Source organism: Zoogloea sp. LCSB751 (genome assembly GCF_002028455.1).
Taxonomy (GTDB): domain Bacteria; phylum Pseudomonadota; class Gammaproteobacteria; order Burkholderiales; family Rhodocyclaceae; genus Zoogloea.
Genome location: NZ_MWUM01000022.1, coordinates 1 through 91,598 on the forward strand (window position 1 = coordinate 1; position 91,598 = coordinate 91,598).

The window sequence follows — 91,598 nt, forward strand, 5'->3', positions numbered from 1 at the left end:
ATCGAGAACACCCTGCGCTCCGCCGAACGCGCCCTGCGCATGCGACAGGCCGACGATTTTCAGGAATGGGAAGCACCAATCCTCAAGAATGGCTGACAATGCCGCCCTCGACGCGCCGGATGCGTTTCCGGCGCCGCACCCAACCACCGCTGCCGGAGCTTGCCCATGTCCACCGATGATTGCCTGATCCGCCTCGAAGGCCTCGCCCTCGACGCCTCCATCGGCATCTACGCCCACGAACTCGCCGCCCGCCAGCCGCTGGAGGTTGACCTCACGCTGGCCATCGACGGCACGCTGGCCGCGCGCAGCGACGACATCCGCCACACGGTGGACTACGACCGGGTCGTCGAATGCCTGGAAGAGCTCCTCGCCAGCCGCCACTTCAATCTGCTGGAGAACCTCAGCCAGGCCATGCTCGACGCCATCGGCGCGCGCTTCCCGGTGCGCCGCGCCGAGATCACCATCGCCAAGCCGCTGGCGGTGCCCAAGGCCCGCCGGGTGTCGGTGAGCCGCAGCTGTGAATGGAAGCGCGAGACCATCAAGGCGGTCGCCGCCGGCTGATTTGCAACGGCGGCGGGTTTATCCCCGCCCGCCGTGACCAAGCCTGTGGATAAGATGTGGGGGTCGGCCACAACCCCCTGAAACGGCAGGCTTTTCGGCAACTGCCTAAAAATTGGGCAAGGCCGGCGGCTGGAAGCAGCGTCGACCGCCGTCCTCAACTCGCGTTGAAACCCAGGGCTTCCTCCGGCAGGCTCTCCGCCTGCCACTTCAGCCCGCGCGCCTCCATTTCGAGGAAGCGCGGGGTGACGCGGCGCATCAGGAAGCCGATCACCCCGCCCAGCATGCCTTCGTAGACCACGCACAAATCCACGACGCAGCCCGCAGGGGTCGGCGTCAGCATGTGCTGGGCGACGGCCTTCATCCCCGGGCTGTGGGACTCCCAGACGAAATGCACGCCGGGCTCCAGTGCCGTCACCGTCCACTCCGCCGCCGGAAAGCCCGGCTGGCGCAGGCGCACGACCGATCCGACGGCAAGGGGCAGAGGCGTGAGCGGCTCCACGCTGGACACCGATGCCGTCCATTCCGGCCAGCGCCCCACGTCGGTCTGGATCTGCCAGACATGCTCTGCGGGAGCCCTTATTTCGGTGGATGTCTGAAAGGTTCGCATGGCTCGAAGGGAAGCGGGATCAATGACGTAGTAATAGCATCCGACGCCACCCTTGTCACCCTGACTGGATCCTTGGACTAGAATGATTTGAAAATGCCAAAAACGCCGAAAATGCCACATAGTTGAAGAGCGTCAGTTTGGAGGCTGAGTGGAAATGCAGAATCGCGATGAGGGCAAGCGCCCCCTCGGCAGCCAGCTGCACGCGCTGCGCGGTGTGCTCGACGGACTGGGTGCGCTGATCTTCACCAAGGACCGCGGCGGCGCCTATACCTACGCCAATCAACGCTTCTGCGAAACGCTGGGCACATCGCTGGACGCCGTCATCGGACGGACCTCGGCCGATTTCTTCGATGCCGACACCGCCGGGCGCCTGCACGACGACGACCAGCAGGTTCTCGCAACCGGTCGGCTCCTGTCCCGGCGGGAGCTGCGCCTGAACAAGGGCAACGGCGAACAACGCTGCTACCTGGCAGTCAAGGCGCCGGTGTTCGACAGCGATGGCCATATCGCGGGCCTGTCCGGGGTACTGATCGACATCACCGAGAACGAGCTGATGGAACGGCAGCTCCGCGCAAGCCGGCAACTGCTCGAAACGGTGCTCGACAACGTGGACGGCTACGTTTTCATGAAGGGGCCGGATCGTCGCTATCTCTACGCCAACCGGGCTTTTGCCGACCTGTTCCTGCGCCCCATCGGGCAGATCATCGGCCAGGACGACCGTAGCCTGCTGTCGGAAGAGGAAGCCCGCCGCATAGGCGAAGTCGACGACCGGGTCTTCGCCAGTGGCATGCCGCTGGCCATCGAAGAGCAACTCACCGACGGACAGGGCCGGCTGCACCAGATGTGGGCCAAGAAGCTGCTGATCCACAGCCACGGCGATGCGCTGCTCGGCTTCGCCACCGACATCACCGAGCTGAAGGCCGCCGAGGCCGAGCTGAAGCGCTCGGAGGCCCGTTTCCGGGTCCTCTTCGAAGCCAGCCACGAAGCCCTGGTGGTCCTCGACGACGAACGCCTGATCGACTGCAACCGAAGCACGCTGGAGCTGCTCGGCGTGGCCAGCCGGGAGGTCTTCCGCCAGCTGCCCCCCAGTGTGTTCTCCCCCCCGTTCCAGCCCTGCGGCAGCGCCTCGCGCGAACTGGCCGCCCACCACATCGCCGCCGCCCGTCGCGATGGCCACCATCAGCTGGAATGGACCGTGCGGCGCCACGACAACCAGGTCGAAGTACCGGTAGAAATCACCCTCAGCGCACTCGAACTAGATGGCCGGCCGGCGCTGCTGGCGACGATGCGCGACCTCACCGAGCGCAAACGCTACGAGGAGCAGATCCACCAGCTGGCGTACTACGACGCCCTCACCGGACTGCCCAACCGCCGCCTGTTCTTCGACCGCCTGGCCCAGAGTCTGGCCCGCAGCCAGCGTAGCGGCCGCCACGGAGCGATCATCTATCTCGACCTGGACAACTTCAAACCGCTCAACGACCGCCATGGCCACAAGGCCGGCGACCTGCTGCTGCAGGAAGTCGCCTACCGCCTGTCGGGCTGCCTGCGCGACGAGGACACGGTGGCACGCCTCGGCGGCGACGAATTCGCGGTACTGCTGGCGCAGATCGACGATGGCCCGCCAGACAACCAGCGGGAAGCCACCCGCAAGCACGCCTGCAACGTCGCCGAACGCATCCGCGACGCGCTGGCCCGGCCCTACCTGCTGACGATGGACAGGGGCGACGCGCCGGCCGAGCAGGTGGAACACCACTGCTCCGCCAGCGTCGGGGTGACCCTCTTCCCGCCCCGCGAGATGGACGGCGAAGCCATGCTCAGGCGGGCCGATGCCGCGATGTACGCCGCCAAGGCCGCCGGCCGCAACCAGATCCGCCTCGCCGCGGACTGAAGCGCAACGCGCTCAGCGGCCGCTGCCCGACCACAGCCCCTGGGCCCTGACATATGCCTGGGCACCAACCAGCCGCCCCAGCTGGCGGCCGGCCACATCCCCGTCGTGGAAGTGGATGCCGCCGTACAGGCGCGACATGCCGGCCTCATCGGCGGCTTCGGTGAAGGTTTTCCAGCTCAGCACCACATCGCTGGCCGGCGCCGACGGATCGGCCTTCAGGCTGCGGGCCGGCACCGTCACGCTGCCGCCGAAGGCATCGCTGCCGGTGTAGCGCTTGAGGACTTCCGCCGCCGCCGCACTGAAGGCGCTGTGGCCGCTGGTGTATTCCGAGAACGGCGGCGTGGCGAACCAGTTCGGCTGGAACGGAAGCCACGCAGCGCCATCCATCTCCACGTTGTCGCGGCCCGGGCCGCCCCAGCCACGGATCGTCTTGCCGTTGAACAGGTAGCGCACCGCAGTAGCCGGCCGCGAGGTGTCGTAGAAGCGCTTGGCCTCCCAGGTGGCGATGCCCGCGTCGAAGACCGCGTTCGACAGCGCCAGGAACATCTTCACGTCCTCATCCAGCGAATGCTTGTCCCGCTCCGCCACCTGCAGCGCGAACAGATGCCAGTGCCCCGGCGGCAGCTCCGAATTGGGGCCGTCGGCCCAGTACTCGGCAATGCTCTTCTGGCGGTCGGTCAGGTTGGCGGTGAAGTCGATGATCTCCTGCACCTGGGCCACGTACTCGGTGCTGCCGAAAGCCTTGGGCGGCACCGGGCGGAACTGGTCGCCGCGCGTCAACGCAAAGGGCACGACCTTGCCCCAGTGCGGCGCGATGTAGGCCGGCGTGACGGTGACCCCCGCCTGATTCACCCAGGTCAGCGGCTGCCACGACTGGGGATTGACGAAGCTGCTCAGGGCCGTCGGCGCGGACAGGTTGATCGCCGGGTTCTGTGGCACATAACCGGTGTAATCCGCGTAAGGCACCGGCTTGCCGCTGGCGTCCAGCGGCGTCAGATTACCCAGCTGGTTCGAGCCGTCCCCATGCCGGTAGGCCAGCAGGGCCTGGGCCGCCAGATGGCCGACGCCTTCCGGCGTGGCCTTGTCGGAGACGCTGAGCGCCGGGTCGTAGCCGAGCTCGCGCATCTTGGCTTCCAGCGTCCCCCGCTCGCCCGGGTAGAGATCGAGCAGCGCCTCGAACGCCGCGTAGCTGATCGCCTTCGATTTGTTGCCCAGCGTCTGCTCGACCGCCGGACGGCGCAGCGTGTCCGCCAACTGGGTGCCAAGCGCCTGCGCATCGTAGGCCGCCCAGGCGTCGTAGATCGCCGTCGACACGATGCCCAGCGCCCGCGCCGTCATCGGCGGCGCCGGCTTGGTGGCACGGATCAGCGCCAGATGAACCTGATTCCATTGCACGACCACGTTGGCGCCGGCGGGAATCGCCTGCCCGGTCAGCGCCGTGGATACCGACGTGTCCTTGTTGTCAGACCCGCCACAGGCGGCCAGCAGCAGCGCGACAGCGCAGACGGACGCCCTCTTGGCCCAGCGGGACGCGGGCCGACTAGATTCGATCGAGATCATCGGAAGAAATGCCTGAATTCGGATAGGTGAAAGGGCGAGCACCCCTCCGGATGGCCCAGTCGGCGCGCCCACCGCCGCGTCATTCCGGAAAGGTAATTACCCTGGCATTCTATAAGCCGGCTTGTGCACTGCAGCGTGAAAAATGCCCGCTTTTTCCCCCAGCCCCCCGGCCTTTGCCGGGTTCCGGCCAACCCGCTACGTCCCGCCGAGCAGCGGAAACAGCTGGCGCAGGCCGGTGGCCATCATCTCAATGGCCATCGCCGACAGGATGAAGCCGCTGACCCGCTCCACCACGTTCAGCGTGGCCTGGCGGATCTCCCGCCCGGCGCGGCAGGCGATGCGGAAGCTGAGCCAGCACGACAGCCCGACCAGGAAGATCGGCAGCACCACGTGGACCAGGTCCAGCCGGCTGTCCCACACGCTGTTGCCCATCACGTAGCTGAAGGCCGCCGGGCCGGCCAGCAGCGGCACCGCCAGCGGCACGATGGAGGCCTCGCGGCGCTCTGGCGGGCCGCCGTTGGCCGGCGAGCCCTTGAAGCTGGTCTCCTTGCCGAGCACCATCGCGATCGCCAGCAGCAGCACGATGATCCCGCCACCCACCTGCATCGCCCCCAGCGATACGCCGAGGAAACTCAGCAGCGGCAGGCCCAGGAAGGCCGCCACCAGCAGCGCCACCGTCACGCTCACCCCGATCGTCCGCGCGAAGCGCAGCCGGGCCGCCAGGTCCAGGCCCTCGGTGGCGGACAGGAAGATCGGAATCATCGACACCGGCCCCACCAGCGCAAACAGGGTCACGGTCTTTTTGATGGCGAGGGCGGCGATGGCGAGCATGGGCAGACGGAAGGAGGCAATGGCCGATTGTTGCCCGCCCGCCGCAGGCCGACAACCGGGGTTTCCGCCAACAGGGCGCCGCGCAAGCGCCACAGACCCCGCGGGCGGCATCGACGGATCTTCATGCCCCACACGCGGGCGGCTATGCTTGACAACGAAAACCGGCGGACACGTCCCCAGCCGATCACTTTTTACCGAGACAGTACCGATGAAACTCCAGATCGTCTCCGACCTGCACCTGGGGCTGGCGCCCTGCGCACTGCCCGACACCGGCGCCGACCTGCTGATCCTCGCCGGCGACATCCAGCGCCCGCAGGCGGCGCTGCAGTGGGCGATGGCGCTGAACCGCCCGACAATCTACGTGGCCGGCAACCACGAGTACTACGGCTCGAGCATCCCGGCCACCAACCGGCTGCTGCAGGATCTCAGCCGCGACAGCCAAGTGACGGTGCTCGACTGCGGCGAAAAGCGCATCGGCAAGCTGCGCATCCTCGGCGCCACCCTGTGGACCGACTTCCGCATCGCCGGCGACGGCGCGGCGCGCGAGCGGATCATGCAGGACGCCATCCGCTTCAGCCGCGACTTCAGCCGCATCGCCATCGCCGACGACCCGCCGGACAGCCTGAGCCCGCAGCACTGCGCCAGCCTGTTCGCGCAGCACGCGGACTGGCTGGCCGGCCGCCTCGCCGAACCCTTCGCCGGCCACACCGTGGTGGTCACCCACTTCGCGCCGTCGCCGCACAGCATCGCTCCGCGCTTCGCGGGCTCGCCGCTCAACGCCTGCTTCGTCTCCGACCTGGAAGACCTGGTCGCCGACAGCGGCGCGGCCCTGTGGATCCACGGCCACACCCACGACAGCTTCGACTACCGCCTCGGCAGCACCCGCGTGCTGGCCAACCCGCGCGGCTACGTGCGCGACGGCGTCGCCGAGAACCCGGTGTTTGATCCCGGCCTGACCGTCACGCTGACGTGACGCCGCCAGCGCGGCGCCGATGGCTCACTGCACGCCCTGCCCCAGCTTGCGCCCGTCCACGACCACCCCGTAGAGGTTCACCCCGTCATCGGCGTGGTAGCGCTTGCGGGCCTCGTCGATATCGCCATTCACCAGGCGCGGGTCCTGCGGGCGTTCGTGGGAATTAACGTAGGCGGCCACGTCCCAGGCTTCCTGGTCGCTCAAGGTCCGGCCGCGGCCCAGCGGCATGTTGTGCTGGATGAAACCGGCAGCGGTGTTGATGCGGTGCATGCCCGCCCCCCAGTTGTAGGAGTCCTTGCCCCACAGGGGCGGGAAGACCGAGGTGGCGCCGACCTTCTTGCCCGCGCCATCGTCGCCGTGGCACAGCGCGCACTGCTTGCCATACACCGCCTTGCCGCGGGCGATGTCGTAGCCGCCCTTCGGCGGCGGTGGTTCGTCGAAGCCGCGCCCCGGCTGCGCCTTGCCGATCGGGACGCCGGTGGACATCCAGTAGGCGTAGGCAGTCAGTGCCGTCATCACCTCGCTGTCGGCCGCCGGCGGCTTGCCGTTCATGCTGAACTGGAAGCAGCCCTGCATGCGCTCGACGAAGCTGTTCACCTTGTTGTTCTTCTTGCGGTAGGCCGGATACATCGTATAAGCCGCCCACAAGGGCGCCGAGTTGGCCTTGCGGCCGCGGTCGATGTGGCAATTGACACAGTTCATCTCGTTGCCCACGTACTGCGGGGCGAGGGCCTTGGTGTTCATGAACAGGTCCTGGCCACGGCGCACCAGTTCGCCGAAGGCATTGTTGGGAATGTCGGCCTCGGCCGGCGGCTGGAAATAGGTCTGGCCCACCGGACGGGTGGGGGCCTTGGGAAGCTGGGTCTGGTCGTCCAGGCGGGCATTGCGGGCTGAATCGGCCGCCAGCGCGTGGGCAGCCAGCAAAGGCAGGAGCGCGGCGCTCAACAAGCGGAGGGTCATCTTCATGGGGGCGGTTCCTTGATCGGTCACGGGGCGGGGCACAGGCAGCGACGACGGCTCAGCGCAGCCGGTGCTGGCTCTCGTCGAAGGGCTCCGTGGATTCGCCCAGACCGGCGAAGTAGGCCGCAACGGCCTTGATCTCGGCCTCGCTGAGGTCCGCGGCGATGTGCCGCATCAGACCGTTGGGATCGTTGCTGCGGGTGGGCGCGACGGCCGCCACCGCCTTGGTCTTCTTGCCGGCGGGCTGGGCCGGGGTGCCGCGCCAGGCGCGCAGCTGGGCCTCGATGTACTCCGCCGACTGGCCGGCCAGCGGCGGGAAGGCGTCGCCGACACCGACGCCGGACGGGCCGTGGCACAGGGTGCATTCCGGAATGTGGCGGTCCCAGGCGCCGCGCAGGGCCAGCCACGCGCCGCTGCCTTCCTTGGGCCGCTCCACCGGCCCGGCCTTGACGTTGACCTTGGGCTTGGCCGCATAGGCCTTGGCCACCGCAGCCACCTCGGCGTCGCCGAGGGCCTGGGCGATGGGTTGCATCAGCGGGTTCTCGCGGCGACCGGCCTTGAAGTCGGCCAGCTGCTTGGCAATGTAGGCCTCGGGCAGGCCGGCCAGGCGCGGAAAGCCGCCGGCGGCCATGCCCTTGCCGTCGGCGCCATGGCAGCTCATGCAGGGCATGGCCGCCGGGTTGGCGCCGCCCTGCTGGATGATGGCCTCGCCATCGGCCGCCCCGACCTGCAGCGGCAGGGCCAGCAGGGATGCGGACAGGCAGAAGGCAAGGGATCTCGTGGGGGATAGGGACATGGGATGACTCCTGGATTCGGGTGATCTCTTTTTTAATGTTCAGTAGCGGGCGTCGGCCGGCTTCTTGTCCTTCGGCCAGTCCTTCACCTTGTCGGGGAAGTCGGGGCGCGGCTGGTGGCTGAAGTACTCGGCCACGTCCACCGCGTCCTGGTCGGACAGGCCGCCCTGGCCGAGGGGGAACTTGCCGTGGAAGCCGATCGGCATGTTGCGTTTGACGAAGGCTGCGGCGGTGTAGGTGCGGGCCATGCCGGCGCCGATGTTGAAGGACGCATCGCCCCACAGCGGCGGATAGACGTAGCGGCCGTCCGCCTGCTTGAGGCCTTCGCCATCCTGGCCGTGGCAGACCGCGCATTGCTCGGCATAGACCTTCTTGCCGTTTTCCGGATTGGGCTGGATCTTCGGGTCGATCTTGCCGACGCCGCGCCCTGGCACCTTGTCGCCGGGCTTGGTCTCGCGCTTCATCCAGTCGAAGTAGGCGACCATCGCCTTCATGTCGGCAGAGTCCAGCGGCAGCGGCTTGCCGTTCATGGAGCGCTTGAAGCAGCCGTTGATGCGGTCCTCCAAGGTGATCACCTTACCGGCCCGCGGCGCATAACTCGGGAAGAAGGCGGACACGCCGACGAAGGGCGAGCCGTCGGCCACCGTACCGGCGTTGAGGTGGCAGCTCGTACAGTTGAGGGCGTTGCCGACGTGTTGCGGCAGCAGGTCGCGGGTTTCCAGGTGCAGGCGCATGCCGCGAACCAGCTGCTGGGCGTTGGCACCGCTCAGCATGTCGGCCAGGCGCGGCGTCTCGAAGGCGCTCATGTCGGTCTTCGGGTCCAGCGCGGCGCGCATCTTGTTCACCTGCGCGGCGCTCACCGGCGCACCGCCGTTACCCCAGCTGTCGCGCACGAAGGTCAGGATCTCGGCCAGCTCGGCATCCTTCAGACGGGCGAAGCCGGGCATCGCGAAGACCCGCGGATGGGCCGCCGTCTGCACCGTTTGGCCGCCGGTCAGCACGATGTGCATCAGGCTGGCCGGGTCCTTGGCGGCGAGCGCCGGATTACCGGCCAGCGGCGGGAAGACCTTGGGCACGCCGCTGCCGTCCTGACGGTGGCAATCGACGCAGAACTGCACATAGCCCAGGCCGCCGCGGCTGCTGTACAGCTTGTCCGGCGCGGCGCCGGCCACCACCTTGCGCGGCGTGGCAGGTGCGGGCAGTTCGCCCTCGCCCGGTGGCAAGGCCTTCAGATAGGTGGCGATGGCCCGCAGGTCCTCGTCCTTCAGGTGCTGGGTGCTGTGCAGGATGACGTCGGCCATGTTGCCGGATGCCGCGGCGAAGCGGTTCTGCCCGGTTTTCAGGAACAGCGCGGTGTCGTCCACCGTCCACAGCCCGCGCAGGCTGAGGGCCCGCCAGTGCTCCACGGTCTCCCCGGCGAGGAAGTGGCGTCCCTTCGCGCCCGCGTCGCCCATCGCCTTCTCCTGGAAGGCAATGCCCCGCGGCGTGTGGCAGGCGCCGCAGTGCCCGAGCCCCTGGACCAGGTAGGCGCCGCGGTTCCACACCGGGTCCTTCTGCGGATCGGCCTTGAAGGGCGTGCTGTCGAGGAAGGCCCAATTCCACAGGGACAAGCCCCAGCGCATGTTGAAGGGCCAGCTCATGTCTGAGGGTTTGTTGGCCTGCTTGACCGGCGCCAGGCCCTGCATCAGGTAGGCGTAGAGAGCCTGCATGTCGTCCGCCGCGATCCTGGCGTAGGACGGGTAGGGCATGGCCGGGTAGAGGTTGTGGCCGTCCGCCGCGACGCCCTTGCGCATGGCCCGGTCGAACTGCTCGAAGCTGTATTTGCCGATACCTGTGTCCCGGTCCGGCGTGATGTTGGTGGAGTAGAGCTTGCCGAAGGGCGTTTCCAGCGCCCGGCCGCCGGCCATCGGCGCGCCCTTGTCGGCCGTGTGGCAGGCCACGCAATCGCCGGCCTGGGCCAGGTAGCGGCCGCGCTCGATGGTCTGGGCATCCGCGGCGGCGGCCTGGGCAAGCCCGCTGGTCGACACAAAAAAGGCCGCGCCCATCAGGACGAGGCCGCTGGACGACCGGCGGATCTGCCGGCCCATGGCACTGCTCAACATGACGTCCTCCCTACTGCTTGTTTTGGGTACAAGTCTAGGGAGAAGCCCCGAATGCCACTATCCGGACATCGGGTTAACGCAATAACCGAAACCGTCTAGTCGAGCCCCCGGGGATCGGCCCGCAGGATCAGCCGGGCCAGGTCGGCCGCGCTGCCGGTGGCGGTCTTTTCCATCACGTGCTGGCGGTGCACATGCACGGTGTTGTCGCTGATGCCGAGCAGGCGCGCCACTTCCTTGTTGGCCAGGCCGAGGGCGAGCAGGCGGGCCACTTCACGCTCCCGCGCCGACAGGCGGGCCAGGATGTCCTGGGCCTCGCCCTGGCGACGCTGGCTGGCGTGGCGTTCCCGGCTCACCTGGACGGCCCGCTCCACGGCGTCGAGGAAGAGCTGGTCCTTGAAGGGTTTCTGCAGGAAGTCGAGGGCGCCGTCCTTCATCGCCTGCACGGCCAGTTCCACGTCGCCGTGGCCGGTCATGAAGATCACCGGGAAGGACGAGCCCGCCGCCTGCAGACGGCGCTGCAGCTCCAGGCCGCTGAGCCGCGGCATGCGGATGTCGAGCACGATGCAGCCGCCGCCGGGCGGAAAGGCCGGCGCCGCGGCGAGGAAGGCCTCGGCGGACTCGTGCCCCACCGCCTGCCAGCCCACCGATTCGAGCAGGAACAGCAGCGAGCGGCGGAACGGGGCTTCGTCGTCCACCACGTGGATCACGGGCATGTCGGGGGGGCTTGTCATGAAGGGTCTCGGGAGTCGGCCGCCGGTTCGTCGGCCAGCGGCAGCGTGAAACGGAAGACCAGGCCGGGGCCGGGCTCAGCCGCAGCGACGGTGATGTCGCCACCGTGGGCCTCGACGATGGTCTTGCAGATGGACAGCCCCAGGCCCAACCCATCGGGCTTGGTCGTGAAGAAGGCTTCGAACAGGCGCTCGCGCTCGTCGGACGGCAGGCCAGCGCCGTGGTCGCGCACCTCAACGGCACAGCGCTCGCCGTCCCGCCCCAGGCTCACCTCGATGGGCGCGTCGCAGCCGGCCGCCTGTTGCGCATCCCAGGCATTCTTGAAGAGGTTGAGCAACACCTGCTGGACCTGCAGCGGGTCAACCCATACCTTCAGCCCGGCCGCCTCCGCATCCTGGCGGAGCGCCACCGCCGGCACACCCGGCAGCATGCCGGTAAAAAGCCGGCCGGCCTCGCGGACCAGGCTGGCCGGATCGTGGGCTTCCCGCACCCGGTCGCGCTTGCGTGCAAAGGCGCGGATGCCACCGAGGATGCCGGCCGCCCGTTCGGATTCACTGGCGATCTCCTCCGCAGCCTGGCGCAGCGCGGCCGGCGCCAGCGTGCCGCTGTCCTGCCGGCGCAGCAGGCTGCGCGCGTAGTTGCCGATGGCCGCCAGCGGCTGGTTGAGTTCGTGGGCCAGCGTGCCGGACAGCTCACCGAGGATGGACAGGCGCGACAGGTGGTCCATCTGCTGCTGGCCCTCGCGGAGCTGCGCCTCGAGACGTTGCCGCTGGTCCATCGCGGCGGTCAGCTCCCGCGTGCGCCGCTGCACCAGATACTCCACGTGCAGCGTGTAGGCGCCCCACGCCAGCAGCATCAGCACCAGGCCGCTCACCCACGGCCAGTAACGCTCCCACAGGGACGGCCAGGCTGTTTCGCGCAGGAAGGCATAGGGGCCGATCTGCAAGTCCTGCAACAGCTCATGCACCGGATGGTAGTCCGCCGGCACGCTCCAGGACTGGCCGGCCGCGTCCGGCGACAGGGACAGCAGCGCCACCAGCACGTCCCGCGACAGCGCCGGCGGCGTGCCCGGCGCGGCGGCGAAGGCCCAGCCAGGATAGAGCGGCGCCGATACCCGGCAGCGCCGCACGTCGGCCCGTGGCGACAACACCCGCAGCTGCCCGGGGCGCAGGGTGCCGTCCTGCTCCAGGCGCTCCAGCAAGCAGGCGCGCAGTACCCCCGCATCGGCATCGCCGTTGAGCACTGCCTCCACCACCCGCGACATCGGAAAATCGGTAAACACCGGCCGCGGCTGCCCCTGCTCCGGGTTCAGCCCCAGGCGGCGCAGTTCGGCCCAGGCCACCTGGTAGCCGCCGAAGGCATCCTGCGACACCGCCGCCAGGCTTCGCCCCTTCAGGTCGGCCAGCGCCCGGATGTCCCGGCGCTCGTCCAGCACCACCACCGCCGAGCCCACCACATGGGCCGGATCGGTGGACGCATCGGCCACCAGGGTGGCGATCCGGCTGACCCCACTCTCTGCCTCCAGAAAGACGTAATGCCCCGGGTTGGTGACGACGAAATCCAGTTCCCCGGCCTGCAGCGCCGCCGCCATGCCGTCCAGGTCGAAATGGCGCAGCACCAGGTCGCGCCCCGGCAGCTTGTCCTCCAGCTGGTCCATCAGCGCCGACCAACGTACCTGCGCCTCCTCCGATCCCTGCCAGGCCAGCACCCCGATCCGCACCTGCCGCGGCGGCTCGGCGGACCACGCGGCCAACGCGAACAGGACCATCAGCAACAGGGCGACAAGGGAACGGAACGAGGACTTCATGGGCGGAAGTGTCCGCCGGATGGGGGGAACGGGACAAGCCCGCCCCCGCCGTTCTGCCCGCTTGCGCGAAAAGCTCAGCCCACCACCAGATCCGCCGCCTGCAGTAGCCCGGCATTCGCAATGCCGACCAGATCGATCTCGCCATCGGGATTGACGAAAGTCGTGCGGGTTTCGCCACTGGCAATCTCGGTCCACAGGGCATCACCGTCATCGTCGCGGAAGACGCTGAATTCGATCTTGCCGCTGCGGCCGGTCTCGGTCTTGAGGATGAGCGTATCGGCGCCCACCTCAACCACGTCGACGCGCTCGTTGGCGTCGAGGCGATCGGTCTTCCAGCCACCGCGGCCCAGTTTCAACGCGCCGGTGACGGCATCACCCGCCAAGACCAGGTCGCCGTTCGCGGCGCTGCCGTCGGCCAGCGCGAACTTGTAGGTTTCCAGGGAGCGCAGGCTTGCACCCGTCACCACCTCGAGCTCGAAGCTCTTCTGGAACAGGCCGTCCTGATTGGCATCGGTGTAAGTGCTGATCTCCACCTTGCCAAACTCGGTCTCGCTGCGGGTCACGTTGACGCCGTCGAAAGACCAGGTTTCGTTGCTCTTCATGCGCTCCTGCTGCAGACGACCATGCTCCTGCTCGTAAACCGCCGTCACGCTGCTGCCGTTGGTCGCGAACTGATAGCCCTTGGATGAACTGCCCATGCTTCTGACTCCTTCAAGAATGGATCCCTCGGATTGGGATCGTTGAGGGGGAGTCTAGAAAGCGCAGCTGAAGCCTCGCTGAAGCGCCAGGAAGGTTCAGCCCCGTCATGGGCCACTTGGTGAACGGCCTTCAGATTGCCTTCAGTTTGCTCCTGTTAAATGGCCATCACGTTCCCGGCCGGAACCCCCTACAACGCCAATCAGGAGTCATCATGAAGCGCATTCTCCTCACCCTCGCCGCCACCATCGCCACCACCACGGCCTTCGCCGGCCCCAGCTGCCATGTTCCCGCGGACAAGTGGATGAAGGAAGCCGACTTCAAGGCAAGAATCGAAGCCCAGGGCTACCGGATCAAGACCTTCAAGGTCTCCAAGGGCCAGTGCTACGAAATCTACGGTTTCGACAAGAACGGCAAGAGGGTCGAAATCTATTTCGATCCGGCCACCGGCGCCGAGCTCGAACGCAAGTCCTGACGCCCCATCGGCCGGTGGCGGCATGCCCAGCCAGCGGCCATCGACACCACCGGAGACATGCCATGCAATCAGGCACCCCTGCTCTTCCCATCCGCGTCTGGGACCCTTTCGTGCGCATTTTCCACTGGAGCCTGGTGAGTTGCGTGCTGATCAATTACGTCCTCGTTGACGACGGCGAAAGCCTGCACCAGTGGCTCGGCTACATCGCCTGCGGCCTGATCGCGGCCCGGATCGTGTGGGGCTTCGTGGGCTCCAAACATGCCCGCATCGCCAGCTTCTTCCCCACGCCGGCACGGCTCCGCGCCCATCTGACGGCGATGCGTGCGGGCCAGCCCGAATTCCACCCCGGCCATAATCCGCTCGGCGCAATCATGATGCTCGCCCTGATGGCGCTGGTCCTCGCGCTCGGCCTCAGCGGTTTCCTTCAGACCACCGACCTGTTCTGGGGTGAGGAATGGCTGGAGGAACTCCATGAGATGCTCGCCTCGACCCTGATCGGCCTGGCCGCACTGCATGCGGCAGCGGCCATCATCATGGGCCGGCTGGAAGGCGTGAACCTCGTCGGCGCGATGATCACGGGCATCAAGCGCCCACTCAACACCGGCGCAAAGCGGCGATGAGGGTGCTGCTCCTGGAGGACGACGCCATTCTCGGCGAAGCGCTGCGCGACTTCCTGCGCAGCGAAGGACACGTCGTCGACTGGCTGCACAACCTGGCAGGCGCCCGCGCCGTCGAGCGCGAGCCCTTCGACCTGCTGCTGGTCGACTGGAATCTTCCCGACGGTCTTGGCGTGAGCTGGCTCGCCGCCCTGCGTGCAAACGGCCGCAGCACGCCCGCCATCATATTGACCGCACGCGACCGCCTCGCCGACCGCATCGAAGGACTGGACAGCGGCGCCGATGACTACCTAGTCAAGCCCTTCGCCCCCGAGGAGCTCTCGGCCCGCATCCGCGCCCTGACCCGGCGCCTGAACGGCGAGGCGTCCCGGCAGCTGTGCTTCGGCGACGTCAGGATCGACCTGACCCGTCATGAGGCGCACAGCGCGGGGGCGCTGGTGACGCTCACCGCGCGGGAGTGGGCGGTGCTCGAAGCGCTCGCCCTGCGTGCGGGGCGCATCGTTTCCAAGGCCGACCTGGACGCGCTGGTCAACGGCTTCGACGGGGAAAGCAGCAGCAACAACACGCTCGAGGTACATGTGAGCCGCCTGCGCCGCAAGCTGTCACCCGCCCTCATCGAGACGGTACGCGGACTGGGCTACCGCATTCCCGCATGAAGCTCACCTCACTGCAGAATCGCCTGTCACGCAGCCTGCTCGCCGGCTGGCTGGTGTGGTCGCTCGCCATCCTCGGGTCCCTGTGGTGGGTCATCGATCACGAAATCGAGGAGCTGCTCGACGAGACCCTCGTCGAGTCGGCGGAAATCATCGCCGGCTTGCTGGCCTACGATGCGGCGGCGCTCAGGCTCGACGACAGCGACACCCGCGCCCTGCCTGCCGCCGAGCACAGCGAGCGGCTCATCTGGCAGATCACCAATCTGGCTGGGCGCATCGCCTTGCGCTCCCATCGCGCGCCGGACACGCCCCTCGCTTTACCAACCACCTCCGGCCTGAGCTACGACGCCTCCCACCGCTGGCGGGTATTCTCCCTGCGCCTGCCGGGCGCACCGGACCTGGTACTGCACGTGGGGCAGGAGACGGCCGAACGGGAGGAGGCAGCCGTCGAGGCGGCCCGCTACGCAGCGGCAACTGCGTTGTGCATCGGCATTCTGGTAATGCTGTGGACGCGGCTCAGGCTACGCCGGGAGCTGGCCCCGCTGGACGCGTTCTCGGCCGCCATCCGCGACTACGACCCGCTGGCCCGCGACTATCGTCTGCCGCCTGCCAGCCATGCGGAACTGCAGCCGGTCCGCGATGCGATCGAGGGCCTGGCCACCCGCCTCGCACAACGCGTGGAGAACGAACGTGCCTTCTCGGCACATGCCGCCCATGCGCTGCGCACGCCCCTGGCCGGGCTGGATGCACAGCTGGCCGTCGCCCAGCGGGAAGCCCCCGCCATCATCCAGCCCCGCTTGGCCCAGGCGCGGCAGGCGGCAGGCAGACTTCAGCGCGTCGTGACGGCGCTGCTGGCCTTGTTCCGTAGCGGCTCGGATCTGCACCCACAGCGCTTCCGGATGAGTGACCTGGCGGCAAGCCTGGGATTCAGCGGCCTGCAGCTTCAGGTAGAAGGGGCCGAATGGCTGGATGGCGATCCGGACCTGATCGCCGCCGCGCTCATGAACCTGATCGACAACTCCGCACGGCATCACGCCACCATCGTCCGCCTGCACGTCGCCGACTCGCCGGAGGCGGCGATCACGATCGCGGATGACGGCAGCGGCATCGAACCCGGGCACATTAGCCGTCTGAACGAGGCGCTGTCCACGCGGGATTACGCCGGCCATACCGGCCTCGGCTTGATGCTGGCCGACATGGTGGCCCGCATCCATGGCGGACGGCTCGAGATCCTGACACCAGACGCAGGCTGCACGGTCACCCTGCACCTCGGACCACCTGCCAATAGAGCACCCGTGCCAGCCGCTGGTCTATAACGAGAAAACGACCATCCGCAGAAAGGAGTTTCACCTGAGGCAGGCCATCAACCTGCCGTTCACCTCAACATGGGAGTACATCCATGAAGATCACAGCCAATCTCGCGCTGGCAGCACTGTGCGTTCTGCCGGCCACCGCAATTGCCCAAGGGCACGCCGGGAAACATGAACCGGCACTGGCCGGCCATTCAGCGGCCGAGGCGGTTGAACACAAAGGCAAGGCCGATCACATCGACCGCAAGGATTCGCCCTGCGCCCACGAGGCACGGGCCCGCACGCAGGCCGCGACAGAAAAAGCCCCCGACGCAGCACGTGAAACCACGTCCATCATTTACCCACCCGGTTTCGCCACCGGCCCCAGCAGCAACGACAGTGTGGAATGACTGAAGCGGTGCAGGGCAGCGAACAGCGCTCACGTGAATCCGGCGGAGAACAAGAATGAACGAGAAACGATGCCTGTCCCTGCTCTGCAGCTCAATGCTGACGATGAGCGTGGGAATCAGTACTGCCCGCGCGGCAGACGGTACCGCCCTTGAAAGCGAAGTACGCACGCGGGCGGCGGCGGTCGAAAGCCAGCTCATCGCCTGGCGCCGCGACATCCACCGGCATCCGGAGCTCGGCGATCAGGAAGTCCGCACCGCCAAGCTGGTCGCCGACCATCTGCGCAGCCTCGGCATCGAGGTGCAGACCGGCGTCGCCCGGCATGGCGTGGTGGGAATTCTGCGCGGGGCTCAGCCCGGCCCGGTGGTCGCCTTGCGGGCCGACATGGATGCGCTGCCGGTGAAGGAACCGGCCGGCCTGCCGTTCGCCTCCACGGACAAGGGCAACTACCAGGGCAACGAGGTCTCGGTGATGCATGCCTGCGGCCATGACGCCCACACCGCGATGCTGATGGCGACCGCATCGGTCCTCGCCGGCATGAAGGCGCAACTGCCGGGTACGGTGATGTTCATCTTCCAGCCCGCCGAAGAGGGGCCGAGCCTGTTCATGCCCGGCCCGGGCAAGACCTGGGGGGCGCGGATGATGCTGGAAGAAGGCTTGTTCAAGCGACTCAAGCCCGCCGCCGTGTTCGGCCTGCACGTGATGCCCGGCCGTTCCGGCGAGATCACCTGGCGCGTGGGCTCCACCACGGCCAGCAGCGACACGCTCAACATCACCGTCAAGGGCAAGCAGGGGCACGGCGGCATGCCGTGGTTCACGGTCGATCCGGTGGCAACCTCGGCCTTGATGATCAGCGGCCTGCAGACCGTCGTCAGCCGCAAGGCCAACCTCACGGTGTCGCCAGTCGTGGTGACGATCGGCTCAATCCACGGCGGCACCGGCCCCAACATCGTTCCCGACAGCGTGGAGATGAGCGGCACCATCCGCAGCTACGACCGGCAGGTGCGCAAGCAGGTCGGCGAGGACATCCGGCTCAGCGCCGAGAAGATCGCCGAGAGCAGCGGCGCCCACGCCGACGTGAGCATCGTCCCGATGTACGACGAAACCGTGAACGACGAAGCCCTGGCGCAGCAGATGGCCCCGGTGCTGAAGCGCGCCACCGACGGAAAGGTCGGCACAGCGGCCCTGCCAGGGGCCGCGGAGGACTTTTCGTTCTACGCCAAGCAGACCCCGGCGCTGTTCGTGTTTCTCGGCATCACGCCGGAAGGGCAGGACCCCGCCAAGGCCGCCCCCAACCACAACCCCCAGTTCTTCGTGGACGAGAAGGCGCTGGTGGTCGGGACGCGGGCGATGGCCTCGATGGCGGTCAGTTTTCTGGCCCGGCAGCCGTGACGCGCCCCACCGGCCAAAGCGCCTTATGTAGCGGAGACAGCGTTCAGAAGCACACCAGCGCGGCATTGTGGAAATCGGGAATGCCGATTTCCTCGAAGGACGAGATCTCGCCGAGGGACAGGGCGCCGACCAGCCGGGATGCACCGGTATGGTGGCGCAGTTGCTGCAGTTCCCGGATGGAGTCGCCCTGCAGGTGCAGGCGACGGCCGGCGCAGTAGAAGGTGACCAGCGCGTCGCGCGGCGAATCCACGTCACAGCCCAGCGCATTGGTGATGGCGGCGACGCAGTGGCTGCTTTCCAGGTCGGGCGCCTTCAGCAGGCTGAGGATGGAACAGGGCGGGATCTCGCCGACGCAGATGATGGCACCGTCCTCCTCGAAGCCGACCGGGATGCGCACCACGACGTTGGCGGCCATCACCAGTCCGAAGGGGTAATGCACCGCGTAGTCGTAGAAATTGTCGTGGGTCAGCGTCACGCCGTACTCGGCCTGGATCAGCTCCCGGTAGACGTCCATGGCCGGGCGCTGGTTGATCAGCTTGATCTTGTTGCCCTCGGTGGAGGTAGCCTGCATCAGGCTGCGGGCGACGGGGTATTCGTGCTTGACGACGGTCTTGAGGGCCGGCAGCAGCAAGCCGGCCACCCCGTTTTCCACCAGCCGCTCGTTGTCGAACAGGCAGAGCATGCGCTGGAAGCTTTCGCTGCCGGCATTGACGCCAGCGTACTCCACGCAGTCCTGCAGGTCGCGATAGATGCCGAGCAGGATGGAACCGATGGTGGGCACGGTGGCGTCGAAGATCAGGAACAGGGTGTCGTCCCCACCGTCGCTCCGGCGCGTCTGGCGGACCGCTTCAGCGATGCGCGCACTGGCGGCCGGCACGTCGGCATCGAGCTGGTCGAGCAGAAAGGTCGGCGGCATCGGGTCAAGGCCGATCAACCAGGCGCCACGGGACACGAAGTCATCATTGACGATCAGCGCCGGAAAGATCGCACCAACCAGCGGTACGGCCGCGGCCCGGAACACGGCCTGGATGGCCGGAACCTGCGCCTGTTCCGCTTCGGGCAACAGCAACAGCACGCCAACGTCGGGGCGGGCCTGCTGCCACTGGGCGATCACATCCCCCACCGCAGCGGGGCTGGCATCCGTATAAGCGAAAAGTCGATTGGGCATGGCGAAATTCTAGCTTTCGGTAAGCATGCTTCGGAACGCCAGACACACTTGATTGCGTCCCTTCTGCTTGGCCTGGTAGAGGGCCTTGTCGGCGGCCTTCAGCAAGGAGGTCAACTCGGATGAGCCGTCGGCCAGTTGAGCCACCCCCACCGAGACCGTAAAGCGGATTCCGGCTTCGCCGCTCAAGACACAGCAGGCGCCCAGCGCGCCTCGCATCCGCTCGGCAACGACCAGCGCCTCATCCAGCGTGGTGTCGGGCAGCAAGGCGACGAACTCTTCACCACCGAAGCGGGCCAGCAGGTCATGCTCGCGTAGTTCTTGGTTGGCGACGCGGGCCAGTGCGCGCAGGACCTCGTCGCCAACAGCGTGGCCATGGGTATCGTTGATGCGCTTGAAATGGTCCACGTCGAGACTCAGCAGGGACAGGGGCCGCTGGTACCGCTGGGCACGGGCGAGTTCGCGCTGGGCGCGCATTTCGAAATCGCGTCGATTGCCGATGCCGGTCAGCGGATCGATATGGGCCAGGGCCTGCAACTTGTCATTGACCGCCGACAGATCCTCGCGGGTCATCCGGTCGAGCAACGCACGCAGAAAGGCGCGGCGCCGATCCAGCGTAGTGCTCCAGCTGATGAACAGACTGAACAACAGAACCGGCAGGTAAACCAGCGAAAAAACCAGCACGACCTCCTGATTGCCTGCGGCCAGGCGGTACACGCCCTGCATGACCGCCGCCGAGATCAGCAGCGAGATCGCCAGGGATGGCAGGAAGCGCACCTGCACACACAGGTTGGCGAGCACGATGAAGATCACCGATGCGTACTGGTAGGTCGTCACCCACGGACTGCTGCTGCGGACCAGCAACTCGAACCACAGGATCGCCGCGAAGAAGATCTGCACCGGCAGCAGCAGATCGAGCAGGCGGATGTTGCGCGACCACAGGAACATCCCCAGCGTCAGCGGCAGCACCAGTGCGATGTAGGCGGAGCGCACGGCGATGGACAGGTCGAAGACGTCCGGCACGACGATCATGTCGGCCAGCACGTAGGACATGTAGGCGAGCTGCCCGAGCAGCGTGACCACCAGCAGGAAACGGCGGTAGTGCTCGTCCTGGTAGGCATGGAAGGCATCCCGCAGTTCATGCGGAATCAGGGACAAACGGTCTCGCAGTGCGCGCTCGATAATCTGGCGCTGATCCGGTTCAGACGTGGACATCTCGGGTGTTGCCTCCTCGGCTGGCACTGGGAAATCAGCTTTCTCTGCCAGCAGTCGCTGGCGCCTTGCGCCCTGGACGAACTCAAATATATCAAATTTGATGATTTATTGAATTCATGCATCAATGAAACAGTGTCAAATGTCCTTACCACCATCGACGGGGGCATTGGAGTACGCACTAGAGTAGATTAGCGCCCCTGTCGCCCTCCACCCCGATTCCATGCGCATCCTCCACACGTCGGACTGGCACCTCGGCCAGCATTTCATCGGCAAGACCCGCCAGGCCGAACACCAGGCACTGATCGCCTGGCTGCTCGAACAGGTGGCGGCCCAGGAGGTGGATGCGCTGCTGATCGCCGGCGACATCTTCGACACCGGCACGCCGCCGAGCTACGCACGGGAGCTGTATTCGCAGCTGGTGGTGGGCCTGCACGAGGCCGGCGTGGCGCTGCTGCTGCTCGGCGGCAACCACGACTCGGTGGCGACCCTCGGCGAGAGCCGCGACCTGCTGGCCCGCCTCGGCGCCATGGTGGTGCCGGCGGCCGACGTAGCGGACGAGCAGGTGCGCGTGCTGCCGCAGCGGGACGGCACGCCGGGCTGCGTGGTCTGCGCGATCCCCTTCATCCGCCCGCGCGACGTGATCCACAGCCAGGCCGGCGACAGCGCGGAGGACAAGCAGGCGTCCCTGCAGGCGGCCATCCAGGCCCATTACCACGCCGTCTTCGCCGCCGCCGAGAGCCGCCGCAGCGCACTTGCCACCGAGCTGGGCCGCAGCCTGCCGCTGATCGCCACCGGCCACCTGACCACCGTCGGCGCCAGCGCCAGCGAATCGGTGCGGGAGATCTACGTGGGCGCGCTGGAGGCCTTTCCGACCAGCGCCTTTCCGCCGGCCGACTACATCGCCCTCGGCCACATCCACCGCCCGCAACGGGTCGGTGGGCTGGAGCACATCCGCTACAGCGGTTCGCCGATCCCGCTGTCCTTCGACGAGGCCGATCAGCAGAAGGAAATGCTGCTGGTGGACCTGGACGCCGCCGGCCTGCAGGCGGTCACGCCGCTGCCGGTGCCGCGCTTCCAGGCCCTGGCCAGCCTGACTGGCAACCTCGACGAACTGCAGGGCGCCATCGCCGCCGCCGCGCTCGACGGCAATCCTGAAAACCCGGTCTGGCTGGAAGTGGTGGTGCGCACCGACGACTACCTGGCCGACCTGCCGGCCCGCATCGAAAGCCTGACCGACGGCCTGCCGGTGGAAGTGCTGCGTATCCGCCGCGCCCGCGGCAACGCTGCCGCCAGCCTGGTCTCCGAGGCCCGCGAAACGCTGGACGAGCTGACCCCGAACGACGTCTTCGCACGCCGCCTGGCCCTGGAGGAGCTGTCCGACGAACTGCGCAGCGCCCTCACCGAGCGCTTCCGCAGCGTGCTCGCCGGCCTCGAGGAGAACGCGGCATGAAGATCCTGCGCCTGCGCCTCAAGAACCTGAACTCCCTCAAGGACGAGTGGAGCGTCGACTTCACGCGGCCGCCCTTCTCCGACAACGGCCTGTTCGCGATCACCGGCCCCACCGGCGCCGGCAAGTCCACCCTGCTCGACGCCATCTGCCTGGCCCTCTACCACGAGACGCCGCGCCTGAAGAGCATCTCCGCGTCGGCCAACGACATCATGACCCGCCACACCGCCGACTGCCTGGCGGAGGTGGAGTTCGACGTGAAGGGCACCGTCTACCGCGCCTTCTGGAGCCAGCGCCGGGCCCGCAACAAGCCCGACGGTGCGCTGCAGGCACCCAAGGTGGAGCTGGCCGAAGTGGATGCCGCCAGCGGCGAAGGCAAGATCCTCAGCAGCCAGATCAACGACAAGCTGAAACGCATCGAGGCCATCACCGGCCTCGACTTCGCCCGCTTCACCAAGTCGATGCTGCTCGCCCAGGGCGGCTTCGCGGCCTTCCTCAACGCCAGCGCCAACGAACGCGCCGAGCTGCTCGAAGAGCTGACCGGCAGCGACATCTACGGCCAGATCTCCGAGCGCGTCTACCGCCAGGCCCAGGAAGCCCGCCAGCAGCTCGACCACCTGAAGGCCCGGGCCGAAGGCGTCGAACTGCTGAGCGCTGAAGCCCGCGCCGAGAAGGAGCAGGCCCTCGCCGCCCTCGCCGGCGCCCAGGCCGAGGCCCGCCGCGAGCGGGACGCCACGCTGGCCCTGCGCCAGTGGCGGAGCGGTGTGGACGGCGCCGAACGGGAAGCCGGCGTCGCCGCCACCCGCCTGCAGGCCGCCGACCAGGCCATCGCCGACGCCGCCTCGCAGCTCGACCGGCTGGCCGCCGGCGAACCCGCCGAAGCCCTCAAGCCGGTGCATGAACAATGGCAGCAGGCCGAAGCCGCCGTCCGCCACGGCGAAGCGCAACTGCAGCAGCTCGCTACCGAACGCCTCACGCTGGAAGATGAGCAGGACCGCCAGCACGCCGCTGCCGACCAGCTGGCCCGCCACGTCGCCGCCGCCACGCGCCGGCACTGGCAACAGCTGCAGGACGAGCAGCTGCGCCTCGACGCCTTCTGCGCCAGCCACTCACGCCGCGCCCAACTGGGCGAACAACTGGGTGCCTGGCGCCAGCAGTTCGAGCAGCGCCAGACGCTGCAGCAGGGCCTGATCGACGGCCAGCGCAACCTCGACACCCTGGCCACAGAAATCCTCGCCCACGAAACCCGGCTCGCCCAGCACACCCAGGCCCTGGCGACCGCCGAACAGGCCCGGACGCAGGCCGAAGCGGAACTCAATGCCGCCCAGGCGGCCCAGCTCCAACGCCTGGCCGGCGCCAGCCTGAGCGAATGGCGCCAGCGCTGGCAAGATGCCCAGAGTGCCGTCGCCCACTGGCAGCAGCTCGACGAGCTGGCCAACCGACGCCGCGAACAATCGGCACGCCACGCCGAGCTGACGGGGCAGCTACAGCGCGAGCAGGCCGTCATCGAGGCCCGCAACAAGGACCTCGTCGCCCTGCGGGAGAAGCACGCCGTCCTCAAGGAACAGGTCTCCGACAAGCAGAAGATGCTCGACCAGGAGCGGCGCATCCAGAGCCTGGAAGCCCATCGCCAGCACCTGCAGCCCGGCGAGGCCTGCCCCCTCTGCGGCGCCACCGAACACCCGGCCGTCGCCGCCTACCAAGCCCTCGACGTGTCCGCCACCGAGGCGGCACTGAAAGCCCGCCAGGCCGAGTTGGAGGCGCTGATCGAACAAGGCCAGAAAGCCCGCAACGCGCTGACCGCGCTGCAGACCAGGCGCGACGCCGCGCAGGCCGAGCACACCCGCCTCGGCGGCGAACTGGCCCGCCTGGCCGCCGAATGGTCCGAGCGCCGCAGCGTGCTGGCCGATGATGCGCTGGCCGCCGACGACTGGCAGCAGCCCGAGCGCCTGCAGGCCGCCCACGCCACCGCAACCCTGGCCCTGAACCGCCTCGCCGAGGCCCTGCAGACGGCCGAGCAAGGCGAGCGCCTCGTCCAGCAGGCCACCCAAGTCGCCCACACTCGCAGCCAGGCCTGGCAGGCCGCCGGCAATCAGCTGGAACTGGCCTGCCAGGCGCTGGCCACCAGCCGGACCCGCCACGCCGACAGCGCCAAACAGCTCGACGCACGCCGGCAGGAGCTGGCCGCCCTCGACGCCCGCCTCGGCGCCAGCCTGGCCGACGCCGGCTTCAGCCTGCCCACCGAGCCGGCGTCGTGGCTACGCGAGCGCGACGCGGAATGGCAGGAGTGGCAAGCTGTGCAGCAACGCCGCCAGCAGCTGGCCACCGAGCTCCGCCGCCAGCAGGCCCGCTGCGAAGCCGCCGATGCCGACGCCGCCCAGTGGGAATCCCGCTGGGAGAAACTGCAGGAAATGCGCGAAACCGCCGTCGTCGAGCTACCGCCCCCCGGCGACGATGCCACCGCCGCGCTGGCCCGCTGCGCCGAACGGATCAGCGGCTTGGCTGCCGACCTCTCCGCGCTGCACGGCCGCCGCCAGCAACTGGAACACAGCCTGGCCGACCAACGCAGCGCGCTGATCACGGCCACCGGCACCTGGCAAACCGCCCTCGCCGCCAGCCCCTTCGCCGACCGGGACGCCTTCCTCGCCGCGCTGCTGCCGGCCGACGAGCGCCAGCGCCTGCAACAGCACAAGGACAGCCTGCAGCAGGCTCGCCAGCAGGCCGACACCCTGCTGCGCGCCGCCCGCGACAAGCACACCGGCCTGCTCGGCGAAGCTCGCACGGCGCTGCCGCTGATCGAACTGGAACGCCTGCTGGCGGAACAGGAAAGCCGGCTGCGGGAACTCGACGAACGTCACGGCGCCGAACGCGCGCTGCTCGACAGCGATGCCCAGCGTCGCAACAGCCAGCAGGCCCTGTTCGCGCAGATCGACGCCCAGGCCGCCGAGACCGAGCTGTGGCTACGCCTCGACGGCCTGATCGGCTCCGCCAAGGGTGACAAGTTCCGCAAGTTCGCCCAGGGCCTGACCCTCGACCACCTGCTGCACCTGGCCAACCGCCACCTGGCCCGCCTGCACGCCCGCTACCTGCTGCGCCGCCGGACCAGCGGCGAGCTGGAGCTGGACATCGTGGACAGCTGGCAGGGCGAAACCGCCCGCGACACCCGCACCCTGTCCGGCGGCGAGAGCTTCCTGGTCAGCCTGGCGCTGGCCCTGGCGCTGTCGGACCTGGTCAGCCACAAGACCTCCATCGACTCCCTGTTCCTCGACGAAGGCTTCGGCACCCTCGACGGCGAAACCCTCGACATCGCGCTGGACGCCCTCGACACCCTCAACGCCAGCGGCAAGATGATCGGCATCATCAGCCACGTGGAAGGCCTCAAGGAACGCATCACCGCGCAGATCCGCGTGGACAAGGGCGGCGGCGTGGGGCATTCACGGCTGGTGGTGTAGGTACGCCTTTCTTACGACGCCTTGCAGGCCTACATTTGCAAAATCAGAAAAGGCTTCAACAAAACAATGGCATAGCACTTTCGCAAAACCCAAACTGCCACACAGCGCGATTGCATATTTCAGTTTTTCCATTTCATGTCGTAAACAAGACGTAATAAAGACGTCCCCCGACATGTTTACCCCCAGCAATTTCTTCAACCTGGATACTGCGCCAGGCGCCCTGCTGTACAGTAGTTTCAGCCCCTGGATGGTCGCCTTGTCGGTGGCGATTGCGGTGGTTGCTTCCATCAGCGCCCTCTACGCAGCCGGCCTGGCCCGGCGTGCCAGTGACCGCCGGCAACGCCTGATTCTCGTCGGCACCGGTGCCGTCGCACTGGGCGGAGGTATCTGGGCGATGCATTTCATTGGCATGCAGGCTTTCGAGTTCTGCACACAGGTGAGTTACTCCCACCCCCTCACCCTGCTGTCGATGGCGCCGGGCCTCGGCGCGGCGCTGCTCGCCCTGCACTTGCTTGCCCAGAACCAAATCAGCCAGAGACAGTTGCTCGCTGGCGGCACCCTGATCGGCACCGGTATCGGCACAATGCACTACAGCGGCATGGCCGCGATGATCATGAGCGGGAGCTTGCGCTATGACCCCGGGTGGTTCGCGCTGTCCATCGTGACGGCCATCGCGCTGGCCATTTTTGCCCTGTGGCTACGCTTCCGGCTGCGGCGCCTGCGCCATCGTCTGCCCGGATGGGCCGGCATCCTGGTCAGCGGCACCGTGCTGGGGGGCGCAGTGGCGGGCATGCACTACACCGGCACCGCCGCGGCACGCGTCGTCAACCTGCCGGTCGTCGGCGGCACTCCCGTCAATACCGATCCGAGCTTCCTGACCGTGGCCGTCACGCTGGCGACCCTTAGCCTGACCCTTCTGGTGGCGGTAGCGAATGGCCTGCTGCGCTACCAGCAGCTGTACCGCCAGATCGAATCGAAGGAAGCGCGGCTGCAGGCCATTCTGGACACCGCGGTGGACGGCATCGTGACCATCGACCGACATGGACTGGTCCGCAGCTTCAACAATGCCGCCGAACGGCTCTTCGGCTGGCAGGCGGAAGACGTGGTGGGCCGCAACATCAACATGCTGATGCCGGAGCCCCATCGCACCCGCCACGACAGCTACCTCAGCAACTACATGGAAAGCGGCGTGGCCAGGATCATCGGCACTGGCCGGGAAGTCACCGCCATGCGCCGGGACGGCAGCCTGTTCCCGATCCGGCTCGCCATCGGGCGGACCGAGGTGCCGGGCGAAACCCTGTTCGTCGGCTTCATCACCGACATCAGCCAGTACAAGGAACTCGAACAGGCCTTGCGCGACTCCCGCGACCGCGCCGAACTGGCCGCCACCAGCAAGACGGCGTTCCTGGCCAACATGAGCCATGAAATCCGCACGCCGATGAACGCCATCATCGGCTTCACCGAACAGTTGCTCGATACATCACTGGACACCCAGCAGCGCCGGCACCTGGACACAGTACGCCGCTCGGCACGGTCCCTACTGGGGCTGCTCAACGACATTCTCGATACGGCCAAGCTCGAACGTGGGGCGATGGAAATAGAGCATGTGGATTTCTCGCTGCACGACGTCGTGTATCAGGTGGCGGCGTCCCTGCGCCTCAGCGCAGAGACGAAGGGGCTCACGCTGGACATCGATTACGCCCCTTCCCTCGGTGAACACTTCAGGGGCGATCCGCTGCGGGTCCAGCAAGTGCTGACCAACCTGCTCGGCAATGCCATCAAGTTCACCGAACGCGGCAGCGTGAAGGTGTCTGCGGAAGGTCAGGCCGGGGCCGTGCGCCTGATCGTCACCGATACCGGCATCGGCATCCCCTCCGACCGGATCGCGCGAATTTTCGAACCCTTTGCACAGGCCGACGTGTCCACCAGCCGCCGCTTCGGTGGCACCGGCTTGGGCACCACCATCGCCCGCCAGCTCATCGAATTGATGCACGGGCGCCTGGACGTGGAGAGCGAAGTCGGAGCTGGCAGCCGCTTCATCGTCGAGCTTCCCCTCGAACGGGGCGGCCCGATTGCCAGTACACCGGCCACCACCCTGCCCACCTTGCCGCCCCTGCGCATCCTCGTTGCCGACGACGTTCCACAGAACCTCGAGCTGCTGACCCTGGCCCTCGGCCGGGCGGGCCACCAGCTGGTCACGGCCAGTGACGGCGAGGAAGCCCTGACCCTCTTCGCGACCGGCCGTTTCGATGTGGTACTCATGGATGTCCAGATGCCGCACATCGACGGCCTCGAAGCCGCGCGCGGCATTCGCGCCCACGAACGGCAGCATGGCCTCAGCCCTACCCCCATCATCGCCCTCACCGCCAGCGTACTCAACCAGGACCGGATCGCCGCGCGGGAAGCCGGAATGGATGGTTTCGCCTCCAAACCCCTGGACATACCGCGACTGCTGGCAGAAATTGCCCGCGCCACCGGACACGCCGTCGCCGGGCACAATCCGGCCCACACGCAGCTACCCTGCGATGCCATCGACTGGCAACGCGGGATCGCCCTGTGGGGCAGTGCCGATGCGCTGGAGCAGGCCCTGCGCCGTTTCGTCGACGCCCACGCCAGCTCGCCTGATGCACTGTCCCGGCTGGCCATGGACGCCGATCACACCTCGCTCGAACGCGCCGCCCATCGCCTGCGGGGAGCGGCCGCCAATCTGTGCCTGCCCATCGTCAGCAGCATCGCGGAACGCATCGAAGGCGAAGCTGGCGCGGCGCATTGCGAACACCTCGCCCCCCTTTTCCACACCCTGCGGGATGCCATGGACGCTGTGATTGCCGCCCTCGCGCTCAGGAACCCCGGTGGCACTGAAGCACCGCCGCCAGCCGCCGGCCAGGCCGACGTCACCGCGCTGGCCAGCCACCTGCACGACCTGCTCGAACATGGCGAGCTCGACGAGGACATGCTGCGCGAACTCCTCTCCACACTGCACGCCGATGGACGTCGCCCTGCCGCCGAGGCGATCGAGCGCGCCATCGATGATTTCGAATTCCAGACTGCCCAGCGGGAATTGCTGGCCCTGTATGACTGAACTGCACGCCCCCCCATGGTCCGGCAACGACCACCGCCCCAAGCTGCTGCTGGTGGATGACGAACCCACCAACCTGCAGGTGTTGCGCCACATCCTGCAGCAGGATTACCGCCTGCTCTTTGCCAAGGACGGCCCTCGCGCGCTTGAGCTGGCCAAGACCGAACAGCCCGCGCTGATCCTCCTCGACGTGATGATGCCCGGCCTGACCGGACTCGATACCTGCCGCCAGCTCAAGCAGAGCCCTTGTACCGCAGCGATCCCGGTCATTTTCGTCACTGCCCTCAATGACACGACGAACGAGACGGAAGGCTTCGAAGCCGGCGCGGTGGACTACATCACCAAACCCTTGAGCGCGCCGGTGGTACGTGCCCGCGTGCGCACCCACCTGTCGCTGGTGCGGGTCGAGGAACTCGCCACCACCCGCCTGCAGGTCATTCAGCGCCTTGGACGAGCGGCCGAGTTCCGCGACAACGAAACCGGGCTGCACGTCATCCGCATGAGCCATTACGCCCGCATCCTGGCGCTCGCGGCGGGTCTCGGTGAGCAGGCCGCCGACGACATCTTCCTCGCCGCACCGATGCACGATGTAGGCAAGATCGGCATTCCGGACGCCGTCCTGCTCAAGCGGGGCCCTCTGGATGCTGGAGAGTGGAACATCATGCGCCGCCATTGTGAGATCGGCGCCGAGATCATCGGCGAACATCCCTCCGGGCTGCTGCGCATGGCCCACAGCATCGCCCTGAGCCACCACGAAAAATGGGACGGCAGCGGCTACCCGAACGGCCTCGCTGGAGAAGCCATTCCGCTCGAAGGCCGCATCGTCGCCATCGCCGATGTCTTTGATGCACTGACCAGCGCACGCCCCTACAAACAAGCCTGGGACGTCGAGGACGCGATCGGCAGCCTGCGCCAGAACGCGGGCACGCATTTCGACCCGGTTCTGGTGCAGTGCTTCATCGACAACCTGCCGGACATCCTGGCCGTCAAGGCACGCTGGCCGGACGAGCCCTGATTCAGTTCAGGCCGTCGACCAAGCCCCGCGTCACGTCCGCCGCGCTCACTTCACGGCAGCCGAGCACGTTCTGGCCGCACCACAGCGGCGAGAAGTCGCCGCTACCGCGGCTCTCGGCGGCGGCGCGCAGCGGGGCGATAGCGGAGGTGGCCAGCGGGAATTCCGGCGCCGCGGGACTCAGCGGCCCCAGTTCGCGCATCACCCGATTGACGATGCCGCGCGCCGGGCGGCCGGTAAACAGGTTGGTCAGCGCCGTGTGGCCGGCGGCCGAACTCTTGAGGGCAGCGCGATGCACGGCGCTGGTGGCGGCCTCCGGACACAGCAGGTAGGCGGTGCCGGCCTGCACGCCAGCCGCACCGAGGGCCAGCGCCGCCTTCACGCCGCGGGCGTCGACGATGCCGCCGGCGGCGATCACCGGCACTTTCACCGCATGCACGATGCGTGGCAGCAGCGCAAAGGTGCCGGACTGGGCAGTCAAATCGTGGTTCAGGAAGTGCCCCCGGTGACCACCTGCCTCCAGGCCCTGGGCAATGATCGCGTCGGCGCCGTGGGCTTCGAGCCACAGGGCTTCTTCCACCGTGGTGGCGGACGACACCACCTTGGCCCCCCATTTCCTGACCCGCGCCAGCAGCTCGGCGGACGGCAGGCCGAAGTGGAAGCTGACCACCGGCGGGCGGAAGGCCGCGATGATATCCGCGGTCTCGGCGCTGAACGGGTTGCGGCCGGGGCCGGCCGGAATCCCTGCCGGGTCGATGCCGAACTCCGTGTAGTACGGCGCCAGCGCGGTGCGCCACGCGGCTTCCCGCTCGGCGCTGGGCGGCGGCGGGCGGTGGCAGAAGAAATTGACGTTATAGGGCTTGTCGGTAGCCACGTGGATCGCCGACAGCTCCTTCTCCAGCGCCTCGGGGCTCAGCATCGCGCAGGGCAGCGAGCCGAGGCCACCGGCCTCGGACACCGCAATCGCCAACGCACTGCCCTGCACGCCGGCCATCGGGGCCTGGATGACCGGCAGGGCGATGCCAAAAAGGTCGGTGATGCGCATCAGAAAATCTCCTTAGATACCGAAATGCAGGCGGACGCGTTCGTCCAGCAACTGCCTGGCCTGGTCTTCATCGCAGTCGGCCAGGCGCTCGAAGACTTCCCACGCGATAGGCCTGAAAACATCCATCACGGCGGGGTCGAAATGGCTGCCGCTGTCCCGGTCGAGGATCGCCATGGCAGCCTCGAAGCCGAGTGGCGCCTTATAGGGGCGCTTGGAACACAGGGCGTCGAACACGTCGGCAACGGCGAAGATCCGCGCCGCCAGCGGGATCGCCTCGCCGGCCAGACCGCGCGGATAACCGGCCCCATTCCATTTCTCATGGTGGCCAGACACCACCGCAGCGGCGCCTTCCAGCCAGCCGATGCCGGTAACGATCTCCTCGCCCTGCCGCACATGGCTGCGCATGGTGTCGAATTCGTCGTCGTCGAGCTTACCGGGCTTGAGCAGGATCGCGTCCGGAATGCCAATCTTGCCGACGTCGTGCAGGAAGCTGCCGGCGATCAACGCCTGCATGGCGTGCCCCTGCAGCCCCAGCCGCTCGGCGATGCGGGTGGCGATCCAGGCGACCCGGTAGTTGTGTGCGCCGGTGTCCGAATCCCGCTTGGCAATGGCGCGGCCGAGAGCGTCCATCATCGAGATGTGCGAATCAAGCACTTCACGGGCCTTGCGCTGGTTGTCGGCAGACAGGCGGACCACCACCGGGTAGATCACCGCGCCGCACAGCAGGGACGCCAACCCGGCCAGCAGCGCCGCGCTCAGTGCGTTGGCCCGCATCTGCTCGCGCTGCCAGGCGGACACGACCCGCACACCCTCGAAATAGCCGCTGATCCGGGCCGCACCGCCGCCTTCCTCCTGCAAGGGCACGAAAACCCGCAGTACCCACAAGGCATCGCCGAAGTTCAGGCTTTCGTAGGAGGCCGCCTGGTAGGCCGGCCGGCCATGTCCAGGCAGGCGCTCTTCCACGGCGGCGCCGGCGTCGGTCATCGCCTCGGCCAGCTTGTCGCCATGTTCGTCGTAGATCTCGGCGATATCGAACAGCCCACCGGCGATGGTGCGGGCCGCCTTCGCGGCCTTCTCCCCGGCCTTGGGACCGTTGAGGGCGACGGCATCGAAATGACGCAGCAGGCGGCGCGACTCCTCCATGGCCAGGGAAACAGTGGCCTCCTCCGCGTTCTCACGGGCCACAAACCAGGCGATCGGGCTGGCGACCGCCGCCAGCAACAGACTGACGGCAGCAATTCGGATGGCGGTGCGCCTGTTGAAAGTGTTCATACCCGCGACGATGCCAGTCTCCTGTGACGAGGCTGCCATTATCACCGCGGGGCACGGGCCACTGCCAATCCACCTCAGGGGCGCAACAGGATCGCCCCGCTGCTGCGGCCGGACTCCAGAAGTCGGTGCGCAGCAGCCACGCGGGTCAGCGGCAACACTTCACCGACACTGGCCTGCAGGCCGGACTGCAAGCGGGCCAGCGTTGCCGCGGCACCTTCCCGGTAACGCGCCAGGTCGGCCATGAAGCGGAACACGCCCGGCCGCGACAGGGCGATGGAGCGGGCCGGACCGAGTTGGGCGAGATCCAGCGGACCGCTGTCACCGGCCACCTGGCCGATGCTGGCCACCATGCCGTAGGGACGCACCACGCCCAGCGTCGCGGCCAGCGTGGCGCCGCCAATGCCGTCGATGGCGTAGTCCACACCCTGGCCGCCGGTCAGATCCTTCACCGCGCCGACGAAATCCTCGTCCCGGTACAGGATGGCGTGGTCCAGGCCATGAAGACGCGCCAGCTCGGCCTTGGCCGGCGACCCGACGGTGCCGATGACCCGCGCACCGAGCGCCTTGGCCCACTGCACCAGCACCAGACCCAGGCCACCGGCGGCCGCATGGACCAGCAGGGTATCGCCGGCCTTCACCGGGCGAACGTGGCTCAGCAGCATGTGGGAGGTGATACCGCGCAGCAGCAAGGACGCGATGGTGTCGTCGGCCACGTCGTCGGGCAGGGCCACGGCGCGCGCCGCCGGCAGATTGCGGGCGCTGGCGTAGCTGCCCGCCGGCGGGCCTGCATAGGCGATGCGCTGCCCCACCTGCAGCCCTTCCACGCCAGCGCCGATGGCCTCGATGACGCCAGCCGCCTCGACACCGAGTACCGCCGGCAACGCGGGCAGCGGGTAAAGCCCGGTACGGTGATAAACATCCACGAAATTGACGCCGATGGCGGTATGGCGCACACGGATCTCGCCGACGCCGGGTGCGGGCAAGCTGACGGTTTCCAGCTCGATCTCCTCCGCGCCGCCATAGCGATGGATCACGGCTTGGATGACCGGGGCGAAGGGGCTGCTGTCGCCCGGCAATACTGCGCTGCTGTTCATGCTCTGCTCCTGAAAGTTGGAAAGGACATCCCGACGGGATTGCAGACACAGCGTACGGCGCGCAGAATCACCCAACAATTCCAAATAATTGAACACTTTCTGTGCAAAAAAGCCCAATCAATCCGGCCGCTTCCGCAGCCCTGCAGTGGGACGACGTGCGCCACTTCCTGGCCCTGGCCCGCAACGGCAGCCTGTCCGGCGCGGCACGCCGCCTCGCCGTCGAGCACAGCACGGTGGCGCGCCGCGTGGAAGCGCTGGAGCACGCCCTCGGCGTGCGCCTGTTCGACCGCCTGCCGCGAGGCTGGACACTGACGCCGGAAGGGGAAACCCTGGCCGAACAGGCCGGACGGATGGAAGACGAGGCGCTGGCCTTCTCGCGCCTGGCCCTGGGCGTAGGCACGCTGCAGGGCACGGTGCGCATTTCAGCACCGCCGGTGATCGCCAGCTATTTCCTGGGACCGCGCCTGCTGCCGCACCGGGAGGCCTGGCCCGGCATCACCCTGGACATCGTCGGGGAGAGCCGCGAGGCCAATCTGGCCCGTGGCGAGGCCGACCTGGCCGTGCGCCTGTCCCGCCCCAGCGCGGCCGGCCTGGTGGCGCGCCCCCTCGGCCAACTCGGTTACGGGCTCTACGCCGCTCCCGGCTACGCGGAGCGGCCGGCGGACGCCTGGCAGTTCCTGGGCTACGACGACAGCCTGCGCCAGGTGCCACAGCAGCAGTGGCTGGACGGGATTGCCGCCGGGCGCCGCTTCATCCTGCGCAGCAACGACCTCGCCACGCTGCTGCACGGGGCCCGCGGCGGCCACGGCATCGCCGCGCTGCCCCATTTCCTGGGTGCCGGCGATCCGGCGCTGGCGCCGGTGGCCGCCGCCCCCTGCCCGACACTGCGCCCGATCTGGCTGGTCATGCATCCGGACGTGCGCCGCTCGCCGCGGGTGCGCACGGTTGCCGACGCGCTGCTGTCAGTCTTCAGCGAAGCGGCCGGCCTGCTCAGCGGCGAAACCGTCAGTGGAACCTGACCCCCACTCGGCGACGAACACTCCCCGGAACTCACGCAGCCAGGCCACCCGCTGCTCCCCCAGGCGCCGGGCGGCGGCGGTGTTCATCAGCGCAGGCAAGGTAGCCAGCTTCACTTCGATGTGGTCGAGAGAGTAGGCCCGATCGTCCGCCGGCCGACGCAGCGCGAGGGGATCGTCGGCGTGGGCCAGCGCCGACCCCATGCGGCCAGCGGTATAGAACATCCGCGCCAGCCCCACCGCACCAAGGGCGTCCATGCGGTCGGCGTCCTGCACGATCCGCGCCTCCAGGCTGCGCGGCGGAATGCCCGCCGAGAAGCTGTGGGCCTCGATGGCATGCGCCACCGCGTCGAGCCGCTCGACAGGAAATCCCGCCTCCGCCAGCACGCCCCGGGCCTGCTGCGCCGCCAGCCGGGAAGCCTGACCGCGGCGGGGATCGTCCTTGGGCAGATTGACGAGATCGTGCAGATAGCAGGCCGCCAGCACCACCAGCCCGTCGGCCTCTGGGTATTCGGTCAGCAACTGCTGCGCGACGCGCCACACCCGGTGCAGGTGCTGGACATCATGGGCGCCGTCACCATCGGCGGCGGCCGCGGCAACGGCGATCAGACGCGGGCGCCAGTGGGCAAGAAGGCTGAAGAAATCGGACATGGGGCATACCTCGCGGTCGAAGGGCGGACAGAACTGCGAATGATCCACGAGTTCTCGCCGGCTTGCCGACAATAAGTGAACGACGTATATTTATTTACGACGTTCACTATCAAGCTATTACCATGTCCTTGTCCCTACCCGCCGACGACGCCGGCCAGCCCGGCCGCCGCGAACGCAAACGCCAGCAGACCGCCGACCACCTGGCCGACACCGCCTGGACCCTGTTCCAGAGCCACGGCTTCGACGCGGTGACGATGGAAGCCATCGCCGCCGCCGCCGACGTGGCCAAGGGCACCCTCTACAAACACTTCCCGGTCAAGGAGGCCCTGCTGCGCCACCGCTTCCACCGGGAACTGGCGGAAGCGCTGCCAGCACTGCTGGGCGAACTGTCGGCCCTGCCGACGGTGACCGAGCGCCTGCAGGGTTTCTTCCGGCACAGCGCCGAATGGTCCCTCGCCCATCGGGACTACCTGAAGGAATACGTACGCTACCGCCTCAGCGAAGTGGGCACACCGGCCGAGCAGGAGCCGGGAAGGCACAGCGGGCTCGACGGCCTGTTCGCCAGCTTCATCGCCGCCGGCCAGGCCAGTGGCGAATATCGCCGCGGCACTCACCCGGCGGTACTCGCCCGCTACCTGCAGTTCCTGTACCTGGCGGCCCTGCTGCGCTGGCTGCACGAACCGACGCTGGATCTGCAGGCCGAGTTCGGGACCGTACTCGACGTCTTCCTCCACGGCATCGTCTGACACCATGAACACCCTCCTCCTCCCCGACTGGTCGGCGGTCCTCGCCGCCGGCGCACCAACCGCCGGTGGCAAGGCCTGGACCCTGGCCCGGCTGGCCCGCTACGACTTTGCCATCCCGGCCGGCATGGTCGTGCCGGTCACCGCCTACCGCGCCTGGCTGACCGCCAGCGGGCTGGAGACGGCACTGCTCGAAGCCGCCGCCGGCCCCGAGGCAGGACGAACGACGGCCCTTGGGAAGCTGGGGCAACAGCTGCGCGCCACGCCCGTCGACGAACGCCTGGCCGACATCCTGCGCGTCGAACTGACCTGCCCGCCGTGGCGTGATGCACCGCTGGCCGTCCGCTCCTCGTCACCGCAGGAGGATTCCGCCAGCGCGTCCTTCGCCGGCATCCACGCGTCCTGCCTCAACGTGCGCGGCAGCACCGCGCTGCTGGAAGCCCTGGTCCAGGTGTGGGCCTCGTTATGGACACCGGCCGCCGTCGCCTATCGCCAGCGTTTCGGCATCGCCCAGGCCGAAGCGGCGATGGCGGTCCTGATCATGCCGCTGGTTCCCGCCATGGCCAGCGGTATCGGCTTCACCTGCGATCCGCGGGACGGGCGCGACGACCGGCTGGTCATCCACGCCAGCTGGGGGCTCGGCGAAAGCCTGGTCGGCGGACACACGACGGGCGACGAGATCGTGCTGGCCGAAGATCCGCTGGACGACCATCTGACCCTCCTTGAATACACACCCGGCGACAAGCGCGTCGCCACGGTTCCGGCCGGCGGGCACGGCACCGCACGGGTCGCCACGACGCCGGACAAGGCCGGCGCCCCGGTACTCGACACGCCCCGTGCGCTGGCCCTCGGCGAGCAGCTGCGTCTGGCCGCCCAGGCCCTGGATTACGCCCGTGCCGCCTACGATTGCGAATGGGCCTGGGACGGCCAGCGCTTCTGGCTGCTGCAGGCCCGGCCGATCACCGCCATGGGGCGCTGCACCTACCCGGAACTGGCCAACCAGCCCGACATCTGGTCCCGCGGCAATACCCGCGACGTGGTGCCCGCCCCCTTGTCTCCGGTGGACTGGGGCGCCTCGCGCCGGTTGGTCAACAACCTGCTGGAAGGCGGCTACCGGCTTGCCGGCTTTACGCTGCACCCGGGCGCCCAGCGCGCCGGGCTATTCCACGGCCGCCTGTACCTGAACCTGTCGCTGATGCAGTGGGAAGGCTACGCCGCCTTCGCGGTCGCCCCCGCGGCAATGAACCGGCTGGTCGGTGGTCACCAGCCTGAGATCCACGTGCCGGCACTGGACCGGCAACAGCGCCTGCGCCGGATGCTGGGCATGCTGCGCTTCATGCGGAAAGCCGGCTCCCTGCGCCAGGCAGGCGAGACCGCCGCCACCGCACTGCTCGCCGACAGCCACCGCTGGCGCCACCAGCCACTGCCGGCGGACGACACCGGCCTGGCGGCCGAACTGCGTCGTCTGACCCGCCACGGCCGCGAGCAGCACGCGCTGCACTTCATGCAGGGCTCCGGCGGCGCAAGCCTGTCACTGCTGGTGGACCTGATCGACGCCCACCTGCCCGGCGAGGGCCACGCGCTGGCCTCGGCCCTGCTCGCCGGCGGTCCGCCGAGCGTGACGGCCCGGCAGAGCTATGAGCTGCACGCCCTGGCACGGCAGGCGATGGCCGACCCCGTCGCCCGCGCCTGGCTGGATGCCCACCGCCGCGAAGGGGGCGACTGGCGCACGCTCCCCACCGACAATGCCTTCCGCCAGGCCTTCGCCGATTTCCTCGAACGCTACGGCCACCGCGGCGTTTATGAAACCTATCTGCGCAACCCGCGCTGGCGGGAATGCCCCGACTACCTGCTGGACAGCCTGCCCGGCCTGGCCGCCACCGACCTTGCCCAGCTACAGGCGCGCCAGGCCCGCTGCGTCGCCGACGCCACGGCGCGGGTCCGCGCGGCCCTGCCGTGGTGGAAACGTGGCTTTTTCCGCAGCCTGCTGCGCTCGGCCAAGCAGGAAACCAACGGCCGCGAAGCGGCCCGCAGCGCCCTGATCGCCTGCACCGAACCCGCCCGGCGGGTACTGCTAGCGGTCGGCCAGCGCTGGCACGAGCGTGGCTGGGCAGGCGCAGCCGACGACGTCTTCCTGCTGATGCCGGCCGAAATCCTCGCCGTGCTCGACGGCCAGCGGCCAGGCACCTCACTTGGCCCACTGATCGAGGAGCGGAAAGGCCAGCTCGCCGCATGGGAAACGGACGATGTCCCCGACGTGATCCTCGACGGCACGGCGGCCTGCAATATCGCGGCAACGGCCCCTGCTGCCGTCAATGGCGACAACATCTTCCACGGCGTGCCGGTCGGCAGCGGTCGGGCCGCCGGCCCGGTGCGCATCCTGCACTCACCGGAAGAAGGCCGGCGCCTGGAACACGGCGCCATCCTGGTCGTCCCGTCCACCGATCCGGCCTGGACTCCGCTGTTCCTCAAGGCCGGCGGACTGGTGATGGAAACCGGCGGCTTCCTGTCCCACGGTGCCATCGTGGCGCGGGAATTCGGCATCCCGGCGGTGGTGAACCTGCCCGGCATCCTGCAGATCCTGCGCGATGGGGAACACATCGAGGTGGACGGCGTGGCCGGTACCGTCCGGCGCGCGGCGGCTTTACCTAGCTGAAGCATCCCTTCCCCAGGAGATCAGTCGATGAACATAAACGGGGATCTATCTGTTGCCGGTCACTAAGATACCTGTCCAGGCTCAATCAAGACCCAGAACCGAGTCCGACGATTGACTCTCAGAGGCAAAGTCTGCACAAGGGCATCCAATGTCTTGTCTGTATCATCGAGTGAAAATCTGCCACTGACCCCGATTTGCGCGATTTCGGCTGACACCGTAATGACGCCATTGAAATAGGGGCGCAGTTGGTCAACAACCTCGGAGAGGGGCTGGTTCTTGACTTCCAGCCAGCCATCCTGCCAGGCCGTCGTGTATTCGCGGGATGGCTGCTGACTCTCAATTGCCATGCTGTCGAATCCAAGCGACTGACCGGGCTCCAGCAATTGCCGCCCGCCCTTCACTTCAGCAAGCGCATTGATTGAGTCAAGCGTCGTCACGCGGGTCTTTTCCCTGCGTACATCAATCTGAATCCGTCCCGCGTCAAGCGATACGTGCCCATGGGGCGTCGACAAGACAAAAGGCAAGTTGGCATCCAATGCGATATCGGCCAACAGCTTTCCCTGGTCCACAAACAGGGAGCGAGACCTTGCACCGTCAAGCCTGATTGAGGTACAGGCATTGAGCGTGATGACACTGCTGTCGACCAATTGAAACTGCTTCCTCTCACCGACTCCCGTCCAATAATCGCCCCCCCACGACTTTGGCATAAAGCCCAGTTCTGCAGCAATACGCTGGCCGAGCCACAGGGAAGACACAGCCAACGCCCCCCCACCCAGAAACCTGCGCCGTGAGGCAGACGGCGCCTTCAGCAGTCTGTCGACATCAACAGCGGGCATTCTGGTCTTTTGCGCCAGGGAGATTGCTCCCAAAGCAGATTCAAGTCGAAGCCACGCGGCCTGGTGCTGCGGATCGATACCCAGCCATTCCTGAAAAGCAGCCTGCTCATCCGGCCCCGCGTCCCCCGACTTGAGAGCTACAAACCACTTCACAGCTTCGTCTTCGACCGAAATCGAGTGCCCCATTTTCATATTTCCACGCTTGCCATGCAGCTCTTCAAGGCTTTTGTCATGTACTGCTTTACCATACTCACGGAAACGCCGAGACGCTCGGCAATTTCGGCATACGACAGGCCATCGATCTGACTCAAGAGGAAGGCCATCTTGGCTTTGCTCGAGAGCCCCTGGAGGACTCTGTCGATCTCCAGCAAGCTCGCAACAACTTGGGCGCGTTCCTCCGGAGAAGGATAAGTTGGTTCCGGCAACTGACTCAGCATCTCAAGGTAAGCCCGCTCAAGCTCACGACGACGCCAACCATGAATAGCCAAACGCTTCGCGATGGTGCTCAAGAGCGCGCGCGGCTCCTTAATGCCTTCATGGGGAATTCGCAGCACTTGCGCAAAGGTCTCCGCCGCCAGATCTTCGGCATTCGCCGGGCACTCCACCTGCCTACGTACGTGACGCCGCAGCCAGAGGTAGTGCTCACGAAACATCCAATCGAAAAACTGCGTACGCGGGAGATTCTTTGGATCGCTCATTGCAGTACGGTCACAAAGCCATTAATTTCATTAGTATCAAGTGCCCGACAAGCGCTACAAACCAATAAATATCGGTTAGCAAATCACGATATGACAGCGCGCACTCAGTCAATGCCATGGCCGCGCCCGACCAACAGTTATGCACGCCCGGCCGTGGTGGAAAGCGCCTGCACAAGATCACCGACACCCGCCTCAATACGCGCTTGAATCGTTTCAGTAAGCTCCAGATGTCCATCGACTAGGCGTGCCTGGGCCTCATCAACGAAAATACTCGCCAGTAAATGACGTGCCCCGAGACTGCAAAGCACGGGCTTTAATGCGTAGTCGAGCGCCAGGGCATGGACCAGACTTCCCCCAGTTGCTATTGGCAGAATGATCTTGCCGTCCAGCCCTCCTTGAGGCAGGAGATCAAGGAACACCTTCAGCACGCCCGAATATGAAGCCTTATATATGGGGGTCCCAATAACGAGCGCACGGGCACAGTCAACTTGGTGCAAGGCCCTGCTAATGGACGGCTCATCCACCTTGCCCGCCAACAGGGCATCGGCAGGAAGTGCCCGAACTGCAATCCTCTCCACAGGCTGCTGGCGCAGGCGAAGCATGTTTCCGACATGGCTTAGGACGTGCTGTGATCTGGATGTCTCGGCCGGGCTACCCGACACGGTCAGGATGGTCATGTGCGTTTCTCCAAGGTGTTCAAATTACAGCTGACGAGCCTGCGCCTGCCTTCCGATTGGCGCTCCCGCGCAAGATCCATTTCGGAAACAGCGCCGCCAGAACCAACGCCCTGACGGCCATGAAAATGACAAAGCCGAGCCACAGACCGTGATTCCCGTAGGCAGTCACGAAATCGACGGTAACCCAACGAAAGGCCACTGCTGCTGCTGCCATCGAGATCAGCAGGCAGCTTGCGCGCGTCGCACCAATGAACACTCCGTCGAGAACGAAACTCCATACCGAGACAATGGGCAACACCGAAAGCCAGACGAGATAGATTTGCGCTTCCGTCCGCACCGCCAACAGGTCCGTGAGCATTGCCAGAATCGGGGCGCCACACAGCCCGACCAAGCCGGACAGACACAGACAGGCCCCCACCCCATACATCAGCCCGGAAACTACGATCCGCACAAGTCTCGGCCGCTCTCCCGCACCCCAGGCTGCGCCTACCAGTGCCTGGGTAACATGGGCAAATCCATCGAGCGCATAGCCAAAAAACGTATTCATGTTGAGTAGCAGCCCATTGGCGGCAAATGCAACGCTCCCTTGGAGCGCACTGAGGCGGGAGAACTCGGCAAAGGTCAGAATCAATGCCAAAGTCCTTAAAAAAAGCAGGAAATGCAACCTCAGCAGGTGACCGATAGCTTCCAGCTCGAGCAAGGCACGCCAACTCGGCGGCCTGAGGCGAATCCCCAGCCCTGCCACAAGCCACATGGCCATCACGCTACCCGCGAGATCGGACAACGCGGCCGCCGTACCCAAAGCAGCGCTGCCGCCCCCGAAACCAAAGACCCAGACCACCGCGATGAGCGCGTTCGCACCGTTCGAGAACACTTGCAGTGCCAACGCAGCACGAACGGCCTGGCACCCTACCAATACGCCAAGGATGCACGCATTGGCCAATGCGAGAGGGAAGGACCACAGACGTGCCTGAAGGTAATGTTGCGCTTCGGCCAGCACCGGACCGCGCCCACCGAGCCCCTCGAGTGCCAGAGGCATCAAGCCGGGACGCGCGGCCAGCACCAGCCCGCCAAACACACCGCACAGAATCAACACACGTGCAGCGATGAGGCCAATGGCCGGAAAATCCCGCGTCCCGAAGGCCTGCGCCACGAGACCGGTGGCAGTCATGCGCAGGAAGCCCAGGCCCCAGAACAGAAGGTTGAACAACAAGCCCCCCATCGTCACCCCCGCCAGCGCATCCGGATACCCGAGATGCCCCGCGATCGCCGCGTCGACCAAGGCCACGAGGGGCTGGGACAAGTTCATGGCGATGGCCGGCACGACCAAACGGAAGAAAGGCCCCGCCGGCAATGGCTCCATATCCTTGCACCATCGCCATCCCGACCAACGTCTCATCAGCTCCGACGCCCCGGCGCCTTGCGCGCCAGACCCAACACCGTAACAGTCACGATGGACAGAACGGCCACCATCGCGGCCACTGCCGCAACGGCGGGCGTGAGGTTCTGACTCACATAGGCATAGATGCGCACAGACAGCGGAGGGGTGTCCACCGGCCCGATGAAAAGCGCCAGCACGGTTTCATCCCATGCCGACTGGAACGCCAGCACAAGGGACGACAACAATGCGGTCGCCGACAAGGGCAGCAGGATAGTCCTCACGATCGTACGCGGCCGTGCCCCAAGCACTGCCGCGGCCGTCCACAGGTTTCCCTCAAACACCGAGAAGGCCGCCAGAACCAGGCTGACTGAAAGCGGCAACGCCAGCATGGTGTTTGCCAACACCAGAACCCACGCACGCCCCACCCAACCCCAGGACAAGCATAAGGAGAACAGGCCAGTCGCCACCGCCACGTGGGGCACCCACAGCGGCGCCAGCAACACGGCAAGCAGCCCCTTGGGCAAGCGGTGATAGCGCAGTTGGGCAATCCCGACCAGCACGGCGAGAAAGGTCGCCAGTACCGCCGTTGCCAGCGCAAGGCCAAAGGAAAATGCCGCGGAGTCGAGCCAGTCCTGGTCTGCCAACACGTCTTGGAACCAGTGCAGGGTCAGTCCCGACGGAGGGAACTCCAGAAACTCGCTCTCGCCAATGGACGCCGGGAAAATAGCCAGCGCCGGCAGTAAGAGAAAGATCGCGAGGCACAAGACGTAAGCCGCCCCCGCCGTGGCACGCAGGCCGTCCCACCCCCTTGCAGGCCGCCGGTTCATGCTGCGGCTCCACGGCGTCGCGGCGGCCGGAATCCCCGCCCCCCCAAGGCTAGGCAGACCAGGCCAGCCGCGCCAACGACCGCGGTCATCACAACACCGGATGTTGCTCCGAGGGCGGCTCCGTTTTCGAAGTCGAACACCATGTCTCCCAGCATGACCTTGCCAAGCACCACATCATCCGGCCCACCCAGCAACGTTGGCGTCAGGAACAGGCCCGTTCCCAGGGAGAAACCCAGGAAAACAGCAAGCATGAGGGTAGGGCGGATCTGGGGCAGATAGGCGGTCATGAGCACCTGAAACGGGCTCGCGCCTAAGGATCGGGCAGCAGCAATCAGGCCGCGATCCACCTTGCCCAGGCCGTTGATCAATGCCAGAGCCACGGCGGGCAGGATGATTTGCACCATGCCCAGCAAGACTGCCCACGGCGTATAGAGCAGGCCGAGCGGCTGCCTGATCACGCCGGTAGCCATGAGGATCGCGTCGAGCAAGCCACCGTTGCCAAGGACAATTTGCCAGGAAACTGTACGGATCAGCCCGGAGATCGCCATCGCAACGATCAGGACACCGATGAACGACCTCAACCAGCGCCCCCCCCGGTGCGCCACGAACGTGCAGGCCGGCAAGGCAATGACGAGCGCAAGCACGGCAGCAGCCAGACTGAAGGCGAGCGTATTGGAAAGTGCGGTCAGGTACTGGGGCTTCGTGAAAAAGCTGCGGTAATGCGCAAGCCCGGATTCACCGGGCAATCCCAGGGATCGCACCAGGTTTTCGAGCAGGGGAGCGAGCAGGAAGACACCGGAGATCACGATGACGGGCAAGAGCAATGCGGCCTGCCGCCAGGACATCCACCCCCAGGATTCGGCGATTTGCTGCCTAGACTGCATGAATCAACTTTCCTTGGAACGTGCTCAAGGGCGCGCCTTCGGGCCGCCCGCCACACTTCAGATATTGACGAGCCAGGAATCTTCCGGCCGCCAGTGGATGGACAACACACCCCCTGTCGGCAGATGCCTTCGGCCCGATACCTCTGCCTTCAGGAGCATCCCCTCCTCGGTATGCAAGTGAATCCGCTGGCGCCCGCCGAGATAGACCGAACTTGTCACCCTGGCCCGGACGCCCCCCCGTGCAGGCGCATACCCTTGCGTGGAAGGCTCATCCACTGCCACCAGAAGATGTTCGGGCCGCACGACGATGGCAGCCGACCGCTCCGGAGTGGAGCCAGGAGCATGCGGAACAACGACTTCACCCCACGCAGTCTCGGCCTTGGCCTGCCCGTCTCCACACTGTCGCCAGCGCTGCACGGGTACGAGATTGGCATCCCCGAGAAACTCGGCGGCCCAGGCACCGGGCGGACGCTCGTACAGGTCACGCGGCGACCCGTCGGCCACGATGCGCCCTTGGTTGCACACGATGATCCGATCCGAAAGGAACATTGCCTCATCCTGGTCGTGGGTCACGTAGAGGGTCGGGACGCCTGTCTCCCGCTGAATACGTCGAAACTCCTCCTGGAGTTCCCCCCGGAGACGCTTGTCCAACGCCCCCAATGGCTCGTCCATGAGCAATACATCGGGGTCGAACACCAGAGCCCGGGCCACTGCAACCCGCTGCGCCTGCCCTCCCGATATCTCGCCGGGATACCGGTCCGCCTCGCGGATCAGCCCTACCAGATCGAGAAAGGCCGCCACCCGGCTCTTGATCGCAGGCTCGGTCCACTTACGCAATTTCAGGGGATAAGCAATGTTCTCTGCTACCGTCAGATGTGGAAACAGCGAGTACTGCTGAAAAACCATGCCGATATTGCGTTCATGAGGGCGTAACGCAGCCGCGTCCTTGCCATGGATGTACACCGCCCCACGGTCCGGCAGGACAGAACCCACCACCAGCCCAAGAATCGTGGACTTGCCTGAACCGCTCGGCCCCAGCAGGGAAACGAATTCCCCTGGATTCACGTCCAGCGACACCCCATCCAGAGCGCAAAAATCGCCATAACGCTTGATCACCCCGCGTAAGGCGATTGCCATGTCGGTAGGCCGCATCACAAGGGCACCTTGCCCGTCGCACGCCATTCCTTCCAGAGGGACTGCACCCGGGCTCCGTTGTCCCGCCACCAGTCAGGGTCAATTTTGACGGCCTTGGCAAGGTTGGCCTTAGCGGTGGTCAGATTGCGGGACTCGTCGGGAGCGAGATGGCGCTCGGTATCTCTGGCGCCCGCGCCATAGCCGATGAGCCGCGCAAAATCCGCCTGCCGCCGGGCATCGCTCATGTAGCGCAGGAACAGCGCCGCGGCATTCGGATGGGCTGCTCCACGGGGCCGGAACAACCATGCACTGCTGAGGATGTGCTGCTCCCAACGCATGCCGACAGCCAACCCACGCCGCAGGCCGGCCACGACTCGACCGCTCTGCGCAATACCCGCGACAAAGTCACCACGCTGAACCCCGACTACCGGCTCGTCCCCGGTCACCCAGTAGGCTCGTACATGGGGCGCGAGCACGTTGAGCTTGCGAAAGGCTTGGCGCAACCTCTCGTCAGAAATCGGGTAAAGACGGTCCGGGGCGACACCGTCCGCCAGCAGAGCGACGATCAACGTGTAGGGATGATCGTAAAGCGTGCGCGCCCCCGGGTACTTCGCGACATCCCACAGATCGGCCCACGATGCCATGCCCGACGGAAACACGCGGGTGCTGTATATCAGAACCTCGGAATATGCACTGAGCCAAGTGCCATAATCGTTGTAGGAGCCATCGATCAGATTCGGGCGCGCGGCATCCCAGAAACCTGGAGGCAGCTTTTCGAAGAGTCCTTCCCGAATACCCTGTTCAAGTTCCCAGGGAACCCCCGTATAAGAGATATCGTACGGAACAGCATTACGTTTCACGTATTCCCTCAATTGGGGAAAGCTGTGGCCGGACGATACGATCACGCTCACCCGGACTCCACATTCCTTCTCGAATGGATCCAGGTAGGCCTTCCGGAAAGCCTCCCAGAAAGTCCCGCCGGACGTATTGATCACCAGCCGCGCCTCAGGCGGCGGCATGCCGGCAATCCGGCACGCGGTAGCCTGGACCTGTGCTACCGCATCCCGAGCGATGCAGAGCACAAGGAAGAGAAACATGGCACGGAAAGGAAGAGCCAGACGCGCACTAACCATGATTGGAACGGCAGATCGAGACATGGACGAAATTCAGCATCGGAATCAATCGGGCTCTGGATGGTTGAGAGAGAAACTCAACGTGGAGAAATGACGGTAGATATCCCGATCGGGATCCGCCGACACCTTCTGGTCGTACTCAAGGGCAATCACATTCAAGGTGTCGGCCGCCAGGCGGACCCGCGTGATGCCTGACTTATCTGTCTCGGGAGACAGCAGGGCATCATTGCTCACGAAGTCCTCCCACAACCTGACTCCTGGCAAAGGACTGCCGTCCAGGAGAACCTGGACCTTCAAGCTGTCACCCCGCTGCAACGCAAGTGGGCTCTCCAAAGGCACGATTTCCAAGCCTTTGCCACGGGGACGTAGCGCCCCCTCCCAGGGGCCCAGGACGGTCAGATTCTGCTTGATGGCCTGCAGCCCAAACACCGAACCGGGCAGGGCACTCTTGCGCCCAGCCTTGAACTTACCGGCAGCATCGCGAGCATAGAAGCCGTAGTCCATGTCCACAAACAGCAGTGCGGCCCCCGAGGGGGGCTTGAGCGCGACATAGCCCAGCGGGTCGTCCCGCCGCGTCACCTCAAGGGGCCGTCCATTGCCCGTTACAGCACGCGCAGCAGTGATCTTGCTTACCGCATAAGCCTCGTCATTCGAGGAGAATCCCACTACCACCGCGAGTTCTCCATGACGTTGAGCCACATACATGCCATGTGCACCTGCACTGGGTACAACACCCAGCAGCAGGACAAGCGCGGCGGAGCAAGCCACCAAGGTCGATTTCATCTTTGTCATCTTCGTATTCATCCTGATCATTGATCTTCAGGGCTCGAACCCTGTCCGTAGCGGGGCGACCCCATCGGGCTGCGCGCCCCATTCGGACCAGGAACCGTCATAGACCGAGGCAGGGGAAAAACCAGCCAACTCCAGGCCCAGAGCCAATACGCAGGCCGTCAGGCCACTGCCGCAACTCACCACAACATCCGAATCCGCCCCCACCCCCTGCTCGATGAAGAGCCGTTGCAACACGGCTTGGGGTTTATAGGTGTGATCCGCATTGAGCAGTGCCTGGAAGGGCAGACTCCGGCTACCTGGAATATGGCCGGAGCGCAGGCCAGGCCGGGGCTCGGCGACAGTCCCTGCGTAACGTTCCGGCGAACGCGCATCGAGCACGAGCGCCGATCCGCTTTTCAGGTTTGCAAGCATGTCACCGAGGCCCCGCACCCGCGAGGCCCGGAAGGCCGGCTGGAATCGGCCCACCTCGACTGGGGCAGGCTCTCCTGCCTCGATAACCCCGTCCTCGGCTCGCCATTTCGGCAGGCCGCCGTCCAGCACAGCCACCGCGTCATGCCCGAACACCTTGAACAGCCACCAGCCACGCGCGGCCGAAAACAGACCTTTCTGGTCGTAGATGACGATGCGCTGATGGTTATGAAGGCCAAGAGCAGCAACCTGTCGTGCGAAACGTGCCGGGGACGGCAGCATATGTGGAAGGTCGGACTCGATATCCGCTACCTCGTCCACATCGAGGAATCGCGCCCCGGGAATGCGTGCACGCAAGAATTCCTCCCGCCCGTCGCGCCTCTCCATGGGCATATATGCCGAGGCATCCAGGATGACGAGGTCCGCGTCCTCACGATGCGCCGCCAACCAGGCGCTCGACACTATTGGTGACAGCGGCTCAGCCACGGTGAATGCCTTCCTTTGCGATCACGTGCGCGACACCCATCATGCCGACACTCCGAACCGGCCCACCGGCCTCGGCAAGCCAAGCTGGCTCCTGAGCGTGCCTCCCAAGTAAGCCTCCTGCACCAGGCCTCGTTTCTGCAATTCGGGGACCACGAGGTCGACGAAGTCATTGAAGCCGCCTGGCAAATAAGGCGGGAGAATGTTGAAGCCATCCGCAGCACCTTCCCGGAACCAGGTCTCGATGTAATCGGCGACCTGTGCGGGGGACCCAATCACGAAACCATGCCCACTGGCACTCGCCGTCTGCTCATAAAGCTGGCGTATCGTGAGCCCACCCTTTTCAGCAAGGCGCTTCAACAGATCGAAACGACTCTTGGAGCCATCGGAACCGATGATTTCCGGCAGGGGCGCATCCAGAGGCAAGCCGGTCAGATCGATCTCTCCCAGCAGTTCCGCAATCAGGGCCAGGCCAACCTCCGGCTGGATCTTCGCCTGTAACGCTTCGAAGGTCTCCCGGGCCTCGGCCTCACTACGCCCGACGAAGGGCACCAGTCCCGGCAGGACCAACACGTGTTCCGGATCACGCCCATGCTCCCGCACCCTTGACTTCAGATCCTGGTAAAAGGCCTGACCGTCGGACAGCGAGCGTTGCGCGGTGAACACCAGATCCGCCGAAACAGCAGCCAGTTCACGTCCCACATCGGATGAACCCGCCTGAGCAATGACCGGATGCCCTTGCGGCGGGCGGGACACATTGAGTGGCCCGGTCACCGAGAAGTGCTTGCCGACGTGCCCTATCGGATGAACTCGGGACAGGTCAGCGTAACGGCCGCTCTCCTTGTCTCGAACATAAGCGCCGTCATCAACGCTGTCCCACAGGGACTTGACCACATCTACGAATTCCGCAGCCCGCTCATAGCGCTCGGCATGGGGAACATGTTGCTCGCGGTTGAAGTTGGTCGCCTCGGCGGGGTTGGCGGAGGTCACCAGATTCCAACCCGCTCGGCCGCCGCTGATGTGATCCAGCGACGCCACCTTGCGCGCCACGTGGAAGGGCTCAAAGTAGGTCGTCGTGGCGCTTCCCACCAGCCCGATGTGCCGGGTGTGTGCCGCAATCGCGGCAAGCAGCGTGAATGGCTCGAGATGGCGCTTCGGCTCCGTCCCGGCCAGCCCGGCGGCATTGCGCTCCTGGTGGGCAGGGGTGCCGTCATATAGGGCTGCACTGTCTGCAAAAAAAACGATATCGAAACGCCCCTCCTCCGCCTTTTTCGCAACACCAAGATAATGTTGGAGGCTTGAGGTCGCATCGGGATGAGCATCGGGATGCCGCCAACCGGCAACGTGGGAACCGGACGCATTAATCAACACACCCAGCTTCAGTCTCTTGCGCAACATGTTCCTATTTCCTTTCACTCTGTCGTTTGCCAGGCACTCAGAAACTCTTGCCCAGGCGCAGGTACAAGAAGGTGCCACCCGGGTTGAAAGCCGCGAGGCTGGAATTGCTCAAGCGCCCTCCATTGGATGAATTGGGGACCATTTCCGGTTTTGCCCCGAATAGGTTCTGCGCCCCGAAAGTCAGATCGAAAGCCGGAAATTTGTAGGTACCAGCAACATCGACAGTCCATTTCGGCGTGAACCAGAATTCGGTCCCTGGCGCCTGATTGTTGGCACCGCCATAAGGACCGTAATAGGTTTGCGATGCCACCCAACGCCAGGGACCGGACTTCCAGTCCTGACTCAAGATTCCACGTTGTCTCGGAACTGCGTTCTCGATCAGACTGGTCACCGAAAAATAATCAACCAATGGTTTGCCGGCAAAGCTCCCAACGGAGACGCTATCGACAGTCGTCTTGCTGTAGCTCCAGGATGCGGAAAGTGCCAGGTCGCCCGCAGCAAGACGTGTCTTCCAAGTACCGACGGCATCTACACCGTTGGTAGTGGTCGTTCCCATGTTGAGGAAATACTGAATACCGTAAATGGTCGGGTAGCCGGCATTCGCCAGGATTCCATTGACCGTGTTGCCCTGGATAACCGACGACAGCGCAATCCGATCGTCAATCCGGATCCGGTAGGCATCGACCGTCAGCGTGGTGCTGTCGCTCGGAGTCAGAACCACCCCGAAAGAGATGTTGTGCGACTTCTCCGGCTTGAGATCCTGAGCCCCCGCGAGCCGTGCAATCTCCGACGAAACCGGCGCCAGGAGCACGTCCACCCGCCCGGATGGATTGGCCAGGGTCGGAGCCACTTGAACCGCAGTGTCGCCATACAAGGAGAGCTGCCCGATCGTAGGCGCCTTGAACGCGGTATTGACAGTGGATCGCAGAGCAACCGACGGGCTGATCACATAGCGAGCGGAGAGCTTCCCGGTGCTTGCATTACCGAAGTCGCTGTAGTGCTCCAACCGCCCGGTAACCCCCACCGAAAGGTCCTTCACGACCTCGCCTTCAAGTCCGGCATAGGCAGCCCAGACATCGCGGCTCGCATCGTGGGCCGATGCGTCCGGTACGACATAGCCACCGCTTGTGACACCGATCGGAACCCCTGTTACCCCTCCAAAGGCCCATGAAGCAGTATCCCCTGCCCGTTGCCCATAGGACTCCCAACGCCGCGCCACCCCCGCAGAAAGTACGAGCGGCTGACGCACAAAGGCCGGCGCCAGTTCCCGCTTGTAGTCGAGCGTCAGATTGGTCTGACTGTTCCGGAGCGTACCGAGAAAGAAATTGCGCGGAGTTGCTATTCCGTAACTGGGGTTTTCAGAGTTGTTGGCATACAGGCTGGTTTCATTGCGCCCGTACCCCAGACTCAAATCCCACACCCCATCCGGGAGAGCTCCATGCTTGGCCCCGACAAGGAACGCGATATCCTCCGGAACGCCCTTCCCGACCACCTGATATCCGTCCGGTGTCACCGTCGCCACATTCACGTTGGAATTCGGAAGTCGCCAGGGCGAGTATTGCTTCGTGAAACGACGGCTATAGTTCGCAAGCCCATACAGCGTCGTATCGGCATTGAAAGGCAATTCCCCGTTGGCGACCAGTGAGAGGTTTTCGCCATCCCCGAGACCGGTATACCAATTGCGCGGAGCCGAGCCCTCCAATTCAGGATGAGCCACAGGATATGTGGCCGTCGCCGAATAATACTTGCGGGTATCCGTTCCCTCGTTGAGACGGGTGAAGTCGTGGGTCTCGTAGCTCCCGCTCAGGGTCAGGAAACCGCCCTCCCCCAGCTCATAACCTTTCCAGCCGGAAATAATCCGGGTCAATCCATCACCCTTCGTCTGCTGACCGATTTGTGCGTCGGCACGAGCGCCCGCCGCACGGGCCTTCAAGACAATATTGACCACCCCGGCGATGGCATCGGAGCCATACTGCGCAGAAGCCCCGTCACGCAGCACTTCAACGCGATCGATCGCCACAAGAGGGATCGATGCCAGGTCCACCGCCTGATCGCCCCGCCCAAAACTGTCCCCGGTATTGACGATACCCGACGTATGCCAGCGCTTTCCGTTGATCAGCACCAGCGCCTCTCCCGGCGAAAGGCCACGCAGAGAAGCCTGTTTTGCGGAAGTCGCGCCGGTACTGGCGCGGTTTTGCGGGAAGTTGACCGAGGGTGCCAATGCCTGCAACGCTTGAGAGAGATTGGTGAATCCCGAACCGGTGAGGCGGTCTCCACTGATCACATCCACCGGCGCCGCACTGGTCAGGGTCGTCACTCCGGAACGGAAGGTGCCGACAACCACGGTCTCCAATTGCTGCACATCTTCCGCAGACGCCGCATTTGCCTTGACGGATGCAGCACCGGGCTCACGCTCCTGCACATTGAGCCCGACCTTTTGCGCAGTAATCTTGATGGCCCCCAGCTCCGTGATACTGCGGGTCAACCCAGTGTTGCGCAATGCACGATCAAGTGCTTCGCCGAGGGTGAAGCGACCTTCGATCGCCGAGACCATCAATCCCTTTGTCAGGCGCGGATCGAAGGAAACGACACGCCCCGTCTGACGTGCAATTGCAAGCAGGACATCCTCAAGCGGCCCCTCTGGCACATTGAAATCAGCAGCTACACTCCCGAACGCATCAACAGTGCCCTGGGCATGCGAAACATTCATCGGCAACGATATGGCCAACATCATGGCCAGGGAAAGGGGCCGCAACTTGTTCGTGGCGCTTGTTATGGACAGCACAGCATCTCCTATAAGGCTTTGGTCTCACTACGAGATCCTCTATGCACTTGTGGAGGGAGATGCCCAAAAAGACAGCGCCACCTTCTTCTAAATTCAGAAAAACTTATTCAAATAAGAGAAATTGCGATTGAAAACTGTATTGCACGCTGACGACCAAGGCGTCTTCATCGTGATGCAATGGGGCCACGCGCCCAGGCTCTAGAGCTGCAGCATGTCCTTGGTACACGCCCCCGCATACACCGAATCCATCGTGATGCGGATCTGCACCTCCTGGCTGCCCTTGTGGACGAACTGCTGAACTTCGGAACGCAGGCGGCGCGATGCCACCGTGTTGCTGACCTGCATCTCCACCGAGTTGCCGTCGGCCATCGTGCAACTCATCTTCCAGCTGGCGCTGGCCTCGCTGCGGGTGGCGTCCGAAATACTGCAGCGGGCGCCCTGCTTCTCCATCTTGTCCCGGTCGATGCCCGGCGTCAGGTAGGGATCGCGGGCCAGGAAGGCCGGCGTGAGACACAGCTGCGTCGTCATCTCCGACACCGTCCGGGATGGACTGGCCGGCGTTTCGCGCGCCGTGACCACCGTCTTGACCTTCCAGCCCCCCGGCTGAATGGTGGGACTGGCCGCAGCGGGCAGCATCGCCAGGAGCAGGGGCAACACGAGCGCACGGCTCAGAACATGGACAGACATGGGAACCTCCCGCCGGGGATCGAATGAATGCCGCGATGGTGCCACGGGCGGCGGACCCACCGCCATGCTGCAGAACGCCAGCATCCGGCGACATATTCCAGGCAGTCCCGCAGCCCATCGGCCCCACCAGGTGCCGGGTGCAGCCCGCACCATGCACCACCGCAGTGCCAGTACTCCCTAATAGGTAGCACTCACTGAAAAAACACTCCGGATTTGCACCTTTATAGTGCGCAGTGTGAATTTCCGTGACGCAGGAAGGGTGAAATATATTGCATAACCCCAAGCGCTAAGCGCCTGATTCACCAAGGCGGTGCAGATTGCCAAGGGTACAGGGCACAAAACAGGCGCAGCTCTTGCTCTCCGACCCTGCTTCTTTTTTGTAGCAGGAATCAGTCAATGCTCAAGAGTCAGAACATGTCCCTCAGCAGCGCGGAAAAAGCGTGGCTGCCGTGGTTCGGCCGGACCGGCAAGATCGCCATGGGCTGGGCCACGTCCCGCAACCGGCACCGCTACCCCGCCATCGAACAGACCTTCGAGGCCTTCGCGCAGACCCGCGTGCGCATCCTGAACACCTGGGCCGAGCAGCAATGGGCCCACCTGGAAGGGCTGGCCCGCGAACTGGCCGGCAGCTGGCCGGACGTGGACACCCGCCAGCTGCAACTGCGCCGCCAGCGCGCCGAGGACTTCTCCGAACTGTTCGTCGTCAACCTGCAGGGGATGATCGGCGCGTCTTCCGCCAACGGTCGCGCCGGCACCCGCGTGGCCGCCACCGCGCCGCTGCGCGCCGGGCTGGCCGGGCGCTTCCTGCACGGCCCCTACCGCGACCCGGTCACCAGGAGCCTGCCACCGTCCACGTCCCGCTTCCACGACGCGGTGACGCTGATGTTCTACCAGCCGATCACGGTGGATGGCCGCGTCGTCGGCGCCCTGTGCGGCCGCGTGCCCAATGATGTGCTCGGCGACCTGATCCAGCGCGAAGCCGGCCATATCTTCCACGAGTCCGGCGACAACTACCTGTTCATGGTCAAGTCGGTCTTCGATCCGACGGTCGCCCCCGGCACCGCCCTGTCCCGCTCCCGCTTCGAGGACGCCACCTTCTCCGGCGGCGACAACCTGAAGGACGGCATCCGCACCGCCTTCGGCACCGTGCGCGTACAGGAGCACACCGAGCTGGAGCTGGTCTTCAACGACCCGGCCACCGGCCAGCTCCACCCTGGCGTGCGCGAGACGATCCGCAAGGGCGACAACCTGTTCGTCACCTACCCGGGCTATTCCGACTACCGCCACGTGCCGGTCATCGGCAAGGGCGTCACCTTCCGCCTGCCCGGCTCGCCGGACACCTGGGGCATGATGTGCGAGGCCGACCTGGAGGAGGTGTACCGCTTCCGCAGCATCCCCTTCCGCCTGCTCAGCCTCTACATGGCAGTCACCCTGGGCAGCTGGGGCATCGCCGGCCTGCTGGCCGAGCTGGCCGGCCTCGGCCAGGCCGCCGTGCTGGGCACCGGCCTGGCCCTGCAACTGGGCGGCGCGGCGGTCTTCCACCGGCTTGGCTGCCTGCCGATCAGCGAACGCCTGCGCGAGGCGACCCGCGTGCTGCGCTCCACCACCGAAGGCGGCGGCAACCTGTCGCAGCGCCTGCCGCGGGCCAGCGAACGGATCGACGAAGCCACCGTGCTGGCCCAGTGGGCCAACAGCTTCATCGACAACCTGGAACAGATGATCCGCCAGGTCGCCAACACCACCAGCGAGATCGGCGACACCAACCGCAACATGCTGCAGAAGAACAGCCACGCAGATCAGGTCTCCACGTCGATGCAGGACGCCATCGACGACATCCTCAACGCGATCCGCGTACAGCTCAGCGAGATCGACGCCGCCACCGACAACACCGCCACCATGCAACAAGTCGTACAGCGCGTCAGCGAAGAGGCGCGCCAGCAATTCGCCCTGGTGGAAGCCCGCAGCCAGGGCATCCGCAGCTCGGTCAATCTGTCGGCAACGACGATCCGCCAGCTCGAACAGCGCACGCTGGAGATCGGCCGCATCGTCACACTGATCAACGAGATCGCCGACCAGACCAACCTGCTGGCCCTCAACGCCGCCATCGAGGCCGCCCGCGCTGGCGAGACCGGGCGCGGCTTCGCGGTGGTGGCCGACGAGGTGCGCAAGCTGGCCGAACGCACCCGCGGCGCCACCTCCGACATCCGCGAGATGATCGACGGCGTGCAGAGCCAGGCCGAAGAAGCCGTGCGCACGATGGAAAGCGGCATGTCCGAGATGGAGGAAGGCCTGCGCTTGGCCACCGCCGCCGCCACCGACAAGCGGGAGATCGAGGCGGTCGTCGAGCGCCTGTTCGTGACCATCAACCAGATCGCCGCGGCCACCCATGCCTACGGCGACCGGGTGGAATCCATCTCCGCCGCCGCCGAGGCGATGCGCCACGCCACGCGGGAATCGGCACGCAGCGCCGAGCTCACCGGCTTTGCCACCGGCAAGCTGGAACAGACCATGGGCCAGTTCCAGGTCGCCGCTGCCTGAACCCTCCCCCGCGAGCGGGAGCCGCGTTCAGCGCTCCCGCTCGAAACCCTCCGCCGCCGCATCGCGCAGCGCGGTGTAACGCTGTTCGAGCTCCCGGCGCAGTTCCTTGCGGGCCTGGGCGGCCTGATAGCGGCGCTTCTCGTCCGGCGTGAAGGGGCGTAGCGACGGCACGCTGACCGGCTTGCGGTTCTCGTCCACCGCCACCATCGTGAGGAAGCAGCTGTTGGCGTGGCGCACGACCTGGGTGCGGATGTCCTCGGCAATGACCTTCACGCCGATCTCCATCGACGAATTGCCGGTGTAATTCACCGAGGCCAGGAAGGTCACCAGCTCGCCGACGTGGATCGGCTGGCGGAACATCACCTGGTCCACCGACAGGGTCACCACGTAGCAGCCGGAATAGCGCGCCGCGCAGGCATAGGCCACCTGGTCGAGCAGCTTGAGGATGGCGCCGCCGTGCACGTTGCCGGAGAAATTGGCCATGTCCGGCGTCATCAGCACCGTCATGGTCAGCTGGTGGGCGGGGAAATTCATTGTCGTCTCCGTGGGGTCTGCGGCCATGGATCGCAGCATAAACGTGGGAACGCGGGATGTCTCGCCGGGCCTCGTGGAATCGGGCATCCTGTCGCGCACGGAACGGCAGGCATGTCGAAGTTCCTGCGCTGTGCAGCAGGTCACTTATCATGAATCAAGCATTCACCGGCACCCGCCACATATATTTATTAGAATCGACAAAAACAACAATAACCACACAGCAAGCATTCCGGAACCCTCCATGACAAGCCAGGACAGCAGCGTGCAGCCTCCCCAAGCCACTCGCAGCGTGGTGCTCGTCGTCGATGACGAACCGGTGAACCGGCTGGTGCTGGGCCGCGTCCTCGAACCCTTCTACACAGTCATCAAGGCCGCCAACGGGACGGAGGCATTGCAGGCGGCAATCCAGGACCCGCCGCCCGACCTGATCCTGCTCGACATCATGATGCCGGACCTGGATGGCTTCGAAGTCCTTCAGCTGCTGCGCGGGGATCCCCGCACCGCCACCGTCCCGGTGATCTTCGTGACCGCGCTGATCGACGAGGACAGCGAACAGCGCGGCTTCGAAATGGGCGCCTGCGACTACATCCACAAGCCGATCCGCGCCACCATCGTACGGGCCCGGGTGCGTGCCCAGCTGGAAGCGAAGGCCGCCCGCGACATGCTGGACAAGAACAACCAGCGCCTGCGGCACAAGGTGGAAGGCGGCGCCAAGGCCCTCGAAACCGCCCAGATGCAGCTGCTGCAATCCGAGAAGATGGCCTCCCTCGGCCAGCTCGCCGCCGGCGTCGCCCACGAGATCAACAACCCGATCGGCTTCGTCGGCTCCAACCTGGGTAGCCTGGAGCGCTACCTGCAGGATCTGTTCTCCATCGTCGATGCCTACGAGGCCGCAGTTGCCGCCGACACCCCTGAAGCCTTTGCCGCCGTCGAGGCCTTGCGCCGCCAGCTCGACTACGACTTCCTGAAGGAAGATGCGCTGCAACTGCTGAAAGAATCCGCCGACGGCGTGGACCGCATCCGCAAGATCGTCAGCGACCTGAAGGACTACTCCCACACCAGCAGCGCCGACTGGCACTGGGCCGATCTTCACACCGGGCTCGAGTCGACCCTCAACATCGCCGCCAATGCGCTCAAGTATCACTGCACGGTGGTCAAGGACTACGGCGAGCTGCCGCAGGTGTATTGCCTGCCGTCCCAACTCAATCAGGTGTTCATGAACCTGATCATCAACGCCGCGCAGGCGATCGAAGGCCAGGGGACGATCACCCTGGCCACCCGGCGCAGCGGTGAGAACGCGGTGCAGATCAGCGTCAGCGACACCGGCAAGGGCATTCCGCCGGACGACTTGCAGCGCATCTTCGAGCCCTTCTACACCACCAAACCGATCGGCAAGGGCACCGGCCTCGGCCTGTCCCTGTCATGGGGCATCGTCGACCGCCACCACGGCCGCATCGACGTGACGAGCGAACCCGGCAAGGGCAGCACCTTCACCGTCACACTGCCGATCGAGGCGCCAGCGGACGCGTAGGGGCGAATTCATCCGCCCCCACAACAGCTCACCCCACAAGAAAAAAACGCCTCTACCACCCTTCCCACAGGCCCCACGCCAAAAAAACGGCCCGCTGTCGCCAGCGGGCCGAATCAGGTGCCAACTTGCCTGAGGAGAAACGGGGAGCGGATCAGAAGACCCGGTTGACCGACGCGATCCAGGTGCCGGCGTTCATGTCCTTGGTCGTGCCGTTGCCGGCCACGCTGGGGTAGTTCTTCCAGTAATCGGCACCGGCGGTCGTCGTGTAGGCAAGGCCCAGCGTCCAGCTGCCCGGCATGGCCTTGCTGACGCCGACCTTGTAATCGGAATAGTCCAGCCCCTTCGAATGGGTAATGGTCTGGCGGCCGGCATGCAGCGTGGCCGTCCACGTCGGCAGGAACTCGTAATTCACGTTGGCTTCGATGTACCACGAGCCGGTGGTGTCCTTGCCGGTGACGCCGGCCCCCGGCTTGTTGGGGAAGGCGCCGGGGCCGGCGTTGTTGTCGGTGAAGCCGAAGTAGCCGACGTTGGTCATCGCCCGCGAGTACTTCAGGTTGAACCACTGCCAGGTGCCGGAGAGGTAGAACTCGGTGGAGTCGTAGCTCTTCTTGGCATAGCTGCCGGCCGGCGTGATCTTGTCGTAGTTGGCCTGCGGGAAGATGAACTGCAGTACCCCCACGTCGTAGGCGAAATCGCCCACCGCGCCCCGGTAGCCGCCATACACATCGACCTCGATATTGGCGTTGGCGTACAGGTTGCCGCTGGTATTGGACAACCAGGTGCCCACGTAGAAGCCGGACGCATGGGCGTAATCCACGCCGCCCTGGATCGCCGGGTTGCCCCAGGTCTGGCGGATGCCGCGGAACACGTACTCCGACACCACACCGATGTTGCTGGTCAGCTCCGGAGCCGGCGCCGGTGCATCCTCGGCACAGGCGGGGGCCGCCAGGGTGGCGACGGCAATGGCGATTGCGGTGGCCGGCAACGCGCCGGTACCGAGTTGTCGGACGGCCTTCCGTAGTGCGTTCTTCATCGCGGGTTTCATGCTTTTGCCTCTGTCGGTGTTGGGATGGCAGCCATTTCACGCCCACGCGCCTACTCCCTCAATTCCCCCTCGGACCTACTCCCAAAGTCGAATTGTTCGCCCCCCGTCCGGCGGCGGACAGTGCAGGCCATTGCAGTCCCATCGCATTTTTTCGACATCGAGGAGTACGCAGATGAACACGACGACAGTGGATGCCGTGACGAGCGGCATCGGGAGCGGCGGCGCCAGCGCAACGCTCCACCGCAAGATCGGCTGGGCCGGGGCCTTCTGGGTGGCCAGCGGCGTCCCGGCCCTGGTGCTGTTTTCCATCGGCTCCATTGCCGCCACGGTGGGCAAGCCCTCCTGGGCGGTGTGGATCATTTCCATCGCCTTCGGCTTCCTGCAGTCCTTCTCCTACGCCGAGATCGCCGGCTTGTTCCCGCACAAGTCCGGCGGCGCCTCGGTGTACGGGGCGGTGGCCTGGGTGCGCTACAGCAAGCTGCTGGCGCCGCTCTCCGTGTGGTGCAACTGGCTGGCCTGGTCGCCGGTGCTGGCCATCGGCTCCGGGCTGGCGGCGGGCTACATCCTGTCGATCCTGTTCGCACCGGATGCGGCCATCAACACCTGGCAGATCACCCTGCTCGACCTGGGCTTCATCAAGGGCGGTCTGTCCCTGCGCATCAACGCCACCTTCGTGCTCGGCGCGGCGGTGCTGCTGGCGGCCTTCGCGATCCAGCACCGCGGCATCCTTCAGGCGGCGCGCATGCAGATGGTGCTCGGCATTGCCGCGCTGGCCCCGCTGATGCTGATCGGCCTGTGGCCGCTGCTCTCCGGCGACATGCCGGCCGCCAACCTGACCCCGCTGTTCCCGCTGGCCAAGGACGCCAGCGGCGCGGTGATCGACGGCGCCTGGGACATGGGCGGCCTGACCCTGATGGCCGGCGGCCTGTTCATGGCGGCCTGGTCCACCTACGGCTTCGAAACGGCGGTGTGCTACACCCGCGAATTCCGTGACCCGCGCACCGACACCTTCAAGGCCATCCTGTACTCCGGCCTGCTGTGCATCTTCGTGTTCACCGTGGTGCCGCTGGCCTTCCAGGGCAACATCGGCCTCGGCCAGCTGGTCACGCCGGAGGTGAAGGACGCCGCCGGCAACGTGGTCACCCCGGCGGTGTACGACGGCATCCTGTCGCCGGACATCTACAGCGGCATGGGCGTCGCCCACGCCATGGCCCACATGCTGGGCGGCGGCGCGCTGGTCGAGCACGTGCTGATGGCGATGCTGGTGCTGGCCCTGGTGCTGTCCATCATGACCTCGATGGCCGGCTCCTCGCGCACCCTCTACCAGGCCTCCGCCGACGGCTGGCTGCCCAAGTACCTGTCCCACGTGAATGCCAACGGCGCGCCGATCCCGGCGATGTGGACCGACCTCGGCTTCAACCTGATCCTGCTGTTGATGTCCGACTACGTCTTCGTGCTGGCCATCTCCAACGTCTGCTACATCCTCTTCAACTTCCTCAACCTCAACGCCGCCTGGATCCACCGCATCGACCGCCCGAGCTGGCCGCGCCCGTTCAAGGCCCCGCTGTGGCTGATCGCCATCGGCACCGTGCTGGCCTTCGCCAACCTGTGGCTGATGGGCATGGGCGCCGACATCTGGGGCGCCGGCACGCTGGCTTCCGGCCTGCTCGTCGCCGCGCTGATCGTGCCGGTCTTCCTGTACCGCCACTACGTCACCGACAAGGGCCAGTTCCCCGCCGCGATGCAGGAAGACATGCACTTGGGCAGCGAGGAAGGCGTCGGCACCCGCGCCGGCATCCTGCCCTACCTGACCCTCGCCGGCGGCGCCGCGGTGGTGGCCATCGCCCACGCCTGTGCGGTGATCTGAGGAGAACGACCATGCTGCATTCCGACATCAAGAGCCGCCCCACCTACACCCAGCTGGAGCCGGACCTGTCCGGCAGCCAGCACCTGCTGATCATCGAAGGCGACACCGTACTGCCCGGCCGCCTCGACTCCCTGGCCGGCACCTTCGCCCCGGTGGAAGAGAACCTGCACACCTGGCTGGTCGGCACCCAGGCCGGCGGCCTGGGCCTCGGCAAGGTGTGGCGCCTGCCCGAGGTAGCCGACGTGGTCGACGCCTTCGCCTGCGCCACCCGCGGCTACGGCATCGGCGACCGCCTCTACGTACAGGGCACCGAGCCCTTCCTGTGGTCGGTAGCCAAGGCCGCGGCGATCATCGGCTTCAGCGCCGAGCAGATCCACCTGCACCACGCCGGCAGCCTGCGCCGCCGGGTGTGGTGTACCCACTGCCACACGGTCACCGAGAACGTCACCACCAGCATCGCCAGCTGTTCCGGCTGCCACCGCCACCTGCTGGTGCGCGACCACTTCTCCCGCCGCCTGGGCGCCTTCATGGGCGTGATGGTGGATGCGGAAGCCCCGGGCGAAGTGCCGGCCGTCGAGGAGAGCTTCGCATGATCGGCGAAACCCTCACGCTCAAGGTGGCTGCCGCCAGCGCCATCTCGCCGAGCCTTCGCCACCTGCGCCTGGTGGCGGCGGACGGCGGCAAGCTGCCCCCGGCGGCGGCCGGCGCCCACCTCCAGCTCGTGCTGAACGGCGCCGCGCGCACCCACCGCAACGCCTATTCGCTGATCAGCCGCCCCGGCGCCCGCGACGCCTACGAGATCATCGTGCGGCGCGTGCCCAGCTCCCGCGGCGGCTCGGCCTTCATCCACGAGCAGCTCAAGGTCGGCGACGTGCTGGAGGCCGGCTGGCCCGGCAACCTGTTCGCGCCGGTGCGCACCGCCCGCCGCCACCTGATGATCGCCGGCGGCATCGGCATCACGCCCTTCCTGTCCTACTTGGCCGACTTCGCCTTCGGCGGCGCCGACTACGCGCTGCACCTGTGCTGTCGCGAGGACGAGCAACACGTCTTCGACCCGTGGCTGGCCGGCAAGAGCGGCGTCAACGTGCACTGGGACGCCGACGGCCGCCGCCTCGACATCCCCGCCCTGCTCGCCGCCCAGCCGGTCGGCACCCACCTTTACGTGTGCGGCCCGGCCGCCATGAACGACGAGGTGCTGGAACTCGCCGCGGCCGCCGGCTGGCCCGCCAGCCACGTGCATTGCGAGCACTTCGGCAGCGCCCTGTCCGGCGGCGAGGCCTTCCACGCCTTCCTCGCCAAGTCCGGCATCGAGGTCAGCGTCGGCGAAGACGAGAGCCTGCTCGAAGCCATCGAGCGGATCGGCGTCAAAGCCCCCTGCCTGTGCCGCGGCGGCGCCTGCGGCGTGTGCGTGACGCCGCTGCTGGACGGCGAAGCCGAACACCGCGACCACTACCTGTCCGCCGCCGAGCGGGAAGCCGGCCGCCTGATCCTGCCCTGCGTGTCGCGGGCACGGAGCGGGCGCCTGGTGCTGGACCTGTGAATTCGCCCCTGAGCGCCCCCGAGGAGATCGACATGAGCATCGCTTTCAAACCCGAAGAAACCTTCCGCGGCGACTACAGCTACCGCAACAGCGACGCGGCCGTGCTGCGCTTCCCCTTCCCCTTCCCGGAAGACCGCTACATGTACAGCGTCAACATCGAGCCGCACGTGCGCAGCGGCCCGAGCGACGTCTTCCTGCGCCCCTTCGACGTGGATGAGCACTACATCGCCGAATGCCGCGACAAGGCCATCACGCTGGAACGCGACCCCGGCCGCTGCCAGGTGCTGCCGCACATGATGATGGCCCAGTGGGACACCCTCGAGCTGCTGATGGAGAACCTGTCCGCCGACTACCCGGAGCAGTTCTCGCTGATCAAGGAGGGCGACGACTTCGGCAGCCGGTGGACCTGGATCAACCGCCCGCTGGGCATCGAACAGAGCTTCATCTTCGGCAACCCCGAGACCCTGCCCTGCGAACCCTTCGAGTACATCACCCGCCAGGCCCAGGGCGACTTCGCGATCTGCGACCAGCGCGACGACAACCTCTTCATGGACGCCGGCATGGTCACCTCCCAGGCCGACTGGTCGCTGGAGTTCGACGTCGGCATGAGCTTCATGGAATGGCACGGCCCAGTGCCGCTGGCCCACCAGACCGGCGTCTTCGAGCGCGCCCTGAAATACCTGCTGATGCTGCGCCTCGGCCAGCCGGTGCGCCGCCTCAACTGGACCATGAGCATCAACCCGCGCCTCGACACCTCGCCGGAGAGCTACCCCGAGTGGGGCCCGGACCGGGCCAGCGTCACCCCCGCAAACGCCGGGCAGAAGGTGCACCTGCGCGTCGAACTGCAGACCCTGTGGCGCCTGCCGCGCAGCAACGCAATCCTGTTCCCGATCCGCTGTTACCTGGCCTCCCTCGAAGACCTGGCCCGCGTACCCAAGTGGGGCGCCCGCCTGCACCGGGTGCTGTCCTCGCTGCCGCCCCAGCTCGTCGAATACAAGGGCCTCACCCGCTACCTGCCGGCCGCCCTCGAATGGCTGGCCCAGCACGACGACGGCCGCGAACTACCCGTCGGCACCGAACCCGGCATCACCACCCTCGGCCCCCGCTGAGACCCATCCGATCCATCCGCATTCCACGACACCCCGAAACCACAAAAAGGAAACAGCCATGAACGCCATCACCCAAATGACCCCCACCGGCATCGGTTCCGAATGGAGCCCCCAGTGGCTGCTCACCGCCGAGCAGAAGGCCCTGCAGGCCGACCTGATCGCCCTGTGCGAAACCACGCTGCGCCCCAACGCCATCGAGAGCGACAAGAAGTACATCTACCCGCGCAAGAACTTCGAGGCCCTGGCCGCCATGGGCCTGATGAGCCTGACCATCCCGAAGGAGCTCGGCGGCCGCGGTGAGAGCCATCTGTGCGCCGCGATGGTGGTCGAGACCATCGCCCGCTACGGCTGCCCCTCCACCGCCATGTGCTACACCATGCACCTGGGCGCCTGCGCCGCCGCGCTGCTGCGCCACCACGACAACGAGCGCCTGAAGGACATCCTGCGCCGGGTGGACAAGGACGTGCTGATCGGCACCCTGTCCTACTCCGACCCGGAAACCGGCTCCCACTTCTGGTACCCGATGTCGTCCCGCGCCGAGCGCACCGACAATGGCTGGAAGGTCTTCAAGAAGGCTTCGTGGACCACCTCTGGCGGCTTTGCCGACTGGTACATCATCCAGACCACCTCGCCGGACTTCGGCGGCGACTACTCCAACCTGTCCTGCTTCCTGGTCACCAAGGACCAGATCCACGCCGACCCGGCCAACTGGGACGGCCTCGGCATGCGCGGCAACCAGTCCGGCCCGATCTCGGTGGACGGCGTCGAGATCGCCCCGGACGCGCTGGTCGGCCCGATCGGCGACGGCGCCAAGTCCAACGACGAAGTGGTCGACCCCTTCTTCCTGGTGTGCTCCTCGGCCTGCTGGAACGGCATCTGCCTCGCCGCGATGGACATCACCAAGAACCACACCACCCGCAAGGTGCATAACGACGTGGGCATGCGCGTGGCCGACTACCCGACCATCCAGGACTACGTCGGCGAATGCCTGATCGACACCAACGCCAGCCGCAGCTACGTGTACCTGGCCGCCAAGGCGCTGGACGAGCAGACCAACAACTGCGACTGGTCCGCCCACGCCACCATCGACCACCTGCCGCGCACCGAGCTCCTCAACTGGCTGTGGCAGGTCAAGTTCTTCGCCTCCAAGAACGTCACCTTCGTGGTGGACAAGATGCTCCACGCCTGCGGCGGCACCGGCTACAAGCCGGCCCTCGGCATCGAGCGCCTGCTGCGCGACGGCAAGGCCGGCTGGGTGATGGGCCCCACCAACGAAGTGCTGCGCCAGTTCGTCGGCAAGGCCGCGCTGCTCGGCTTCGAGGTGCTGGACTACTGGAACCAGTCGGTGAACCAGCGCGTCCTCAACAACGAGCTCAAGAAGATGAGCAAGGAAGAGAAAGCCGCCTTCGCCAGCAAGCTCCTCGCCGAGGCGCAAGCTTAAGTCCAGGGAGCCACGCCGCCATGCACGCCACCACCAGCCAGCCCATCGCCGCCCACCGGGCGCCCTTCGACGGGCGTTTGTTCCGCCGCGTCCTCGGCCTCTTCCCTACCGGCGTCACCATCGTCACCACCTGGGACGACGAGGGCCGGCCGGTGGGGGCCACCGTCAGCTCCTTCAACTCCGTGTCCCTCGACCCGCCGCTGGTGCTCTTCAGCCTGGCCAAGAACATGGCCTGCTGCGAAGCCTTCGCCGCCGGCGGGCCGCTGGCCATCCACGTGCTCGGCGACGAGCAGGAATCCCTCTCCAACCGCTTCGCGCGGGGCGGCGGCGACAAGTGGGTGGACCTGGTCTACGGCGCCGGCGAGCATGGCGCACCGCTGATCGAGGGGGCGCTGGCCACCTTTGAATGCCGGCCCTTCGCCCAGTACCCGGGCGGTGACCACACCATCTTCGTGGCCGAGGTCAGCCAGCTGCGCTGCCGCGACGGCGAACCGCTGGTCTTTGCCTGCGGCAGCTACCGGCGCTTGGCCGAGCGGGAGGTGTGCGCATGAACGACGTCGTTCCGCCCGCGGACCTGGCGCAGGAAGGCGACCCCTTCCTGCTCGCCGCCGAGGCCACGCCACGCCTGGCCCAGGCCTTTCCCGAACCGCTGGCGGTGATCCGCGTCACCGCCGCCAGCGCCCGTGCCTTCGCGGTGAAGGCCGGGCAGTACATCCAGGTCATCGACGTGGATGGCCGCCAGTGCTCCGACCTCCTCGCCTTCGACGCCGCAGCGCTGGCCGCTGGCGAGGAATGGGGCCTCGACCCGACGGTGACGCGCACGCTGGCCGGTGCCGCCTATCCCCAGCCCGGCCTGCACGCCAAGTACTTCGACGCGCGCATGCAGCCGCTGCTCGAAACCGTGCAGGACACCGTCGGCCGCCACGACGCCTTCGCGCTGGCGTGCACCGCCAAGTACTACGAAGACGCCGGCTTTCCCGGCCACGCCAACTGCAGCGACAACTTCAACGCCGCGCTGGCCGGCTTCGGCATCCGCCCGCGTGCCGGCTGGCCGGCCATCAACTTCTTCTACAACACCTTCATCCAGCCCTGCGGCAGCCTCGGCTTCGCCGAACCGTGGTCCAAGCCCGGCGACTACGTGCTGCTCAGGGCATTGAAGGACCTGGTGGTGGCGGTGTCGTCCTGCGCCGACGACATCGACCCCGCCAACGCCTGGCAGCCCACCGATATCGAGGCACGTCTCTACGACGCCGCCTATTCCTTCCCCCGCGCGATGGCCCACCGCATGACACCCGACTCCCCCGTCCGCCTGACCCGGCCGACCGCCTTCGCGCCGGCAACCGAAACCCTCACCCGCGACTTCATCGACTACAAGGGCTACTGGCTGCCGCGCAGCTTCGTCGGCCACGGCACGCTGGCCGAATACTGGGCCTGCCGCGAGAAAGTGGCGGTCATGGACCTGTCGGCGCTGCGCAAGTTCGACGTCACTGGCCCCGACGCCGAAGCCCTGCTGCAGAAGGTGCAGACCCGCGACATGCGCAAGCTGGCCGTCGGCCAGGTGGTCTACACCGCCGTCTGCCACGCCCACGGCGGCATGATGGACGACGGCACGGTGTTCCGCCTCGGCCGCGACGTGTTCCGCTTCGTCTGCGGCGAAGACACCACCGGCCTGTGGCTGCAAGAACAGGCCACCGCCGCCGGCTTCAACGTGCATATCCGCGAAGCCACCGACGCCCTGCACAACCTCGCCGTGCAAGGCCCCAAGAGCCGCGAGCTGCTCAAGAAGATCCTGTGGACCAGCCCGCTGCAGCCGACGCCGGACGAACTCGGCTGGTTCCGCTTTGCCGCCGCCCGCCTGGGCGGCCCCACCGGCATCCCGCTGGTCGTGTCGCGCACCGGCTACACCGGCGAACTCGGCTACGAACTCTGGTGCGCCCCCAAGGACGGCCCGGCCCTGTGGAACTCGGTGATGGAAGCCGGCGCCCCTCTAGGCATCGTGCCGCTCGGCTTCGACGCCCTCGACATGCTGCGCATCGAAGCCGGGCTCGCCTTCGCCGGCCACGAATTCTGCGATCAGACCGACCCCTTCGAAGCCGGCATCGGCTTCACCGTCGCGCTATCGAAGCCGGACGACTTCATCGGCAAGGCCGCCCTTGAAGAGCGCAAAGCCCACCCGCGCCGCAAGCTGGTCGGCCTCGCCATTGCCAGCAACGAAGGCGCCAGCCACGGCGACGGCCTCTACGTCGGCCGTGCCAAGGTCGGCGAAATCACCAGCACCACCCGCTCGCCGATCCTCGACACGCAGATCGCGCTGGCTCGCGTGGATGTCGCCTACTCGGCACTCGACACCGAACTGCAGGTCGGCCAACTGGATGGACACCGCAAACGACTGGACGCGAAAGTGGTGGCGTTTCCGCACTACGACCCGACGAAATCACGGGTCAGGGCTTGATTGAGCCCGTTGCGTCGGGAAGCTAACCCGACGCTTGCTGCATGTTGTGCCCCCGCATCCCCAGGTAGCTTCGGCTGCTTGGGGATGTTTGCTGTGCACGAAGGATGATGTGCGGTGAACATTCGATGCTGAAAAGTTCACATTGAATATTCACTGGGCAATGTTCTATGTTGATCAATGAATATTCAATGTTGCAGACGGCCACGAAGAAGTTGACGCCGGATTGATGATCGAGAGGGCGGCAACATTCGATGGTGACGACACACTATTGCATATCGAGACGTAAACAGAGGAGAGCGGGCAGCGTTGTACTTCATGCCAGTGAAACGATGAAATGCTGTCGCACCTCGGTGAACTCAGGGGGCATGGAGGATTTATGGAAACGAGACATAAAACCGTGATAGTGGTTATGGTGACACTAGCCTTAATCGGCGCCATCGTGTCCTTTTACTGGGCTCAGGATTCAAAATCTACCCGAGGATGGATTGCTGCAGCGTGGACCGTTCTTCCCCCCATATGGTTCTGGGCTGAATACACTTTCCTTACAAAGGAAGATGAGAAGAATGATGAAAAATATAGAGCTCGTCTGAAATTTTCCCAAGACTGTGCATCCAAGGTGTGGCTAGCGGTCGGCGGCATCTTTAGCGCATCGTATTTCGACTTGCTCGGAAAGCTTGCCGAGCACTGATTCTGCACCAGTTGTTTTCTCTCCCTCGATTACCAACCACGCCAAGGAGCCATCGTGCTATTCATAACAAATAGATTTCCGAAGGCATCAATAAAAACCGAGCTGGGCAGGGAATTCATTTTCGATCTAGAAAACAATGCCCCGAGCAACTCCGTTTTTTTCTGCGAAAGAGCACAGAACGGAAGCATTAGAGAAGTTGGTGGGCTAAACTTCCTTTCTCAACTCAAGAATTCGGAATATAGGCAAGTATTGATCTACATTCACGGCTTCTCGAACCTTCCCGACGATGTTTTCGAGGCTGCCGCCGAATTCCAGAAACTGTGCGACAAGAAGGACAAAAAGGAAGTCCTGGTTGTTCCCATCATCTGGCCATGCGACAACGATCTCGGAATCGTCAAGGACTACTGGGATGATCAGAAGTCAGCAGATGGCAGCGCCTTGTCCCTGGCAAGAGCTTTGAGCAGGTTTATCGAGTGGCGGGAGTCGAATCTGAACACACCGGATACCGACCCCTGCCTGAAGCGGATCAATATCCTTGCACACTCCATGGGCAACAGGGTCCTCCGGGAAACGCTGTGTGCCTGGGACAAATATGATCTGGCCGACGGAGTCCCGCTGCTGTTCCGCAACACTTTCCTTGTGGCAGCAGACATTGAGAACGAGTCCATTCACCGGACCGAAAGGGGAAAGCTGATCTGCGATGCCTCACGGAATGTTGTTGTCTATTTTGCCTCAGACGACTTGGCATTGCGCGCGAGCAAGGCGGCCAATCTGAAAAACAAGATTGCATCCCGGCGCCTGGGCCATACGGGACCGGAAAATATGGAGCTGACGCCGAAGAATGTCTATGTGGTTGACTGCGACGACGTCAACAATGTGTATGACAATCCGAAAGGACATTCCTATTTCCGGAGCGGCAGAAAGAAAGGAACGCCCGGCCTGGTTTTTGAGCATATATACACATGCCTGAAAAGCGGCCGAGTTTTCCCTGAAGATGAATTGCGCCGATCAACCATCATTCACGAAGCGTAGCTTTTCTCTGACGTATATCCAGTCTGGAGTCTTCTCGACAACCGGCTGGGCGGCCGGTTGTCTTTTGGCAGTCCGCCCCGACGCCCCAGCCCATTTCGCAAACGTCACACCCTGTCGTACCGACCTCCAACAATGGCCTTCCCTCAACTGAGAAAGGCCATATGGACAGCGCGACCGCACCGGGGGCAGGACCCTGCTCTACAGCGGCGACCTGCGCGGCCACGGGCGCAAGGGCGGGTTGTTCGAGCAGATCGTGTCTGCCCCGCCGACGGGCATCGATGTATTGCTGATGGAGGGCTCATCCCTGTCCCGGCTGGAGGACGATGACGTCTTCCCGAGCGAGGCGGAGTTGGAGGAGGCCTTTGTCCGGCAGTTCCGGGCAACCGCCAGCCTGAGCATGGTGCTCACCTCGGCCCAGAATATCGACCGGGTCGTCAGCCTTTATCGCGCCTGCAAGCGCAGCGGGCGAACCCTGGTCATCGACCTGTACGCCGCGGCAATCCTCGAGGCGACCGGCAACGGGAACATCCCGCAGTCCGACTGGCCGGGCATCGCGCTGTTAGTGCCGGAGTCCCAGCGCACGCAGATCCGGAAGAACGAATGGTTCGAGCTGCTGCGACGCCATGCGAAGCGGCGCGTGTTTCCTGAGCAGCTGCGCGCACTGGCATCGACCAGCACCGTGCTGTTCCGCCCGCTGATGATGGCCGACCTGGAGCGCGCCGACGCGCTTCAGGATGCGGGATTCATCTACTCCCAGTGGCAGGGCTATCTCGAGCGGGGCGCCTACGCGACGACCCAGGCCTGGCTGGCCAGGCACCGGATTTCCATGCACTACATCCATACCTCCGGCCACGCCAGCCCGCGGGATCTCCGGCGCTTTGCGGAAGCGCTGGCGCCCGGCGCCTTGGTGCCAATCCACAGCTTTGCACCGGACAAGTACGCCGGGCTGTTCGCCAACGTGGTGCAACACCCGGACGGGGAATGGTGGGAGGTGTGAGTACCAGCCATTGATCCGCGCACAGGCCAGCCACTATGCTTGGCGCGCCGTTTTCGGGCATGGATAGTCGGGGACAAGGGAACGATGAATCTTTTCAGGGTGCTGGCGTCTGGCAAGCGGGGGCTCAACGAGGAAAACATGTCGGCCTGCCTGGCCTGGCTGCTCCATCCGGGCATGGACCACGGCTTCGGTCCGGCCTTCCTGAAAGCCTTCCTCGCCGAGATCGGCAGCCACGCCGAAGCGGCCGATGCGCAGTTCCAGGGCGAACTGGCCCGGCTTGGCGAACGCATCAAGTACCGGCTGCGCTCGAACTCGGAGGATGACCTGTCGATCGATGTGGAACTGGAGCACAACGCCGGCGGCCACGATGTGCTGGTCAGCGTCAACGACGACTGGGTGATTGCCATCGAGAACAAGATCAGCGCTGCATCGGCCCAGGATTCCACACAACTGCTGGGGCAATACCGCGGCTTGTGCGATGAGGCTTGTGCCGGGCAGCCTGAACCGGCCAGTCCCGAGGGGCACCGGCTGATGGTCTTCCTGGTGCCGCCCCACAGCCTGGCCCAGGCAGAAGAGGATTTCGAGCGTTCGGTGCTGGCCGAGTGGAACGAACTACTGCTCGGCGAGATGCACCGACAGGACGGCAAGGTGCTGGTCAGCTGGCGCCGCCGCAATGGCCGCCCGTCCATCGAGAACGTGATCACGCGCATGCTCGGTGACGAACTGGACGGGGAGATCGAGCCTCTCCACGATCAGACCCGCCACACCTTGCTGCCCTGCGCCGCTTCATCAGCGGTGACTTCGAGGGCTACCCCTTCAGCCGCAAGAAAGGCGTCGGCGGCGCAAACCCGGCAACCGAAAAAAGAATCCGCCTGTCCGGATTGGCAAAGGAAGCAGATGAATTTGTCGGCATTGCCGCAGGCCTGTCCGGCCTGCTTTGCCATCTCAAGGACGCGCCGCTCGACAGCCGCGACTTTCAATTCACCCGGCAAGACATGTCCCACGTGCAGAACTGGCTGCCGGCACGGAGCGTTCTGGCGATTGCCGCCGCCGCGCAGGCCGGCTTCCCCGACATCGGTGCCGTGATGGCCTGCGCACCGGACGGCAAGCTCTCGCTGCCTGGCGACCTGCTGCTGTGGCTGGCCGAACAGCCGGGCAAGCCGGGCTTCCATGTAGGCATCCAGGGCGGAGCAGCCAGCCTTGCCGCGATGAATCACCGCGACGTGCAAGGTCGGAAATGGGGCATCTCCACGCAGGCACACACCAAACAGTGGATCGACAGCGCGACTTTCGCGCGGCTTTACCGACAGGCAAGGGACAGGCTCGCCTGAACCACATTGCATGGGCGCAATCACCGCCCTCATGCAAGAATGCCAGCGCTGTTATCCACACCCACAAAAAAGAGGCCCCGATGAGACGCTACGAAGTTTTCCCGAACCACCCGGTTTCGCCGCTGCAGATCGCCGAGTTCGAGCCCGCCCCGCTGGGCGACACGGAGGTGGCGGTGGCCATCAAGGCCGTATCGCTGAATTTCCGCGACATCCTGGTCACCCGCAACACGTATTTCGCCAACATCGTCGACGGCCTGGTGCCGTGTTCCGACGGGGCCGGCGAGGTGGTGGCGGTCGGCAAGGACGTGAAGGGGCTGGCGGTCGGCGACCGGGTCGCAACGCTGTTCTTCCCCCACTGGTACAGCGGCAAGGCCGACGCGCGGGCGCTGTCCGACGCGCGCGGCGCGGAATCCACCGGGGCCTTCACCGAGCGTTTCATCACCGACGAGAGCGGCCTGGTCAAGCTGCCCGACAGCCTGAGCTATGCCGAGGCGGCCACGCTGCCCTGCGCGGCGGTGACGGCGTGGAATTCTCTCTTCGAGGCGGGCGACCTGAAGCCGGGCCAGACGGTGCTGCTGCTGGGCACCGGCGGCGTGTCGATCTTCGCGCTGCAGTTCGCCAAGGCGGCCGGCGCAACGGTGATCATCACCTCCAGCGACGACGCCAAGCTGGAGCGCGCCAAGGCCCTCGGCGCCGACCACGGCATCAACTACAGGACCCACCCGGAATGGCACGAGGAAGTGCTGCGCCTGACCGGCGGCGCGGGCGTGGACGTGGTGCTGGAAGTGGGCGGCCCGGGCACGCTGGAGCGCTCGCTGATGAGCGTCGGCGTCGGCGGCCGGATCGCCTACATCGGCGTGCTGACTGGCCTCGCCGGCGCTGCCAGCCCGGTGATGCTGATCCCGAAGGCATCGAGCATCCAGGGCATCTTCGTGGGCAGCCGGGCGATGTTCGCCGACATGCTGGACGCCATCGCCACCCACGGCATCAAGCCGGTGGTCGACCGGGAGTTCCCGTTCGAGGAAGCCCCCGCCGCCCTCAAGCACATGGAGAACGGCGGGCACTTCGGCAAGATCGTGATCCGCGTCGGCGACTGAGGACCGATCTCAGTTCGATGCTTCGATGAAACCGGGATGGGCTGGCAGGCTGTATGCCTCGCCACCCACTTCCGGCACCGGCGCCCCCGCCCGCAGCGCGAGCGGGATCACGCCGGCCCACACCGGAATCGCCATGTCCCCCTCGGAATCCTCGACGCCCCAGTTGCGGATCTTGGCGGCGGCTTCGGCCAGCGGCAGGCGCAGCAGGCGGGTACCGGCCAGTTCGGCGCGGGACGGCAGGCGCACCTGCGCGGCCCGCCCCGGGCTGACGTGCTCGACGAAAGCCTTGAAAGCGGCCTCCTTGGCCTCCACCTCATCCACCGCCTGGAAGCGGCCGTAGATCGCCACCGAGCGGTAGTTCATCGAGTGGTGGAAGGCCGAGCGCGCCAACACCAGGCCATCCAGGTGGGTGATGCAGACCGCGCATTCGCCGTCGAGCAGGGTGTGCACCAGGCGCGAGTTGTTGGCACCGTGGACATATAGGAAATCCCCTTCCCGCCAGCAGGCAGTGGGCAGGCAATGCACGCTGCCGCCCTGGTTGAAGGCGATGTGGCAGACCAGGGCCTGATCGACGATGGCGTGCACAGTGGCGAGGTCGTAATGGGCGCGCTGGGCCTTGCGGTGGATCTCGGTACGCGGGCTGGGGGCAACGTGGGACATGCTGGGCTCCTTGAAATGTGCGGCCAGCATAGCCGCGGCGTGGCACCATCCATGGAACCACGCTTACCCACATTCATGGAGCCATGATGTCCCTCGACCTGGAGCTGATCCTCGGTCCGCTGCGTGATGCGGCGGACGTCGGCGAACCGCGCCAGTCGCGGCTGTACCGCCTGCTCAAGGCTTCCATCCTCGACGGCCGCCTGGCGCCGGGCACGCGCCTGCCGGCCAGCCGCCAGCTCGCCATGGACTTCCGCATGGCCCGCAACGGCGTGCTGTTCGCCTACCAGCAACTGCTCGCCGAGGGCTTTCTGGACGCCGACCGCCAGGGCACGCGGGTGGCGGCACTGCCGCTGGCGGCCGGCCCTGCCCCTGCACCGCTTGTCGGGCAGGAGATCCTGTCGCGGCGCGGCCGGCAACTCCCGCGTATCGACCGGAGCGACGCGTCGCTGCCCTTCGCGCCCGGCATCGCCGATCTCAACGCCTTTCCATGGCAGCGCTGGGCGAGGCTGCTGCAACAGGCCTGGGGCGAGGTCAGCGCCCGTCAGCTGGCCTACACCGAACCGGGCGGCGAGCCGGCCCTGCGCCGCGCGGTGGCGGCCTTCCTGTCGGCGCGGCGCGGTGTGGCGTGCGCGCCGGAACAGGTCTTCATCGTCGCCGGCGGACAGGTGGCGCTGGATGCCTGCGCCCACCTGCTGGCCGACGAAGGCGACACGGTGTGGATGGAGGAGCCGGGCTATCCTCACGCCCGCAACGCGATGCTGGCCGCCGGCCTGCGCGTACGCAGCGTGCCGGTGGACCAGGACGGCATGGCGCCGGCCGAGGACTTGTGGCGGACCGATCCACCGCGCCTGCTCTTTTTGACGCCGTCCCATCAGTATCCGCTGGGCAGCGTACTGAGCCTGGAGCGCCGGCTGGCCTTCCTGAACCGGCTGACGCCCGGCGGCTGGCTGATCGAGGACGATTACGACAGCGACTTCAACCACGTCCAGCCCGGCGCCCGCCCGCTGCCGGCCATCCAGGGCCTGCGGCCGGATGCGCCGGTGATCTACGTGGGCACCTTCAGCAAGCTGCTCTACCCCGGCCTGCGCATCGGCTACATGGTGGTGCCGCGCTGGGCGGTGACGGCCCTCGGCGAAGCCATCGGCACGCTGTACCGCAGCGGGCGGTGCGTGGAACAGCGGGCCCTCGCCCGCTTCCTCGACAGCGGCGAGCTGACGCGCCACCTGCGCCGCATGGCGCCGGTGTATCGCGCCCGCCAGCAGGCCCTGCGCGCTGCGCTGGGTGCGGAGTTCGGCACGCCGGAGCACATCCTCGGCGGCCAGGCCGGACTGCATCTGGTGCTGCGCCTGCCGGACGGGCCGGACGACGTGGCGGTGGTGCGGGCCGCACGGGAGCTGGGGGTGATCGCCCGCCCACTGAGCAGCTATTACGCCGACGGCACGGCGGCCGGCAACGGGCTGGTCCTCGGCTACGGCGTGGCCGAGGAAGGGCGGATTCCGGAACTGGTCGCACGCCTGCGGGTGGCGAGCACTACGGCGCGCTCCAGCGACGGCTCAGCCCCGTGAGTTGGCCGGTTGCGGCCGCCGGCGGCGGAGCTCAGGCCCGGTGGCGAATGATGTTGGCCGCGCCCCACTCATCCAGAAACCGCTCGAACTCGTCGATGGGCAAGGGCCGGCTGAAGAGATAGCCCTGATAGGCCAGGCACCCCTGACGGGCCAGGAACTGGTGCTGCTCCGGCGTCTCTACCCCTTCGGCGATGACGTTCAGGCCCAGGTTGCGGGCCAGCGCGACGATGCTGCGGGCAATCACCGCATCGTTGGAATTGGCCTGCACGTCATCGACAAAGGCCTTGTCGATCTTCAGCTGGTCCAGCGGCAGGCGCCTGAGGTAGGCCAGGGAAGAATAGCCGGTCCCGAAATCGTCGAGGGAGAAACGGATGCCGCGGCTGCGCAAGGCCGCCATCTTGGCGACGACTTCTTCCACGTCGTTGAGCATCAGGCTCTCGGTCAGCTCCAGCTTGAGCTTGTGCGGATCGGCAGCCGTGCGGGCCAGCACCTCTTCGACCTGGTCCACGAAATCCGGCTGGCGGAACTGCCGGACACTGACATTCACGGCAATCTCGATGTGTTCCCGGCCGGGCATGGCGGCCCAGCATGCCAACTGGCGGCAGGCCGTCTCCAGAACCCACTGGCCGAGGGGCAGGATCAAACCGGTTTCTTCCGCCAAAGAAATGAAGCTGCCCGGTGCCACCATGCCGAGCTGCGGATGTTGCCAGCGGACCAGTGCCTCAGCGCCGATGATGGTCCCCTGCTCATTCACCTGGGGTTGGTAATGCAGCAGGAACTGGGCCTGCTGCAGCCCGATACGCAAGTCTTTCTCCAGGGCGGCGCGCGAGCTGACGGCCTCCTGCATCTCGGGGTCGAAGAAGCGCACGGTGTTGCGGCCGGCGGCCTTGGCACCGTACAGCGCCAGGTCGGCCCGCTTCATCAGTTCGTCGCAGCTGCTGTCGGAATCGGCAATCAACGTGATGCCGATGCTCGGCGTGCAATGGTAATCATGGCCGGCCAGGTCGTAGGGTTCGTCGAGATTGCTCAGGATCTTGTCGGCGACGATGCGGGCCTGGGTGGCGGCGTCCTGGCGGCCCGGGCGGAGGTCGTCGAGCAGCACCACGAACTCGTCGCCCCCCAGGCGGGCAACGGTGTCGCCCTCGCGGATGCAGCCGCTCAGGCGCTGGGCCACGTGCTGGAGCAGAAGGTCGCCCATGTCGTGGCCGAAGGTGTCGTTGAGCGTCTTGAAGTTGTCCAGATCGATGAACAGCAGGGCCCCCTGCCGCTGGCTGCGGGCCAGGATGGCCAGTGCGTGCTTGAGGCGGTCGAGCAGGAGACGGCGATTGGGCAGACGGGTCAGCGGATCGTAGAAAGCGAGGTTCTTGATCTCGTATTCCGCCTCCTTGCGCAGGGTGATGTCGGTGAGCGCCGCCACGTAATGGCTGACCCGCCCGTTTGCGTCGCGGACGACGGTGATCGTCAGCCATTCGGGAAAGATCTCGCCGCTTTTGCGCCGGTTCCAGATCTCGCCCTGCCAGGCCCCCGTCGTTTCAAGGCTGGCATACATGTTGGCGTAGAACTCGCGGGCGTGGCGGCCTGAGTGGAGCAGGTGTGGCGTCTGCCCGATGGCTTCGTCTTCGCTGTAGCCGGTGATCTCGGTAAAGGCACGGTTGACCTTCAGGATGATGCGGTCCGCGTCGGCGATGAACATGCCCTCCTGGGACTCGAAGGCAATGGCCGCGATGCGCAGGTCGATCTCGGCACTCTTGCGCTCGGTGATGTCGGTCAGCGTCCCCACATAGTGAGTAGCTTGGCCATCATCGCCGCGCACTGCCGTGATGGTCAGGAAATGCGGATGGATCGAACCGTCCCGATGCTTGTTGAGAATCTCCCCCGACCAGGCACCCAAGCTCGCCAGACTCCCCCGGATGGCCGCATAGAAGTCGGCATCGTGCATTCCCGACTTCATGAAATTCATGTACTGGCCGATGACGTCTTCGGCCCGGAAGCCGGTAATGGCGGTAAAGGCCTTGTTGACCTGGAGCACTTCGACATCCGCATTGGTGACGACCATACCCTCCTGGGACTCGAAGGCGATGGCGGCAATGCGCAGCCGCGCCCGCTCCGACTCCCGCTCCCGGGCCAGGCGCTCGAAGCGCATGAAATAGAGGCCCGCCAGCGCCAGGGCGGCCAGCAGCGCCACGGCAACGATGGCCCCTGTACGCTTGGCCTCCTGCTGCCAGACCGCCAGGGCCTGTCCCTTGTCGAGGCGCACGCTGAGCACAAAGGGATAGGCCCGGGAGGCGCGATAAGCCGTGAGCATGACCCTGCTGTCGGTATCGCGCTCCTCGAACTGCCCCACTTCCGTCTCGGCAAGACGGCTCGTCAGATCGTCATCGGGACGCAGGCTGCCGGGCACCTCCTTGTCGTCGGTACTCAGCAGCAGGCGGCCGTCGTAGTCGCGCAACTCGACCACACCCTGTTCCGGACTGATGTGGGCGCTGTAGAAATTCAGGAAGTAATCCGTGTTCACCGATGCCACGACCGTCAGCCAGCGCGCGTCGTCCAGGCGGACATCACGGGCGACCGGAATGAAGCTGACGACCGGCGCGCTCGATCCCATCGGACCGGCCTCGTAGAAGTCCCGTCCGCTGACGATGTGGCCAGCGCGCAGCACCTCGAGCGGGCGGGGGGCCGCCGGCCGGAAATCGGATCGGGATAACTGGATGTGCAGGTTACGGTGATCGGTACTGCGCCAGATCCGGTCCTGCGCATCCAGCACCGCCACGGAACGCAGGTAGGGCGCATGCCGCAGCACCTGGGGCAGGCTGGCCCGCTCCGCCCCCTCGGCCGCCAGGGACACGAGGCTGCTGTCGATGACGTTCAGGCTCTGGGTCAGATGGTTTTCAAACGCCCGGGCCGTCATGGCAGCGGCCTCCAGCTGGCGATCGACACGCTCGGCCCGCAGCCGCCACAGGCCATAGGCCGTGGCACTGCAGGCGCTGAAGAGCACCAGCAGTACAACCAGGAAAAAGATGGAACGCCGGCTGAGGCCGGCCTGGGCTGACATGAAGGGAGGAAAACTAGTCGCCTGACGACCCGCGAATGGCAATGGGTTCGAGCCGGTGGCGCTTGATCGCAGCCATCAATTGGCCATTCTGCTTGACCCGACCGAGGAACTGCTGCACCCATGCGTACCAGCGGTCGTCCCCCTTCTGCATCGCATAAGCGTAGGGCGTCAGGTGATAAGTGGACGTCGGGGCCACCAGGCGCGCCCAGTCGGTGGTTTCGAGCATCCGGCGGCTGAACGGGAAGTCCGTCATGAATACGTCGGCACGCCCCGATTCGACTTCCTGCTCACGGCCCTGGGTGGTGTCGGTGACCAGCAGGGTGGCGTGGCGAAGCTTGTCGCGCATGATCGGCTCGTGCAGGGTGCCCTTGGCGACGGCGACGACCACGCCCGGCTTGTCGATGTCGTCCCAGCTCTTGATGCGCCGGTTGCTCCGGGTGGTGATGGCGTAGATATCACTGACCAGGTGCGGCTGTGTGAAGCGCAGCTTGTCGGCCCGCGAGGGCGTCACGCCGATGGCGAACATGGCGATGTCGCAGCGGTCCTGCGTGATGTCGTCGATCAGCCGGGCGAAGGAGCTGTCGATGAAATTCACCCGCACGCCCAGTTCCTGGCCGAGCGCCCGGGCCATATCCACGTCGATGCCGTCGAGGGCCTGGGTTTTGGGGTTGCGATAGGAGATGCCGTAGTAGTCGGGCCAGATGCAGACCCGAACCTCACCGGCCGCCTTGATCCGTTCGAGATGCCCGTTCTCCGCGAGCGCTGGCTGGCCGCACAGCAGGAGGCATCCCACAGCAACAATAATTATCTTCATCTCGACAGCCATGGAGGGATGCACGCGTCAAACCGGATTAGGCACACTGAATGTCGCGCTATTGTAGAAAAAGGGCCTGCACAAGTCGCGACAGGAAGCGCAAGGATCCGCCCCGATCCGTGACGGATGTGTCACGCGGCGGCGTTCAGGGCTCGAAACGGTAACCGACGCCGATCTCGGTCAGGATATGGCGCGGGCAGGCCGGGCTGGTTTCGATCTTCTGTCTGAGGTGGCCGACATAGACCCGCAGGTACTGGTGGTTGTCGGCAGCCTGGGCGCCCCAGATGTGGGTCAGCAGGTGTTGGTGGGTCATCACCCGCCCCGGATTGGCGGCCAGGAAGACCAGCAGGCGGTATTCGATCTGGGTCAGATGCAGGGCCTCGCCGGCCCGTTCGACGACCCGTGTCACGCAGTTGATCTCGTAATCGCCGAAACGGATCTTCGGTTCCGGCGCAGCGGGCATGGCCTGGCCGCGGCGCAGCAGCACACGCACGCGGGCCAGCAGCTCGGCGATGCCGAAGGGCTTGGTGAGGTAGTCCTCGGCACCGGCGTCGAGGGCGTCGACCTTGCTCTTCTCCTGGGTGCGCGCCGACAGCACGAGGATCGGGATCGGCGACCAGGCCCGGTAGTCGCGGATGAAGTCGATGCCGTCCCGGTCCGGCAAGCCCAGGTCGAGGATCACCACGTCCGGGCGCCGCGCGGCCGCCTCCACCGCCGCCTGGCTGGCACTGGCCGCCTCGCAGACGGCGAAACCCTCGCACTCCAGCGCGGTGGCCACCGCCTCGCGCATCTGGCGCTCGTCCTCCACCAGCAGGATGGTCTTGCCGTCGCTCATCGCCGTCACCCCAGGGCCAGCAGGTCCGGCGGGTTGCCGATCGGCAGCGTGAAGTGGAAGCACGCCCCGCCGCCGAGGCGGTTGGCCGCGCCGATCTCGCCCTCGTGGGCCTCGACGATGCTGCGCGAGATGGCCAGCCCAAGACCGACGCCAGCCACGTCGGACTCCTGCCGGCCGCGCTGGAAGAGGTTGAACAGGCGGCTGGCGTCGCCATCCGGCAGGCCGGGGCCGGAATCGCTGACGCTGATCTCCAGCCTGTCACCAAGCGGGCGCACGGCCAGCTCGATCGGCGCGTCGGCCGGCGCGTACTTGATGGCGTTCTCCAGCAGATTCCACAGTACCCGCTCGATCAGCACCGCGTCGATGCACACCGGCGGCAGGTTGCGCGGCAGGTCGACGCTGATCTCCCGGTCGCGCCACTGGCCGCGGATCTGCGTCAGCACCACGCCGACCACTTCGTCCACCGGCTGCCAGGCGCGGTTCAGCTCGACGCTGCCGGAGCTCAGCTTGGCCATGTCGAGGAGGTTCATCATCTGCTGGCAGATCGTCATGGCCTGCTTGCTGATCGCTTCGAGCAGGCGCTTCTGGCGCTCCGGCGAGGCTTTGCCGAGGGCCGCCGTGTCGGCCATGCTGACCAGCGCCGCCAGCGGCGTGCGCAGGTCGTGGGACAGGGCGCCGAGGATGGAGCTGCGCAACACCTCGGAGGCGTGCCGCACCTCGGTCTCCCGCGCCATCTCGGCGAAGCGCGAGCGCTCCAGCGCCACCGCGACGAGGGACGCGACGGTCTCGATGTATTCGACGAACTCCGGATGCGACACCACCGCCGGCATCGCCTCGAAGGCCAGCACCCCCTGGGTGCCGCTGGCCGCGGCGAGCGGCAGGAGGGCGTGCTGCGCACCGTCCGGCAGCGGCTCCCAGTTCAGCCGCGCCTGCTCGACGCAGGCCTCGAGGCGGTTGGCGAGCACCGGGAATGGCGGCGTGGCGAATTCCGCGGGCGGGATCAGCCGGGCATTGCGCGCCCCTACGGCGCTGGCCAGGAAGGCGAAGGTGGTCTCGGCCACGTCGGCGGCCGTCAACGCGCCGGACAGCTCCCGCGAGAACTCGTAGAGCGTCTTGCTGAGCAGCGACTTGCGCTCGGCGATTTCGGTGTGGCGGCGCAGGCTGACCGTGGTGTGCCCGACGGTCAGCGCGACCGCCAGCATCAGCACGGCGGGCAGGAAATAAGGCGTGTCGGCCATACCGGAGCCAGTCTGCAGCGGTAACAGGACGAAGGCGTACAGCAGGGCCATCCATGCCGCAGCCAGCCCGGCCCCCAAGAAAACAACCCGCAGCCGGGTGGGCTGCGGGCTGGACGGAAGGGCGACGGCCGGAATCCTCATGGTGTTCGGAGGAAGCCCGGCATGGCTGACTCAGTCCGCAACCTGCAGCGGCAGCCCCTTGCGGTTGCGGCCGTAGATGCGGGGGCGGAAGTGGTTGTCGATGATCGGCGTCAGCGCGTTCATCAGCATCACCGCGAAAGCCACCCCTTCCGGATAGCCGGCCCAGGTGCGGATTACGTAGGTCAGCAGGCCACAGCCGAAACCGAACACGAAGCGGCCCGCCGGCGAATTGGGCGAGGTGACGTAGTCGGTGGCGATGAAGAAGGCACCGAGCATCACGCCACCGGACATCAGATGGGTCTGGGCGTCGAGGAAATGGGCCGGATCGTAGGCGTTCAGCGCAACGGCGGGCAGTGCGACACCGAGCAGCATGGCCACCGGAATGTGCCAGCTGATGATGCGCTTGATGATCAGCATCAGGCCGCCGGCGATGATCAGCCAGGCCGCCGTCTCGCCCATGCTGCCGGCGCGCTCGCCGATCATCGACAGGGCCGGGGCGTGGGCCGCCGACTGCAGCAGATCGACGCCACGGGACATTTCGGTCTTCGAGAAGCCCAGCGTGGTGGCGCTGGTCATCGCGTCGAAAGCCGCCGGGATACCCTTGAAGAGAATCACCAGCCCATCCAGCGGGCCCGGCGAGCCCTCGGCGAAGAGCGGCGCGGCGCCGACCCAGGAGGTCATCTGCACGGGGAAGGAGATCAGCAGCGCAACGCGGGCCACCATCGCCGGGTTGAAGAGGTTCTGGCCGAGGCCGCCGAAGGCGTGCTTGCCGAGGACGATGCCGAACAGGCCGCCGAAGGCGCCGATCCACCAGGGCGCCCACGGCGGCAGGGACACCGCCAGCAGCCAGCCGGTGAGGATCGCCGAGCCGTCGGTGAGCGCCTTGCTGGCCTGGCGGTCCATGGCACGCAGGAAGAAGGCTTCGCCGAGCATCGCCGAGGCGATGGTGATCAGCCACAGGTAGATCGACGGCCAGCCGTACAGCCAGAAGCCATACAGCGTGGACGGGGCCAGCGCGACCATCACGGTCGCCATGATGCGGCCGGGATTGTTGGAGGTGGTGGTGTACGGTGCGGCGACCGGACTGCCGAGGTTCTCGTTCATACCGTTTCTCCTTGAGCCTGACCGCTATCCTTGGCCGGCGCCTTGGCTGCGGCCGCCTTGGCCGCCGCAGCGGCATCCTTCTCGGCCTTGCGGCGCGCGGCGGCTTCGGCCTTTTCCTGTTTCTCCCGTTCGATGCGCGCGCTGCGGGCTTCGGCCAGGCGCTTGGTGGCATCGGTGCGCAGCTTGACGCGCTCGGCGGCCATCAGCTCGCCCTTGGCGTAGCTGAAGTACTGCACCAGCGGGATGTGCGACGGACACACATAAGCGCAGCAACCGCAGGAGATGCAGTCGCCGAGGGCATAGCCCTCCGCCCCCTCGAAGTCCTCGACGCGGATGTGCGCCGCCATCTCCATCGGCAGCAGGCCCATCGGGCAGGCGTCGGCACAGGTGCCGCAGCGGATGCACGGGCCGGCTTCCGGCGTGGCCGCTTCGGCGGCGTTGAAGGCCAGGATGCCGGAGGCGCCCTTGACCAGCGGGATGCGGTCGTGGGCCAGCGGCGTGCCCATCATCGGTCCGCCGAGGATCAGGCGGGCCGGGTCGCCCTTCAGGCCGACGAAGGCCAGCAGGTCGGCGACCAGCGTGCCGAGCGGCGCGTAGATGTTGCCCGGCGTGGCGATCGCCCCACCGTTGAGGGTGACGATGCGCTCCACCAGCGGCTGGCCGAGGCGCACCGCCTTATGCACGGCGGCGCAGGTGGATACGTTGTGGACCAGCACGCCGACTTCCGCCGCGCGGGCGTTGGACGGCACTTCCTTGCCGGTAAGGGTCTGGATCAGCTGCTTGTCGGAGCCCATCGGGTAGCGGGTCGGCACCGGGCAGATCTTCACTTCGGAGAAGGACGCGGCGGCCTTGCGCATCGCGGCGATGGCCTCCGGCTTGTTGTCCTCGATGCCGACCAGCGCCTCTTTGGCGCCGATGGCATGCATGACGAGGCGGACGCCATCGACGACCTGGTCGGCGAAGTCGCGCATGATGCGGTCGTCGCTGGACAGGTAGGGCTCGCACTCGCCGCCGTTGACGATCAGGGTTTCCACCTTGAGGCGCTTGCCGAGTGCGAACTTGACCGCCGACGGGAAGGTCGCGCCGCCCAAGCCGACGACGCCGGCCGCGGCCGCCTTGCGGGCGATCTCTTCCGGGGCCAGTGCGAAAGGATCGGCAACCTGCTCGGTGTCGATCCAGCGGTCCTGGCCGTCGGACTCGATGGTGATGGCGCGGAAGGGCAGGCCCGAGGCGTGCGGCGCGGTCACGTCGCCGATGGCGAACACGGTGCCCGATACCGGCGCATGGATCGGCGCCGAAATGTTGCCCTGGGCATCCGCCAGCAGCTGGCCCTTGAGCACCTGCTGACCGACCACCACAATGGGGCGCGCGGCACCGCCGACGTGCTGGCTCAGCGGCATGTAGACGCGCTCGGGCGTCGGCAGGATGCGCAGGGGGACATCGGCGGCCGGACGCTTGTGGTCATCCGGGTGTACGCCCCAGCTGGGCTCTTTGAAGAAGCGGTCGAGGAATCCCATGATGGCGTACTCAGCTGGCGGAAGAAGCGGGTTGCGGCCAGACCCAGTGCTGCAGGGTCACCGGAATGGGCATCAGGCTCAGCGCCTCGGTGGGGCACACATTGACGCACGACGAGCAGCCCGTGCAGGCCTCGCGGATCACGTTGTGCACCTGCTTGGCGGCACCGATGATGGCGTCGGTCGGGCAGACCTTCAGGCAGCGGCTGCAACCGATGCAGATCTCCTCGGTCACGTCGGCGATCTGCGGGCCGGAATCCACCACCGCGGAAAGGTCCACCTTGATACCCAGCTTGGCCGCCAGGGCTTCGGCCGTCGCCTTGCCGCCCGGCGGACACAGGGTGACCTGCGCCTCGCCCTTGGCCAGCGCAGCGGCGGCCTGGGCACAGCCCACGTAGCCGCACTGGCCGCACTGGGAACCCGGCAGCATGGCCTGGATCTCGGCTTCGAGCGGGTTCTCCTCGACCGCCAGGTAGCGCGACGCTGCACCGAGCATGCTGCCCAGGGCGAGACCCATCAAGGAAAGACTTCCGACTGATACCAACATGATGATCGTCCTCGTTTCTGGTTTCTGATTAGCTCGCGGCGATGCCCGAGAACCCCATGAAAGCCATGGCCAGCATCCCGGCCACGATGAAGGCGATCGGCGGGCCGGCGAACAGGCGCGGCACCTGGACCAGCGCCAGGCGCTCGCGCAGGCCGGCGAAGATCACCATCACCAGGCTGTAGCCGAGGGACGACGCGAAGGCGAACAGGGTCGCGTTGATGAAGCTCATGTGGCCTTCAACCAGCAGCAGGGCGACGCCCAGCACCGCACAGTTGGTGGTGATCAGCGGCAGGTAGATGCCGAGCATCTGGAACAGCTCGGGCGAGACCTTCTTGATCGTCATCTCGGTGAATTGCACCGCCGAGGCGATCACCAGGATGAAGGTCACGGTGCGCAGGAAACCCAGCCCGTAGGCGTCGAGCAGGTAGGTCTGCACGGCCCAGTCGGCCATCGACGAGACGGTGATCACGAAGGTTGTCGCGAAGCCCATCCCCGCGGCGGTGTCGATGCGCGTGGTCACCCCCATGAAGGAGCACAGCCCGAGGAAGCGGGCGAGGATCACGTTATTGACCAGCGCCGCGCTGATCATGATCATGGCAAATTCTTTCATGGTCTTGTCCCAAGTCTATTTGCAGGTTTCATCGGGGCGGGCCCGACGCAGAAAACGGGGGGTCGCCTCGCCGCGCACGGCCAGACGGTGGGCGCCGATGCGCGCCACGAGCAGCCCGAAGGCCAGGCCCGCGGCCATGCCGAGCATGGACAGCGGATCGCTTTCATAAGCCGACTGCGCAAACGCGCCACCACCCAGGGCCGCCACCAGCGGAAAGCCGTAAGCCAACGCGGCGGCCTTCAGCAGCGTGCTGTTGTGGACGCCGACCACGATCCGCTCGCCCTCGCGCAGCTCGCCGGGCCCCGGCGGGTTGTCGAGGCGGAAGCGGCGGGACTGGAGGCGGCTGGCGACCGAGCCGATACCGGCCGCGCCGTGGCTCCCGCAACTGGCGCTGGAGGCGCAGCTGCCACAGCTGGTGGTCTGCTCCGGCTCGAGCCAGGCCCAGCCCGGCTCGACGCGGACGACGCGGGCGATGCCCTCCACCATGGAGGTGCTGGAGTCCTGGCTCATGCTGACGATCTCGCGGGTGGCGTTCATGATCGGGATGAATGCTTGGCGCTGTAGCGACTCAGACCGCGTGGGCGCCGGCCATCTGAATTTCCTTGCCGGCCCGCAGGTCGAGCACGCGCTTGACCACCACCAGCAGGCCGGTGACGATGAAGCCGCCCGGCGGCAGGATCATCATCAGCACGCCCATGTCGGCGGGCAGCAGGCGCATCTCGATGACCTTGAAGGAGTTGCCGAGCAGCAGCGAGGCGTCGGCGAACAGCGTGCCGGAGCCGATGATTTCCCGCACCGCGCCGATCACGGTCAGCGCGATGGTGAAGCCGAGGCCCATGAACAGGCCGTCGAGCAATGCCGGGAACGCGGGCTGCTTGGCGGCGAAGGCCTCCAGCCGGGCCAGCGGCAGACAGTTGGAGACGATCAGCGGGATGAACAGGCCGAGCACCTTGTAGAGCTCGTGCATCCAGGCGTTCATCGCCAGATCGACGAGGGTCACCATGGCGGCCACGATCAGGATGTAGACCGGGATCCGCACTTCGGTGGTGATCTGGTTGCGAAACACCGCCACCAGGTAGCTCGAGGCGGCCATCACGACGGCGGTGGCGAGCCCCATGCCGAAGCCGTTGGTGGCGCTGGTCGTCATGGCCATCGTCGGGCACATGCCGAGCAGCATGCTGAAGACCCCGTTGTTGTCCCACAGGCCATCCTTGACGATGGTGGAATACTGGTTCGAGTTTTCGGCGTTCGACATTTCAATTGCTCCCGGTCAGCGTGTCCTTGTTCGCGGCATAGAACTCCTGCCCGCGCCGTATGGCGGCCACCACGCCGCGCGGCGTGATCGTCGCGCCGGCGAACTGGTCGAAATCCCCACCATCCTTCTTGACCTTCCAGCGCTCGATGGACGGATTGCCCAGCGAGAGGCCGGTGAAGCGCTCGATCCACGGGCCCTTCTTCACCTCGATCTTGTCGCCCAGGCCCGGGGTTTCCTTGTGGGCCAGCACGCGCACGCCGAGCAGCTTGCCGCCGGCATCGATGCCCATCATCAGGCGGATCTCACCGGCGTAGCCGGTGCCGAAGATCTCGTAGGCCACGCCGGTCACCTGCTTGTCCTTGCGGGCGCGATAGACGGTGATCTCCTTGCCCTCTTCGTTCCTGACGGTGAGGGTGTCGAGGACCGGGTTGTTGTCGTGGATGTTGTCGGGCAGAACCTGGCTGAGGGAGTTCTGCTTGTCCTCGAGGGCGCGGGCGGCGATGTCGTCGAGGGTGACATCGTTGGTCAGCGCCATCACCAGACCGAAGCCGAGACAGAAGGCGAACAGGATCACCCCGTGGATGTAGGGTTTCGGCTTGACGGCGACCGGAGCAATCGGCGAATCGTGCGTGGCGTTCATGATCTGTCGAAATAAGGGGGTTTGCCCTGATTTAGCAGGTCTTGTGCCAATGGCTTGCGGAGGTGCCGGAAGGCCTGGAATTGCAGTGTTTTACAGTCTTTGCGGGGGTTTGGCGGATGGATGGCGGGCCAGGTTTTGTGGAGGAGACGCTACATGGCCCGGTTTGTCGCACGTATAAAGACAACAAACGACAAAGCCTTGTTTAATCGTCATTTTTACCCGCGGCATATATAAACAAGGCGTAAACAGCGGTCTTACACGGGGGCCTGGGCCCGCCGGGCGGCCTCGATCAGCATGGCCTGGGCGTCGGCGCAGGCGGCCTGGGCAGGCGCTTCGCCGACGCCCACGTCGAGGCCGATGGCGTGGCCGTCTATGCGCAGCGGATGCGCGAGCAGTTCGACCAGGGTGGCGGTCAGGCGCGCGCGCCCCTGCGGCGATGCCGGTGCCTCCGGCAATGCCCCCGCCCACGCCAGCACCGCCGGCCGGAAGTCGGAGATCAGCACGGCGAAGCCGCTGCCGTGGCGGGTCACGCAGTTGCAGTCGCTGTGCAGGACGCGCAGGCGCTTGCCGCTTTCCACCAGAACCCGCTCGGCCATCGCCGGGCCGTGCTCGGCGGCAATCCGCTCCAGGGACAGGATCGCCAGATGTACGACCATGAAGGGGTAGCCGGCGATGGTCGAATGGACAAACACGTGCTGCAGGCGGTCGAGGAACAGGCTGAAGCCGAGCAGGCCGGTGGCGTTGTCGAAGAACAGACGGCGGCGGGCTTCCTCCTGGGCTTCGCGGCTGCTGCTGACGTCGGTGATGAAACCCTCCAGGCCGAGGAACTCGCCGCGGCTGGAGTGAATGCCGCGCCCCTGCTCCCACACCCAGCGGGTCTGGCCGTCCCGGTCGACGATGCGGTAGCTGAGCTCGTAGCGCTCCCGCCGGGCCAGGCGCATCTGCACGTAGTTCCAGACGAAGTCCCGATCCTCGGGGTGGATCAGATCGGCAAAGCTGGCGGAGCGGTTGTCCACCAGTTCCAGCGGCGTGTAGCCGGTCAGCTCGAAACAGCCCTCGCTGACGAACTCCATCGTCCACTCCTTGTCGTTCTGCCCGCGATAGATCATCCCCGGCAGGTTGTCGAGCATGGTGTGCAGGCTGCGCCGCTGGGCGCGCAGGGCTTCCTCGCCGCGCCGCCGCTGGTCGATGTCGAGGAGCATGCCGGCGATGCCGGCCTCACCGCCGGCCGGCAGTTCCACCGGCCAGGCACGCAATTCCACCCAGCGCGGTCCGGATGTACGGGCCGCGAGCAGACGGACTTCAAGGGTCAGTCCATCCCGTTCGCCGGCCTGCAACTGACGCAGCCCCTTGGTCAGCGCGGCCCGATCTTCCACCGGGAAGAGTTGCAGGAATGGCGCGCCCAGACTGTCCGCCGCCGGTCGGCCGGTACTCCGCTCCCAGCGGGAATTCAGATAGGCCACATGCAGCTGGGCATCCAGCGCAAACAGGATCTCCCCGGCGCCGTGGACGAAGCGATTGCCCCAATGGCGGTCCGCACCGGCGCCATCGTCCTCGGGCAGGGAGAAATGCAGCAGCGCCATTGGCGAGCGGTCGGCGCGGAACAGGCTGACCCGTGCCGGCCAGGACACACCGTCGGCCCGCAGCAGGGTGATCACGCCATCGCAGGCCGGAGTGTCCGCCCCCAGCAGTTCGGCCAGGCGACCGTGGTGCTGGGGATGGACGATGTTGTCGAGGGGCATGCCGATCAGTTCGTCGCCGCGCTCCTCGAGGCCGAGGGCCTTGAGGAGCGCCCGGTTGGCGTGGGCAATGCGCCCGCTTTCGGCGAGCACCGCCGGCTGGCCGCTGTGCTGGGCGAACTGGCTGAGGGAAGGGTCCGCCAGCGCCGGGCCGTTGGGCCGGGCGGCGGCGAGGCGCCGGCCGCCGAAACACAGCGCCGTCCATGCCAACCCGGGGATCAGCGGCAGCATGGTGAGGACCGGGGCATGGCGACCGGCATCGCCGCAGACGATGACGGCCAGCACCGAAACCAGCAGCGTCGCAAATAGATAGAGGGTCATGGTTGGAGTCCGAGGGCGTGAGGTCCGCGCCCACACAGGGCGGCGTCCGCATCAAGCAGGATTCACTCCATCCCGTACCGCAAGGCACCGACAGCACACATACGGCCTCCGTTTCCCACAAGGCGCAAAAGTTGCTTAGAGAGAACAGCGCATCCACCGATGAGCCATTGCCAACGAAGCTTCCGTGCTGAAACGCTACCCGCTCCTGTCCCGCCTGAGCCTCATGCTGAGCTGTCTCGCCAGCCTGTGCGCGGCCTTGTTCCTCACCGCCGGGGCCGCTGGCCGCCTGGAGGAGGCCGCCCGCCTGGCCCCCGGCAGCCTGGCGGCCAGCCGTCTGGCAGGCATCCAGCTGATGGAGATCGTGTTGGCGCTGGCCTTCGTGACCGGCTGCCTGATCACCCTGCGGCTTGCCTACCGGACCCTGGCGCAACGCACCGACTGTGCGCTAGCCCGCCTGGCCGCGCACACGGGCGGTGCAGATGGGCCGGTCGGCGGCAGCGACGAAATCGACCGGCTCGTACGCGCGCTGGATGGCATATCGGCCCAACTGGCCTGTCGCCTGGCCGACAGCGAACGCCTGTCCCGCCACGCCCGTGAGCAAGAGCGCTTCGCCACCCGCTCGCTGGAGTTCATCTACCGGGCCTGTACCTGTCTGGCCGAGAACAACGCCAGTGCCCAGTGGCTGAGCGCCTTGCTCGAGGACATGGCCGACTGCCTGCGCGCCCGCAGCTGCTCGCTGGGCGTCCTCACGCCCCTCGCCGAGAGCCTCGGCGTACCGACCCGCCTGGGCGCACCGCGGGTCGCCGCGCTGCTCGATGAGTTCGATGCGGAAACGCTCGCCCGCAAGGGCGGTCTGCGCCGCCAGGTCAGCAAGCCCGATGGCGAGCTGATCGAACTGGCGGTGCCGGTACGCGACGCCGACGGGATCTATGGCGTCCTGGTGGTGGAGGCGCGCAGCGACGTGCTCTTCGAAAGCCGCCACAGCCGGCTGGTGGATGCGGTGGCCAGCCTGTTCGCCCTGTCCCTCGGCAGCCTGCAGCGCAACCAGCGCCGCCGCCGGCTGGCCGTGATGGACGAACGCAACGCGATCGCCGGTGAGCTGCACGACTCCCTGGCCCAGGCCTTGTCCTACATGAAGCTGCAGATTGCCCGCCTGCACCTGGAGATCGGGCGCAGTTGCGGCGGCTGCGCGCCGGGCGGCAGGGTCCAGGAGATCTCCGGCGACATCAAGACCGGCCTCGACAGTGCCTACCGCGATCTACGCGAACTGCTGTCGGCCTTCCGCACCAGCATGCCGCCCGGCGGCCTGCAGCAGGGCATCCGCGAAGTGGTGGAGGAGCTGTCGGCCCGCGCCGGCACCGAGATCGGCCTCGACTATCGGCTCGGCGACACGCTGCTGTCGGTCAACGAGGAATTCCACCTGCTGCAGATCGTCCGCGAAGCGCTGACCAACGTGATCCGCCACGCCCGCGCCGAGCATGCACTGATCCGCGTGGACTGCGAAGCCGGCGAAGTGGTCGTGCAGGTGGACGACGACGGCCGCGGCATTCCGGCCGACAGCGGCGGCGAAGGCCATCACGGCGTCTCGATCATGCATGACCGAGCCCGCCAACTGGCCGGCAGCCTGGCCCTCAAGCCCGGCACCGGCGGTCGCGGCACCCGCGTGGAGCTGCGCTTCCGCCCCCGGGCCGCCCCATCGCCCACATCCCCCCCATTCGCAACCGACAGGGACAACGCCCATGCACAGCCCCACTGACGATACGGCGCCGATCCGCCTGGTGGTCGTGGACGACCACGCCCTCTTCCGCAAGGGCATCGGCCAGCTGCTCTCGATGTACGGCGACCTCCACGTGGTCGCCGAAGCCGCGTCCGGCGCCGAAGGTATCGAGGCCGTCCTGACCCACCAGCCCGACGTGGCTCTGGTGGATCTGCACATGAAGGGCCTCGACGGCATCTCGGTGGTCCGCGCGCTGAAAACCGCCGGCTCCGCCACCCGGCTGGTGATGCTGACCGTGTCCGACTCCAGCTTCGACGTGATGGAAGCGCTCAAGGCCGGCGCCAGCGGCTATCTGCTGAAGGATATGGAGCCCGACGAGTTCTGCCTGAAGCTGCGCCAGGTGGCGGCCGGCGGCACCGTGCTGTCGGCCGAGGTGGGCAGCATTCTCGCCAAACCCCAGCCGCCTAGCCGCGAGAGCATCGACGCCGGCTGGGCCTCCCTCACCGCACGGGAGCAGGAAACGCTGGAACTGGTTTCCAAGGGCGCGTCGAACAAGATCGTCGCCCGCTCGCTGGGCATCGCCGAGAGCACCGTGAAGGTTCATGTAAAGCACGTGCTACAGAAGCTCAACCTGCGCAACCGCTTCGAAGCCGCCGTGTGGCTGCGCGAACTGCGCCAGGAGGAAGGCCGGCCGTCCTGAGCTCAGCCTTGAAGTAGTACCAGAGTAGTATTTCCGCGCGCCGGCCCGGCTGGCCTAATGAACTCAAGCTTCATCCCCTTTTCGACTAGGAGTTGCAGATGAGTTCATGGAGACTCTCGGTCCTCGCTGACCGCCACCGCGCCCTCGGTTCCAGCCTCGAAGACTGGAACGGCATGGGTACCGCCTGGACCTACCGGACCGATCTGGCCGACGAGCACGAGGCGATTCGCACCCGTGCCGGCCTGATGGATGTGTCCGGGCTCAAGAAGATGCACATCATCGGCCCCCACGCCGAGGCGCTGATCAACTTCGCCACCACCCGCAACGTCAGCAAGCTCTACCCGGGCAAGTCAGTCTATGCCTGCATGCTCAACGAGGCCGGCAAGTTCATCGACGACTGCGTGATCTACCGCAACGGCCCCAACGCCTTCATGGTGGTGCACGGTTCCGGCGCCGGCCACGAGATCCTCACCCGCGCAGCGGTCGGCCGCAACGTGGTGGTGCTGTTCGACGACGACCTCCACGACCTGTCCCTGCAAGGGCCGGTGGCCGTCGATTTTCTCGCCAAACACGTGCCGGGCATCCGCGAGCTGCCCTACTTCCACCACATGCAGACGACCCTCTTCGGCCGTCCGGTGATGCTGTCGCGCACCGGCTACACCGGCGAGCGCGGCTACGAGATCTTCTGCAAGGCCGCGGACGCCCCGCTGATCTGGGACACCATCGTCGCCGAAGGCAAGGAAATGGGCATCATGCCCTGCTCCTTCACTGCCCTCGACTGGCTGCGCGTGGAGAGCTACCTGCTGTTCTACCCCTACGACAACTCCGACATGTACCCGATGGACGGCGAGCCGATCGGCGACAGCCTGTGGGAACTGGGCCTGGACTTCACCGTGTCGCCGGGCAAGAAGGAATTCCGCGGCGCCGCCGAGCACTACCGGCTGCAGGGCAAGGAGCGCTTCAAGATCTTCGGCATCGAACTGGCCAGCAAGCAGGCCGCCCAGGCCGGCGATGCCCTGTACGACGGTGACACCAAGGTGGGCTTCGTCACCTGTGGCATGTACTCGCGACTGGTGGAGCGTTCGATGGCCATCGTCCGCCTCGACCCGGCCTACGCCGTCGCCGGCCGCAAGCTGCAGCTGCGCGGCGCCAGCTTCGAATGCAGCGCGACCACCCACACGCTGCCCTTCGACGACCCGGACAAGACCAAGCGCACCGCCAAGGGCTGAGCCCGGGTATCTCCGTGGGGGCGAATTCATTCGCCCCCACGGCGCCGCTAGATGCAGCCCCCGATGGCCCGCCAGAGGCCGAGCAAAAGGAAAACCGCCCATGAGCACCCCCACCCGACGTTACACCCTGTCCCTGTCCTGCCCTGACAAGGTCGGCATCGTCGCCGCCGTCAGCGCCTTTCTTGCCAAGAACCACGGCTGGATCACCGAGGCCAGCCACCACGCCGATCCGGAAGCCCTGCGCTTCTTCATGCGCCAGGAGATCCTGGCCGACTCCCTGCCCTTCGGCATCGACACCCTGCGCGACAAGTTCGCCCCCATCGCCGCCGAGTTCGGCATGGACTGGCGCATCTCCGACAGCGCCCGCAAAAAACGCGTCGTGATCCTCGTCTCAAAGCAAGAA

General features: G+C 66.2%; 78 protein-coding genes and 1 pseudogene. 36 read left to right on the forward strand and 43 right to left on the reverse strand.

The annotated features are described in order from the left end of the window. Positions 1 to 165 precede the first annotated feature (165 nt). Positions 166 to 561 (forward strand): dihydroneopterin aldolase, encoded by a 396-nt coding sequence (folB, locus tag B4920_RS19780; protein ID WP_079436409.1) that lies wholly within the window; start codon positions 166 to 168, stop codon positions 559 to 561. Between the two features lie 154 nt (positions 562 to 715). On the opposite strand, the gene B4920_RS19785 is transcribed toward folB, so the two are convergent. Continuing rightward, positions 716 to 1,168 carry an SRPBCC family protein gene (locus B4920_RS19785; protein ID WP_161493348.1) on the reverse strand — a complete coding sequence of 151 codons (453 nt, stop codon included), beginning with the start codon at positions 1,166 to 1,168 and terminating at the stop codon, positions 716 to 718. A 154-nt stretch (positions 1,169 to 1,322) separates the two neighbouring features. Between B4920_RS19785 and B4920_RS19790 the strand changes: the two genes are divergently transcribed. Next, complete coding sequence (locus B4920_RS19790) at positions 1,323 to 3,056, forward strand: bifunctional diguanylate cyclase/phosphodiesterase (protein ID WP_079436411.1); 1,734 nt, start codon at positions 1,323 to 1,325, stop codon at positions 3,054 to 3,056. Between the two features lie 12 nt (positions 3,057 to 3,068). On the opposite strand, the gene B4920_RS19795 is transcribed toward B4920_RS19790, so the two are convergent. Both B4920_RS19795 and B4920_RS19800 read right to left on the reverse strand, forming a co-directional pair. Beyond that, positions 3,069 to 4,616, reverse strand: a complete 1,548-nt coding sequence (locus B4920_RS19795; RefSeq protein ID WP_088179512.1) for a vanadium-dependent haloperoxidase — start codon at positions 4,614 to 4,616, stop codon at positions 3,069 to 3,071. A gap of 195 nt (positions 4,617 to 4,811) precedes the next feature. Then, the gene (locus B4920_RS19800) at positions 4,812 to 5,447 is read right to left on the reverse strand and encodes a MarC family protein (protein ID WP_161493349.1); all 636 of its coding nucleotides are present in this window, start codon (positions 5,445 to 5,447) and stop codon (positions 4,812 to 4,814) included. Positions 5,448 to 5,655: 208 nt separating this feature from the next. On the opposite strand from B4920_RS19800, the gene B4920_RS19805 reads away from it, so the two are divergent. Beyond that, complete coding sequence (locus B4920_RS19805) at positions 5,656 to 6,420, forward strand: metallophosphoesterase family protein (protein ID WP_079436413.1); 765 nt, start codon at positions 5,656 to 5,658, stop codon at positions 6,418 to 6,420. A 24-nt stretch (positions 6,421 to 6,444) separates the two neighbouring features. Here the strand turns inward: B4920_RS19805 and B4920_RS19810 are convergent, their stop codons facing one another. The 6 genes from B4920_RS19810 to B4920_RS19835 all read right to left on the reverse strand — a co-directional run bounded on the left by B4920_RS19810 (position 6,445) and on the right by B4920_RS19835 (position 13,510). After that, a complete protein-coding gene (locus B4920_RS19810; protein ID WP_079436414.1) occupies positions 6,445 to 7,386 on the reverse strand; it encodes a c-type cytochrome in 942 nt (313 codons plus the stop codon). Positions 7,387 to 7,438: 52 nt separating this feature from the next. Next, positions 7,439 to 8,176, reverse strand: a complete 738-nt coding sequence (locus B4920_RS19815) for a c-type cytochrome (protein WP_079436415.1) — start codon at positions 8,174 to 8,176, stop codon at positions 7,439 to 7,441. Between the two features lie 39 nt (positions 8,177 to 8,215). After that, a complete protein-coding gene (locus B4920_RS19820) occupies positions 8,216 to 10,276 on the reverse strand; it encodes a c-type cytochrome (protein WP_216819958.1) in 2,061 nt (686 codons plus the stop codon). 95 nt (positions 10,277 to 10,371) lie between these two features. After that, positions 10,372 to 11,007, reverse strand: coding sequence for a response regulator transcription factor (locus tag B4920_RS19825; protein ID WP_079436417.1), 636 nt, complete (start codon positions 11,005 to 11,007; stop codon positions 10,372 to 10,374). Further along, positions 11,004 to 12,812, reverse strand: a complete 1,809-nt coding sequence (locus B4920_RS19830) for a sensor histidine kinase (RefSeq protein WP_173862685.1) — start codon at positions 12,810 to 12,812, stop codon at positions 11,004 to 11,006. Before B4920_RS19830 ends, B4920_RS19825 begins: the two co-directional genes overlap by 4 nt. A 74-nt stretch (positions 12,813 to 12,886) precedes the next feature. Then, on the reverse strand, positions 12,887 to 13,510 hold the full coding sequence (locus B4920_RS19835; RefSeq protein ID WP_079436418.1) for a hypothetical protein: 624 nt from the start codon (positions 13,508 to 13,510) through the stop codon (positions 12,887 to 12,889). 212 nt (positions 13,511 to 13,722) lie between these two features. Here B4920_RS19835 and B4920_RS19840 point away from each other — a divergent pair, with 212 nt between their 5' ends. The 6 genes from B4920_RS19840 to B4920_RS19865 all read left to right on the forward strand — a co-directional run bounded on the left by B4920_RS19840 (position 13,723) and on the right by B4920_RS19865 (position 18,342). Then, positions 13,723 to 13,983, forward strand: a complete 261-nt coding sequence (locus tag B4920_RS19840; RefSeq protein ID WP_079436419.1) for a PepSY domain-containing protein — start codon at positions 13,723 to 13,725, stop codon at positions 13,981 to 13,983. Positions 13,984 to 14,045: 62 nt separating this feature from the next. Next, entirely contained in the window at positions 14,046 to 14,603 is a 558-nt protein-coding gene (locus tag B4920_RS19845; RefSeq protein WP_079436420.1) for a cytochrome b/b6 domain-containing protein, read from the forward strand. Beyond that, the gene (locus tag B4920_RS19850) at positions 14,600 to 15,256 is read left to right on the forward strand and encodes a response regulator transcription factor (protein WP_079436421.1); all 657 of its coding nucleotides are present in this window, start codon (positions 14,600 to 14,602) and stop codon (positions 15,254 to 15,256) included. The genes B4920_RS19845 and B4920_RS19850 overlap by 4 nt, the downstream gene beginning before the upstream one ends. Next, on the forward strand, positions 15,253 to 16,569 hold the full coding sequence (locus B4920_RS19855) for an ATP-binding protein (RefSeq protein WP_079436422.1): 1,317 nt from the start codon (positions 15,253 to 15,255) through the stop codon (positions 16,567 to 16,569). The genes B4920_RS19850 and B4920_RS19855 overlap by 4 nt, the downstream gene beginning before the upstream one ends. A gap of 83 nt (positions 16,570 to 16,652) precedes the next feature. Continuing rightward, positions 16,653 to 16,952, forward strand: coding sequence for a hypothetical protein (locus tag B4920_RS19860; protein ID WP_079436423.1), 300 nt, complete (start codon positions 16,653 to 16,655; stop codon positions 16,950 to 16,952). A gap of 55 nt (positions 16,953 to 17,007) precedes the next feature. Further along, on the forward strand, positions 17,008 to 18,342 hold the full coding sequence (locus tag B4920_RS19865; protein WP_079436424.1) for an amidohydrolase: 1,335 nt from the start codon (positions 17,008 to 17,010) through the stop codon (positions 18,340 to 18,342). A gap of 43 nt (positions 18,343 to 18,385) precedes the next feature. Here the strand turns inward: B4920_RS19865 and B4920_RS19870 are convergent, their stop codons facing one another. Both B4920_RS19870 and B4920_RS19875 read right to left on the reverse strand, forming a co-directional pair. After that, on the reverse strand, positions 18,386 to 19,510 hold the full coding sequence (locus tag B4920_RS19870; RefSeq protein ID WP_079436425.1) for an FIST signal transduction protein: 1,125 nt from the start codon (positions 19,508 to 19,510) through the stop codon (positions 18,386 to 18,388). Between the two features lie 9 nt (positions 19,511 to 19,519). After that, complete coding sequence (locus tag B4920_RS19875) at positions 19,520 to 20,722, reverse strand: GGDEF domain-containing protein (protein ID WP_079436426.1); 1,203 nt, start codon at positions 20,720 to 20,722, stop codon at positions 19,520 to 19,522. Positions 20,723 to 20,942: 220 nt separating this feature from the next. On the opposite strand from B4920_RS19875, the gene sbcD reads away from it, so the two are divergent. The 4 genes from sbcD (at position 20,943) to B4920_RS19895 (ending at position 29,715) form a co-directional block, all read left to right on the forward strand. Then, positions 20,943 to 22,172: an exonuclease subunit SbcD gene (gene sbcD, locus B4920_RS19880; protein ID WP_079436427.1), complete on the forward strand. Its 1,230-nt coding sequence runs from the start codon at positions 20,943 to 20,945 to the stop codon at positions 22,170 to 22,172. Further along, positions 22,169 to 25,621, forward strand: coding sequence for an AAA family ATPase (locus tag B4920_RS19885; RefSeq protein ID WP_079436428.1), 3,453 nt, complete (start codon positions 22,169 to 22,171; stop codon positions 25,619 to 25,621). Before sbcD ends, B4920_RS19885 begins: the two co-directional genes overlap by 4 nt. A gap of 172 nt (positions 25,622 to 25,793) precedes the next feature. Beyond that, positions 25,794 to 28,703, forward strand: coding sequence for an MHYT domain-containing protein (locus B4920_RS19890; RefSeq protein ID WP_079436429.1), 2,910 nt, complete (start codon positions 25,794 to 25,796; stop codon positions 28,701 to 28,703). After that, positions 28,696 to 29,715 (forward strand): HD domain-containing phosphohydrolase, encoded by a 1,020-nt coding sequence (locus tag B4920_RS19895; RefSeq protein WP_079436430.1) that lies wholly within the window; start codon positions 28,696 to 28,698, stop codon positions 29,713 to 29,715. The genes B4920_RS19890 and B4920_RS19895 overlap by 8 nt, the downstream gene beginning before the upstream one ends. A gap of 1 nt (position 29,716) precedes the next feature. Here B4920_RS19895 and B4920_RS19900 read toward each other — a convergent pair whose 3' ends face one another. From B4920_RS19900 to B4920_RS19910, 3 genes are all read right to left on the reverse strand, one after another. Continuing rightward, positions 29,717 to 30,757 carry a nitronate monooxygenase family protein gene (locus B4920_RS19900; RefSeq protein WP_079436431.1) on the reverse strand — a complete coding sequence of 347 codons (1,041 nt, stop codon included), beginning with the start codon at positions 30,755 to 30,757 and terminating at the stop codon, positions 29,717 to 29,719. A 12-nt stretch (positions 30,758 to 30,769) separates the two neighbouring features. Beyond that, positions 30,770 to 32,029, reverse strand: coding sequence for an HD-GYP domain-containing protein (locus tag B4920_RS19905; protein WP_079436432.1), 1,260 nt, complete (start codon positions 32,027 to 32,029; stop codon positions 30,770 to 30,772). Positions 32,030 to 32,103: 74 nt separating this feature from the next. Next, positions 32,104 to 33,123 carry a quinone oxidoreductase gene (locus B4920_RS19910; protein WP_079436433.1) on the reverse strand — a complete coding sequence of 340 codons (1,020 nt, stop codon included), beginning with the start codon at positions 33,121 to 33,123 and terminating at the stop codon, positions 32,104 to 32,106. A 101-nt stretch (positions 33,124 to 33,224) separates the two neighbouring features. On the opposite strand from B4920_RS19910, the gene B4920_RS19915 reads away from it, so the two are divergent. Then, positions 33,225 to 34,142: a LysR family transcriptional regulator gene (locus tag B4920_RS19915; protein ID WP_216819959.1), complete on the forward strand. Its 918-nt coding sequence runs from the start codon at positions 33,225 to 33,227 to the stop codon at positions 34,140 to 34,142. Here B4920_RS19915 and B4920_RS19920 read toward each other — a convergent pair. Beyond that, the gene (locus tag B4920_RS19920) at positions 34,086 to 34,790 is read right to left on the reverse strand and encodes an HD domain-containing protein (protein WP_079436481.1); all 705 of its coding nucleotides are present in this window, start codon (positions 34,788 to 34,790) and stop codon (positions 34,086 to 34,088) included. The two genes, B4920_RS19915 and B4920_RS19920, sit on opposite strands and share 57 nt — an antisense overlap. A 122-nt stretch (positions 34,791 to 34,912) precedes the next feature. On the opposite strand from B4920_RS19920, the gene B4920_RS19925 reads away from it, so the two are divergent. Beyond that, positions 34,913 to 35,536, forward strand: coding sequence for a TetR/AcrR family transcriptional regulator (locus B4920_RS19925; RefSeq protein ID WP_079436434.1), 624 nt, complete (start codon positions 34,913 to 34,915; stop codon positions 35,534 to 35,536). Positions 35,537 to 35,540: 4 nt separating this feature from the next. Then, positions 35,541 to 38,189 carry a PEP/pyruvate-binding domain-containing protein gene (locus B4920_RS19930; protein ID WP_079436435.1) on the forward strand — a complete coding sequence of 883 codons (2,649 nt, stop codon included), beginning with the start codon at positions 35,541 to 35,543 and terminating at the stop codon, positions 38,187 to 38,189. A gap of 62 nt (positions 38,190 to 38,251) precedes the next feature. On the opposite strand, the gene B4920_RS19935 is transcribed toward B4920_RS19930, so the two are convergent. The 13 genes from B4920_RS19935 to B4920_RS19995 all read right to left on the reverse strand — a co-directional run bounded on the left by B4920_RS19935 (position 38,252) and on the right by B4920_RS19995 (position 52,312). Beyond that, entirely contained in the window at positions 38,252 to 39,211 is a 960-nt protein-coding gene (locus B4920_RS19935) for a DUF4880 domain-containing protein (RefSeq protein WP_161493350.1), read from the reverse strand. 2 nt (positions 39,212 to 39,213) lie between these two features. Further along, positions 39,214 to 39,723 carry a sigma-70 family RNA polymerase sigma factor gene (locus B4920_RS19940; RefSeq protein WP_079436437.1) on the reverse strand — a complete coding sequence of 170 codons (510 nt, stop codon included), beginning with the start codon at positions 39,721 to 39,723 and terminating at the stop codon, positions 39,214 to 39,216. 137 nt (positions 39,724 to 39,860) lie between these two features. Beyond that, a complete protein-coding gene (gene ssuE / locus B4920_RS19945) occupies positions 39,861 to 40,400 on the reverse strand; it encodes an NADPH-dependent FMN reductase (RefSeq protein WP_079436438.1) in 540 nt (179 codons plus the stop codon). A 19-nt stretch (positions 40,401 to 40,419) separates the two neighbouring features. Continuing rightward, positions 40,420 to 41,709 (reverse strand): MATE family efflux transporter, encoded by a 1,290-nt coding sequence (locus tag B4920_RS19950; protein WP_161493351.1) that lies wholly within the window; start codon positions 41,707 to 41,709, stop codon positions 40,420 to 40,422. Positions 41,710 to 41,798: 89 nt separating this feature from the next. Further along, the gene (locus B4920_RS19955; RefSeq protein ID WP_079436440.1) at positions 41,799 to 42,608 is read right to left on the reverse strand and encodes an ABC transporter permease; all 810 of its coding nucleotides are present in this window, start codon (positions 42,606 to 42,608) and stop codon (positions 41,799 to 41,801) included. Continuing rightward, positions 42,605 to 43,492 carry an ABC transporter permease gene (locus B4920_RS19960; RefSeq protein WP_079436441.1) on the reverse strand — a complete coding sequence of 296 codons (888 nt, stop codon included), beginning with the start codon at positions 43,490 to 43,492 and terminating at the stop codon, positions 42,605 to 42,607. Before B4920_RS19960 ends, B4920_RS19955 begins: the two co-directional genes overlap by 4 nt. 57 nt (positions 43,493 to 43,549) lie before the next feature. After that, on the reverse strand, positions 43,550 to 44,644 hold the full coding sequence (locus tag B4920_RS19965; protein WP_216819960.1) for an ABC transporter ATP-binding protein: 1,095 nt from the start codon (positions 44,642 to 44,644) through the stop codon (positions 43,550 to 43,552). After that, on the reverse strand, positions 44,644 to 45,645 hold the full coding sequence (locus tag B4920_RS19970; RefSeq protein ID WP_161493352.1) for an extracellular solute-binding protein: 1,002 nt from the start codon (positions 45,643 to 45,645) through the stop codon (positions 44,644 to 44,646). The genes B4920_RS19965 and B4920_RS19970 overlap by 1 nt, the downstream gene beginning before the upstream one ends. Positions 45,646 to 45,804: 159 nt before the next feature. After that, positions 45,805 to 46,542: a DUF4198 domain-containing protein gene (locus B4920_RS19975; RefSeq protein WP_161493353.1), complete on the reverse strand. Its 738-nt coding sequence runs from the start codon at positions 46,540 to 46,542 to the stop codon at positions 45,805 to 45,807. 36 nt (positions 46,543 to 46,578) lie between these two features. After that, the gene (gene sseA, locus B4920_RS19980; protein WP_216819961.1) at positions 46,579 to 47,445 is read right to left on the reverse strand and encodes a 3-mercaptopyruvate sulfurtransferase; all 867 of its coding nucleotides are present in this window, start codon (positions 47,443 to 47,445) and stop codon (positions 46,579 to 46,581) included. A gap of 39 nt (positions 47,446 to 47,484) precedes the next feature. Beyond that, positions 47,485 to 48,840: an LLM class flavin-dependent oxidoreductase gene (locus B4920_RS19985; protein WP_079436445.1), complete on the reverse strand. Its 1,356-nt coding sequence runs from the start codon at positions 48,838 to 48,840 to the stop codon at positions 47,485 to 47,487. Positions 48,841 to 48,877: 37 nt separating this feature from the next. Further along, on the reverse strand, positions 48,878 to 51,625 hold the full coding sequence (locus B4920_RS19990) for a TonB-dependent receptor (protein ID WP_079436446.1): 2,748 nt from the start codon (positions 51,623 to 51,625) through the stop codon (positions 48,878 to 48,880). A gap of 198 nt (positions 51,626 to 51,823) precedes the next feature. Continuing rightward, positions 51,824 to 52,312, reverse strand: coding sequence for a DUF3617 family protein (locus tag B4920_RS19995; RefSeq protein ID WP_161493354.1), 489 nt, complete (start codon positions 52,310 to 52,312; stop codon positions 51,824 to 51,826). A gap of 396 nt (positions 52,313 to 52,708) precedes the next feature. Between B4920_RS19995 and B4920_RS20000 the strand changes: the two genes are divergently transcribed. Beyond that, on the forward strand, positions 52,709 to 54,850 hold the full coding sequence (locus B4920_RS20000) for a methyl-accepting chemotaxis protein (protein WP_079436448.1): 2,142 nt from the start codon (positions 52,709 to 52,711) through the stop codon (positions 54,848 to 54,850). Positions 54,851 to 54,877: 27 nt separating this feature from the next. Here the strand turns inward: B4920_RS20000 and B4920_RS20005 are convergent, their stop codons facing one another. Beyond that, positions 54,878 to 55,384, reverse strand: a complete 507-nt coding sequence (locus tag B4920_RS20005) for an acyl-CoA thioesterase (protein WP_079436449.1) — start codon at positions 55,382 to 55,384, stop codon at positions 54,878 to 54,880. Between the two features lie 241 nt (positions 55,385 to 55,625). Between B4920_RS20005 and B4920_RS20010 the strand changes: the two genes are divergently transcribed. Beyond that, on the forward strand, positions 55,626 to 56,915 hold the full coding sequence (locus B4920_RS20010; protein ID WP_079436450.1) for an ATP-binding protein: 1,290 nt from the start codon (positions 55,626 to 55,628) through the stop codon (positions 56,913 to 56,915). Between the two features lie 151 nt (positions 56,916 to 57,066). Here B4920_RS20010 and B4920_RS20015 read toward each other — a convergent pair whose 3' ends face one another. Next, entirely contained in the window at positions 57,067 to 57,960 is an 894-nt protein-coding gene (locus B4920_RS20015) for a TorF family putative porin (RefSeq protein ID WP_079436451.1), read from the reverse strand. 172 nt (positions 57,961 to 58,132) lie between these two features. Between B4920_RS20015 and B4920_RS20020 the strand changes: the two genes are divergently transcribed. The 13 genes from B4920_RS20020 to B4920_RS20080 all read left to right on the forward strand — a co-directional run bounded on the left by B4920_RS20020 (position 58,133) and on the right by B4920_RS20080 (position 71,514). Further along, the gene (locus tag B4920_RS20020; RefSeq protein WP_079436452.1) at positions 58,133 to 59,827 is read left to right on the forward strand and encodes an APC family permease; all 1,695 of its coding nucleotides are present in this window, start codon (positions 58,133 to 58,135) and stop codon (positions 59,825 to 59,827) included. An 11-nt stretch (positions 59,828 to 59,838) separates the two neighbouring features. Continuing rightward, positions 59,839 to 60,420 carry a dimethylamine monooxygenase subunit DmmA family protein gene (locus tag B4920_RS20025; RefSeq protein ID WP_079436453.1) on the forward strand — a complete coding sequence of 194 codons (582 nt, stop codon included), beginning with the start codon at positions 59,839 to 59,841 and terminating at the stop codon, positions 60,418 to 60,420. Beyond that, positions 60,417 to 61,367, forward strand: coding sequence for a PDR/VanB family oxidoreductase (locus tag B4920_RS20030; protein ID WP_079436454.1), 951 nt, complete (start codon positions 60,417 to 60,419; stop codon positions 61,365 to 61,367). The genes B4920_RS20025 and B4920_RS20030 overlap by 4 nt, the downstream gene beginning before the upstream one ends. 32 nt (positions 61,368 to 61,399) lie before the next feature. Next, entirely contained in the window at positions 61,400 to 62,476 is a 1,077-nt protein-coding gene (locus tag B4920_RS20035; RefSeq protein ID WP_079436455.1) for a DUF3445 domain-containing protein, read from the forward strand. Between the two features lie 58 nt (positions 62,477 to 62,534). Then, positions 62,535 to 63,917: an acyl-CoA dehydrogenase family protein gene (locus tag B4920_RS20040; RefSeq protein ID WP_079436456.1), complete on the forward strand. Its 1,383-nt coding sequence runs from the start codon at positions 62,535 to 62,537 to the stop codon at positions 63,915 to 63,917. 20 nt (positions 63,918 to 63,937) lie between these two features. After that, complete coding sequence (locus B4920_RS20045) at positions 63,938 to 64,468, forward strand: flavin reductase family protein (RefSeq protein ID WP_079436457.1); 531 nt, start codon at positions 63,938 to 63,940, stop codon at positions 64,466 to 64,468. Further along, positions 64,465 to 66,369 (forward strand): DUF1989 domain-containing protein, encoded by a 1,905-nt coding sequence (locus B4920_RS20050; RefSeq protein WP_079436458.1) that lies wholly within the window; start codon positions 64,465 to 64,467, stop codon positions 66,367 to 66,369. The genes B4920_RS20045 and B4920_RS20050 overlap by 4 nt, the downstream gene beginning before the upstream one ends. A 334-nt stretch (positions 66,370 to 66,703) precedes the next feature. Next, positions 66,704 to 67,057: a hypothetical protein gene (locus B4920_RS20055; RefSeq protein WP_139379571.1), complete on the forward strand. Its 354-nt coding sequence runs from the start codon at positions 66,704 to 66,706 to the stop codon at positions 67,055 to 67,057. 54 nt (positions 67,058 to 67,111) lie between these two features. After that, positions 67,112 to 68,089 (forward strand): alpha/beta hydrolase, encoded by a 978-nt coding sequence (locus B4920_RS20060; protein ID WP_079436460.1) that lies wholly within the window; start codon positions 67,112 to 67,114, stop codon positions 68,087 to 68,089. A gap of 253 nt (positions 68,090 to 68,342) precedes the next feature. Next, on the forward strand, positions 68,343 to 69,086 hold the full coding sequence (locus B4920_RS20065) for a hypothetical protein (RefSeq protein WP_139379572.1): 744 nt from the start codon (positions 68,343 to 68,345) through the stop codon (positions 69,084 to 69,086). Between the two features lie 84 nt (positions 69,087 to 69,170). After that, positions 69,171 to 70,172 (forward strand): PD-(D/E)XK nuclease family protein, encoded by a 1,002-nt coding sequence (locus tag B4920_RS20070; protein ID WP_079436462.1) that lies wholly within the window; start codon positions 69,171 to 69,173, stop codon positions 70,170 to 70,172. Beyond that, positions 70,172 to 70,417 carry a hypothetical protein gene (locus tag B4920_RS20075; RefSeq protein ID WP_139379573.1) on the forward strand — a complete coding sequence of 82 codons (246 nt, stop codon included), beginning with the start codon at positions 70,172 to 70,174 and terminating at the stop codon, positions 70,415 to 70,417. The genes B4920_RS20070 and B4920_RS20075 overlap by 1 nt, the downstream gene beginning before the upstream one ends. A gap of 80 nt (positions 70,418 to 70,497) precedes the next feature. Continuing rightward, positions 70,498 to 71,514, forward strand: a complete 1,017-nt coding sequence (locus B4920_RS20080; RefSeq protein ID WP_079436464.1) for an NAD(P)-dependent alcohol dehydrogenase — start codon at positions 70,498 to 70,500, stop codon at positions 71,512 to 71,514. A gap of 9 nt (positions 71,515 to 71,523) precedes the next feature. Here B4920_RS20080 and B4920_RS20085 read toward each other — a convergent pair whose 3' ends face one another. After that, positions 71,524 to 72,174, reverse strand: a complete 651-nt coding sequence (locus B4920_RS20085) for a pyridoxamine 5'-phosphate oxidase family protein (protein WP_139379574.1) — start codon at positions 72,172 to 72,174, stop codon at positions 71,524 to 71,526. A gap of 83 nt (positions 72,175 to 72,257) precedes the next feature. Between B4920_RS20085 and B4920_RS20090 the strand changes: the two genes are divergently transcribed. Further along, positions 72,258 to 73,739 (forward strand): PLP-dependent aminotransferase family protein, encoded by a 1,482-nt coding sequence (locus B4920_RS20090; RefSeq protein WP_254051002.1) that lies wholly within the window; start codon positions 72,258 to 72,260, stop codon positions 73,737 to 73,739. Positions 73,740 to 73,770: 31 nt separating this feature from the next. Here B4920_RS20090 and B4920_RS20095 read toward each other — a convergent pair whose 3' ends face one another. The 12 genes from B4920_RS20095 to B4920_RS20150 all read right to left on the reverse strand — a co-directional run bounded on the left by B4920_RS20095 (position 73,771) and on the right by B4920_RS20150 (position 87,549). Continuing rightward, a complete protein-coding gene (locus tag B4920_RS20095) occupies positions 73,771 to 76,791 on the reverse strand; it encodes an EAL domain-containing protein (RefSeq protein ID WP_088179514.1) in 3,021 nt (1,006 codons plus the stop codon). 13 nt (positions 76,792 to 76,804) lie between these two features. After that, positions 76,805 to 77,605: an ABC transporter substrate-binding protein gene (locus B4920_RS20100; RefSeq protein WP_079436485.1), complete on the reverse strand. Its 801-nt coding sequence runs from the start codon at positions 77,603 to 77,605 to the stop codon at positions 76,805 to 76,807. 145 nt (positions 77,606 to 77,750) lie between these two features. Further along, the gene (locus B4920_RS20105; protein ID WP_079436465.1) at positions 77,751 to 78,440 is read right to left on the reverse strand and encodes a response regulator; all 690 of its coding nucleotides are present in this window, start codon (positions 78,438 to 78,440) and stop codon (positions 77,751 to 77,753) included. Between the two features lie 5 nt (positions 78,441 to 78,445). Then, positions 78,446 to 79,819: an ATP-binding protein gene (locus B4920_RS20110; protein WP_079436466.1), complete on the reverse strand. Its 1,374-nt coding sequence runs from the start codon at positions 79,817 to 79,819 to the stop codon at positions 78,446 to 78,448. Between the two features lie 30 nt (positions 79,820 to 79,849). Further along, positions 79,850 to 80,923 carry an RnfABCDGE type electron transport complex subunit D gene (locus tag B4920_RS20115; RefSeq protein WP_079436467.1) on the reverse strand — a complete coding sequence of 358 codons (1,074 nt, stop codon included), beginning with the start codon at positions 80,921 to 80,923 and terminating at the stop codon, positions 79,850 to 79,852. Beyond that, positions 80,920 to 82,440, reverse strand: a complete 1,521-nt coding sequence (rsxC, locus tag B4920_RS20120; protein ID WP_079436468.1) for an electron transport complex subunit RsxC — start codon at positions 82,438 to 82,440, stop codon at positions 80,920 to 80,922. The genes B4920_RS20115 and rsxC overlap by 4 nt, the downstream gene beginning before the upstream one ends. Before the next feature lie 10 nt (positions 82,441 to 82,450). Further along, a complete protein-coding gene (locus B4920_RS20125) occupies positions 82,451 to 82,984 on the reverse strand; it encodes an RnfABCDGE type electron transport complex subunit B (RefSeq protein WP_173862686.1) in 534 nt (177 codons plus the stop codon). A 28-nt stretch (positions 82,985 to 83,012) separates the two neighbouring features. Continuing rightward, positions 83,013 to 83,594: an electron transport complex subunit RsxA gene (rsxA, locus tag B4920_RS20130; protein WP_079436470.1), complete on the reverse strand. Its 582-nt coding sequence runs from the start codon at positions 83,592 to 83,594 to the stop codon at positions 83,013 to 83,015. A 15-nt stretch (positions 83,595 to 83,609) separates the two neighbouring features. After that, complete coding sequence (locus B4920_RS20135) at positions 83,610 to 84,131, reverse strand: SoxR reducing system RseC family protein (RefSeq protein ID WP_079436471.1); 522 nt, start codon at positions 84,129 to 84,131, stop codon at positions 83,610 to 83,612. Positions 84,132 to 84,162: 31 nt separating this feature from the next. Continuing rightward, the gene (locus B4920_RS20140) at positions 84,163 to 84,849 is read right to left on the reverse strand and encodes an electron transport complex subunit E (RefSeq protein ID WP_079436472.1); all 687 of its coding nucleotides are present in this window, start codon (positions 84,847 to 84,849) and stop codon (positions 84,163 to 84,165) included. Between the two features lies 1 nt (position 84,850). Next, positions 84,851 to 85,489: an electron transport complex subunit RsxG gene (rsxG, locus tag B4920_RS20145; protein WP_079436473.1), complete on the reverse strand. Its 639-nt coding sequence runs from the start codon at positions 85,487 to 85,489 to the stop codon at positions 84,851 to 84,853. Positions 85,490 to 85,743: 254 nt separating this feature from the next. Beyond that, positions 85,744 to 87,549 carry a PAS domain S-box protein gene (locus B4920_RS20150; protein ID WP_079436474.1) on the reverse strand — a complete coding sequence of 602 codons (1,806 nt, stop codon included), beginning with the start codon at positions 87,547 to 87,549 and terminating at the stop codon, positions 85,744 to 85,746. Positions 87,550 to 87,733: 184 nt separating this feature from the next. On the opposite strand from B4920_RS20150, the gene B4920_RS20155 reads away from it, so the two are divergent. The 4 genes and pseudogenes from B4920_RS20155 to B4920_RS20170 all read left to right on the forward strand — a co-directional run. Further along, complete coding sequence (locus B4920_RS20155; RefSeq protein WP_079436475.1) at positions 87,734 to 89,305, forward strand: ATP-binding protein; 1,572 nt, start codon at positions 87,734 to 87,736, stop codon at positions 89,303 to 89,305. Continuing rightward, complete coding sequence (locus B4920_RS20160; RefSeq protein ID WP_079436476.1) at positions 89,289 to 89,966, forward strand: response regulator; 678 nt, start codon at positions 89,289 to 89,291, stop codon at positions 89,964 to 89,966. Before B4920_RS20155 ends, B4920_RS20160 begins: the two co-directional genes overlap by 17 nt. Before the next feature lie 98 nt (positions 89,967 to 90,064). After that, the gene (locus B4920_RS20165) at positions 90,065 to 91,195 is read left to right on the forward strand and encodes an aminomethyltransferase family protein (RefSeq protein ID WP_079436477.1); all 1,131 of its coding nucleotides are present in this window, start codon (positions 90,065 to 90,067) and stop codon (positions 91,193 to 91,195) included. A gap of 100 nt (positions 91,196 to 91,295) precedes the next feature. After that, a pseudogene (locus B4920_RS20170) lies at positions 91,296 to 91,598 on the forward strand (formyltetrahydrofolate deformylase); the annotation flags it as partial.

Bases quoted from the DNA above. Each gene is read 5' to 3' on its own strand.
- folB (WP_079436409.1), top strand. From the start codon at position 166: ATGTCCACCGATGATTGCCTGATCCGCCTCGAAGGCCTCGCCCTCGAC.
- B4920_RS19785 (WP_161493348.1), bottom strand. From the start codon at position 1,168: ATGCGAACCTTTCAGACATCCACCGAAATAAGGGCTCCCGCAGAGCAT.
- B4920_RS19790 (WP_079436411.1), top strand. From the start codon at position 1,323: ATGCAGAATCGCGATGAGGGCAAGCGCCCCCTCGGCAGCCAGCTGCAC.
- B4920_RS19795 (WP_088179512.1), bottom strand. From the start codon at position 4,616: ATGATCTCGATCGAATCTAGTCGGCCCGCGTCCCGCTGGGCCAAGAGG.
- B4920_RS19800 (WP_161493349.1), bottom strand. From the start codon at position 5,447: ATGCTCGCCATCGCCGCCCTCGCCATCAAAAAGACCGTGACCCTGTTT.
- B4920_RS19805 (WP_079436413.1), top strand. From the start codon at position 5,656: ATGAAACTCCAGATCGTCTCCGACCTGCACCTGGGGCTGGCGCCCTGC.
- B4920_RS19810 (WP_079436414.1), bottom strand. From the start codon at position 7,386: ATGAAGATGACCCTCCGCTTGTTGAGCGCCGCGCTCCTGCCTTTGCTG.
- B4920_RS19815 (WP_079436415.1), bottom strand. From the start codon at position 8,176: ATGTCCCTATCCCCCACGAGATCCCTTGCCTTCTGCCTGTCCGCATCC.
- B4920_RS19820 (WP_216819958.1), bottom strand. From the start codon at position 10,276: ATGTTGAGCAGTGCCATGGGCCGGCAGATCCGCCGGTCGTCCAGCGGC.
- B4920_RS19825 (WP_079436417.1), bottom strand. From the start codon at position 11,007: ATGACAAGCCCCCCCGACATGCCCGTGATCCACGTGGTGGACGACGAA.
- B4920_RS19830 (WP_173862685.1), bottom strand. From the start codon at position 12,812: ATGAAGTCCTCGTTCCGTTCCCTTGTCGCCCTGTTGCTGATGGTCCTG.
- B4920_RS19835 (WP_079436418.1), bottom strand. From the start codon at position 13,510: ATGGGCAGTTCATCCAAGGGCTATCAGTTCGCGACCAACGGCAGCAGC.
- B4920_RS19840 (WP_079436419.1), top strand. From the start codon at position 13,723: ATGAAGCGCATTCTCCTCACCCTCGCCGCCACCATCGCCACCACCACG.
- B4920_RS19845 (WP_079436420.1), top strand. From the start codon at position 14,046: ATGCAATCAGGCACCCCTGCTCTTCCCATCCGCGTCTGGGACCCTTTC.
- B4920_RS19850 (WP_079436421.1), top strand. From the start codon at position 14,600: ATGAGGGTGCTGCTCCTGGAGGACGACGCCATTCTCGGCGAAGCGCTG.
- B4920_RS19855 (WP_079436422.1), top strand. From the start codon at position 15,253: ATGAAGCTCACCTCACTGCAGAATCGCCTGTCACGCAGCCTGCTCGCC.
- B4920_RS19860 (WP_079436423.1), top strand. From the start codon at position 16,653: ATGAAGATCACAGCCAATCTCGCGCTGGCAGCACTGTGCGTTCTGCCG.
- B4920_RS19865 (WP_079436424.1), top strand. From the start codon at position 17,008: ATGAACGAGAAACGATGCCTGTCCCTGCTCTGCAGCTCAATGCTGACG.
- B4920_RS19870 (WP_079436425.1), bottom strand. From the start codon at position 19,510: ATGCCCAATCGACTTTTCGCTTATACGGATGCCAGCCCCGCTGCGGTG.
- B4920_RS19875 (WP_079436426.1), bottom strand. From the start codon at position 20,722: ATGTCCACGTCTGAACCGGATCAGCGCCAGATTATCGAGCGCGCACTG.
- sbcD (WP_079436427.1), top strand. From the start codon at position 20,943: ATGCGCATCCTCCACACGTCGGACTGGCACCTCGGCCAGCATTTCATC.
- B4920_RS19885 (WP_079436428.1), top strand. From the start codon at position 22,169: ATGAAGATCCTGCGCCTGCGCCTCAAGAACCTGAACTCCCTCAAGGAC.
- B4920_RS19890 (WP_079436429.1), top strand. From the start codon at position 25,794: ATGTTTACCCCCAGCAATTTCTTCAACCTGGATACTGCGCCAGGCGCC.
- B4920_RS19895 (WP_079436430.1), top strand. From the start codon at position 28,696: ATGACTGAACTGCACGCCCCCCCATGGTCCGGCAACGACCACCGCCCC.
- B4920_RS19900 (WP_079436431.1), bottom strand. From the start codon at position 30,757: ATGCGCATCACCGACCTTTTTGGCATCGCCCTGCCGGTCATCCAGGCC.
- B4920_RS19905 (WP_079436432.1), bottom strand. From the start codon at position 32,029: ATGAACACTTTCAACAGGCGCACCGCCATCCGAATTGCTGCCGTCAGT.
- B4920_RS19910 (WP_079436433.1), bottom strand. From the start codon at position 33,123: ATGAACAGCAGCGCAGTATTGCCGGGCGACAGCAGCCCCTTCGCCCCG.
- B4920_RS19920 (WP_079436481.1), bottom strand. From the start codon at position 34,790: ATGTCCGATTTCTTCAGCCTTCTTGCCCACTGGCGCCCGCGTCTGATC.
- B4920_RS19925 (WP_079436434.1), top strand. From the start codon at position 34,913: ATGTCCTTGTCCCTACCCGCCGACGACGCCGGCCAGCCCGGCCGCCGC.
- B4920_RS19930 (WP_079436435.1), top strand. From the start codon at position 35,541: ATGAACACCCTCCTCCTCCCCGACTGGTCGGCGGTCCTCGCCGCCGGC.
- B4920_RS19935 (WP_161493350.1), bottom strand. From the start codon at position 39,211: ATGGGGCACTCGATTTCGGTCGAAGACGAAGCTGTGAAGTGGTTTGTA.
- B4920_RS19940 (WP_079436437.1), bottom strand. From the start codon at position 39,723: ATGAGCGATCCAAAGAATCTCCCGCGTACGCAGTTTTTCGATTGGATG.
- ssuE (WP_079436438.1), bottom strand. From the start codon at position 40,400: ATGACCATCCTGACCGTGTCGGGTAGCCCGGCCGAGACATCCAGATCA.
- B4920_RS19950 (WP_161493351.1), bottom strand. From the start codon at position 41,709: ATGAACTTGTCCCAGCCCCTCGTGGCCTTGGTCGACGCGGCGATCGCG.
- B4920_RS19955 (WP_079436440.1), bottom strand. From the start codon at position 42,608: ATGAACCGGCGGCCTGCAAGGGGGTGGGACGGCCTGCGTGCCACGGCG.
- B4920_RS19960 (WP_079436441.1), bottom strand. From the start codon at position 43,492: ATGCAGTCTAGGCAGCAAATCGCCGAATCCTGGGGGTGGATGTCCTGG.
- B4920_RS19965 (WP_216819960.1), bottom strand. From the start codon at position 44,644: ATGCGGCCTACCGACATGGCAATCGCCTTACGCGGGGTGATCAAGCGT.
- B4920_RS19970 (WP_161493352.1), bottom strand. From the start codon at position 45,645: ATGCCGCCGCCTGAGGCGCGGCTGGTGATCAATACGTCCGGCGGGACT.
- B4920_RS19975 (WP_161493353.1), bottom strand. From the start codon at position 46,542: ATGAAATCGACCTTGGTGGCTTGCTCCGCCGCGCTTGTCCTGCTGCTG.
- B4920_RS19985 (WP_079436445.1), bottom strand. From the start codon at position 48,840: ATGTTGCGCAAGAGACTGAAGCTGGGTGTGTTGATTAATGCGTCCGGT.
- B4920_RS19995 (WP_161493354.1), bottom strand. From the start codon at position 52,312: ATGTCTGTCCATGTTCTGAGCCGTGCGCTCGTGTTGCCCCTGCTCCTG.
- B4920_RS20000 (WP_079436448.1), top strand. From the start codon at position 52,709: ATGCTCAAGAGTCAGAACATGTCCCTCAGCAGCGCGGAAAAAGCGTGG.
- B4920_RS20005 (WP_079436449.1), bottom strand. From the start codon at position 55,384: ATGAATTTCCCCGCCCACCAGCTGACCATGACGGTGCTGATGACGCCG.
- B4920_RS20010 (WP_079436450.1), top strand. From the start codon at position 55,626: ATGACAAGCCAGGACAGCAGCGTGCAGCCTCCCCAAGCCACTCGCAGC.
- B4920_RS20015 (WP_079436451.1), bottom strand. From the start codon at position 57,960: ATGAAACCCGCGATGAAGAACGCACTACGGAAGGCCGTCCGACAACTC.
- B4920_RS20020 (WP_079436452.1), top strand. From the start codon at position 58,133: ATGAACACGACGACAGTGGATGCCGTGACGAGCGGCATCGGGAGCGGC.
- B4920_RS20025 (WP_079436453.1), top strand. From the start codon at position 59,839: ATGCTGCATTCCGACATCAAGAGCCGCCCCACCTACACCCAGCTGGAG.
- B4920_RS20030 (WP_079436454.1), top strand. From the start codon at position 60,417: ATGATCGGCGAAACCCTCACGCTCAAGGTGGCTGCCGCCAGCGCCATC.
- B4920_RS20035 (WP_079436455.1), top strand. From the start codon at position 61,400: ATGAGCATCGCTTTCAAACCCGAAGAAACCTTCCGCGGCGACTACAGC.
- B4920_RS20040 (WP_079436456.1), top strand. From the start codon at position 62,535: ATGAACGCCATCACCCAAATGACCCCCACCGGCATCGGTTCCGAATGG.
- B4920_RS20045 (WP_079436457.1), top strand. From the start codon at position 63,938: ATGCACGCCACCACCAGCCAGCCCATCGCCGCCCACCGGGCGCCCTTC.
- B4920_RS20050 (WP_079436458.1), top strand. From the start codon at position 64,465: ATGAACGACGTCGTTCCGCCCGCGGACCTGGCGCAGGAAGGCGACCCC.
- B4920_RS20055 (WP_139379571.1), top strand. From the start codon at position 66,704: ATGCTGTCGCACCTCGGTGAACTCAGGGGGCATGGAGGATTTATGGAA.
- B4920_RS20070 (WP_079436462.1), top strand. From the start codon at position 69,171: ATGAATCTTTTCAGGGTGCTGGCGTCTGGCAAGCGGGGGCTCAACGAG.
- B4920_RS20075 (WP_139379573.1), top strand. From the start codon at position 70,172: ATGGCCTGCGCACCGGACGGCAAGCTCTCGCTGCCTGGCGACCTGCTG.
- B4920_RS20080 (WP_079436464.1), top strand. From the start codon at position 70,498: ATGAGACGCTACGAAGTTTTCCCGAACCACCCGGTTTCGCCGCTGCAG.
- B4920_RS20085 (WP_139379574.1), bottom strand. From the start codon at position 72,174: ATGTCCCACGTTGCCCCCAGCCCGCGTACCGAGATCCACCGCAAGGCC.
- B4920_RS20090 (WP_254051002.1), top strand. From the start codon at position 72,258: ATGATGTCCCTCGACCTGGAGCTGATCCTCGGTCCGCTGCGTGATGCG.
- B4920_RS20095 (WP_088179514.1), bottom strand. From the start codon at position 76,791: ATGTCAGCCCAGGCCGGCCTCAGCCGGCGTTCCATCTTTTTCCTGGTT.
- B4920_RS20100 (WP_079436485.1), bottom strand. From the start codon at position 77,605: ATGAAGATAATTATTGTTGCTGTGGGATGCCTCCTGCTGTGCGGCCAG.
- B4920_RS20105 (WP_079436465.1), bottom strand. From the start codon at position 78,440: ATGAGCGACGGCAAGACCATCCTGCTGGTGGAGGACGAGCGCCAGATG.
- B4920_RS20110 (WP_079436466.1), bottom strand. From the start codon at position 79,819: ATGAGGATTCCGGCCGTCGCCCTTCCGTCCAGCCCGCAGCCCACCCGG.
- B4920_RS20115 (WP_079436467.1), bottom strand. From the start codon at position 80,923: ATGAACGAGAACCTCGGCAGTCCGGTCGCCGCACCGTACACCACCACC.
- rsxC (WP_079436468.1), bottom strand. From the start codon at position 82,440: ATGGGATTCCTCGACCGCTTCTTCAAAGAGCCCAGCTGGGGCGTACAC.
- B4920_RS20125 (WP_173862686.1), bottom strand. From the start codon at position 82,984: ATGTTGGTATCAGTCGGAAGTCTTTCCTTGATGGGTCTCGCCCTGGGC.
- rsxA (WP_079436470.1), bottom strand. From the start codon at position 83,594: ATGAAAGAATTTGCCATGATCATGATCAGCGCGGCGCTGGTCAATAAC.
- B4920_RS20135 (WP_079436471.1), bottom strand. From the start codon at position 84,131: ATGAACGCCACCCGCGAGATCGTCAGCATGAGCCAGGACTCCAGCACC.
- B4920_RS20140 (WP_079436472.1), bottom strand. From the start codon at position 84,849: ATGTCGAACGCCGAAAACTCGAACCAGTATTCCACCATCGTCAAGGAT.
- rsxG (WP_079436473.1), bottom strand. From the start codon at position 85,489: ATGAACGCCACGCACGATTCGCCGATTGCTCCGGTCGCCGTCAAGCCG.
- B4920_RS20150 (WP_079436474.1), bottom strand. From the start codon at position 87,549: ATGACCCTCTATCTATTTGCGACGCTGCTGGTTTCGGTGCTGGCCGTC.
- B4920_RS20160 (WP_079436476.1), top strand. From the start codon at position 89,289: ATGCACAGCCCCACTGACGATACGGCGCCGATCCGCCTGGTGGTCGTG.
- B4920_RS20165 (WP_079436477.1), top strand. From the start codon at position 90,065: ATGAGTTCATGGAGACTCTCGGTCCTCGCTGACCGCCACCGCGCCCTC.